At 65.1% G+C, this 114,826-nt stretch carries 94 protein-coding genes, 3 rRNA genes and 3 pseudogenes (2 of these 100 running past the window's edge); 57 read left to right on the forward strand and 43 right to left on the reverse strand.

The features are described from left to right. The 4 genes from rbbA to ACX12D_RS09010 all read right to left on the reverse strand — a co-directional run. Positions 1-2,528 carry the 5' portion of a ribosome-associated ATPase/putative transporter RbbA gene (gene rbbA, locus ACX12D_RS08995; protein WP_459373734.1) on the reverse strand. The gene continues 259 nt to the left of window position 1, outside the view, so 2,528 of the gene's 2,787 nt are visible here — the first part of the coding sequence; the start codon lies at positions 2,526-2,528; its stop codon lies beyond the left edge, outside the window. Between the two features lie 4 nt (positions 2,529-2,532). Beyond that, positions 2,533-3,519, reverse strand: coding sequence for an HlyD family secretion protein (locus ACX12D_RS09000; protein ID WP_459373735.1), 987 nt, complete (start codon positions 3,517-3,519; stop codon positions 2,533-2,535). 291 nt (positions 3,520-3,810) lie between these two features. Further along, positions 3,811-4,818 (reverse strand): zinc-dependent alcohol dehydrogenase family protein, encoded by a 1,008-nt coding sequence (locus tag ACX12D_RS09005; protein ID WP_459373980.1) that lies wholly within the window; start codon positions 4,816-4,818, stop codon positions 3,811-3,813. A gap of 37 nt (positions 4,819-4,855) precedes the next feature. Continuing rightward, positions 4,856-5,008 (reverse strand): hypothetical protein, encoded by a 153-nt coding sequence (locus ACX12D_RS09010; protein ID WP_459373736.1) that lies wholly within the window; start codon positions 5,006-5,008, stop codon positions 4,856-4,858. Between the two features lie 154 nt (positions 5,009-5,162). Between ACX12D_RS09010 and ACX12D_RS09015 the strand changes: the two genes are divergently transcribed. The 3 genes from ACX12D_RS09015 to ACX12D_RS09025 all read left to right on the forward strand — a co-directional run bounded on the left by ACX12D_RS09015 (position 5,163) and on the right by ACX12D_RS09025 (position 6,898). Then, complete coding sequence (locus ACX12D_RS09015) at positions 5,163-5,549, forward strand: TraR/DksA family transcriptional regulator (RefSeq protein WP_459373737.1); 387 nt, start codon at positions 5,163-5,165, stop codon at positions 5,547-5,549. Between the two features lie 99 nt (positions 5,550-5,648). Next, positions 5,649-6,152: a BCAM0308 family protein gene (locus ACX12D_RS09020; protein ID WP_441632078.1), complete on the forward strand. Its 504-nt coding sequence runs from the start codon at positions 5,649-5,651 to the stop codon at positions 6,150-6,152. A gap of 80 nt (positions 6,153-6,232) precedes the next feature. Beyond that, on the forward strand, positions 6,233-6,898 hold the full coding sequence (locus ACX12D_RS09025) for a phosphoribosyltransferase (protein WP_459373738.1): 666 nt from the start codon (positions 6,233-6,235) through the stop codon (positions 6,896-6,898). Between the two features lie 803 nt (positions 6,899-7,701). On the opposite strand, the gene ACX12D_RS09030 is transcribed toward ACX12D_RS09025, so the two are convergent. Continuing rightward, on the reverse strand, positions 7,702-8,298 hold the full coding sequence (locus ACX12D_RS09030; protein WP_459373739.1) for a helix-turn-helix domain-containing protein: 597 nt from the start codon (positions 8,296-8,298) through the stop codon (positions 7,702-7,704). An 88-nt stretch (positions 8,299-8,386) separates the two neighbouring features. Here ACX12D_RS09030 and kbl point away from each other — a divergent pair, with 88 nt between their 5' ends. The 4 genes from kbl to ACX12D_RS09050 all read left to right on the forward strand — a co-directional run bounded on the left by kbl (position 8,387) and on the right by ACX12D_RS09050 (position 13,295). After that, a complete protein-coding gene (gene kbl / locus ACX12D_RS09035) occupies positions 8,387-9,589 on the forward strand; it encodes a glycine C-acetyltransferase (protein WP_459373740.1) in 1,203 nt (400 codons plus the stop codon). Beyond that, positions 9,586-10,560, forward strand: coding sequence for an NAD-dependent epimerase/dehydratase family protein (locus tag ACX12D_RS09040; protein ID WP_459373741.1), 975 nt, complete (start codon positions 9,586-9,588; stop codon positions 10,558-10,560). The genes kbl and ACX12D_RS09040 overlap by 4 nt, the downstream gene beginning before the upstream one ends. Before the next feature lie 453 nt (positions 10,561-11,013). Then, positions 11,014-12,432: an amino acid permease gene (locus ACX12D_RS09045; protein ID WP_459373742.1), complete on the forward strand. Its 1,419-nt coding sequence runs from the start codon at positions 11,014-11,016 to the stop codon at positions 12,430-12,432. Positions 12,433-12,953: 521 nt separating this feature from the next. Continuing rightward, positions 12,954-13,295 (forward strand): YciI family protein, encoded by a 342-nt coding sequence (locus ACX12D_RS09050; protein ID WP_459373743.1) that lies wholly within the window; start codon positions 12,954-12,956, stop codon positions 13,293-13,295. Positions 13,296-13,574: 279 nt separating this feature from the next. Here the strand turns inward: ACX12D_RS09050 and ACX12D_RS09055 are convergent, their stop codons facing one another. Next, a complete protein-coding gene (locus ACX12D_RS09055; RefSeq protein WP_459373744.1) occupies positions 13,575-14,489 on the reverse strand; it encodes a LysR family transcriptional regulator in 915 nt (304 codons plus the stop codon). Positions 14,490-14,535: 46 nt separating this feature from the next. Next, positions 14,536-14,745 (reverse strand): 1-phosphofructokinase, encoded by a 210-nt coding sequence (locus tag ACX12D_RS09060; RefSeq protein ID WP_459373745.1) that lies wholly within the window; start codon positions 14,743-14,745, stop codon positions 14,536-14,538. On the opposite strand from ACX12D_RS09060, the gene msuE reads away from it, so the two are divergent. From msuE to ACX12D_RS09075, 3 genes are all read left to right on the forward strand, one after another. Continuing rightward, complete coding sequence (gene msuE, locus ACX12D_RS09065) at positions 14,739-15,320, forward strand: FMN reductase (protein WP_459373981.1); 582 nt, start codon at positions 14,739-14,741, stop codon at positions 15,318-15,320. The two genes, ACX12D_RS09060 and msuE, sit on opposite strands and share 7 nt — an antisense overlap. Positions 15,321-15,364: 44 nt before the next feature. Next, positions 15,365-16,348 (forward strand): DUF1852 domain-containing protein, encoded by a 984-nt coding sequence (locus ACX12D_RS09070; RefSeq protein ID WP_459373747.1) that lies wholly within the window; start codon positions 15,365-15,367, stop codon positions 16,346-16,348. A gap of 314 nt (positions 16,349-16,662) precedes the next feature. Then, the gene (locus ACX12D_RS09075; RefSeq protein WP_459373748.1) at positions 16,663-17,688 is read left to right on the forward strand and encodes a methionine synthase; all 1,026 of its coding nucleotides are present in this window, start codon (positions 16,663-16,665) and stop codon (positions 17,686-17,688) included. Positions 17,689-17,822: 134 nt separating this feature from the next. On the opposite strand, the pseudogene ACX12D_RS09080 reads toward ACX12D_RS09075, so the two are convergent. The 5 genes and pseudogenes from ACX12D_RS09080 to pdxR form a co-directional block, all read right to left on the reverse strand. Further along, positions 17,823-18,665 (reverse strand): annotated as a pseudogene (locus ACX12D_RS09080) (transposase family protein); the annotation flags it as partial. 248 nt (positions 18,666-18,913) lie between these two features. Continuing rightward, positions 18,914-20,353 (reverse strand): ISNCY family transposase, encoded by a 1,440-nt coding sequence (locus ACX12D_RS09085; protein ID WP_459373749.1) that lies wholly within the window; start codon positions 20,351-20,353, stop codon positions 18,914-18,916. A 315-nt stretch (positions 20,354-20,668) separates the two neighbouring features. Then, complete coding sequence (locus ACX12D_RS09090) at positions 20,669-21,514, reverse strand: class II glutamine amidotransferase (protein ID WP_459373750.1); 846 nt, start codon at positions 21,512-21,514, stop codon at positions 20,669-20,671. A gap of 103 nt (positions 21,515-21,617) precedes the next feature. Then, positions 21,618-22,097 carry a YbhB/YbcL family Raf kinase inhibitor-like protein gene (locus tag ACX12D_RS09095; RefSeq protein ID WP_459373751.1) on the reverse strand — a complete coding sequence of 160 codons (480 nt, stop codon included), beginning with the start codon at positions 22,095-22,097 and terminating at the stop codon, positions 21,618-21,620. Between the two features lie 406 nt (positions 22,098-22,503). Further along, entirely contained in the window at positions 22,504-24,033 is a 1,530-nt protein-coding gene (pdxR, locus tag ACX12D_RS09100; RefSeq protein ID WP_459373752.1) for a MocR-like pyridoxine biosynthesis transcription factor PdxR, read from the reverse strand. Positions 24,034-24,222: 189 nt separating this feature from the next. On the opposite strand from pdxR, the gene ACX12D_RS09105 reads away from it, so the two are divergent. Both ACX12D_RS09105 and ACX12D_RS09110 read left to right on the forward strand, forming a co-directional pair. After that, complete coding sequence (locus ACX12D_RS09105; RefSeq protein WP_459373754.1) at positions 24,223-25,008, forward strand: SDR family oxidoreductase; 786 nt, start codon at positions 24,223-24,225, stop codon at positions 25,006-25,008. Between the two features lie 4 nt (positions 25,009-25,012). Then, on the forward strand, positions 25,013-25,417 hold the full coding sequence (locus ACX12D_RS09110; RefSeq protein WP_459373755.1) for a cupin domain-containing protein: 405 nt from the start codon (positions 25,013-25,015) through the stop codon (positions 25,415-25,417). A gap of 79 nt (positions 25,418-25,496) precedes the next feature. On the opposite strand, the gene mprA is transcribed toward ACX12D_RS09110, so the two are convergent. Beyond that, entirely contained in the window at positions 25,497-27,260 is a 1,764-nt protein-coding gene (gene mprA, locus ACX12D_RS09115; protein WP_459373756.1) for an MprA protease, GlyGly-CTERM protein-sorting domain-containing form, read from the reverse strand. A 733-nt stretch (positions 27,261-27,993) separates the two neighbouring features. Between mprA and ACX12D_RS09120 the strand changes: the two genes are divergently transcribed. Next, positions 27,994-28,587, forward strand: coding sequence for a helix-turn-helix domain-containing protein (locus tag ACX12D_RS09120; RefSeq protein WP_459373757.1), 594 nt, complete (start codon positions 27,994-27,996; stop codon positions 28,585-28,587). An 18-nt stretch (positions 28,588-28,605) separates the two neighbouring features. Here ACX12D_RS09120 and ACX12D_RS09125 read toward each other — a convergent pair whose 3' ends face one another. Further along, positions 28,606-29,556, reverse strand: a complete 951-nt coding sequence (locus ACX12D_RS09125) for an NAD(P)H-dependent flavin oxidoreductase (protein WP_459373758.1) — start codon at positions 29,554-29,556, stop codon at positions 28,606-28,608. A gap of 167 nt (positions 29,557-29,723) precedes the next feature. Beyond that, complete coding sequence (locus tag ACX12D_RS09130; protein WP_459373759.1) at positions 29,724-30,809, reverse strand: ferritin-like domain-containing protein; 1,086 nt, start codon at positions 30,807-30,809, stop codon at positions 29,724-29,726. 178 nt (positions 30,810-30,987) lie between these two features. On the opposite strand from ACX12D_RS09130, the gene ACX12D_RS09135 reads away from it, so the two are divergent. Then, the gene (locus tag ACX12D_RS09135; RefSeq protein ID WP_459373760.1) at positions 30,988-32,007 is read left to right on the forward strand and encodes a 2Fe-2S iron-sulfur cluster-binding protein; all 1,020 of its coding nucleotides are present in this window, start codon (positions 30,988-30,990) and stop codon (positions 32,005-32,007) included. Next, on the forward strand, positions 32,004-32,786 hold the full coding sequence (locus tag ACX12D_RS09140) for a TetR/AcrR family transcriptional regulator (RefSeq protein ID WP_459373761.1): 783 nt from the start codon (positions 32,004-32,006) through the stop codon (positions 32,784-32,786). Before ACX12D_RS09135 ends, ACX12D_RS09140 begins: the two co-directional genes overlap by 4 nt. On the opposite strand, the gene ACX12D_RS09145 is transcribed toward ACX12D_RS09140, so the two are convergent. Further along, the gene (locus ACX12D_RS09145; RefSeq protein ID WP_459373763.1) at positions 32,692-33,423 is read right to left on the reverse strand and encodes a TetR/AcrR family transcriptional regulator; all 732 of its coding nucleotides are present in this window, start codon (positions 33,421-33,423) and stop codon (positions 32,692-32,694) included. The genes ACX12D_RS09140 and ACX12D_RS09145 overlap by 95 nt on opposite strands. 197 nt (positions 33,424-33,620) lie before the next feature. Then, positions 33,621-34,538, reverse strand: a complete 918-nt coding sequence (locus ACX12D_RS09150; RefSeq protein ID WP_459373764.1) for a LysR family transcriptional regulator — start codon at positions 34,536-34,538, stop codon at positions 33,621-33,623. 121 nt (positions 34,539-34,659) lie between these two features. On the opposite strand from ACX12D_RS09150, the gene ACX12D_RS09155 reads away from it, so the two are divergent. After that, the gene (locus ACX12D_RS09155) at positions 34,660-35,568 is read left to right on the forward strand and encodes a sterol desaturase family protein (protein ID WP_459373766.1); all 909 of its coding nucleotides are present in this window, start codon (positions 34,660-34,662) and stop codon (positions 35,566-35,568) included. Beyond that, positions 35,565-37,034 carry a coniferyl aldehyde dehydrogenase gene (locus ACX12D_RS09160; RefSeq protein ID WP_459373767.1) on the forward strand — a complete coding sequence of 490 codons (1,470 nt, stop codon included), beginning with the start codon at positions 35,565-35,567 and terminating at the stop codon, positions 37,032-37,034. The genes ACX12D_RS09155 and ACX12D_RS09160 overlap by 4 nt, the downstream gene beginning before the upstream one ends. A 97-nt stretch (positions 37,035-37,131) precedes the next feature. Here the strand turns inward: ACX12D_RS09160 and rrf are convergent. The 3 genes from rrf to ACX12D_RS09175 all read right to left on the reverse strand — a co-directional run bounded on the left by rrf (position 37,132) and on the right by ACX12D_RS09175 (position 42,152). Beyond that, positions 37,132-37,244, reverse strand: a 5S ribosomal RNA gene (rrf, locus tag ACX12D_RS09165). 128 nt (positions 37,245-37,372) lie between these two features. Beyond that, positions 37,373-40,251 (reverse strand): 23S ribosomal RNA (locus tag ACX12D_RS09170). Between the two features lie 369 nt (positions 40,252-40,620). Next, a 16S ribosomal RNA gene (locus tag ACX12D_RS09175) occupies positions 40,621-42,152 on the reverse strand. The 16S, 23S and 5S rRNA genes sit together here, the layout of an rRNA operon. Before the next feature lie 681 nt (positions 42,153-42,833). On the opposite strand from ACX12D_RS09175, the gene ACX12D_RS09180 reads away from it, so the two are divergent. Next, the gene (locus ACX12D_RS09180) at positions 42,834-43,223 is read left to right on the forward strand and encodes a nuclear transport factor 2 family protein (RefSeq protein WP_441641604.1); all 390 of its coding nucleotides are present in this window, start codon (positions 42,834-42,836) and stop codon (positions 43,221-43,223) included. A gap of 33 nt (positions 43,224-43,256) precedes the next feature. Here the strand turns inward: ACX12D_RS09180 and ACX12D_RS09185 are convergent, their stop codons facing one another. Beyond that, the gene (locus ACX12D_RS09185) at positions 43,257-44,294 is read right to left on the reverse strand and encodes a DNA-binding protein (RefSeq protein ID WP_459373768.1); all 1,038 of its coding nucleotides are present in this window, start codon (positions 44,292-44,294) and stop codon (positions 43,257-43,259) included. Positions 44,295-44,427: 133 nt separating this feature from the next. Here ACX12D_RS09185 and ACX12D_RS09190 point away from each other — a divergent pair, with 133 nt between their 5' ends. Continuing rightward, the gene (locus tag ACX12D_RS09190) at positions 44,428-45,639 is read left to right on the forward strand and encodes a tyrosine-type recombinase/integrase (protein ID WP_459373770.1); all 1,212 of its coding nucleotides are present in this window, start codon (positions 44,428-44,430) and stop codon (positions 45,637-45,639) included. A gap of 116 nt (positions 45,640-45,755) precedes the next feature. Here ACX12D_RS09190 and ACX12D_RS09195 read toward each other — a convergent pair whose 3' ends face one another. Next, positions 45,756-46,469, reverse strand: a complete 714-nt coding sequence (locus tag ACX12D_RS09195) for a helix-turn-helix domain-containing protein (protein WP_459373771.1) — start codon at positions 46,467-46,469, stop codon at positions 45,756-45,758. A 1,027-nt stretch (positions 46,470-47,496) separates the two neighbouring features. Here ACX12D_RS09195 and wecB point away from each other — a divergent pair. From wecB to ACX12D_RS09260, 13 genes are all read left to right on the forward strand, one after another. Next, positions 47,497-48,648, forward strand: a complete 1,152-nt coding sequence (gene wecB / locus ACX12D_RS09200) for a non-hydrolyzing UDP-N-acetylglucosamine 2-epimerase (protein ID WP_459373982.1) — start codon at positions 47,497-47,499, stop codon at positions 48,646-48,648. Positions 48,649-48,702: 54 nt separating this feature from the next. Beyond that, on the forward strand, positions 48,703-50,907 hold the full coding sequence (locus ACX12D_RS09205; RefSeq protein WP_459373772.1) for a hypothetical protein: 2,205 nt from the start codon (positions 48,703-48,705) through the stop codon (positions 50,905-50,907). Positions 50,908-50,914: 7 nt separating this feature from the next. Continuing rightward, the gene (locus tag ACX12D_RS09210; RefSeq protein ID WP_459373773.1) at positions 50,915-52,609 is read left to right on the forward strand and encodes a glycosyl transferase family protein; all 1,695 of its coding nucleotides are present in this window, start codon (positions 50,915-50,917) and stop codon (positions 52,607-52,609) included. Next, positions 52,606-55,326 carry an NfrA family protein gene (locus tag ACX12D_RS09215; protein WP_459373774.1) on the forward strand — a complete coding sequence of 907 codons (2,721 nt, stop codon included), beginning with the start codon at positions 52,606-52,608 and terminating at the stop codon, positions 55,324-55,326. The genes ACX12D_RS09210 and ACX12D_RS09215 overlap by 4 nt, the downstream gene beginning before the upstream one ends. A 49-nt stretch (positions 55,327-55,375) precedes the next feature. Then, on the forward strand, positions 55,376-56,383 hold the full coding sequence (locus ACX12D_RS09220) for an alginate O-acetyltransferase AlgX-related protein (protein ID WP_459373775.1): 1,008 nt from the start codon (positions 55,376-55,378) through the stop codon (positions 56,381-56,383). A gap of 4 nt (positions 56,384-56,387) precedes the next feature. After that, entirely contained in the window at positions 56,388-57,485 is a 1,098-nt protein-coding gene (locus tag ACX12D_RS09225) for an alginate O-acetyltransferase AlgX-related protein (protein ID WP_459373776.1), read from the forward strand. A 23-nt stretch (positions 57,486-57,508) separates the two neighbouring features. Beyond that, complete coding sequence (locus ACX12D_RS09230; RefSeq protein WP_459373777.1) at positions 57,509-59,095, forward strand: MBOAT family O-acyltransferase; 1,587 nt, start codon at positions 57,509-57,511, stop codon at positions 59,093-59,095. A 39-nt stretch (positions 59,096-59,134) separates the two neighbouring features. Then, positions 59,135-59,392 (forward strand): acyl carrier protein, encoded by a 258-nt coding sequence (locus tag ACX12D_RS09235; protein ID WP_459373778.1) that lies wholly within the window; start codon positions 59,135-59,137, stop codon positions 59,390-59,392. 32 nt (positions 59,393-59,424) lie between these two features. Beyond that, entirely contained in the window at positions 59,425-60,894 is a 1,470-nt protein-coding gene (locus ACX12D_RS09240) for an AMP-binding protein (RefSeq protein ID WP_459373779.1), read from the forward strand. A gap of 2 nt (positions 60,895-60,896) precedes the next feature. Further along, the gene (locus ACX12D_RS09245) at positions 60,897-61,595 is read left to right on the forward strand and encodes an alginate O-acetyltransferase AlgF (protein ID WP_459373780.1); all 699 of its coding nucleotides are present in this window, start codon (positions 60,897-60,899) and stop codon (positions 61,593-61,595) included. Between the two features lie 7 nt (positions 61,596-61,602). Then, the gene (locus tag ACX12D_RS09250; RefSeq protein WP_459373781.1) at positions 61,603-62,733 is read left to right on the forward strand and encodes an acyl-CoA dehydrogenase family protein; all 1,131 of its coding nucleotides are present in this window, start codon (positions 61,603-61,605) and stop codon (positions 62,731-62,733) included. A gap of 157 nt (positions 62,734-62,890) precedes the next feature. Then, positions 62,891-63,769 (forward strand): DUF4434 domain-containing protein, encoded by an 879-nt coding sequence (locus ACX12D_RS09255; RefSeq protein ID WP_459373782.1) that lies wholly within the window; start codon positions 62,891-62,893, stop codon positions 63,767-63,769. A 103-nt stretch (positions 63,770-63,872) separates the two neighbouring features. Next, the gene (locus ACX12D_RS09260) at positions 63,873-64,448 is read left to right on the forward strand and encodes a DUF1294 domain-containing protein (protein WP_459373983.1); all 576 of its coding nucleotides are present in this window, start codon (positions 63,873-63,875) and stop codon (positions 64,446-64,448) included. 115 nt (positions 64,449-64,563) lie between these two features. Here ACX12D_RS09260 and rpoD read toward each other — a convergent pair whose 3' ends face one another. The 3 genes from rpoD to ACX12D_RS09275 form a co-directional block, all read right to left on the reverse strand. After that, positions 64,564-66,525 carry an RNA polymerase sigma factor RpoD gene (rpoD, locus tag ACX12D_RS09265; protein WP_253932086.1) on the reverse strand — a complete coding sequence of 654 codons (1,962 nt, stop codon included), beginning with the start codon at positions 66,523-66,525 and terminating at the stop codon, positions 64,564-64,566. A gap of 365 nt (positions 66,526-66,890) precedes the next feature. Beyond that, positions 66,891-68,219: a type II toxin-antitoxin system HipA family toxin gene (locus ACX12D_RS09270; protein WP_459373783.1), complete on the reverse strand. Its 1,329-nt coding sequence runs from the start codon at positions 68,217-68,219 to the stop codon at positions 66,891-66,893. Further along, complete coding sequence (locus ACX12D_RS09275; protein WP_441634960.1) at positions 68,209-68,544, reverse strand: helix-turn-helix domain-containing protein; 336 nt, start codon at positions 68,542-68,544, stop codon at positions 68,209-68,211. Before ACX12D_RS09275 ends, ACX12D_RS09270 begins: the two co-directional genes overlap by 11 nt. A gap of 221 nt (positions 68,545-68,765) precedes the next feature. Between ACX12D_RS09275 and ACX12D_RS09280 the strand changes: the two genes are divergently transcribed. Both ACX12D_RS09280 and speG read left to right on the forward strand, forming a co-directional pair. Then, positions 68,766-69,551: a TatD family hydrolase gene (locus tag ACX12D_RS09280; RefSeq protein ID WP_459373784.1), complete on the forward strand. Its 786-nt coding sequence runs from the start codon at positions 68,766-68,768 to the stop codon at positions 69,549-69,551. A gap of 182 nt (positions 69,552-69,733) precedes the next feature. Continuing rightward, positions 69,734-70,276 carry a spermidine N1-acetyltransferase gene (gene speG / locus ACX12D_RS09285; protein ID WP_183036417.1) on the forward strand — a complete coding sequence of 181 codons (543 nt, stop codon included), beginning with the start codon at positions 69,734-69,736 and terminating at the stop codon, positions 70,274-70,276. A 24-nt stretch (positions 70,277-70,300) separates the two neighbouring features. Here speG and ACX12D_RS09290 read toward each other — a convergent pair whose 3' ends face one another. The 3 genes from ACX12D_RS09290 to ACX12D_RS09300 form a co-directional block, all read right to left on the reverse strand. Then, positions 70,301-72,139 carry a flavin monoamine oxidase family protein gene (locus ACX12D_RS09290; RefSeq protein WP_459373785.1) on the reverse strand — a complete coding sequence of 613 codons (1,839 nt, stop codon included), beginning with the start codon at positions 72,137-72,139 and terminating at the stop codon, positions 70,301-70,303. Between the two features lie 37 nt (positions 72,140-72,176). Further along, positions 72,177-73,481 carry a c-type cytochrome gene (locus ACX12D_RS09295; RefSeq protein ID WP_459373786.1) on the reverse strand — a complete coding sequence of 435 codons (1,305 nt, stop codon included), beginning with the start codon at positions 73,479-73,481 and terminating at the stop codon, positions 72,177-72,179. A gap of 138 nt (positions 73,482-73,619) precedes the next feature. Then, complete coding sequence (locus tag ACX12D_RS09300) at positions 73,620-73,805, reverse strand: DUF2970 domain-containing protein (protein WP_150990214.1); 186 nt, start codon at positions 73,803-73,805, stop codon at positions 73,620-73,622. A gap of 187 nt (positions 73,806-73,992) precedes the next feature. Between ACX12D_RS09300 and ACX12D_RS09305 the strand changes: the two genes are divergently transcribed. Beyond that, on the forward strand, positions 73,993-75,408 hold the full coding sequence (locus ACX12D_RS09305; RefSeq protein ID WP_441634950.1) for an aminotransferase-like domain-containing protein: 1,416 nt from the start codon (positions 73,993-73,995) through the stop codon (positions 75,406-75,408). A gap of 6 nt (positions 75,409-75,414) precedes the next feature. Here ACX12D_RS09305 and ACX12D_RS09310 read toward each other — a convergent pair whose 3' ends face one another. Next, on the reverse strand, positions 75,415-76,926 hold the full coding sequence (locus ACX12D_RS09310) for a glycine betaine ABC transporter substrate-binding protein (RefSeq protein ID WP_459373984.1): 1,512 nt from the start codon (positions 76,924-76,926) through the stop codon (positions 75,415-75,417). 252 nt (positions 76,927-77,178) lie between these two features. Between ACX12D_RS09310 and ACX12D_RS09315 the strand changes: the two genes are divergently transcribed. The 9 genes and pseudogenes from ACX12D_RS09315 (at position 77,179) to ACX12D_RS09355 (ending at position 87,788) form a co-directional block, all read left to right on the forward strand. After that, positions 77,179-78,225, forward strand: a complete 1,047-nt coding sequence (locus ACX12D_RS09315) for a LysR family transcriptional regulator (RefSeq protein WP_459373787.1) — start codon at positions 77,179-77,181, stop codon at positions 78,223-78,225. Beyond that, on the forward strand, positions 78,222-79,715 hold the full coding sequence (locus ACX12D_RS09320) for an NAD(P)-binding domain-containing protein (protein WP_459373788.1): 1,494 nt from the start codon (positions 78,222-78,224) through the stop codon (positions 79,713-79,715). Before ACX12D_RS09315 ends, ACX12D_RS09320 begins: the two co-directional genes overlap by 4 nt. Beyond that, the gene (locus tag ACX12D_RS09325; RefSeq protein ID WP_441634944.1) at positions 79,712-80,698 is read left to right on the forward strand and encodes an ABC transporter permease; all 987 of its coding nucleotides are present in this window, start codon (positions 79,712-79,714) and stop codon (positions 80,696-80,698) included. Before ACX12D_RS09320 ends, ACX12D_RS09325 begins: the two co-directional genes overlap by 4 nt. Next, positions 80,695-81,636: an ABC transporter permease gene (locus ACX12D_RS09330; RefSeq protein ID WP_459373790.1), complete on the forward strand. Its 942-nt coding sequence runs from the start codon at positions 80,695-80,697 to the stop codon at positions 81,634-81,636. The genes ACX12D_RS09325 and ACX12D_RS09330 overlap by 4 nt, the downstream gene beginning before the upstream one ends. Beyond that, complete coding sequence (locus tag ACX12D_RS09335) at positions 81,633-82,643, forward strand: ABC transporter ATP-binding protein (protein ID WP_459373791.1); 1,011 nt, start codon at positions 81,633-81,635, stop codon at positions 82,641-82,643. Before ACX12D_RS09330 ends, ACX12D_RS09335 begins: the two co-directional genes overlap by 4 nt. After that, positions 82,640-83,677: an ABC transporter ATP-binding protein gene (locus ACX12D_RS09340; protein ID WP_459373792.1), complete on the forward strand. Its 1,038-nt coding sequence runs from the start codon at positions 82,640-82,642 to the stop codon at positions 83,675-83,677. The genes ACX12D_RS09335 and ACX12D_RS09340 overlap by 4 nt, the downstream gene beginning before the upstream one ends. Positions 83,678-83,736: 59 nt before the next feature. Then, positions 83,737-85,311: an ABC transporter substrate-binding protein gene (locus ACX12D_RS09345; protein ID WP_459373794.1), complete on the forward strand. Its 1,575-nt coding sequence runs from the start codon at positions 83,737-83,739 to the stop codon at positions 85,309-85,311. 12 nt (positions 85,312-85,323) lie between these two features. Beyond that, positions 85,324-86,622 carry an acyl-CoA thioester hydrolase/BAAT C-terminal domain-containing protein gene (locus tag ACX12D_RS09350; RefSeq protein WP_459373795.1) on the forward strand — a complete coding sequence of 433 codons (1,299 nt, stop codon included), beginning with the start codon at positions 85,324-85,326 and terminating at the stop codon, positions 86,620-86,622. Between the two features lie 45 nt (positions 86,623-86,667). After that, positions 86,668-87,788 (forward strand): annotated as a pseudogene (locus tag ACX12D_RS09355) (CMD domain protein). Between the two features lie 183 nt (positions 87,789-87,971). On the opposite strand, the gene ACX12D_RS09360 reads toward ACX12D_RS09355, so the two are convergent. Continuing rightward, positions 87,972-88,346, reverse strand: a complete 375-nt coding sequence (locus ACX12D_RS09360; protein ID WP_459373796.1) for a cupin domain-containing protein — start codon at positions 88,344-88,346, stop codon at positions 87,972-87,974. Between the two features lie 34 nt (positions 88,347-88,380). Continuing rightward, on the reverse strand, positions 88,381-92,106 hold the full coding sequence (locus ACX12D_RS09365; RefSeq protein ID WP_459373797.1) for a DNA translocase FtsK: 3,726 nt from the start codon (positions 92,104-92,106) through the stop codon (positions 88,381-88,383). A 306-nt stretch (positions 92,107-92,412) separates the two neighbouring features. Here ACX12D_RS09365 and ACX12D_RS09370 point away from each other — a divergent pair, with 306 nt between their 5' ends. Continuing rightward, positions 92,413-93,630, forward strand: coding sequence for an EAL domain-containing response regulator (locus tag ACX12D_RS09370; RefSeq protein WP_459373798.1), 1,218 nt, complete (start codon positions 92,413-92,415; stop codon positions 93,628-93,630). Between the two features lie 35 nt (positions 93,631-93,665). Here ACX12D_RS09370 and ACX12D_RS09375 read toward each other — a convergent pair whose 3' ends face one another. Together ACX12D_RS09375 and ACX12D_RS09380 are read right to left on the reverse strand one after the other, a co-directional pair. After that, positions 93,666-94,079, reverse strand: a complete 414-nt coding sequence (locus ACX12D_RS09375) for a DoxX family protein (protein WP_459373799.1) — start codon at positions 94,077-94,079, stop codon at positions 93,666-93,668. Positions 94,080-94,225: 146 nt separating this feature from the next. Continuing rightward, the gene (locus tag ACX12D_RS09380; protein ID WP_459373800.1) at positions 94,226-95,182 is read right to left on the reverse strand and encodes a LysR family transcriptional regulator; all 957 of its coding nucleotides are present in this window, start codon (positions 95,180-95,182) and stop codon (positions 94,226-94,228) included. Between the two features lie 149 nt (positions 95,183-95,331). Here ACX12D_RS09380 and ACX12D_RS09385 point away from each other — a divergent pair, with 149 nt between their 5' ends. Both ACX12D_RS09385 and egtB read left to right on the forward strand, forming a co-directional pair. After that, a complete protein-coding gene (locus ACX12D_RS09385; protein WP_416048637.1) occupies positions 95,332-95,934 on the forward strand; it encodes an FMN-dependent NADH-azoreductase in 603 nt (200 codons plus the stop codon). Positions 95,935-96,274: 340 nt separating this feature from the next. Further along, on the forward strand, positions 96,275-97,564 hold the full coding sequence (gene egtB, locus ACX12D_RS09390) for an ergothioneine biosynthesis protein EgtB (protein WP_459373802.1): 1,290 nt from the start codon (positions 96,275-96,277) through the stop codon (positions 97,562-97,564). An 89-nt stretch (positions 97,565-97,653) separates the two neighbouring features. On the opposite strand, the gene ACX12D_RS09395 is transcribed toward egtB, so the two are convergent. The 7 genes from ACX12D_RS09395 to mltG form a co-directional block, all read right to left on the reverse strand. Next, positions 97,654-98,343, reverse strand: a complete 690-nt coding sequence (locus ACX12D_RS09395; protein ID WP_459373803.1) for an ankyrin repeat domain-containing protein — start codon at positions 98,341-98,343, stop codon at positions 97,654-97,656. Between the two features lies 1 nt (position 98,344). Continuing rightward, the gene (locus ACX12D_RS09400) at positions 98,345-99,139 is read right to left on the reverse strand and encodes a TatD family hydrolase (protein ID WP_459373804.1); all 795 of its coding nucleotides are present in this window, start codon (positions 99,137-99,139) and stop codon (positions 98,345-98,347) included. A gap of 115 nt (positions 99,140-99,254) precedes the next feature. Next, the gene (locus ACX12D_RS09405) at positions 99,255-99,776 is read right to left on the reverse strand and encodes a GNAT family N-acetyltransferase (RefSeq protein ID WP_441634916.1); all 522 of its coding nucleotides are present in this window, start codon (positions 99,774-99,776) and stop codon (positions 99,255-99,257) included. Positions 99,777-99,857: 81 nt separating this feature from the next. Further along, positions 99,858-100,295 (reverse strand): PilZ domain-containing protein, encoded by a 438-nt coding sequence (locus tag ACX12D_RS09410; protein WP_459373805.1) that lies wholly within the window; start codon positions 100,293-100,295, stop codon positions 99,858-99,860. 64 nt (positions 100,296-100,359) lie between these two features. Next, positions 100,360-101,367 carry a DNA polymerase III subunit delta' gene (locus ACX12D_RS09415; RefSeq protein WP_441634913.1) on the reverse strand — a complete coding sequence of 336 codons (1,008 nt, stop codon included), beginning with the start codon at positions 101,365-101,367 and terminating at the stop codon, positions 100,360-100,362. Between the two features lie 117 nt (positions 101,368-101,484). Continuing rightward, entirely contained in the window at positions 101,485-102,099 is a 615-nt protein-coding gene (gene tmk, locus ACX12D_RS09420) for a dTMP kinase (protein ID WP_174426361.1), read from the reverse strand. A gap of 8 nt (positions 102,100-102,107) precedes the next feature. After that, positions 102,108-103,103 carry an endolytic transglycosylase MltG gene (gene mltG / locus ACX12D_RS09425; RefSeq protein ID WP_459373806.1) on the reverse strand — a complete coding sequence of 332 codons (996 nt, stop codon included), beginning with the start codon at positions 103,101-103,103 and terminating at the stop codon, positions 102,108-102,110. Between the two features lie 189 nt (positions 103,104-103,292). On the opposite strand from mltG, the gene ygfZ reads away from it, so the two are divergent. From ygfZ to ACX12D_RS09440, 3 genes are all read left to right on the forward strand, one after another. Further along, on the forward strand, positions 103,293-104,288 hold the full coding sequence (ygfZ, locus tag ACX12D_RS09430) for a CAF17-like 4Fe-4S cluster assembly/insertion protein YgfZ (protein ID WP_459373807.1): 996 nt from the start codon (positions 103,293-103,295) through the stop codon (positions 104,286-104,288). Between the two features lie 25 nt (positions 104,289-104,313). Continuing rightward, complete coding sequence (locus ACX12D_RS09435; protein WP_441634907.1) at positions 104,314-104,604, forward strand: DUF4936 family protein; 291 nt, start codon at positions 104,314-104,316, stop codon at positions 104,602-104,604. A gap of 114 nt (positions 104,605-104,718) precedes the next feature. Continuing rightward, positions 104,719-105,546 carry an NRDE family protein gene (locus tag ACX12D_RS09440; RefSeq protein ID WP_459373808.1) on the forward strand — a complete coding sequence of 276 codons (828 nt, stop codon included), beginning with the start codon at positions 104,719-104,721 and terminating at the stop codon, positions 105,544-105,546. Positions 105,547-105,557: 11 nt separating this feature from the next. On the opposite strand, the gene ACX12D_RS09445 is transcribed toward ACX12D_RS09440, so the two are convergent. Together ACX12D_RS09445 and ACX12D_RS09450 are read right to left on the reverse strand one after the other, a co-directional pair. Beyond that, a complete protein-coding gene (locus ACX12D_RS09445; protein ID WP_459373809.1) occupies positions 105,558-106,040 on the reverse strand; it encodes a hypothetical protein in 483 nt (160 codons plus the stop codon). A gap of 93 nt (positions 106,041-106,133) precedes the next feature. After that, positions 106,134-107,033: a LysR substrate-binding domain-containing protein gene (locus tag ACX12D_RS09450; RefSeq protein WP_459373810.1), complete on the reverse strand. Its 900-nt coding sequence runs from the start codon at positions 107,031-107,033 to the stop codon at positions 106,134-106,136. Between the two features lie 156 nt (positions 107,034-107,189). Between ACX12D_RS09450 and ACX12D_RS09455 the strand changes: the two genes are divergently transcribed. Beyond that, positions 107,190-108,461, forward strand: a complete 1,272-nt coding sequence (locus ACX12D_RS09455) for an MFS transporter (protein ID WP_459373985.1) — start codon at positions 107,190-107,192, stop codon at positions 108,459-108,461. A gap of 20 nt (positions 108,462-108,481) precedes the next feature. Here the strand turns inward: ACX12D_RS09455 and ACX12D_RS09460 are convergent, their stop codons facing one another. Further along, positions 108,482-108,907 (reverse strand): GNAT family N-acetyltransferase, encoded by a 426-nt coding sequence (locus tag ACX12D_RS09460; RefSeq protein WP_459373811.1) that lies wholly within the window; start codon positions 108,905-108,907, stop codon positions 108,482-108,484. A 226-nt stretch (positions 108,908-109,133) separates the two neighbouring features. Here ACX12D_RS09460 and ACX12D_RS09465 point away from each other — a divergent pair, with 226 nt between their 5' ends. The 6 genes and pseudogenes from ACX12D_RS09465 to otnI all read left to right on the forward strand — a co-directional run. Continuing rightward, the gene (locus ACX12D_RS09465) at positions 109,134-109,886 is read left to right on the forward strand and encodes a FadR/GntR family transcriptional regulator (RefSeq protein WP_459373986.1); all 753 of its coding nucleotides are present in this window, start codon (positions 109,134-109,136) and stop codon (positions 109,884-109,886) included. Between the two features lie 42 nt (positions 109,887-109,928). Beyond that, the gene (gene ltnD / locus ACX12D_RS09470) at positions 109,929-110,825 is read left to right on the forward strand and encodes an L-threonate dehydrogenase (protein ID WP_459373812.1); all 897 of its coding nucleotides are present in this window, start codon (positions 109,929-109,931) and stop codon (positions 110,823-110,825) included. 11 nt (positions 110,826-110,836) lie between these two features. Further along, on the forward strand, positions 110,837-112,141 hold the full coding sequence (gene otnK, locus ACX12D_RS09475; protein WP_459373814.1) for a 3-oxo-tetronate kinase: 1,305 nt from the start codon (positions 110,837-110,839) through the stop codon (positions 112,139-112,141). Beyond that, a complete protein-coding gene (gene otnC, locus ACX12D_RS09480; RefSeq protein WP_459373815.1) occupies positions 112,138-112,776 on the forward strand; it encodes a 3-oxo-tetronate 4-phosphate decarboxylase in 639 nt (212 codons plus the stop codon). Before otnK ends, otnC begins: the two co-directional genes overlap by 4 nt. Before the next feature lie 172 nt (positions 112,777-112,948). After that, positions 112,949-114,279 (forward strand): annotated as a pseudogene (locus tag ACX12D_RS09485) (MFS transporter). Between the two features lie 49 nt (positions 114,280-114,328). Beyond that, positions 114,329-114,826: the 5' portion of a 2-oxo-tetronate isomerase gene (gene otnI / locus ACX12D_RS09490; RefSeq protein WP_441634892.1), read on the forward strand. The gene runs 285 nt beyond the window's last position; the window shows 498 of its 783 coding nt (coding positions 1-498); it begins with the start codon at positions 114,329-114,331; the stop codon falls past the right edge of the window.

A 114,826-nucleotide genomic window follows, 5' to 3' on the forward strand; every position in this document is an offset into this window, starting at 1 on the left:
GCCGCCACCTGCGAACGCACGAAGGTCGACATCAGCAGCCCGAGCGCGGTGGCCGCCAGCACGAACAGCGCGGCGCCGATCGACAAGGCGAGGAAGGAGCCCTTCAGCGGCACCTGCAGCAGCACGATGGCCAGCGCCACCAAGGTCAGGTAGCTGATCATCGCCAGCCCCACGTAGGGCAGCTGCTTGCCGATCAGGTACTCGCCCACGCTGGCCGGGGAGGCATAGAGGTTGGTGATCGACCCCATCTCTTTCTCGCGCACCACGCCTAGCGCGGTCAGCATGGTCGGGATCAGGATCAGTGCCAGCATGATGATGCCCGGCGTGATCGCGTAGATGCTGCGGAACTCCTGGTTGTAGATAAAGCGCGTCTCGATCGACACCGGCAGCGCTGCCTGGCGTGCCGGCTGCGCGCGCATCTGCGCATTGGCGTAGGCCAGCAGCACGCCGGTGACATAGGCGCGCGTGGTGGCGCCCGGGAACGGGCTGGACCCGTCGACGCGGAATGCGAGCTGCGGCTGGCGCCCGGCCAGCAGGTCGCGCTCGAAGCCGGGCGGCAGCTCGACGATCAGCATGGCGTCCGCGGCGCGCAGGCGCCGGTCGGCGTCCGCCTCGCGGTGCACGCTATCGGTCTGCACGAAGTAGCGCGAGCCGGAGAACTGTTCCACCAGCTCGCGGCTGGCACGGCTCTGGTCGCGGTCCAGCACGGCGAAGCGCACGTTCTCCACGTCGAAAGACACGCTCCACGCCGCGGCGCACAGCAGCACGATCGGGCCGAGGATGGCGAATGCCAGCCGGAGCCGGTCGCGCGCCAGCTCCATGGCCTCGCGCCTGGCGAACGCCCAGGTCCGCGCCAGCCGCGAGCCGCCGGCATGCGCGGCTGGCCTGCCGGCCGGCGCGGGGGACGGCGCGGGGGATGGGGCGGGCGGCGTGGGCGCTGCTTTCGCCGCAGCCGCAGCGGCGGCGCCAGCGCCGTTCTCCGGGGTCTCCGCCTGCTCCAGGTAGCTGACGAATGCATCCTCCAGCGTCCGCGCGCCGCAGCTTTCCCGCAGCGCGTCCGGGCTACCCACCGCCAGCACGCGGCCGCGGTGCATGAAGGAGATGCGGTCGCAGCGCGCCGCCTCGTTCATGAAGTGCGTGGAAACGAAGATCGTCACGCGCTGCTGGCGCGACAGCTGGACCAGATGGCGCCAGAACATGTCTCGCGCGCCGGGGTCCACGCCGGAGGTGGGCTCGTCGAGGATCAGCACTTCCGGATGGTGCAGGCAGGCCGCAGCCAACTGCAGGCGCTGGCGGATGCCAAGCGACAGGGCAGCGGGCCGCGCATCGGCATGCTGGTCCAGCTCGAAATCGAGCAGGGCCTGCCCGACCGCCTTCTGCGCGCGCTCGCCCTCCATCCGGTAGAGCCTGGCATGCAGGTCCAGGTTCTGCCGTACCGTCAGCTCCTCATACAGCGAGAATGCCTGCGACATATAGCCCACCCGCATGCGGGTACGCATATCGCCGGCGTCGATGGTCTGGCCGAGCAGGCGGGCGGTGCCGCTGGTGGCATCCAGCAGCCCGGTCAGCATCTTCATGGTGGTGGTCTTGCCGCAGCCATTGGAGCCGAGAAAGCCGAAGATCTCGCTGCGCTCGATGCGAAAGCTCACATTGTCCACCGCGGTAAAGGCACCGAAGCGCCGTGTCAGCCCCTCGGCCTCGATGGCGGGTTTGTCGCCATCCGGTGGGCGGGGCGGGATCACCAGCCCCGTGGCATCGCCGCGCCGGGCCGCCGGCAGCAGCGAAATATAGGCCTGCTCCAGGTCGCCGGTGCCCGCGCGCGCCAGCACATCGGCGGTACGGTCGCACACCAGCACCTTGCCCGCATCCATGGCCACCAGATGCTCGAAGCGCTGCGCCTCCTCGATATACGCGGTGGCGACGATCACCGTCATATTGCTGTGCTCGGCGCGCAGATCCTCCACCAGGGTCCAGAACTGGCGCCGCGACAGCGGGTCCACGCCCGTGGTGGGCTCGTCGAGAATCAGCAGGTCCGGGTTGTGGACCAGCGCGCAGCACAGGCCGAGCTTCTGCTTCATGCCGCCCGAGAGCTTGCCCGCCGGACGGTCGGGGAAGGGCGCCAGCCCGGTGGCGGCCAGCAGGCGCTCGATGCGCTGGCGCCGCTCGGGGCCGCCCAGGCCGAACAGCCGGGCAAAGAAGTCCACGTTCTCGTAGACCGACAGTGTCGGGTACAGGTTGCGTCCCAGCCCCTGCGGCATGAACGCCACGCGCGGCAACAGCGCCTCGCGCGCCTGCCGGTCGCGCAAGTCCGCGCCCAGCACGGCGGCATGGCCCTGCTGGATACGCTTGACGCCTGCAATCACGCCGAGCAGCGTCGATTTACCGACGCCATCGGGGCCGATCAGGCCGATGGTGGCATTGCCGGGCAGCGTGAGCGACACATTATCCAGCGCCACGCTGGTGCCGTAGCGGTGCGACAAGTCGTCGATCCGGATGGCCGTGGCACCGTTGGGGTGCGGGCTTGGCATGGCGTCAGGCCGGCTGCCGGGGCAGCGTCAGCGCAGCGGGCCAGGGCTGCCTGGCATCCAGGCGCACGAAGCCATCGCCCGTCATGCCGGCTTTCAGTTTGACTGCGTAACGCTGGGCAACCTCGGGCGCCAGCTGCAACTTGACGCGATACATCAGCTTGGCGCGCTCGGCATCGGTCTCGACATACTTGGGGGTGAACTGGGCCTCGCTGGCCACAAAGCTGACGCGGGCCGGGATCGGTTCGTCCTTCATTGCGTCCAGCACGATGCGCGCCTCGTCGCCAATAGCCAGCTTGCCGGCAGCACCCGCGGGCAGGAACACCGTGAAATACATATCCGCCAGGTTCAGCAGCGACACCACGCGGCCGCCCGCCGGCAGCACCGTGCCGACCTCGATCACGCGATACTCCACACGCCCGGCCACTGGCGCGCGGATGGTTGCCTCATCCAGCAGGATCTTCAGGCGGGCAATCTGGGCATCGGCCTCTGCGATCGCCGCGTTGGCCTCGCCAAGCGCCGCGCGCGCGCCGGTCACGCCCGCACTCTCGCCATCCAGGCCAAGCTGCCGGCGATCGCGCTCCACGGAAGAAATCTGGCGGTCCTGGTAGAGCTTGACTGCCTCGGTCAACTCCAGCCGCGCCAGCCGCTGGCGGCTCGCGCGCCCCTCGATCTCCGCCTGCGCGCGCGACGCCGCCTGCACGGCACGCTCGCGGGCTGCAGTGGCAAGGCTGAGTTGAGTCAATAATTCGGCGTCATCCTGTCGGGCCACCACGGCGCCCGCAGCCAGGGCATCGCCCTCGCGAACCGGCAGCTCGATGACGCGGCCCGGATACTTCACCGCCACGTCAAGGCGGCCGATTTCCATGCGCCCGTTGCTGTGGACCACATCAGCCGGCCACGGATTGCGCTGGCTGCCAAGCCACCACACGGCAGCGCCAATGGCGCCGGCAACGAACAATACCGCTATACCCCAGCCTGGTTTGAGTTTCATCGGCTACCTGTGCACCTGTGCGCTGAATGATGGAATGCCGCCGGGCGCTCCAGGGGGTTCAGGGTGTCGGGCAAAGGGGAGGGGAGACGACAAAGACAGACCTTGATCCGCGGGGCGACGGCGTAGGTTCGAATGCTATCCGGCGGGTTGGGGGGCGGACTTGATCTAGCGCAAGTTGGTGCCGAAGGGGGCACTTTTTGGAGGGGGAGTTCTAATTGGTGCCGTGTTTGGTGCTGCGCACTAGCCGGCCCTCCGCTTTGCCGCCTGCCAATCACACCGGCAGCAGGCACGCTAGGCGATGCGCAGTACCGCCGCGCCGGCCAGGCGGCCCGCGCGCAGGTCGGCCAGCGCGGCATTGGCCTGCTCCAGCGGATAGGCCGTTGTGGTGGTGCGCAGCGGCGTGGCCCGGGCGATTCGCATCAGTTCCAGCCCATCGTTGCGCGTGAGGTTGGCCACCGACACGATCGAACGCTCTTCCCACAGCAGGCGATAGGGGAAGGCCGGAATATCGCTCATGTGGATGCCACCGCAAACCACGGTACCGCCCTTGGCGACGGCTTGCAGCGCCATCGGCACCAGCGCACCCACCGGCGCAAAGATCAGCGCGGCATCGAGCGGCCGCGGCGCGGGCTGGTCGCTCGGACCGGTCCAGCACGCCCCGGTGTCACGGGCGAGCTGGCAGGCGGCGGCGTCGCCGGGGCGTGTGAAGGCAAAGATCTCGCGCCGCTGGGCGACGGCGATCTGCGTCACCAGGTGGGCCGCCGCGCCAAATCCGTAGATGCCGATAGACCGGACCTCACGGGCGTCCCCCGCCATGCGCAGCGTGCGGTAGCCAATCAGGCCCGCGCACAGCAACGGCGCCGCATGCTCGTCGTCGTAGTGATCCGGCATCGGGAAGCAATAGCGGCTGTCGGCTACCACGTACTCGGCGTAGCCGCCGTCACGCGTATAGCCGGTGAACTGCGGCGTATCGCACAGGTTTTCGCGACCCGCGGCGCAATAGCCACAGTGCCCGCAGGTCCGCCCGAGCCACGGCACGCCAACCCGGTCGCCCGGGGCAAGGCCTGTCACGTCAGCGCCACAGGACTCGACCCTGCCGACGACTTCGTGTCCGGGAATGAGCGCCGCTTTCGGGTGCGCGAGTTCGCCGTCGACAATGTGCAGGTCGGTGCGGCAGACGCCGCAGGTGCTCACGGCGATACGTACTTCGCCTGGGCCGGGAATTGGCACGGGGACTCTCGCCAAGCGCAAGGCCGGCCCGGTGCCTTCGAAAATCATTGCGCGCATCGTCTCGTGCATGGCGACATCCTCGGCGGTGCCCAGCATTTATCCTAGGTCACGCCGACTGGCGCCGCTTGATCCGCATCGATGGCGTACGCGAGGCGCCAGCCCCTGTGTGGAAGGCGGCATGCAGCACGCTGGGGTTGGACGAACCGCTGGCGCGGGGCGATGTTGCCGATGCGATCGAGCAGGCTGCGTCCGTGCCCATGCGCACCATGCCTGCGGCTAGCTCTGCGCATGGCCGGAAGTGAGATTGACGCGGATCAAGCTAACTGGCAGCCACCACCTATATTGAAGATTGAAGCGGAATGAGGGTTCAGCGCGCTACGCCGAAGGCACTTTGCCGCGCCCGGGAGTCGACGATGTCCGATTTAACTTTAACGAAAGAGCAACTCTCCAGCCTCGTCACCTTGCTGGACAGCGCAGAGCAAAGGATCCGTGGCCAGGCGGAGGCCGCAGCCGTTTCCCGTACTGTGTCCGCCGAGCGCGGCGGGAGCGACGACGCGGATCTCGCCGAGCATGGCACCGAGGAGCGCATGGACGATGCCGTGGCGGAACACTATCGCATGGAACTGGCCGATATAGCGGTGGCGCGTAAGCGGATCGCCAGGCTCAGCTACGGCGTGTGCGCGGACTGCGGCGAACCCATTCCTTATCCGCGGCTGCAAGCCTATCCCACGGCCAAACGCTGCACGCCGTGCCAGCGCAAGCACGAGCACAAGTTCGGGGCGCCGAGCGGCATGCGATGAGCATGGGCGGGCGTTCCATTGGGCGAGCTCGCCAGGCGAGTCCGCCATACAGCAGGCAGGCCGCATGGGCGCTGCCCGATTCGATTTCAGGAGCCAGACATGAAAGTCCGTGAGCGTTCGAGCCAGGTCAGGCCGGCCCGTTGGGACCGAATTCCCGAGGATCTCATCCACGATGCCTACAAGCAGCCGGGGCAGGCACCTGCCGTCGCTTCCTGTCCTGCTTGCCACGCGGTCTTGCTGAAAGGACGTTGGCAATGGCGGGCCGTGCCGCCCGGCGCCAAGGCGCTGATGTGCCCGGCCTGCCACCGCGTCGCCGACCATGTGCCCGCGGCGCAGTTGACGCTGGATGGGGCGTTCCAGCAGGCGCACCGGGATGAGATTCTCGGGCTGGTGCGGCACCGCGAAGCCCTGATGAGAGAGAGTCATCCGATGGAGCGCATCATGGCGACGCAGGCTCAGGCGGATCGCATCACCATCACGACCACGGGCTTTCACCTGGCACGCGATATCGGCTCTGCCGTGCATCATGCGTATCGGGGCAAGCTGGAAATCGACTATCCCGACGCCGACGAGACCCTGTATGTTCATTGGCACCGCGCTTGAGGGCCGCAAGCCCGCCCGGCGGCTGGCATGGCGCGCGGGCCGGCTAGCCAGCTAACCCCTTGCCGGCAAGAGGTGATGTCATGACTTTCCAGGACAGGAACGAGGCCGCCGCGCGGCTGGCCGAAGCGCTCTCCCGGTACTGCGACGCCCATCCCCTGGTGCTGGCCATTCCACGGGGCGGCGTGCCGATGGGCAAGATACTCGCCGACCGGCTCGGCGGCGAACTGGACGTGGTCCTGGTCAGGAAGCTAGGGGCGCCATTCGACCGCGAGATGGCGGTCGGCGCGGTCGATGAAAGCGGCTGGGTCTACGTGACGCCCTACGCCGCACGCGTTGGCGCCGATTCCCGCTATCTCAACCAGGAGCGCGACGAACAGCTTGCATTGCTGCGCCGCCGCCGGGAGCAATACACGCCGGGGCGCTCCGCGCGTGCGCTGGACGGGCGCACGGTGATCGTGGTGGACGATGGGCTTGCCACGGGCGCCACCATGATTGCCGCATTGCATGCCGTGCGGCAGCAGCATCCTGCCCTTTTGGTATGTGCTGTGCCCGTGGCCGCGCCGGCTTCGCTCGCCGAGGTGCGGCGTTACGCGGATGAGGTGGTCTGCCTGCGGTCGCCGGCCAATTTTTCCGCCGTCGGCGAGCATTATCGGGAGTTTCCGCAGGTTGAGGATGAGGAAGTGGTGGCTTGCCTGGAGGGGGATTCGGGGCAGCACGGGGAGGGGCGTCTGGCGGGACGGGAGTAGGGGGGGCGTCCGAGATTGTCGAGGACGTCCGCCACGTCGACGTCGGCGCTGTCCCCGAGCGGGACGAGGCGGCGCCCAGCATCGTATCCCGCCGGGTTTGTCCGCCCGCGCCGTCCCGTTGGGGACATGCTGCAAGTCGCGTTCAAGATCGATGTGACCGAGTCCGACAAGGCCTACAACGTGGTCGACATCCGTCAAGCCTGAAAGAGGTGCCTCTGCCCCACTGCAGAAGGCACGACTCTCTCTTCCCCGAATGCGTCGACGAGCCTGTGAGTCGCACGCCAGCCAGTGCAATGGCCAGGCACAGAGCATTTCAGATTGAACTGCGCTAGATCACTAATAGTTTGCGGGATCAGCCAATTGGGACGCACCGGCTCTCACAATGTTCGAAACCTCTCCGGTTACACGTGCCGGCACCGAGGAAAGAAGATCACTTACGTTGTCGAGAAGAACAATAACCTCACAGCTGTCAACCGCCTTCAGTAACACGATACTGTCCTCCTTTAGATTTTAACTAATCGTATTTAGTGATTGATAAAGGTAAAAGGCTGTGTCAGATAATCAGCAAGATCGCGCAATCGTCCCGCCCGGAGCGATCACCGTATCGCGGTAATGGCGACGTAAATGGAAAATGGCGGAGCCGGCCGGCTCGCGCAGGAATCTACTGGGTCCGTGAGGAGGGAGCGTTTGCCGTCAATAAGGCAACGATCTTTCGCGCGCGCGGGACTTGACGCAGAAGATGTGGATATCCGCGCTTGGGTTGCAGTGCTCGCGTAATCCTGTCGACTTCCGATGAACGGCTGTCATTGGGCGTACTCAACGACCAGCAATGCCGTGGCCATGGTTTTTCCAGGATTCGAAATGGCATGCTGAACATCCGCCGGATAGCGCGCGGACTCGCCGTGCCGGACTTTCTTCTCACTGGGGCCGGATTGAACGGTGACGCAGCCGCTCATTACGGACAGATGTTCTTTCGTACCGCTCTCATGCGGCTCGGATGCGAGTACGCCGCCAGGATGGATCGACAGCTCATACCATTCCACCCGGCTTGCAAGGTCCACCGGGCCGAGAATCTTCAGCTCGCATTTGCCATCCGGGCTTCTGATCACCGGGATCGAGTGAGCAGGAATGACTGTCACGGTTGGCGTCGGCTTGTCGGCCTGCCCACCGGAAAGGAACTCGGCCAGGCCAATCCCCAAGGCATTCGCCAATCGCCACAAGACCGCCACCGTGGGATTGGCAAGATTCCGTTCAACCTGCGAAAGCATCGATTTGGATACGCCGGCACGCCGGGAAAGCTCGTCGAGAGAGAGCTTGCGTGCCTGGCGAAGCAATTGCAGCCTGGCTCCAATGACGGGGGGACCTTCTGCGAACGCCTCCGCCGGGGGGACTTGTGTCATGAAATGAGATCCTGTAAAGTGAACAAAACGTTCGATATACAGAACACGTTCGGTTTATCGATCACCCTCAGTTTACAGGAGCACCGCTGTGCCGACAACAGACGCATTCTACGCAGCCATCCGCCAGGAGCTCGAGTCCATTGAACAAGCGGGTCTGTTCAAGACCGAGCGTGTCATCGCCTCTCCCCAGGGCAGCCTTATCAGGACGACCGATGGGAAGGAAGTCATCAACCTGTGCGCTAACAACTACCTGGGCCTCTCGTCTCATCCGGAGGTCGTGGAGGCTGCGCATCGCGCGCTCGGCGAGCGTGGTTTTGGCTTGAGCTCCGTTCGGTTCATTTGTGGTACGCAAGACCTGCACAAGTCGCTCGAGGCGCGTCTCGCGAGCTTTCTCGGCACCGAAGACACGATCCTCTATGGCTCGGCCTTCGATGCAAACGGGGGCCTGTTCGAGACGCTCCTTGGTCCGGACGACGCTGTCATCAGCGACGAACTGAACCACGCGTCCATCATCGATGGCATCCGGCTCTGTAAAGCCAAGCGATTCCGCTACAAGAACAATGACCTTGAGGATCTTCGCGAGCAGCTGAAGGCGGCCGATGCCGCAGGCGCACGTTTCAAGCTCGTCTTTACCGATGGCGTTTTCTCGATGGATGGCACGATTGCCCGGCTCGACGAGATCCGCGAGATCTGCGATGAGTTCGGGGCGCTCCTCGGGATTGACGAGTGCCATGCCACCGGCTTCCTTGGGCAGCGCGGCCGCGGCTCTCACGAACACCGTGGGATCTTCGGCAAGGTCGACATCATCACCGGAACGCTCGGCAAAGCGCTAGGCGGCGCCTCGGGTGGCTTTACGAGTGGGCGAAAGGAAGTCGTGGCATTGCTGCGCCAGCGCTCCCGGCCTTACCTGTTCTCGAACACGGTGGCGCCGTGCATCGTGGGCGCGACACTCAAGGTGCTCGACCTGCTCGAAGCCGATACCACGTTGCGAGACAAGCTCGAGCGCAATGCGCGGTACTTCCGCGGCAAGCTCGGCACGCTGGGTTTCGACGTGAAGCCCGGTGACCACCCCATCATTCCCGTCATGGTGTACGACGCGGAAAAGGCGCAACGACTGTCCCGGCGTCTGCTGGAGCTGGGCGTCTATGTCATCGGTTTCTTCTATCCCGTGGTCCCCAGGGGGCAGGCACGCATCCGCGTGCAGATCAGCGCCTTGCACGACAGCGCCGAGCTGGACCAGGCGTTGGAGGCGTTCGAGATTGCAGGCAAGGAACTGGGGATCATTCAATGACAAAGCCAGCCAGGGTTCTGATCATTGGCGCCAACGGCCAATTGGGAACGGAGTTGGCGTCGGCGCTGGCCGATCGCTATGGCAAGCAGAATGTCGTCACGAGCGACATGGTGCCGCACGGCCGCCACCTGCACCTCACGCATGAAATGCTCGACGTAACCGATCGGGCGCAACTTCGCGATGTCATCGAGCGGCATGGGATCACCCAGATCTATCACTTGGCAGCCGCATTGTCGGCAACCGGAGAGAAGTCGCCTACATGGGCGTGGCAACTCAACATGAACGGCCTGCTGAACGTGCTGGAGGCTGCGCGTCACCAGAAGCTCGACAAAGTATTCTGGCCCAGTTCGATTGCGGCATTCGGCCCGACAACGCCGCCGGACGCCACGCCCCAAAGCACCATCATGGAGCCCAAGACCGTCTACGGCATCTCCAAGCTGGCGGGCGAAGGATGGTGCCGTTGGTACTTCGAGAACCATGGCGTGGATGTCCGGAGCGTGCGGTATCCAGGATTGATTTCCTACAAGACGCCTCCAGGCGGCGGAACCACGGATTACGCAATCGATATCTTCCATTCAGCGCTCAAGGCGCAACCCTATGCCTGCTTCCTGGAGAAAGATGAAGCCCTGCCAATGATGTACATGCCGGACGCCGTTCGCGCGACCATCGAGCTGATGGAGGCGCCTGGCGCCAGCATCTCCGAGCGGGGAAGCTACAACCTTGCGGGCTTGAGCTTCACGCCCGGCGATATCGCGAACGAGATCCGGCGGCATTGCCCGGGGTTCGATGTCAGGTACGAGCCTGATTACCGTCAGGAAATTGCCGGTGGATGGCCTAACTCTATCGACGACTCGGTAGCCAGGCGGGATTGGAACTGGCGACCTGAATTCGGCCTCAAGGAGATGGTGGCCGACATGCTGAGAAACCTGGCAACGCTGAACCAGGGTAGCGCCTTGGAATGCGTGAGCTGAGACCGGCTTGGCGCAGCAGGCAAAGCCAGGAACCCGGCCGCCGGCCAGCCTCGCGGCATGGCAGCAGGCTGCGCGACGGTCGTTGCATGGTAGCGCGGGAAATGTATAGACAGGGCCGAGGCCCTGTGATAGAAGATCGCCTCGATTTCGGACGCTGGGATGCGTTGTCGGGGAATGAAGGCGGTCTGGACGATGCGCGATACCGCGCGAGCGATAGACAAGGCGCGAAGCGCCGGCCGCATCGATCCAAATAACGATTACCAGAGGAGACAACTCATGACCACAGCTGCAAATCCAGCAATCCGACTTTCCGGCCGCCAGGGCCGGCTTCGACATCGGAGGGTGCATGCAGGCGCAATCCGTATCCGGAATGGCATTGCGCGCCCGAACCAATTCACGGGTGAGAGCCGTGCGAATGCTGACAAGCGTTCGCGGGTCTGAGAGGAGATCAATATGACTGACGTAAGGAAACTGCTCGACGAAGAGCGAGCCCACGAGGAGAAGGATCTCCATCGCGGGCTCAAGGACCGGCACATCCAGATGATCGCCATCGGCGGCGCCATCGGTGTCGGACTGTTTCTGGGTGCGGGGCGCGCGATCGCCATCGCCGGCCCGGGACTGATGCTGAGTTACGCCATCGGCGGCGTGGCGATCTTCTTCATCATGCGGGCGCTGGGCGAGCTGCTGCTGTACCGCCCGGTGAGCGGATCCTTTGCAACCTACGCCGAGGAGTTTGTCGGCCCCTTTGCCGGCTTCGCCACCGGCTGGTCGTACTGGTTCATGTGGGTGGTCACCGGGATGGCCGAGATCACCGCGGTCGCAGTCTACGTGCACTACTGGTTCCCGGACGTGCCGCAGTGGATACCGGCGCTGGCCACCCTGGCGGTGCTGTACCTGGTGAATTGCGTCGCGGTCGCGGTATTCGGCGAACTCGAATTCTGGTTCTCGCTGATCAAGGTGGTGACCATCATCGCCATGATCGTGATCGGGTTGGCGATCATCTTCTTCGGTGTGACACCGCTCGGCCCGACGGCCAGCTTCTCGAACCTGTGGACGCATGGCGGCTTCATGCCGTTCGGGACGCTCGGCGTGGTGCTGACCTTGCAGATCGTCATGTTCGCCTACCAGGGCGTGGAACTGATCGGTGTCACCGCGGGGGAGGCGCAGAATCCCGAGAAGGTGTTGCCGCATGCGACCAACGGCGTCGTCTGGCGCATCCTGATCTTCTACGTTGGCGCGCTGATCGTCATGATGGCGCTGGTGCCCTGGAATGAACTGAAGCCCGGCGTCAGCCCCTTCGTCTACGTGTTCGAGAGGATCGGCATCCCGGGGGCGGCCGCGATCGTCAATCTGGTCGTCATCACGGCGGCAGCCTCATCTTGCAACAGCGGCATCTTCAGCACCGGGCGCATGCTGTACACGCTGGCGCAGTTTGGCCAGGCGCCGCGCGCCTTCGGCAGGGTCAGCAGCAAGCATGTGCCGTCCACCGCCATCACGTTCTCGGCCGCGCTGATGGGCATCGGTGTGCTGCTGAACTACATCGTGCCGGAGCAGGTCTTCGTCTGGGTCACCAGCATTTCGCTGGTCGGTTCGCTGTGGACCTGGTCGATCATCATGATTGCCCACCTCGGCTATCGCAAGGCAATCGCCGCAGGCCGGGTCAAGGCGGTGGACTTTCGCATGCCTGGCGCGCCTTATGCCAACTGGCTGGTGGTCGCCTTCATGATCGCGGTTGCGGCGCTGCTGTCGCTCGATCCGGGTACCCGAGTGGCGCTCTACGTGGCACCTGTGTGGTTCGCGCTGCTCGGCATCGGCTATCGGCTCACCAAATCGCGTGCGCCGCTTGAGGGGCGTGTCCAAAAGTCGGCTTGATTGTTGTCCCGCACGCTGCCCGCGGTTTCGACCGGTCAGCGTGCGCGACGGTGTCGCTAGGATGCGACGATTGTCGCGCTGGGCGATCTCCAGCTCATGTCCCAGCCGCTTATTTTCCACCACCGCGTCCTCATCGATCTCGGACTGCCGGTCATAGAGGACGTAGGGCAGGGCAGTCCCGTCGGCCCACAAATCGATACGGCCGTCCGGTTACTCGGGCACTTCGATGTAGCGATGAGCAAGGTGGGGCGGGCCCAGGTCCCAAAAATGGTCACTTATCGACCTGGCGCTGTCGTCCGAGTCCGGCTCGGAGCGGTCAATCACTTAGCCGCTTCGCGCCCCGATAGCAGTCCGTCCTGCGAGCTGCACACCGCCAAGACGCCTAACCGCACTACGTGGGTATAGATCGTCCGCGTGGCTGCGTCCGCATGGCCTAGTAGTTCTTGCATCGTGCGGAGTACATTGCCCCATAACACGTTAGACATCACGAACAGCACCGATCTCAACCGAAGGACCGAACAATGACGAAATACCTTATCTCCTTTCCTGGAAGGGCGATGGCAGTCCCCGACGAGGACCTTGCCGCCGTGGGCGAAGCTGCGCGCGAGGTGATACGCGAGGCGAAGGCTGCAGGCGTGTACGTGTTCGGTGGTGGTATCAACGAGGATGTCGCACCACTCATGGTCGCCTCAGACGGCGCGTTCACAATCGAAACCTATCCCCAGACGAAGGAGTTCGACGGCGGCCTCTGTGTTCTGGAGCTCCCGTCGCGCGAAGCCGCCATCCAGTGGGCTGCAAAGATCGCCAAAGCTTGCCGCTGCTCTCAGGAACTCCGCGAGTTTGGGTACGACCCCGAGAGCTGACGGGTGGAGCCCGTATCCACGGCGATCGCCAGGCGATCGGCGAGCTTCCGCGTTTGGCCGGCAGCGGTCATAGGCTGACCGGCCTGGCATTGCTCGATTCAGGTAACCCGCCGGGGGAGCAGTTCGGTACGAAAACTGTACTGCTCTATCCATCTCACCGACTGTGCGACACCTCCGAATGGAAAGAAATGCAGGAGCAGGGTGCGCAACAGGAGTGCAGCAACACCTTGTTGTGGCCACCGGGCAATGGAAGCGGTGCGCGTTCGACGGTGGTGCTCATCAGTTGGCTCCTTGTGCAACGGTGATGGTGGGGGCAGGCTGGCGTGCCAGCTCGATGAAGGCCCTTACGTAGTCGATGCCAGTATCTGCCTCGCGTGCCCCCAGGAAGATCTGCTTGGCGATACCGCGTGCGCCCAGCCGCACGGGCACCACGTCCATTTTGGCTGCGTATTCCTCGACCAGCCATCGCGGTAGCGCGGCCACACCGCGCCCGCTGGCCACCATTTGCAGCATGATGTCAGTGGTTTCGATGGCTTTATGGCGCCTGGGTGTGACACCGGCTGGCAACAGGAACTGGTTGTAGATGTCCAGGCGCTCGATGTCCACGGGGTAGCTGATGAGCACCTCCTGGGTCAGTTGCTGGGGCTTCACATAGGTCGCAGAAGCCAGCGCATGGCCTCTGGGCACGACGAGCACCTGCTCGTAGTCGAACACTGGTTCGAACTTCAGCCCCGGCTTGAACAGTGGGTCAGGCGTGACCAGCAGGTCGATCTCGTAGCCGAAGAGCGCGCCGATCCCTCCAAACTGGAACTTCTGCTTGACGTCCACCTCCACATCGGGCCATGCAGCCAGATAGGGAGAAACCACTTTGAGCAGCCACTGGTAGCAAGGGTGGCATTCCATACCGATCCGCAGCGCTCCGCGTTCGCCCTGCGCAAATTGGCCCAGGCGCTCTTCGGCCAGGTCCAGTTGCGGCAGCACTCGGTTCGCCACCGCCAGCAGGTACTGACCGGCCTGTGTCAGTCGCAGACTTCGCCCTTCGCGTAGCCAGACGTCGGTGCCCAGTTGCTGCTCCAGCTTTTTTATGCTGTGGCTTAGGGCCGATTGGGTCAGATTCAGCACGCCAGCGGCGGCCGTCAACGACCCTTGTTTCTCGACCTGCTGAACGATGCTGAGGTGAATACGCTCAAGCATTTGAATGACTCATATTCATGGATTTATGAAATAAATCCATTTTACATCATGGATCGCCGCCGGTAGCATCCTCCCCATTGGCGTATGGGCCAAGCATCTGCAACTGTTGCAGGTGGTTTGCGTGATCCTTGAGCGCCGAATGGCAGAAGACAGCAAACAACATACCGACCCAGCTCACGAAACCAAACTGCTGCGCGCCCGCAAACTGCGAGGTCGCGGCGCCGCGCAGAGCAATCCATGAAAGCAAAAATGACACATCCACTCCGTGTAGTGGCGGTTTCCGGTGGACTGCAACGCCCCTCCAGGTCCGCATTCCTGGCAGAGCACCTGCTGGACCTGATCGCCGACGAAGTCCCATGCCAACAGCGCCTGATTGAAATGGGAGAGATTGCACCTCTGCTTGCTGGCGCGGTCTGGAGGTCCCAACTATCCGACACGGTGGAGCAGGAACTTGCAGCGGTCGAGCACGCTGACGTGCTGGTTGTGGTAACCCCGGTTTTCCGCGGCTCCTACACGGGACTGTTCAAGCACTTCTTCGACTTCATTCATCAGGACGCCCTGATCGACAAGCCCGTCCTGTTGGCTGCCACCGGCGGCAGCGAGCGCCACGCCTTGGTGATCGACCACCAACTGCGGCCGCTGTTCAGCTTCTTCCAGGCACGCACGTTGCCGTTGGGGATCTACGCGACCGATAAGGATTTCGTGGACTACTGTCTGCAGGACGAGGCCGTGATCGAGCGGGCCAGACTGGCTGTTCAACGCGCATTGCCGTTGGTCGCATTGGCGCGCCAGGCCAGGCCCTCTCCGGCCGAGGAAGTGGTTGTGGCCTGAAACAAGAATCGTTTATTTCTCAGAAATTAGGTCACTAGATCGCAATGAACAACGAACTTACCTTTAAACTTAAGAGCATTTGTTTCGATGAAAACTATCGCCCATCGGACAGCACGCGCATAACCACCAACTTTGCCAACCTGGCCCGGGGAAAGAATCGGCAGCAGAACCTACGCAACACGCTGAGGATGATTGACAATCGCTTCAATGACCTGGCGAATTGGGACAATCCGACGGGAGATCGCTACTCTGTCGAACTCGAGATCATCTCCGTTGAGATGAATATTGATACCACGAGCAGCAATGATGTATTTCCGTTGATCGAGATACTGAAAACCAGCATTCTCGACAAGAAAACAAACAAACGCATTGACGGCATCGCGGGGAACAATTTCTCGTCCTACGTGCGCGATTACGATTTCAGTGTCTTACTTCCAGAGCACAACGTCAATCGACAGGATTTCAGCACACCAGACAATTTTGGCGACCTGCATGGAAAACTGTTCAAGCAATTTGCTAACTCAAGCACTTACAAGGAGTGCTTCAACAAGCCGCCTGTCATCTGTATCAGCGCCTCGACCAGCAAGACCTATCAGCGGACCGGGAACCAGCACCCCATATTGGGTGTCGAGTACCAACAGAATGCGCTGTCCTCGACCGACCAATACTTCGCAAAGATGGGGATGCAGGTTCGATTTTTCATGCCTCCGAATGGCGTTGCACCGTTGGCTTTCTACTTTCACGGCGACCTGCTAGGTGACTACACGAATCTCGAGTTGATCGGCACCATCAGCACAATGGAAACCTTCCAGAAGATTTATCGCCCAGAAATTTACAACGCCAATTCTGCAGCAGGGAAACTCTATCAACCGAGTCTGAAGAACCAGGATTATTCGTTGACGCAAATTGTCTATGACCGGGAAGAGCGCAGCCAGTTGGCTGTCAAACAGGGAAAATTTGCGGAGGAGCACTTCATCAAGCCGTACAAGGGCGTCCTTGAGCAGTGGGCTGCCAATTCCTCGCGCTGACCAGCCCAAATACACCGGCCATTCTTCATGAAGAAGCTATTGGGTAGCTCGACGATCATGTCCGTCTCGCCCTCGCCACTTCGCCCCTACGATAAGACAGTGTGTCCATGTCTGAGTCGGGTTGGCGAACAGCGCGGACTGATTCCGACACCTCGTTGACCAAGCTCGCCGGAGCGAACATCACTGTGTCGCGGTACTCGCATCGGCGCTGCTTGCCGTCATGTGCCACATAACACGCCATCCTGTGGCTGCTTCGGCAGAACGGTCCCGAAGCACGCTCGTCACACCCATCATTGTTTGAAAGGAATCCTCAGATGTTTGAAACCTCCATTGCCGGCAGCCTGCCGAAGCCCGCCTGGCTGGCTGAAACCAACAAGCTCTGGCCTCAGTGGAAGGCTGAAGGCGATGCACTTCGCCAGGCCAAGGCCGATGCGACCCTGCTGTGGATCAAGGCCCAGGAAGACGCCGGCCTGGACATCGTGTGCGACGGCGAGCAATCGCGACAGCACTTCGTGCACGGTTTCCTTGAGCAGGTTGAGGGCATCGACTTCGAGAACAAGGTGAAGATGGGCATCCGCGACAACCGCTACGACGCGATGGTGCCGCAGGTGGTGTCGGCTCTGCGCCTGAAGGGCCGAGTACATGCCTTCGAGGCGCAGTTGGCGCGAGCGCACACGAAGAAGAAGCTGAAATTCACCCTGCCCGGCCCGATGACCCTCGTCGACACCGTGGCGGACCGCTTCTACGGCGACAAGATCAAGATGGCCTTCGCTTTGGCCGAGTTGCTCAACCAGGAGGCCCTGGCGCTTCAGGCTGACGGCGTAGACATCATCCAGTTCGACGAGCCCGCCTTCAATGTCTACATGAAGGACGCCGCCGACTGGGGCGTGCAGGCGCTCGAGCGCGCGGCTCAGGGCTTGACCTGTACAACGGCCGTGCACATCTGCTACGGCTATGGCATTAAGGCCAATACCGACTGGAAGAGTACCCTGGGCGACGAATGGCGCCAGTATGAGGCGGTGTTCCCCGCACTTGCCCGCAGCAGCATCGATCAGGTAAGCCTGGAATGTGTCCACTCCCATGTGCCGCCTGACCTGATGAGCCTGCTGGTCGGCAAGGACGTGCTGGTCGGCGTGATCGATGTGGCCAGCGACGTGATCGAGACACCCGAGGAAGTGGCTGACACCATCGGCCGAGCGCTGGAGTTCGTGCCGAAGGAGCGGCTGTTCCCGTGCACGAATTGCGGCCTGGCGCCGATGGCGCGGGACGTGGCATGGCGCAAGCTGGAAGCACTGGCAGCAGGCACGAGGCTGGCAAAGGAGCGACTCACCACGGCGTGACGCACAGTCGGTCGTTGCGCCCAGTCATCTTGGTCGCGCCATCGGTGGCGTGACACATCCCGCGCATACTGAGTCGACCAGCTTTTCCAAGATTGCTTGACGTCTCAAGGACTATCGAGCGTTACGTATGGCTGCTATGTGGCAGTGACTGACCCATCATGATTTTGGGATGACAGACCGCTCCCGCTGCACAGCAGACATAGACCGTCGAGGTTCAAGCGGCTGCAATGGGTTGGCAACTGCCGTCGGGTAGTGTCCCGCCCGGCGTCCGCAATCGAGTGGCTAACGGCCAGACTAGGGCAGGGGTGTCCCCTTGATGGCCCATCAAGATCCAGCCAGTTGAGCAGTCGCTGCCGCTTCACGTTCAGCGGCGGATTGTGCGGCCGCGGCGGCTCGCCCTGCATCGTGTGCGAGGGACCGGGCCGGTGACGGTCGTCGCGCAACGCCTGCACCTGGGCGACGATGTCCAGGACATGCCCGAGCCGCTTGTTCTCGACGATGGCGCCCTGGCCGGTCTCGGAGAGCCGATGATAGGTAGTGTAGGGCAGGGAAGTGCCATCGGCCCACAGCTCGACGTGTCCGTCCGGGTAGTCAGCTACCTCTATATAGCGGTGGATGAGGCGCCGGTGCTCGGGCAGGTCCTCCAGCAGGCACATTACCTTGTCGTACTGCAGTGTGAGGCTCTGCGACACCTTGCGCCATTCGCGCCAGCTGAAGATCCGTTCCAGATCCTCGTCGCCATGCAACTGCCGGTGCGCATCGAAGCCGCTCCGTGGCACCTTGGCAAAGCGGGCATTGAAGTCCGCCATGAAGGTTGGGGCATAGGCGTTGGCGGTCGCCATGCTCGAAATGCCGCGCAGGCGCAGTTCCTTCGCCAGGCGGTCCTGCAGCGTGCCGTTCATCCGTTCGACGCGGCCCTTGGCCTGGCTGGAGTTGGCGCAGAGGCTATCGATGTTCAGCTCGAACAGCGATCGACCGATCAGGCCGTCCTCGACGACGGTCTGGATTACCTTGCAACGATCCAGCTCCCGCATGCTCATGGTGATGGTTCCTTGCCCATGCATGGCCGGCTCCCGTGTACTAAGGAAAGCTGGTCAGGATAGGCCGCTAAAGTCGCTAGGTGACATTTCTATTTGGCTCAGAGGTGACATTACTAATTGGGGCTAACATGTATGTCCAGGCTAAATTCAAATGTCCTCCCGGTGGCTAGATCAGAATGTCCGGTTTAATGCAGGATGGTTTTGATTCTTTTGCGTCTTTTTCTTGGCTGTTTCCGTAACGCAGTCGAGCTGGCCTGAGGCGGCAAGGTATCTACAGGGTGGGGCGGTTGCGCCAGTTCATCAATGGCGCGACGCAAGTCTTCCCCATTCAGCTGCCGTTGTGGTTTCGTGCCCGGGGTCGCCTGTTCGGGCCGTTGCCGCGGTTTTTGACCGGTCAGCGTGCGCGACGGTGTCGCTAGGATGCGACGATTGTCGCGCTGGGCCTGCACGCGCTGGGCGATCTCCAGCACATGCCCCAGCCGCTTGTTTTCCACCACCGCGCCTTGATCGATCTCCGACAGCCGGTCATAGAGGACGTAGGGCAGGGCAGTCCCGTCGGCCCACAGCTCGATCCTGCCGTCCGGATACTCGGCCACCTCGATGTAGCGGTGAATCAGGGAACGCTGCTCGGGTTGGTCCGTGATGAGGTACAGCTTGCGATCATATTGCAGCGTCAGCCGGTTGGAGACTTTGCGCCATTCACGCCAGGTAAAGATGCGCTCGAGGTCCTCGTCGGGCCGTACGGGACGATGCGCATTGAAGTCGCTTCTGGGCATCTTGGCGAACCGCACATTGAAGTCCGCCAGGAAGACCGGGGCAAAGGCATTGGCCTCGGCCAGCGTCGAGATGCCGCGCTGGCGCAGCTCTTTGACCAGTCGGTCCTGCAGCGTGCCATTCATTCGCTCCACACGGCCCTTGGCCTGGCTGCTGTTGGCGCACAGGCTCTCGATATTCAGCTCATACAGCACCCGCCCAAACTGCGTATGGTCCCGTCCCGTGGTGACGCCTTTGGCATTGACCCGGAAGATGCTGGCCTTGTCGCTGTAGAACGCCACCGGCTTGCCATGGCGTTCGATGTAAGCACGCGTCGCCGCAAAATAGGCGAAAGTCGATTCGGTTGGAACGAACAGCAACTGCATCAGGCGGCTGGTGGCATCGTCGACATAGACCAGCAGCGTGCACATGGGCGCGCGCTCCTCGAACCACGCGTGCTCGCTGCCATCGATCTGCACCAGTTCACCCAGGCAGGCGCGGCGCTTGCGCGGCTGGTGCATCTTGGGCGGGCGCACCGTCTCCTTGGCCAGCGCGATGCCATGGCGCTCGCGCAGCTTCTCGCAGGCGAGCGTGGGGCCGTAATCGGCGTAATGCTGCTGGATTAGCGCGCGTGCCTGCGCTTCGAGCATCCGTGGCAGTTGGCGATGGCCTGGCTGCCCACGCTGGCGCGACAGCAAGCCCATAGGGCCATCGGCTCGCCAGCGCTGGACCAGCCGCCGGACTTGCCGCACCGTCAGATCCAGGCGCTCTGCGGCGCGCCATTGCGCCAGCAGGCCCTCGGCCGTTGCCTGAATGACCTTGAAGCGGTCAACTTCGCGCAGACTCATGGTGATCAACCCTCGATCCTTCATGGCGCGCTCCCGTCCAACACAGGCGCTACCAGTATAGGTCTATCCAGAGGACATTCTGATTTGGCCTTTACAACCTAAAATACGCATAATGATCATTATGTTAAATAAATATACGGTAAATCCGCGCCTAAGACGCTTTGGCTGACATCGGCGGAATCCTTGAGGCGTTGCGTTACCTGAACAGGCGCAACACCCTCTCCGGCGCAATGGTGAACGTCGTGCAGGCTTGCAGGCAGCGGCTGCTGCTTTACCTATAGCGCCGCTGCGCAAGACTATGCGCATCCGACATCCGATGGACATGAAATAGCTGCCCTACTACGTCGACTGGTCCGGGAGCCGCGGCACGAAGCGGTCGTGCTTGATTTCGCCTCCCCGGGCAACCAGGATGGTCGCCTCGGGAATCTCCTCCCACACTTCTTGCACGTCGATCAGTGGCTCGGAGAGCACCAGGAATGCGTCGTCGCCGGCGGCGATGATGCGCGGGTCGTCCGGGTAGAGCGCGCGTAACTGCCTGAACGAGGTGCTGTGGAAGAGCGAGCGCGAGTCCGCCTCGCTCGAATAGCGTGCCGCCACGATCTGCTGGCCGTCGGTCACGCAGACGGTCATGTTGAGCGGAAACTGCACGTCGTGGCGGTGGCCGACGTCCTCGATCAGCCCCGCCATCTGCTCCAGCGCGCTGCGCGGATCTCGCTCTAGGCCGAAAGTCAGGGCCAGGAAGAACATCACCTCGGAATCGGTCGATCCCTCGATCCAGCGGAACAGGTGCGGCGCCACGGCCATCATCAGGTCGCGCCGCACGACGGGGTATTCGCGGATCAGGCCGTTATGGACGAACAGCCAGCGGCCGAAGCGGAACGGATGGCAGTTGGTCTCCTGCGTCGGCGTGCCGGTAGCCGCCCGCACGTGAGCGACGAACAGCGGCGCCCGCACCGCCCGTGCCGTTTCGCGCAGATTGGTGTCGCTCCACGCCGGGTGCAGGCAGCGGTAGCGGAACGGGACTTCCGAGTGACGTCCGTACCAGCCGACGCCGAACCCGTCGCCATTGGTGGTGGTATGACCCAGCCGCGAATTCAAGCTCTGGTCGATCAGCGAGTGCTCCTGCTGGAACAGGACGGCTTCCAGCGGAACGGATTTGCCCGAGTAGGCCAGCCAGCGGCACATTATGCTTCTCCTCGACAAGTGCAGTCCGGCGCCTTCCGGCCCACCTCTCAGTTGTAGGACGGCGACGCGCGAACGACAAAGCGGCATCCTGCGGGCGGTCTTGCTAGCGCCTTGACTTCTTGTAGGTGCCGACCAGTTCCGCTTGCGCCAGCACATGCCCGTGCATGGCCCGCTCCAGCGCCGCCTTGTCGGGCTTGCCCAGGTCCGGCAGCACCACATCGAGCGCATAGAGCTTGTGGAAGTAGCGATGACGGCCGATTGGCGGGCAAGGTCCGCCGTAGCCGGTGCGATGCCAGTCGTTGTGGCCCTCGCGGGTGCCCGCCGGCAGGCTGGCCGGCGCCACGCCTTCGGCCAGCGCCCCCGGCTCGGGCGGAAGGTTGTACAGCACCCAGTGCACCCACGTCATGCTCGGCGCGGCCGGATCCGGCGCGTCGGGGTCGTCGACGATTAGGGCCAGGCTGCGCGTGCCGGGCGGCATGCCCGTCCATGCCAGCGGCGGCGATATATCGGCGCCTTCGCAGGTCAGCTTACCGGGAATCTCGCCGCCATGGGCGAACGCCGTGGAGGTCAGGGTGAGTGGCATGACTGTCCTCGTCTGAGCATGAAGTGCCGGTGCGAATACACCGGCCCACGTCAGCAGCAGCGAAAGAAAAACATATGGCACAGCATCGTGCTCCGCCATCGATGCGCCACGCTTTCACGGCGCCGGCCTCGAATCCGCTTGTGATGCTGGCGCGGTACACGCGGCCGGGAGCCCGGCCGCCCGTTCCAACTTAGTGCGGATCTCGGGGCGATGCAAGCGCGAGCGGCTTGTGCGGCCAGTGAACTATGACGGGAATCGGGGTCACTAATACGTCCAGTGTAGTGGCCTGGATGCGCGGCAGGACCGCGGCCCGCCGCCCTGCCCGCCCTGCCCCGCGGGCACCCTAGTCGACCGCCGCTCTGAGGCGGTCTCCGTATTCGGGATCTCCAGGCCCATGCCCCGGGCGTCAGCCGTCCAGGCACCCGCGCAACGTTCGTGCGAGACGGCCCGCTTCCGCCGCATCGACGATATTCGCGAAGCCCATCACGAGGCCGCGTGGCGTGCGCTGCATACGGCCGTTCGCATACCAGATCGAAAGTGGCAGCACCGCAAGCCCCGCCTCGCGGGCACGCGAGGCGACGGCGACATCGTCGACCCGGCCAGCGGGGCCTTCGGCAAACTGCACCGCGAACTGGATTCCACCGGGCGGAAAATCGACAATCAGCCGCTCGCCAAACGCCTGCTCCAGCGCGTGCGCGATCAGCATTCGCCGCTGTCCGTACAACGCGCGCATTCGCTTCACGTGCCGCGCAAAATGCCCCTGCTCGATGAAATCTGCCACGGCAGCCTGAAATAGCGTTGGCGAGCCGGCGTTCATGCTGCACGCCACCCGCCCAACGCGCTCGACAGCGCGCTCCGGCACCACCGCATACGCGAGCCGCAAGCCGGGAAACATCACCTTGCTGAACGTGCCGCAATAGATCACGCGATCGTGCCGGTCGAGGCTCTTCAATGCCGGCAATGGCCGGCCCAGATAACGGAACTCGCTGTCGTAGTCATCTTCGATGATCCAGCGAGACGCATTCTCTGCCCAATCCAGCAGCGCCATACGTCTTGCGAGCGACAGCGTGTGCCCGAGCGGGCTCTGATGCGATGGTGTGACCAGCGCGAAGCGCGCCTGCGGATCCAGTTTTATGCCGCGCTCGACGTCGATCCCTTCGTCATCCACCGGCACCGGCACGAGTTGCATGCCAGTCTCGGCCAGAAAGTTGCGCGCGAGCAGATAGCCGGGATCCTCGAACCACATGCGATCGTTCGGGCGCGCGAGACTGCGCAACACGAGTTCGAGCGTCGCGCGGTAGCCGCCGGTAACGAACACCTGTTCCGGCAGACAGGTTACGCCGCGCGACAGCCCGAGATAGGTGGCGATGTGTTCGCGCAGCGGCCGATAGCCAGCCGGATCCGGGTACGCGAGCACCGCGCGTTCGCCGCTACGCGCGCGACGCGAAACGAGCCGGTTCCATACCTTGTGCGGAAACGCGTCGAGCGCGGGCAGCCCTGGTTGCAACGGCCGCGGCTCGCCGCTCATGGCGACGGTGATAGCCTGCTGGCGCGGCGCCGGTTGACCACCGCTCGATGCGTCTGGCGTCTTCGGCGTGCCTGTTCTTTCCGCGCCCTGTCTGCCGTGCGCGTCTTGAGAGCCTTGCCCATATGACGAACGCATCACCGAAGCCGGTAGCGACGGCGATACGAACGTGCCCGCGGCACCGCGCATCTGCAGGTAGCCCTCGTCGACGAGGATCGTATAGGCTAGTTCAACTGTGCCGCGTGCCGTGTTCAGCTGCGTGGCGAGGCTGCGCAGCGCGGGCACGCGATCGCCGGGACGCAGATGCCCTGCCGCGATCGCCGTCCTGAAGCGCTCGCAAATCTGCAGATAGATCGGCGACTGTTGCTGCCGATCGACTTTGATGGTCAACGCGGGAGTCGGTGCGGTCATGACGGTCTCCGGGGCATGGGGGCGCTGAATCCACTTGGACTAGTCATATGGACAATTCTTGGCCCTTATCTATAGGTCATGATTATTCCACAATGACTTCAGGCAATGCGACGGCGACGGGCACTTTCAAGCGATCCACCCCCACCGCGCGCCCCGCGTGTTCATCTACTCTCATCTGGAGAATCTGCCATGAAAATCGTCGTAATCGGTGGTTCCGGCCTGATCGGCTCGCGTCTCGTATCGCTGCTCAGCGAGGCGGGCCATACGGCGCTTGCCGCATCGCCGCGTAGTGGCGTCAACACCGTGACTGGCGACGGCCTGAGCAACGCGCTCGTGGGCGCGGACGTCGTCGTGGATGTGACGAACGCGCCGTCATGGGAGCCACAGGCGGTGCTCGACTTCTTCCGCACCTCGGCGCGCAATCTCGGCAAGGCCGAAGTGGCCGCAGGCGTGCGCCATCACGTCGCGTTGTCAATCGTCGGCGCCGACCGCATGCCGGAGAACGCGTACTTCGCCGCTAAGGTCGCGCAAGAACAGGCGATCGAAGCGGCGGGTGTGCCGTACACGATCGTGCGCGCGACGCAGTTCATGGAGTTTATCGGCGGCATCGCTGATTTCAGCACGGACGGCGGCACCGTGCGCGTCGGCGACGGACTGTTTCAGCCGATCGCCGCGGATGACATCGCGGCGATCCTCTCGCAGATCGCGCTTGCGGCACCACGGAACGACACGGTCGATATCGCCGGCCCGGACCGCGCGCCCTTCGCAACGATCATCGCGCGTTATCTGAAATCGGTAGGCGACGCACGCCCGGTCGTGACGGATCGCGATGCACGGTACTACGGCGGCCTGGTCGAGGAACTGTCACTTGTGCCGCTCGGTGACGCGCGTATCGGCCGCATCAGTCTCGACCAGTGGCTCGCGCCCGGCTCGTCCGACAAGGCACTCGGGCTCGACAAGGCCAATCTGGAGTGATGCCATGAAGACGATTGTTTCCTTTGCAGTAACCCTGATGTGGTCGTGCCTGATGATTGCGCGGCCGGCCATGGCCGCGCCGGAAGCGAGTGTTGCGCCGCTGCTCTCGGAACCGTTGCCTGAGTATCCGGGCAAGGAAGTCCAGATGATCGTTGTGGACTATCCACCTGGCGCGGCCGACCCCGTGCATCGCCATGACGCACACGCCTTCATCTATGTGCTCGAGGGAAGCATCGTCATGGGCGTGAAGGGCGGCAAGGAGGTGACACTCAAGGCCGGAGATACGTTCCACGAAGGCCCCAACGACATCCACACTGTCGGGCGCAACGCCAGCGCCACGCAGCCGGCCAGGTTTGTCGTGTTCCTGATCAAAAGGAAGGGCGCGCCAATCCTGACCCCGGTGAAGTAGCTGAGTCGTTCGTGCGGGCACCGGTCGGACAGACCAGCGGCGTATCGCAGCCCGCAGATTTCTGTCGGTCTGGTCTGAGTCAGCGGATGCGGCGGCGACCTACGAAGGCCAGCAAGCCGCCCGCAAGGAGTAGCACCGCTTCGAAGAGACTAAACGCGCCGCCACCACCCCCTTCCCCACTTGGGGTGCTACCACTACTTGTGTTGGAAGCTACCGCTGCCGATAACAGCACACTGGTGCCCGCCGACAGTCCTGAGGCGTCGTCTGTCACGGTCAGGCCGAACTGGTAGTCGCCAGCCACCGTGGGGGTGAACGAGGCGATCGGCGCGTTGGCATTCAGCAACGTAACCCTCGGGCCGCTAAGCTGGGTCCAGGCATACGAGACGTTGGCGCTGCTGGACTGGCTGCCATCAAGCGCCACCGTCGTGCCAGTATTCACCGATTTCGGCGCAATCGCCGACGCATTGGGAACAACGGCCTGTGCTGCCAGCGTAACCGCCCCGAATGCGTCGAGCATGCCGGCGCCGCAAATCCACGTGTTGCAGCTTGAGTCTATGAAGGACCGGGTACTCTTGCGCAACAGCTGACGTACCGCGGCTGGCGTCAGCGCCGGCCGCTGAGCAAGCATCAATGCCGCAACGCCTGCAACTTGTGGAACGGCGTTGCTCGTGCCGATCCCGACCGAGTCATAAGCGGGAACGCCATCGTTATCATAGGACGTGGCGCCGATGGTCCAGAGCGACCAGCCATTGACTGGATCAGGCTGCCCCACTGAACCGCCACCTCCCGGGGCAGCAACCGCAATTGCTGGGCCAAAATTGCTATACGAACCGAGAGCGCCGGCGTAAGTCAATCCGGCAACGGCAATCGCGCCATGACATGTAGCGGGCGTTGTCACCGGGCCACTTTCGTTACCCGCTGCCACCACCACCACGGCTCCCTTGGCGCTTGCATCTGCAATGGCCGCCTGCGTTACCGCATCGCACTTCGAGACTCCGGAAGCGCCAAGACTCATGCTGATGACCCGAGCTGGGTTCGGGTTGGCAGGAACACCGGGCACGCTGGAACCTGCAGCCCATCGAATCGCATCTGCGACGTCGAAGCTGCTCGCCTGGCATTCATCCATGACCTTCACCGGCAGAATAGACGCGTTCGGGGCGACACCCGCGATGCCCGATCCGTTGTTGGTCGCTGCTGCCGCAATGCCTGCCATGTTGGTACCGTGGTAGACCATCGCCGGCGCGCTGCCGTTCTGCTGGGCAGAGTTGGCACATTTCGCTCCAAAGGCCGGCGGCTGCGTGTTGGTGCCACGGCCGGTACGCGTGATAAAGCTGTAGCCCGGGAGCATCTTGCCCTGTAAGTCGGGATGGGTTGCATTCACGCCGTTGTCGATAATGGCGATCACGATGCCATCGCCCTTGCTGCTCGACCAGGCATTCACCGCGTTGATCGCGCCCTTGGCATTTCCCGGGATCGCCGGGTCGTGCAGATTCCATTGGTCAGGGGCTAGGTGGGGATCGTTCGGAATCCAGCCGCCGTTCAGCGTGTTCGTCCGATGGTGGGTTTCCGCTTCGACCCAATCCACGCCGCGGATCGTCCGCAGGGCATCCAGGATGCGAGCGCGCTCCTGGTCATTGATGTTGTCCGGCAGCGAAATCACCCAGGCGTTCCCGGACATCAGGCGAACCATTTTGAGATCCGCCCCGGTGGCGCTGCGGAAGGTCTGGATGACGGCCTCCGCATTGGACGCGCCATCGAACTTGACGGCCACCTGCTCACCGGCCTGTGCCGCCCCCGCGAGCAACAGCGCTGCGCAAACACCAACCAACCATTTCTTCTTCACATTCTTCCTCCAATTTGCGCAACCTCCGAAAACAGATCGCCAGGTAGGAAGCGGTGTCCGCGTGAGTTGCTGCGGCGATTTGAAAACGACGAACCAGGTGGGATCTTGGGCCGACTTCTATACAGCGCGTGAATTCTCGCGGCTAACGTAACCGCCTGCCTATTCGTAAAATTACAAGTGTTGTCTGAACATAAAAATCCGACTTTTCTCACAAAAAATCGGACTAGTCCGATTCCATCATCTCGTTCAATCTGCTAGGTTCGCGGTTGAGGAGCCTCTGTGAAACCACTTGGCGCCTTGATGGCAAGACAAGCTACACAGGCATGGATAACCTGTATGTTCAGATATCTCTTGTAGACATATCCGACCTTGATCTTGTGGGGAGTCGCGATAGCGGTGTCAAGAATGACCCGCAGGGAGCATGGAGAGCGTTAGATGCATTGAATCATGAGGTGCGAAGTTCTCGCGTTACCTTGCGGTCCGGATTGCGCACCCTTGTCTTAAATTTATATTGCAATAGGATGATAAATATATACTGAATTAATTGAATTGCATTTCACCAAGTTAAATTAGAAATATCTCGCGGTATGAAAATAAAAAATAAGCCACCGATTAACTTTTGTTTTGGTACTTTGATTTTTGTCGATGGGAATGCTGAAGGGGATTCAGCGGGTGGATTGCGTGTTGCACTGACTATGCCAGCATCAGGCTTCCACCTTGCAGAGGCGAAGCCGTGACAGCATTTGAGCCTGGGATCCTGCCGTTCCTATATGCGGCCTGCGCAAGTCTTTCTGCATCAGCGGGCCGCATGTCCTACGCGCCTGGGATTGCAATCCCGCTGGTCGTGCAGGAGTTTGGAGACGTCGGGATAGACTTTCCCCCCGTAGCATCTCCATTTCGATGGAGCGGCCCCGCCCTGCCGCAGTTGCTTTCCGCTGATCTCATCGAGAGCGCCTTCTATGGGCCGGACGGCTCAGCGTCGCGGCTTCTCATCCAGAGCACCCCTCTTCCCGACGTCGGCTCGATCCTGGCTGCTCACGCGAGACTTCACGCTGCCTATGACGATGCTTATTCAACGATCACTGAAACATCGAGCAGTCCTGCTCGATTAAAGGACAGGGAGAAGAATGTGCTGGCGTATGCAGCGCTCGGCCTGTCTAGCAAGGAGATCGGGCAAGAGCTTGGGATTTCAGCGCGTACCGTGGACTACTATGTGGATATCGCGCGCGATAAGCTAGGCGCCCACAATCGAACGGAAGCGATTGTTCGAGGGATCCTCACGCGCCAGATTTGCGCGCTCAAACTGCCAGGTGAGCGGAAGACGTAAGGCCTCGCGGGCGTGCGATCAGGCTTTCACGGAGCCGTAACGCGCAGCCAGTCCGTCCACCGCCTGGCTGAAATCCCGAATCGTTTCTTCAATGATTTGCCGTACCGTTTTTACGGAATCAATACGCCCGCAAACCTGACCGGTCAGCGGAACGGCCGCCTCCATGTCGCCGCCGAAATAGAGTTGCTGCACGCCGGCGAATTCGCTTTTGATACTCTCCGGAACCTGCTCTTCGATCCGGGACGTGCGTGCCGTGCGCAGGGCCCGCAGCGCCGGGCCATTGCCGCCGCGATTGAGAAAAACGGTGTCCGTTTCGCGGGCATCGACAATGGCGTTCTTCCAGTTGTCGTGAACGGGCGACTCGACCGACGACAACATGCGCGTGCCCATCTGGATCCCCTCGGCACCCATGGCGAACGCCGCCGCCATGGTGGCACCGTCGCAGAAGCCGCCGGCGGCGATGACCGGGACATCGACCTTCGAGCAGACCAGCGGCAGCAACACCATTGAGGCGACATCACGTTGATTCTTGAAGCCACCGCCCTCGCTGCCTTCCACAATCAGGCCATCCACGCCGGCGGCGAGCGCCTTGAGCGCGCCGGCCAGCGTGGGCACCACATGGAAGACCGTCAGGCCGGCAGCCTTCAGTTCAGCGCAATAGCGCGTCGGGTCGCCGGCGGATGTGGTGACGAAGCGGATTCCCTCGTCGACGACGAATTGCACGATGGCCGGGTCGCGCACATAGGTCAGGGCAATGTTGACGCCGAACGGCTTGTCGGTCAGTTCGCGCATCTTGCGAATCTCACCACGGATGGTGTCCAGTTCGCCAGATGAGGTCTCGATAATGCCCATGCCGCCTGCATTGGAGACTGCCGCGGCAAGCTGGGCCCGGGCGATCCATCCCATGGGGGCCTGGACGATAGGATGCTGGACGCCAAGCATCGTTGTGACGCGATTGTGTATGGTCATGCCTCTTTGTCTCCGCTCGGTAACCCGTGATCGTTGATTGGGCATTCTATTTCGCAACGCCGATCTAATGCAACTGGTTGCATATTCATGGCGCCATGCTTACCGAACTGAGGCAACGAATGCGCGCGGGCCCGGCCAGGCAGGCCGGGCCCGCAGCCAAGACCGCTTCAGTGTCTGGCTTCGGCCTGCGCGGCCTCAATCGACTCCATCACCACGCGGCGCGCGTCAAACTCCTCCGCGATCTTCTGGTCCTGCGCGAACTGCGCCTCGACGTCGACATTGGCGAACTCGATCGCGCCCATGTCGGCAAACGCGGCCTGCACGCGCGGGCTCCACAGGCCGATATCCTTGACGGTTGGCACGATCCGGCTGAACAGCCGCTGGCGGAATTGCCGCATGGTCTCGGACTCCCGCACGGCCTTGGCGCACTCGTCTTCCGGCAAGCCGAGGCGGCCCCAGACTTCCTTCTGGTCGAAGCGATCGCGCATCAGGTAGCAGGCCTCGATCACGAAGTCCTCCCGCTCCTTGCGCTCGGCTTCCGTCAGCTGCGGATAGTAGCCGCGCAGCGCGGTGCGGCCGAAGGCAACGTGGCGCGCTTCGTCCTGCATCACGTAGGCGTTGATCGATGCCGCCAGCGGATTCTTGGAGAAGTCGCGAATGCGCTGGAACGCGGCCAGCGCCAAGCCTTCCACCAGTACCTGCATGCCGAGGTAGCAGAAGTCCCAGCGCGAGTCGGTCAGGATGGTTTCAAGCAGCGATTTCAACCCGGAAGTGATCGGATAGATGATCCCGACCTTCTCGTGCAGCAGGCGCGAATAGGCTTCCACGTGCCGCGCTTCGTCCATGGTCTGCGTGGCGGCATAGAACTTGGCGTCCATCTCCGGCACCATCTGCACGATGCGCGCAGACACCATCAGCGCGCCCTGTTCGCCATGCAGGAACTGCGACAGCGAATGCGCCTGCTGGTGGCGGCGCACGTCGATGCGGTCGTGCTTGCCCATCTTTTCCCATAGCGGCGTGCCGTAGATCGGGATCATCCGGTCATCGAGTTCCTGCGGGTTCTCGGGGTCGAGCTCCTGCGACCAGTCGATCCGGTCGGTGGCGTTCCATTGCTGCTTCTTGCTGGTCTCGTAGAGCTGCAGCAGCTTGGAATTCTCGTTGTCGTACTCCCAGTTGAACTCGGTGGAAACCTGGCTGCCGATCGACCAGCCTGTCTGGACCACCGGCAACGTGTAACGATGAAGGGATGACATGCAATCTCCTTTGGCGCTCATGGGTTTTGACCGTTCTCCCCGCCTGTTTTTCTTACCCTAGCCGGTGGCGGGATCGGTCTTGAATTTGCTTTCGCTTCCGGCTATAAACAGAATCATAATTCTCTTTCTTGTTATTTCAAGGGTCTGGCACAGGGCCCGCAGAAGCCAGGAGACATTGATGCAGTTCCACAATCTGACTGTCGCGCAGATCACTCGGGAGACCGAAGACGCCCGTTCCTACTCGCTCCTGGTCCCCGATGCGCTGCAGCAATCCTTTGTGTATCGCGCCGGCCAGCACCTCACCTTCCGGGTAAACGTGGACGGGAAAATCCTGCTGCGCAGCTATTCGCTGTCCAGCTCGCCCGAGGCGGGCGGCCCCCCGGTCGTCACCGTCAAGCGCATCCCGGGGGGCCGCGCGTCGGGATGGTTCCATGCGCATGTCGATGCTGGCACGCAACTGGAGGTCAGCGCGCCGACCGGCCGGTTCGTGTGCGAGGACATGGACGCCCCGCTCTTCTTCTGCGCGGCGGGCAGCGGCATTACGCCGGTGCTGTCGATGATCCGTTCGGCGCTGGCATCCACCAGCCGCGCGATGACGCTCTACTACGCCAATCGCGATGCCGACAGCACGATCTTCGCGGCGGAGATCGCCGAGCTGTCCCGCGGCAATGCCGATCGGCTGGCCGTGCACCTGCACCACGACGACACCGATGGTTTTCCCGAACGCGGCAAGATTGCCGCCCTGCTCTCGGCGGTGCCACACTGCCAGCTCTATCTGTGCGGCCCCGGGCCATTCATGCAGACCGTGCTGGAGGCCGCTGAAGTGGCCGGCATGGCGCCGGAGCGCGTGCATCTGGAGCGGTTTGACGCGGCCGCGCAGGAGGCCGATGTGGCAAGCGCGGCGCCAATGCGTGCGCAGGCTTGCGACGCCACGGTAACCCTCGGCGGCGCCTTGCATGTGGTGCGGGTTGCCAGCGGCCAGTCCCTGCTGCAGGCCGCGCTGGCCTGCGGCGTGGATGCGCCCTATGCCTGCGAGGAAGGCTATTGCGGCTCGTGCGCGGCCAAGTGCGTGGATGGCGCGGTCGTCCACGCGCGCAACGATGTTTTCAGTGCCGACGAGCTTGCCGCCGGCTGGATCCTGACCTGCCAGGCGCGCCCGCGCCAGGAGCGGCCGGTCGCCATCACCTTCGACGTATGACACCCGAAATCACGGCCCCCTTTGATGCCGCGGCGCCAACGCTGCGCGCGGGGCTGAAACAGCCCCGCCAGGAGAGAAGCGAGGCCACGCTGAAGGCGCTGCTGGCCGCCGGGAGAGCGCTGATCAACGAGGCCGGCAGCCTGACCGGCTTCTCGCTCGCCGATCTCGTGCGGGCCGCGTCCACTTCCGTTGGCGCGTTCTATGCGCGCTTTCCGGACAAAGAGACCTTCTGCGCGTTGGTGCTGGAAGACACACTGGCGGAGCTGCGCGCCGAGCTGGACTATTCGCTGGCCACGGACCCCGCCTGGAACGCAGGGCCGGCCCACGCGATCTGCGCGCGCATCGTCGGCTTCTATATCGACCTGTTCCGCAAGCACCGTGGCCTGTTTGCCGCATATATGCGGCATAGCCCCGCGCAGAACCCCTTGTGGCAACCCATTCGCGAGGCCAACCGGCAGATCCTCGATGCCATGGTGCCGCGCCTGGCCAGCCGCGTCGCCGCCGGGCGCTTCAGCGGGCCAGATGACGAGACCCGCATCGCGGTCCAGCTTGTCATCAGTGCATTGACCAACATCGTGCTGCATACGCCCAGCGCCCTGGATCTGTACGATCCGCGCCAGGAGCAACGGCTCACCGAGATGCTGCACCGCTATCTTGCCTTGCCAGCGGCGGACGACGTCTCGCCTACGCTTCCGGCAACATCAGATAGCGGCACATCATGCGGATCAGGTGGGTTTCCAGCTTGCGTTGCTCCAGGTGCAGCGGACCCGGATCGTTGAGCAACAGATTGGCCAGTGTGCCCACCAGGAACTGAATGGCGACGCGCACCTCGAAGTCCGCGGTGCCAGCGCGTGGGGAATCGAGTTGCCTGGCCAGCAATGGCACAAGCAAATCCTGGATGCGGCGGTTGGCCTGCCGCATGGGATTGTCGCCGCCCCCGATCGCGGAGTAGTGGCGCAGGAAGCCTTTGAACAGGCCACGATTCTGGCGGAACTGGCCTACGTAGACGCGCACGATGCGCTTCACGATGGCCGTAGCCGAACCGGCTTGCCAGACCGGATCCCTGGCGATCGATTTTTTCGTGAGCGCTTCGGCCTCGTCCAGCGCAGCCTCGAGCATGAACTGGAGGAATGCCTCCTTGTCCTTGAAGCGGGCATAGAAGGCGCCAATCGACGTCTCGGCGGCCTTCACGACGTCATTCAGGGAAATGTTATCCAGGTCGCCGCGTTGCTCTGCCAGCGCACGCCCCGCCTTGATCATGTTGCCCAGGTTCTGTTCGCTGCGCGGCTGGCGTGGGGGACGCATGGCGGGCGGGATGACGGTGGTTGCGGCAGGTTCCTTTGCGGCTCGCCGCGCGGGCACGTCCTGGCGAGCGGACGCGCTGGCTGGCGTCGAGGATTTTTGGCGAATAGGCATGAAGTACAAATAATCGATAGGCGCAAGCAATGCCGCATTATGCGGCCTTCTTACCTGTCTTTTATGCCAAGGTGACCAAGCTGGGTCTTTGCGTTGGCCTGAGCTTGGTGCGCTGCGTCTGGATGCATGCCCCGCGGGTTCCAGCGGGGCATGTTTGCTTCTGGCGCGGCGCCTTCCCGCAGGGGCGCCATGGGTGATCAGGAGAGCCCGACGTTCACCTCGCCAGCGACCCGCGCGATGCACGCGATGGCATTTTGCGCCATCGGCGACGGCGTCCGGTTGCGCAGGCTGACAACCCCCATCTCGGAGAACAGCGACGGCAGTCCCTCGATGCGCAGCGGCAGCAGCGCGCCGGCTTCGAGATCGGCTTGCACCGATGTCTGCGTGGCGGCGAGAACCGTGTCGGTGGACAGCGCCACGGCCCGCAGGATGGCAATGTCATCGCACTCGAGCGCGAGCACGGCTTCCTCGCCCGCCGGCAAGCCGAGCACCCTGGCCAGCTCGGTATTCAGAACGCTTGGCAACTTGGTCGCCGCGACGCCGTACTGCCAGGCATCGGCCACCGTGCATTGACGCCCGGCAAGCGGGTGCGCGGCGCGTACGTAGAAGAAACCGGGTTGCGTCCCCAGCGGACGGATTTCCAGTGCGGGGTCTTCCGGCAGGTCGCGCACGTCCGCGACGAAAAACTCGATGTCTTCTGCGCGCAGGCGTTCCAGCAACTGCTGCCAGTTGCTCTCTTCCACGCGCAAGGCCACTTTGGGATAGAGGCGCCGCAACTCGGACAATGCCCGCGGCATCAGGGTCGCTGCCGGGAACGGCCCGGCGCCGAAGGCGGTGTCGCCCAGCTGGCTGTCTCGAAAGAGATCGACATCGCGCTGCAGGCACCGCGCATCGAAGAGCAGCCTGCGGGCCCGCCCGATCACGAACTCGCCGGCCGGGGTCGGCCGCACGTCGCCCACGTCACGATCGAACAGGCGGATGCCGAGGTCCGCCTCGATGGCCTGGATACTGCGGCTGAACGCAGGCTGGCTGAGGTGAACCCGCTCGGCCGCCCGCGCGAAATGCAGAACATCGGCAAGCGCCAGAACGTGGCTCAGGCGGCGAAGGTCCATCATGATGCGTTGCTCCATACGCATTGGAACATTGCATAGTATGCATTGGACGCATTGACTGGGCAAGCCTACAGTCAGCCGCAAAGCCTTTCAGGCCAAAAAGCGAGATCGGAGACAACCCCCAATGAGTCCGCACCTTCAGAACATCTTGATCGTGATCGCCATGCTTGGCTTTGCCTGCATGGAGTGGGTCACGCGGCGCTACAAGAACAGCGTCAACCCTACCCTGGACGATACCAAGCTGGAACTGGCGATGTTCGTGAGCCTGCTTGCGATCACCCAGCCCCTGGCCTTGCTGGGGGCCGGCAAGCTTTGCGCCTGGCTGATGCCGGAGCAGCAAGGCGCGTGGGCACACCTGCCATGGTGGGCAATGGCCGCGATCCTGCTGATTTGCGACGACATGACGCAATACTGGTGGCATCGCGTGTCGCATTCGCCGTTGCTGTGGCCTTTGCATCGCGCGCACCACACCGCGCAGTACATGAGCATCCGCATCACGTACCGGAACAATTTCTTCTATTACCTGATGATGCCGGGCCTGTGGATTGGCGGTGTTCTGCTGTATCTGGGTTTCGCTAAAGTCTACGGTGCGTACCTGGTCATCAAGCTGACTGTCATCCTTGGCGCACACTGCGCGTGGCGGTGGGACGAGCCCTTGTACCGGATCCGTGCACTGCGTCCGCTGATGTGGATACTGGAACGCACGATCTCCACGCCCGCCACCCACTGGGCGCACCATGCAATGACGAATGAGGACGGCATCGGCCACTACAAGGGCAATTTCGGCAATCTGCTGTTCTTCTGGGACATCCTGTTTGGCTCGGCGCACATCACGCGCAAGTATCCCGCCAAGATTGGCTTGCAGGACGACGTGCTGTTCGGGCAGGAACGCTGGTTCACCCAGATGTTCTACCCGCTGTTCCAGTCGCGCCGCGCACATTCCGCCCTGCGCTTTGGCGGACGGGCTTATGTGGAAACCGAAACCCATTCCGATGCGGCACCGCAGGTCGATAAACAGCAGAGGTCCACATGAATGTTCGCGCTATGACAGAGGAACTGGCCAGGCAAGACATCCTGAGCACCCACGTTCAGGCCATGTTCGCCGCGCAACAGCAAGCCTTCCTGCGCCACAGCTTGCCCGATGCCGGGCAGCGGCGTGAGCACTTGCGCGCTCTCAAGCAGCAACTGCTGCGTTACCAGGACGTGCTTGCCGAAGCCATCTCCCGGGATTTCGGCGGGCGCTCTTTGGCCGAGACCAAGATGCTGGAAGTGCTGCCGACCACGCTGGAGATCCGTCATGCCATCTCGCATGTGCGCCGCTGGATGCGGGCGAGCCGTCGCTGGCCCGAACTGCTGTTCGCCAGCAACAGCCTGCGCGTCACCTACCAGCCCAAGGGCGTCGTCGGTGTCATCGCGACCTGGAATTTCCCGGTCTATCTGTCACTGGGCCCGCTAGTGGCCGCGCTGGCCGCTGGCAACCGCGTCATGATCAAGATGCCCGAGACAACGCCAGCCACCAACGCCACGCTCAAAGCCATGCTTGGCGAGATCTTTGCCGAAGACCACGTTGCATTGATAGGCGGGGAATTGCAAGACCCTGGCGTCTTTAGCGACCTGCCCTTCAACCATCTCGTTTTCACCGGTTCGCCAGCGGTAGGCCGTATCGTCATGGGCCAGGCGGCGCGCAACCTCACGCCGGTCACTCTCGAGCTTGGCGGCAAGTCACCTGCCATCGTGTTACGCGACTATCCCGTTGGCGAGGCCGCCCGGCGCATCGCGCACGGCAAGGGCATCAACTGCGGGCAGGTTTGCGTGGCGCCCGACTACGCGCTGGTGCCGCGCGAACGCGTGGAGGAATTCGTCAAGGCGGTGATCGAGGCTTTCGGCGAATTGTTCGGCGAGCGGACCGGGCACAACCCCGATTACACGGCGCTGGCCACCGATCGCCACGCTGCGCGCATCCAGGCCATGCTGGACGACGCGCGCGCCAAGGGCGCGACGGTGGTGGCCTGCGGCGAGGTCGGCCCCGGCCGACGCTTGCCATTGCACGTCGTGACGAACTGCACGCCCGATATGCTGCTGATGCGCGAGGAGATCTTTGTCCCCATCCTGCCAGTGCTGCCGTACGACACGCATGAGCAGGCCATCGCCATGGTGCAGCAACGCTCGCGTCCGCTAGCCCTGTACTGCTTCAGCCACGATGCCGCCGCGCGCAAGAACCTGCTTGCGCGCACGCATTCCGGCGGCGTCACCATCAACGACTGGGCCTGGCACGTGGTCAACCACGACGCACCCTTTGGCGGCGTGGGTAACTCAGGCATGGGCACCTATCACGGCGAAGAAGGGTTTCGCGAACTTTCGCATGCGCGCACCGTGTTCAAACGGCACCGGTTCTTTCCCATCGGGCTGTTCTATCCGCCCTACGGCAATCTGGCGCAGCGCCTGACGATGAAGCTATTTGTCGGCCGGGGCGATGCGGCAGTGAAGAAGCCGTTCTGAAGCCGTGCCGAATGCGCAGCCGCAAATTGTTGCCACAAATCGTAGCCATAAAAGCAAAACCCCCCAGTACTTTCGTACTGGGGGGTTTCAAGGGAGAGCCTGGCGATTACCTACTTTCACACGGGTATCCGCACTATCATCGGCGTGGAGTCGTTTCACGGTCCTGTTCGGGATGGGAAGGGGTGGTTCCAACTCGCTATGGTCACCAGGCATAAACGGTGGCCGCGCTGAGGGATGCTCAACGCAGCGAATAGGGATGTAGTAGGGGTTGTGCGTATCGGCCTAGCTGCTGGGCAGCGGCACGCGACACTCACACCAGGTAGAAACACACTGGTTATAGGATCAAGCCTTACGGGCAATTAGTACTGGTTAGCTTAACGCATTACTGCGCTTCCACACCCAGCCTATCAACGTCCTGGTCTCGAACGACCCTTCAAGGAGCTCAAGGCTCCAGGGAATCCTCATCTTCAGGCGAGTTTCCCGCTTAGATGCTTTCAGCGGTTATCTCTTCCGTACATAGCTACCCTGCGATGCCTCTGGCGAGACAACAGGTACACCAGCGGTACGTCCACTCCGGTCCTCTCGTACTAGGAGCAGCCCCCGTCAAGATTCCAACGCCCACGGCAGATAGGGACCAAACTGTCTCACGACGTTTTAAACCCAGCTCACGTACCTCTTTAAATGGCGAACAGCCATACCCTTGGGACCGGCTACAGCCCCAGGATGAGATGAGCCGACATCGAGGTGCCAAACACCGCCGTCGATATGAACTCTTGGGCGGTATCAGCCTGTTATCCCCAGAGTACCTTTTATCCGTTGAGCGATGGCCCTTCCATTCAGAACCACCGGATCACTATGTCCTGCTTTCGCACCTGCTCGACTTGTCGGTCTCGCAGTTAAGCACGCTTTTGCCATTGCACTTTAGGTACGATGTCCGACCGTACCAAGCGTACCTTCGAACTCCTCCGTTACACTTTGGGAGGAGACCGCCCCAGTCAAACTGCCTACCATGCACTGTCCCCGATCCGGATTCACGGACCAAGGTTAGAACCTCAAACAAACCAGGGTGGTATTTCAAGGACGGCTCCACGCAGACTAGCGTCCACGCTTCAAAGCCTCCCACCTATCCTACACAGATCGGTTCAAAGTCCAATGCAAAGCTACAGTAAAGGTTCATGGGGTCTTTCCGTCTAGCCGCGGGGAGATTGCATCATCACAAACACTTCAACTTCGCTGAGTCTCGGGAGGAGACAGTGTGGCCATCGTTACGCCATTCGTGCAGGTCGGAACTTACCCGACAAGGAATTTCGCTACCTTAGGACCGTTATAGTTACGGCCGCCGTTTACCGGGACTTCAATCAAGAGCTTGCACCCCATCATTTAATCTTCCGGCACCGGGCAGGCGTCACACCCTATACGTCCACTTTCGTGTTTGCAGAGTGCTGTGTTTTTATTAAACAGTCGCAGCCACCATTTTATTGCAACCCCTTCACCCTCCTGGCGCAGGCCAGTCAAGCTACAAGGGCGTACCTTATCCCGAAGTTACGGTACCAATTTGCCGAGTTCCTTCTCCCGAGTTCTCTCAAGCGCCTTAGAATACTCATCTCGCCCACCTGTGTCGGTTTGCGGTACGGTCTCGTATGACTGAAGCTTAGAGGCTTTTCTTGGAACCACTTCCAATTGCTTCGCAGCACTAGGCCGCTCGCCCCACATCCTTGAATTCCGCGCCCGGATTTGCCTAAGCGCCTTCTCCAATGCAGGGACCGGGACTTCCAACACCCGGACAACCTTCCGCGATCCGTCCCCCCATCGCATCATACGACGGTGCAGGAATATTAACCTGCTTCCCATCAGCTACGCATCTCTGCCTCGCCTTAGGGGCCGACTCACCCTACGCCGATGAACGTTGCGTAGGAAACCTTGGGCTTACGGCGAGGGGGCTTTTCACCCCCTTTATCGCTACTCATGTCAGCATTCGCACTTCTGATACCTCCAGCATCCTTTACAAGACACCTTCACAGGCTTACAGAACGCTCTCCTACCATGCACTTACGTGCATCCGCAGCTTCGGTGACTGGCTTAGCCCCGTTACATCTTCCGCGCAGGACGACTCGATCAGTGAGCTATTACGCTTTCTTTAAAGGATGGCTGCTTCTAAGCCAACCTCCTGACTGTTTTAGCCTTCCCACTTCGTTTCCCACTTAGCCAATCTTAGGGACCTTAGCTGGCGGTCTGGGTTGTTTCCCTCTTGACACCGGACGTTAGCACCCGATGTCTGTCTCCCGTGATTGCACTCTTCGGTATTCGGAGTTTGCTATGGCGGGGTAATCAGCAATAGACCCCCCAACCATGACAGTGCTCTACCCCCGAAGGTGAGACACGAGGCACTACCTAAATAGTTTTCGGAGAGAACCAGCTATTTCCAGACTTGTTTAGCCTTTCACCCCTATCCACAGCTCATCCCCTAACTTTTCAACGTTAGTGGGTTCGGTCCTCCAGTACGTGTTACCGCACCTTCAACCTGGCCATGGATAGATCGTCTGGTTTCGGGTCTACACCCAGCGACTGAACGCCCTATTCGGACTCGCTTTCGCTACGCCTTCCCTAATCGGTTAAGCTTGCCACTGAATGTAAGTCGCTGACCCATTATACAAAAGGTACGCCGTCACCCGTTTCCAGGCTCCGACTGTTTGTATGCATGCGGTTTCAGGATCTATTTCACTCCCCTCCCGGGGTTCTTTTCGCCTTTCCCTCACGGTACTGGTTCACTATCGGTCGATCACGAGTATTTAGCCTTGGAGGATGGTCCCCCCATCTTCAGACAGGATTTCACGTGTCCCGCCCTACTTGTCGTACACCTAGTTCCACAACGCTGTTTTCGCATACAGGGCTATCACCTGCTATGGCCGGGCTTTCCATCCCGTTCTGCTAACAATGCTGCTAAAGAGTACAAGGCTCTTCCCATTTCGTTCGCCACTACTCTGGGAATCTCGGTTGATTTCTGTTCCTGCAGCTACTTAGATGTTTCAGTTCGCCGCGTTCGCTTCCCTGACCTATGTATTCAGTCAGGGATGACCCATACGGGCCGGGTTTCCCCATTCGGACATCTCCGGATCAAAGCTTGTTTGCCAGCTCCCCGAAGCTTTTCGCAGGCTACCGCGTCCTTCATCGCCTGTGATCGCCAAGGCATCCACCACATGCACTTGTTCGCTTGACCCTATAACGAGTGTGTCTCAAACTTGCGTTCAAGCCGTGCTCGCTACAGGATGAGTTCTCGCATTTGTGCCGTATTCCAAGTCATCTTTCGATCACTTAAATACATTTCGGTTGATACAATCACAACCCGGTATCGTGTTTTTACTGCAGCGTCTCATCAACGCTCACGACACCTTTACTACATCCCATATTTTTAAAGAACAGCCGACTGAGAGACTGGGTCTCCGGTCGTCTTGGCAAAGCCAAATGCAAGCGCTCAAAGCTAAGCGCTTGCATTTGACCATGCAACGCAAGACACGCAACGCGCATCCTGGCTCCAACAATTAACAAACCGATAAGTGTGAACGCTCGACTTGAGATGCACGCTCTGAAAGGAGGTGATCCAGCCGCACCTTCCGATACGGCTACCTTGTTACGACTTCACCCCAGTCATGAACCCTGCCGTGGTAATCGCCCTCCTTGCGGTTAGGCTAACTACTTCTGGCAAAACCCACTCCCATGGTGTGACGGGCGGTGTGTACAAGACCCGGGAACGTATTCACCGCGGCATGCTGATCCGCGATTACTAGCGATTCCAGCTTCACGTAGTCGAGTTGCAGACTACGATCCGGACTACGATGCGTTTTCTGGGATTAGCTCCCCCTCGCGGGTTGGCAACCCTCTGTACGCACCATTGTATGACGTGTGAAGCCCTACCCATAAGGGCCATGAGGACTTGACGTCATCCCCACCTTCCTCCGGTTTGTCACCGGCAGTCTCTCTAGAGTGCTCTTGCGTAGCAACTAAAGACAAGGGTTGCGCTCGTTGCGGGACTTAACCCAACATCTCACGACACGAGCTGACGACAGCCATGCAGCACCTGTGTCCACTTTCTCTTTCGAGCACCTAATGCATCTCTGCTTCGTTAGTGGCATGTCAAGGGTAGGTAAGGTTTTTCGCGTTGCATCGAATTAATCCACATCATCCACCGCTTGTGCGGGTCCCCGTCAATTCCTTTGAGTTTTAATCTTGCGACCGTACTCCCCAGGCGGTCAACTTCACGCGTTAGCTACGTTACTGAAGAAATGAATCCCCAACAACTAGTTGACATCGTTTAGGGCGTGGACTACCAGGGTATCTAATCCTGTTTGCTCCCCACGCTTTCGTGCATGAGCGTCAGTGACGTCCCAGGGGGCTGCCTTCGCCATCGGTATTCCTCCACATCTCTACGCATTTCACTGCTACACGTGGAATTCTACCCCCCTCTGACATACTCTAGCCTTGCAGTCACAAGCGCCATTCCCAAGTTGAGCTCGGGGATTTCACGCCTGTCTTACAAAACCGCCTGCGCACGCTTTACGCCCAGTAATTCCGATTAACGCTCGCACCCTACGTATTACCGCGGCTGCTGGCACGTAGTTAGCCGGTGCTTATTCTTCCGGTACCGTCATCCCCCCGCCGTATTAGGGCAAGGGATTTCTTTCCGGACAAAAGTGCTTTACAACCCGAAGGCCTTCTTCACACACGCGGCATTGCTGGATCAGGGTTGCCCCCATTGTCCAAAATTCCCCACTGCTGCCTCCCGTAGGAGTCTGGGCCGTGTCTCAGTCCCAGTGTGGCTGATCGTCCTCTCAGACCAGCTACTGATCGTCGCCTTGGTGGGCCTTTACCCCACCAACTAGCTAATCAGACATCGGCCGCTCCTATCGCGCGAGGCCTTACGGTCCCCCGCTTTCACCCTCAGGTCGTATGCGGTATTAGCTAATCTTTCGACTAGTTATCCCCCACGACAGGGCACGTTCCGATGTATTACTCACCCGTTCGCCACTCGCCACCAGGATTGCTCCCGTGCTGCCGTTCGACTTGCATGTGTAAGGCATGCCGCCAGCGTTCAATCTGAGCCAGGATCAAACTCTTCAGTTTAATACCTGTGTGGTTCCGCGCAGTTGCCTGCTGAAACCTCGCTCTTTCGAGCGGTCGCTCACTCTCAGAAAACTGACTGGTTACGCCCGAAGACATAACCAACATGTTTTACTGTGCGAGCACTTTATAACTTGTAAGCTAAAAGACCGAAGTCTTCCGCATCCGCTATCAAGCGCCCACACTTATCGGTTGTTTGTTTGTTAAAGAACTGGCCACGGTTCGCTTTGCTTACCGCGTCGCTGCTTTTGTCTGCAGCGAAGGAACGAGACTATAAAGAATTATCTGCGTTTCATCAATACTTTTTTAATCTTTTCTTGCTCGGGCAAGTTTCGCTATGCGTATTACTCACCTTTTCCACTAGCCCCGCGAGCGCTACCGCCCTGCCCTGAAGCTGAGCCTCGTGCCGCGAGGGGAGCGAATACTAGGTCGTTCGCGCAACGCTGGCAAGTTTTTTCTAAGATTTTTTGCCGCAGGCTTTGTCGCCGCGGCGATGAAGGTCACCGCAGGGCACTTGTGCAATGACTATGGGGCACTGACCGCCTGCCCGGCGGGCGCCGGCCAGAGCTGGACGGCGCGGGTCTCCGGGCCGTCCATATTGTATGCAATAATAGAATGCAATTATGTGGTTTGACGCCCGCCATTCCGGCTACGGCCAGGCGGATTCATTGATCTGGAGACAACATGACATTCAGCACCCCCGGCATGACATCACGACACGTAGCCGCACTTGAGCCGATCGAGAACTACCTGCAAGCCCACATCACCGGCGATGCCGAATACATGCGCAAGGCGTTCCACCCGGATGCCAGGATCATCTCGTTCCGCGAGGGAAAGTTGCACGCCTTGACCCTCGATGAGTTTTCCGCGCGCTTCCAGGGCCAGCCTGCGGCAGATGAAGCACAACGCAAGCGCTTCATCACGCATTTCGACGTCACCGGTAACGCCGGCACCGCCAAGGTCGTGCTGGAGTATCCGGAAGTGACCTTCACGGACTACATGACGCTCCTGGAGATCGACGGCGTCTGGAAGATCGCCAACAAGACGTTCAGCGCAGCGCCGCCGAAAAAATAGCCAAGGCAGAACCGCGCTGATCGCGGCAAGCGCTCAAGCCGGTCCGGGCTTGAACTTGGTGCGCGTCACCGGCGCCAGGCGCCTCGCCGTCACCAGGCGGCGCGTCGCGCTGGCCTCCGCTTGCGCACGCTCGGCCCGGCGCAGCGCCACCTCGATTTCGGCCCGCAGGCGCTCCCGCGCCACTTGCCCCTCCGCTAGCGCCTGCTGCGCCTCTACCCACTGCAGGCTGAGCGTGTCGCGCTCGGCCTGCAACCGCACCCGCTCCTCCGCGCCGGCGACGGCCGCGTCTTGCGCCCTCACCTGCACCGCGGCCATCTCGGCGCGCAACTCCGCCACCACCTGCTCTGCCTTCTGCCGCAGCGTGCGCTCCTGATCCATCTCGCGCAGCGCGCGGCGCTCTGTGGCGCTGGCCCGCTCCTGCGCTACCGCGACCTGCTCGCGGGTGCGCTCCAGGTCCGTCGAGAACTGCGTATGCATTTCGCCCAGCTGGCGCTCGAGCCCCTCGATCTGGCGCTTGCCCTCCTCCTGACGCGCCTGCGCGGCTGCGTGGGCCTGGCGCTCGGCTTCCAGTTCCCCTTGTAGCGCCGCACGCGCCTGCCGGACGGCGTCGAGTTCAGCCTGCACGACGGTTTTCTCCTGCTCGGCCACCGCCAGAGCGGCCCGCGCCTGGTCGCGCTGCGCTTCGGCCTCGCTTGCTTGGTGTCGGGCCTCCACGCGCAGCGATGCCAGTTCGCCGGCGGCAGCCTCGTTGGCGGCTTGCCAGATCGACTGCACGGCATCGGCGGCGATCTGCTTGAGCGCGTCCGGCAACTCAGGGTGCGCGATGGTCACGCGCATCTTGTCGCGCATGTCTTGCCAGAACTGCGCCAGCACCTCGGTCGGCGTGCCCATGCTGCCCTTGCGCACCAGCCCGTAGAGCTTGTTGGCGGTGGGCGTGATGCCGTAACGGAAGAACAGCAATCCGCACACCTCTCGATAGAGAGCACGTGTTTCCGGGAAGCGTTCGCGCAGTTTGATGATGTCAGCCTGCAGGAATTGCTCGTTTTCCGTGGTGTCTGGGCTAGCTGTCATGAGTTTTGAAGAGAATCCATAAATATTACTACGTAATACGTAAAATATCTTGAATAAACAAACTATCTTTAGACATAACTGTTGTTCTGTCTATAATTACGTCTAATTTGCGAACGCGCCTCACGCCTCACCCATGGAATCCAGCCAACTGCCCCTCGCCACCCTGCCCGCCACCCCGATCGAGCGCTTGCGCTTGCCCGCCGCGCTATCCGGCGCCACCGGCAGCAACCGGGCGCGTGGCGGCACGCCGCAGATCTCGGCCGGGGACGACCTCGCCGCGGTGACGGCCTGGCTGGCGCGCTATGCCGATACCCCCACCACCCTGCAAACCTATCGGCGCGAGGTAGAGCGGCTACTGCTATGGGCCGTGATGCAGCATGGCAAGCCGCTGTCGTCGCTGACCCATGAAGATCTGCTGGTGTACGAGCGCTTCCTGGCTGACCCGCAGCCAGCCTGGCGCTGGGTGATGGCGTCGCGCAAGAAACTGGCGCGTGGGGCGCCCGAGTGGCGGCCTTTTGCCGGGCCGCTCTCCCCAGTCAGTGCGCGGCACACCATGGTGATCCTCAATGGCTTGTTCGCCTGGCTGGTCGACGCGGGCTACCTGGCCGGCAACCCACTGTCGCTGGCGCGCAGCCGGCGCAGTCTGCCCAAGCCGCGCATTACCCGCTACCTGAGCCACGACATGTGGCAAGCGGTCAAGGACGCCACCGATGCCATGCCGGGTACGGCCGAAAGTGCGACCGAGCGCGACCGCCTGCACGCGGCGCGATGCCGTTGGCTGCTGACTGTGCTGTATCTCGGCGGCTTGCGTGCAGCGGAAGTGGCCAGCACGCGCATGGGCGCGTTTTTCTGCCGGCGCGACAACCAGGGCCTGGAGCGGTGGTGGATGGAGGTAACGGGCAAGGGCAACAAGACGCGGCTAGTGCCGGCCACCGATGAGCTGATGGCGGAGTTGGCGCGCTATCGCGAGGCCTACGGCCTGCCGCCGATGCCATTGCCAGGTGAGGATCGCCCCATCGTGCTGCCGATCATTGGCAAGGAAAGACCCTTGTCACGCGGCGCGCTGCATCTGGTGCTCAAGGAGATCTTCGCGATGGCGGCCGAGCGCCTGCGCGCGCGCGGACCGGATTGGGAAAGCCGGGCCGAGGTACTGGCCGGCGCCTCGGCGCATTGGCTGCGCCATACGGCAGGTTCCCATATGACGGACCAGCAGGTGGACCTGCGCTTCGTGCGGGACAACTTCGGACATGCGTCCATCGCCACGACCAGCGCATACCTGCATACGGAAGACGATGCGCGGCATGAGGCCACGCAGGAACGGCACCGTATTGGGTGGAAGCGTTAGTACTTGCGTTTTGTTGGCAAGCCCAGCGCTTCGTTCAGCCGAACGGATAAATGAGGGACGCCCGTGCCCTGCCAGCGAGCCGATCGCGCCGGGGCTAGCACGGCCGGCACAGCGCACTACGCGCTCAACGCTTGCACGTATCCCTGCACCGAATGCCGGAATGCCCTTGGCGTGAGGTTGAACTGCTCGCGAAATGCGGTGGCAAAGTTTGCCGCGCTGGAGAAGCCGACTTGCGCGGCAATGTCGACGATCTTCAACGAGGTCTCCGCCAGCAGGCGCTTCGACAGGAGCAGTCGGCTCTCTCGCAGGTATTCGAATACGGTCTTGCCCAGCTGCTCGCGGAAAACGCGCGATAAGCGTTTTTCGTGGGTGCCAAAGCGCCGCGCGAGCTCTGCCAGGTTCGGCGTGGCGGCAAGGCTATCGGCCAGATACTGCGCGACCGCCTGAACCAGTACCTGGTCCCCGCTGAGGGTTGAAGGCGACAGCACGACATCGTCCGCAGGGCGCCGCGCCGCCAGCGCGAGGTGAATCCTGATGCGCGCCGACACCTCCACCGGCTCGGACTGCCTAAGGATATAGTCCACTCCACCGTTCTGCAGACCGTACAGGCGTTCCTCGATGCTGTTGGCGTCGGTCAGAAAGATAACGGGGATGTCCCTGGTCCGTGGATTCGCCTTGAGCAGGCGGCAGGCGGAGAAGCCGTCGAGGCCAGGCAGCCGCACATCCAGCAGGATCAGGCTGGGCGAAAGCGCTTGCGCCCGGTGATAGCCCTGCGCGCCATCGAATGCCACGCTGACACGATACTGCTCGCTGCGCAGCAGTTCGATCAATGGGCGCAACTCGTCGAGCCGGCTGTTGACGATCAAAAGATGGGCGCGGGCAACACCGGTGCCGGCGGTCTTGCCCTCCGTGCCATTTTCACTATGCGAGACAGATCCATGCGACGTATAAGCGGTCATATTGAGCCATAGGCGGAAATACCAGCCGGGTCATCTCGGCCTCACGTGCGATCACACGATCCGGCGAGAGAGACGTTCCCACCACTACCTGTCCACCGCCAGGAGCGTGACGCCCAGCCGATGGAAAGTACATTGCCTGCGCGAGCCACGCCGACGCACCGGGCGTCACTCCCTGCCCTCGCCGCCGGTTTCCAGATGGACACACCGGATAAGCCAATGGCACGCTTTCTGCCGCGAAAGTCCATCACTGGATCGGGACGAGATGTTATCAGGGATATCAAACAAGACAAGCAGTCAGCCAAACAATATTGATAAATAAAAATGCCAATGCTGTCGAGATCCCAAAGTCCAAAGCACCTCTTCCAATCCATCAACTAACATTGCCTTGTGCTTATGAATTGCTTTTCATAATTCGTAAATTCCAAAAAACCCCATTAGACGCACCTCCCTCATTTGGGTGAGGTCGACGCATTGACCGCATCTCCGTAAGCGCATCACCCATACGCGTCCCAACTTGCGACCACGGGGCCTGGAAGCCATCGTTCCGAGTCGCTCCGCCATAGGGAATCGACCACTAATCCCCTCGGACCGGGGGATATCTCTGGAGAAACGCTGTCACTCATACCCTGGCGCCACGAATCCCCGCCCGCATCCTCCCACAAAAGCACTCCGCTCAAGCAAGGCAAAGTGCCATTTCCCCCTGCTTTTTAGATTGTCAAAAAATGTAAGCAATTCGCCGATTCAAAGGTTTTTTCCTATCTAGCAAACACTTGCATTGAATTGGACTCCTAGAATCCGTCCCGAATTGCTTGCACGATGCAATACGTCAACGCTAAATCCAGCTTTTCGTACCGGCCGGCAACCTAATAAAACATATATCTTGAGAGAACCAGCCGGCATGAGAGTGCTTTCGATTGTAGGAACTCGGCCCGAAGCCATTAAGATGGCGCCGCTCGTGCAAGCGCTGAATCGCGAGCCCGGCGTACACAGCATGCTGTGCGTCAGCGGCCAGCACCGGCAGATGCTGGATCAGGTGATGTCGCTGTTCGCGCTGCAGGCGGACTATGACCTCGATATCATGGCGCCAAACCAGACGCTGAACGGCCTTTTCGGCCTCCTGGTGGCACGCTTCGATCAGGTGTTCGGCGGCGTCAGGCCCGATCACGTCCTGGTGCACGGCGATACCACCACAGCCGCTGCCGCGGCAGTGGCGGCCTTCCATCGCGGCGTCCCGGTGGCACATGTGGAGGCAGGGCTGCGCACCGGCAATCTGGCCTCGCCCTTTCCGGAAGAGATGAACCGCCGCGTGGTGGATGCGATCAGCGGCCTGCTGTTTGCACCGACGCCGGCTGCACGCGACAACCTGCTCAGGGAAAACCTGGCCGGCGAGATCTTCGTCACCGGCAACACGGTGATCGACGCACTTGCCCTGACCTGCCAGCGCCTGGACGACGACGATGCCCGCCTGGCCAACACCATTGCCGCCCGCCATGCATGGTTGAACCCGCGCCGCCGCCTGTTGCTGGTGACAGGCCATCGCCGCGAGAGTTTCGGCGAGGGATTCGAGCGGATCTGCGAAGCACTAGCCCTGCTGGCGCGCCGTGCCGACGTGGAGATTGTCTATCCGGTTCACCTGAACCCGCGTGTGCGCGAAACCGTCATGCGCACGCTCGCCGGCATCGGCAACGTGCATCTGATCGATCCGCTCGAGTATCTCGATTTCGTCTGGCTGATGCGCAAAGCCTACTTGGTGCTGACGGACTCCGGCGGCATACAGGAGGAAGCGCCGCACCTGGGCAAGCCCGTGCTGGTGATGCGCGACACCACCGAGCGGCCGGAAGCGGTGGCTGCCGGCACCGTCAAACTGGTCGGCACCGACGCCAACCGCATCGTAGCCGAGGTCAACCGCCTGCTGGACGACACCGCGCTCTACGAGCAATGCCGCCGGCAAGTCAATCCCTATGGCGACGGGCGAGCCTGCCAGCGCATCGTTGCCGCCCTGTGCGGCCGCCCCCTCGAGGACTTCCGGCCCGCCGCGCGGACGGCCTGAGCGGCACCTCCCCCCTCCCAAGAACCTCCTGCTATTTCTCCACCTATCTGCGCCATGGCCTTGCGTCTTTGTCATCTGCCTTACCTTGCCCGCTTCCGGCGCGGCCTATTCCACGCCGCCCTGGCGCTGCCGCTGACGGCCTTTGCCGGGGTGCCCGGAGACGCCATCCGCGCGCTGGAGGCCGACACCTGGTTGAGCCGTACCGTGACGCTCGCCGATCTCGGGTTCACCGCGCCGGTGATCATGAACCATAGCGATTCGCGTCACGAGTTCTATCTGCCGGTACCGCGCAACGTACCGCTTGCGGACGCCTCGATCGCGTTCGATTCGCACTATATAAAGACAGAGGACGGCCGCACTAACCTGCTGCTTTCCATCGACGGCCGCCCCGCCTTCGCGCGCCGCTTTGAAAACGGCGAAGGGGAAGCTGCCCGCGCGCTGGCCGTTGAGCGGCGCGCGCGCGCGAACGGCTTCGTCCGGCTAGGCGTGATCTGGTCGTCCAATACTGCGCAACGGCTGTGCGAGATCGACCGCCCGCTGGGCAACGCACTGACGATCGCGCCCTCCACCCGCCTGAGCTATCGCTATGACGCCGCGGCCCTGCCCACCCTGGAAGACGCCTGGGTCTCGCTGCCGGCCAACGCCACCATCCTGTTCGCCGCCAACCGGCTAGACCGCGCCGCCTTCGACGCCGCGTGGCGGATCGGCGTGGCGCTGGAAAACGGCGGCAAGCGCGCCACCATGCGAGCCTTCCCCGCGCCCGGCGATGTCATCGACACGCGCGAACTGAACGTACCGGCGGGACTACGGCAGGTACCGGCCTTCGCGGCACTGGATGCCAGCGCGCAGCACCGCGTCGGCAGCGAGGCGGAACTCGGTGCGCTGCTGGTGCTGGGCGCGCCTGCCGTCACCGCGGACCTGGCGGTGGTGGACGCCGCCCTGCAAGCCAGGCTGAAGACCGCGCTGGATGCGCTGGCGGCGCAACTGCAGGACGATGCGGATGCCGCGCGGGCCTTCGCCGCCTGGCGCGCCAGCCGCGCGCCAGTGGCCGCAACACCGCTGTCCGCCAAGCAGATCCAGCTGACCATGCTGGGCGGCCACCCCGTCATCGCCATCGCCCCGGATGCAGGCGCCGAAGCCGCCGGCATCCTGAGCGGCTTGTGGCGCCGCGCCCTGGATTCGCGCAAGGTAGCGGTACGCGCCGCCATGCAGCCCGACCAGGGCGAGCACTCGGCCACGTCGCTGAGCAGCCTGAGCAACGCTGACAGCAACCTCGACGTGATCGCGCGCGCCGACTGGACCGCCAGCTTCCCGCTCAGCGCTGCGGCCATCGATGGCCGCGCGCCCAGCGAGCTGGTGGTGGATGTTGCCGCCGCGCCGGGTGCCTCCGGCAGTCCGCCTGTGGTCTCGGTATTCTGGAACGACGTGCTGCTGGCGGCTCGCCAGATCGAGGCCAACGGCCGCCGCAATCGCCTGCTGGCCCAGGTTCCGGGCTATGCCCTGAACGTGCGCAACGTGCTGCGCGTTTCGTTCCAGCGCCAGCCGGTATCGGTCGACTGCAACGAAACCCCGCAGGGCTACCCGGTCACCGTGCTGCCGAGCAGCCACCTGCGCTCGGGCGCCGCCAGGACGGACGGCTCCTTCGTCAGCCTGCTGCCGCTGATGGCTGGCCGGCCGCAGCTGATCGTGCCGGAAAGCTATCTGCTGGACGCCGGCGCCCGGCTGGCCCAGGTGGTGCGTCTGGCAGCCGCCAGCGGCTTGTCGCCCTATGGCGCGGAACTGGTGCTGGCCGGCAAGGATGAAGCCGCCCGGCCCACCCGTCCCTTCCTGGCCATGGATGTCAAGCTGCAAGGCATAGAGCCCAAGGTACGCGTGCCCGCCCAGGGCCACCTCCAGATCAATGGCCGTGAAACGCAGTGGCTGGACGTCGCCGGCGTGGCCGGCCTCGGCGCCGCCGAAGTGATCGGCGACGGTGGCCGCGACGGCATCCTCTGGCAGGCCATGGGTGCGCCGGGAGGCAGCCCGGGACAGCCCTTCGTGTTCAACAGGGGCAACGTCATGGTGGTCGGCGCCGACGGCCCGCGCGCCTGGCTCGACAGCGCCAACCCGGACAGCGATCCCTCCGAAACGCCCGGGATCCTCCAGAAACTGCGCCGCATGGCCGCCAGCCACCTGCTGATCCTCGGCGTTGGTTCCTGCCTGGCAGCCCTGCTGTTCTTCGCCTATCTCGCCAACCGCGCGCGCCGGACAAAGAAGTAAGCCACCCATGTCGTTCCTGTCCTCCATGTACTGGCCCTACCTCGTCGCCGACTATTACCGCGGCCTGGAGATCGTCACCGCCGTCGTGGCCACGCTGATCCTGCTGTCCAGCATCGACGACCTGTTCATCGATCTCTGGTACTGGCTGCGCGAGGCCTACCGCGGCCTGGTCGTGCGGCGCCGTCACAAGCCGCTCTCGAGCGGGCAACTGCGCGCGTGCGAGGAACAGCCGCTCGCCATCATGGTGCCGGCCTGGCTGGAGTTCGACGTCATCGCGCCGATGCTGGAAAACATGGTTTCCACGCTGGAATACCAGAACTACATGATCTTCGTCGGCACCTACTGCAACGATGCGCGCACCATCGACGAGGTGGAGCGCATGCGCCGCCGCTACCGGCAGCTGGTGCGCGTGGAGGTGCCGCACAACGGCCCCACCTGCAAGGCGGACTGCCTGAACTGGATCGTGCGGGCCATCCTGCTGCATGAACGGGACCTGCCCGCGCCCTTCGCCGGCATGATCCTGCACGACAGCGAAGACGTGCTCCACCCGCTCGAACTGAAGTACTACAACTACCTGCTGCCGCGCATCGACTTCATCCAGTTGCCGGTCGCCTCGCTCGAACGCAGCTGGTACGAACTGGTGGCCGGCACCTATATGGACGAGTTCGCCGAGTGGCACACCAAGGATATGGTGGTGCGCGAAAGCCTGTCGAAGATGGTGCCGTCGGCCGGCGTCGGCACCTGCTTCTCGCGCCGCGCGCTGGTGGAGCTGTCGGCGGAGACCAACAACCAGCCCTTCAACACCGACAGCCTGACCGAGGACTACGACATCGGGGCGCGCCTGTCGCGGCGCGGCATGAAGCAGATTTTCGGCAAGTTCAAGGTGGAGTACGCCACGCGCCGGGTGTCGTGGTTCGGCCTGGGCAAGGAAAAGATCGGGACCATCGCCATGCCGCTGGGCGTGCGCGAGTATTTCCCCGACACCTTCCGCACCGCCTACCGGCAAAAGGCGCGCTGGCTGCTGGGCATCGGCCTGCAAGGCTGGCAGCAAGTCGGCTGGTCCGGCTCTCTGACCACCAAATACCTGTTGTACCGCGACCGCAAGGGCCTCGTGACCTCCTTTATCTCGATCCTGGCCTATCTGCTGCTGGCCAACTTCCTGCTGTTTTATCTCGCCGATGCCATGGGCTGGTGGACCGTCCACTATCCCCCGCTGTTCCGGCCCGGGAGTTGGCTGGTCACGCTGATGTGGCTCAACACCATCGCACTGGCGCTGCGCACGCTGCAACGGATCTACTTCGTCGGCAGCATGTACGGCTGGGAACATGGCCTGCTGTCGGTGCCGCGCATGATGATCGGCAACTTTATCAACGCCATGGCCGCTGCGCGCGCGTGGCGGCTCTTTCTTGGCCACATGTTCTTTGGCCAGCGGCTGGTGTGGGACAAGACCATGCATGACTTCCCTTCGTCCGATCAATTGACGCAGCAGCGGCGCCGGCTTGGCGAACTGCTGCTGTCGTGGCACGCCATCGACGAGACCAAGCTGGCCCGCGCCCTCGACCTGCAGGCTAGCGCGCACCGGCCGCTCGGCAAGATCCTGCTGGAGCAAGGCTGGCTGGACGAGGTCACCCTGCTCGAGGCGATTGCCTTCCAGCAGAACATGGCCCCGGCCACCGCCGCACCGCACGGAGCCGCCGCATGAGGGCGCGCACCCGTTTGATTGTCCTGCTCTCGTCGCTGAGCGGCGCCGCCCTGCTGCCGGCGGCCCCCGCGTTCGCCGAGCCGGCCGCCAGCGAAGCGCCGCTCAGGGGCAAAGCCTGGCAACTGGCCGACGAAGGCTACAAAGCCTATGACAAGGGCAGCTACGCAAAGGCCCAGGCCAGGGCGGAAGCCGCCATCCGGCTGCGGCCGGACGTGGCGCAGCTGCACCTGCTGCTGATCTACTCGCTGCAAAAGCAGGGCAAGCTGGCGCAAGCCGAACGCGCCGTGGCGGCAGCCAGCGCTGCCGGAGCCGACAGCCCCGCCCTGCGCGAGGCGCACGCCGCGCTGCGCGCCGGCGCCCAGGGCAGCGCGGCCCCGGCCACGCAGGCCTTCCGCACGGGCTTTCCGTTTGCCACGCAAGCCTACGCCGCCTACAACGACGGCGACTACAAGACCGCCGCCGCCGCCGCGCAGAGAGCATTCGCCGCCGACCCGAGCCAGGGCGCGTGGGCGCTGCTGTGGCTGGACGCCCTGGCCGCGCAAGGCGACGACAAGGGTGCCCTGCGGGCCATCGAGCGCGCGCTGGCCGCCGGCGCGCCCAACCGGTCCGACCTGATCGCGCGCCGCCAGGGCCTGCTGCGCCAGATGTCGGTACCCTCCGCCCAGGCTGGCTACCGGGCGCTGATCGCCAATCGTCCGGCCGACGCCATCGCACCGGCCCGGCAGGCGGTCGCGCTGGCGCCCGACACGGCCAGCCACCGCCTGCTGCTTGTCACCGCGCTGATGCTGGACGAACAGCTCGCCGAAGCGGAAAGCGCGGCTGGTGAAGCGCTGCGGCAAGACAGCGAAGATACCGTGGCCTTGCTGATGCGGGCCTACCTGCGGCAGCGCCAGGGCAAGACCGCCCAGGCGGAAGCCGACTTCGACAGCGCGCTCGGGCAGGACTGGCTGGACGACGAGCAGCGGCACAATGTGCGCCTGATCGCCGCCGACGCGGCGCTGGCCGCCGGTAACGGCCAGCGCGTGCAGGCGCTGCTGGCCGCGCTGGACGGCAAGGACAAGGCCGTGCGCAGGCGCCTGGACGAAGCCGGCCGCGCGCGGGCGCCCAAGGCCGCGCTGACGCTCGCCAGCTTTCCTCCCCCGGTACAGCACTGCCGCGACACGCCCTATGGCACGGCGTGCGAACTGCTGCCGGCGGACGCCTCCGGCGGCAGCCCTGCCGCGCTGGCCTATGCCGCCTATGGCCGGCACGACTACCAGGAAGCGATCGCGCAAGCGCGCAAGGCCGTCGAGCACGACCCGGGCGAGCAGAGCCGGGCGCTGCTGACCACCGCGCTGGCGGCCGGCAACCGCATGCAGGCCCGCGAGGCCGCCACGCGGCTGAACACCGCGCTGGAGCGGCAAGCCGCCGATGCCGGCCTGCTGATGCAGCGCGCCTATGTCAATCAGCGGCTGGGCATGCCGGAACAAGCCTTGCGCGACATCCAGGCCGCCCGCGCCACCGGCAAGGCGCCACCACTCGCCATCCTCGACGAGGGCTATGCGCGCGCCGGCGCGGGCGACAAGCACGGCGCCACGCAAACGCTGATGCAGGCCATCGACCAGGCCGATGCGGGCGCGCTCGCCCTGGACGAGGAGCAGCGCTACAACACGCGCGGCGCGATCGCGGGATTCTCGCGCGAGTGGGGAGGCTATGTATCCGCGGGTTACCGCGGGGCCCGGCCGGCGGCGGCGGATTTTGGCGGCGCCGCCATTTCCACGCCGGGCGATGCGGCCTTCGGCACCGCGGAGATCTTCTGGCGCCCGCCAACCTTGCTCAATACCTCGAACCGGACCTTCGAACTCTACGGACGCCTGTCGAGCACGATCTACGACAATGGCGGCAAGACGCACGCGCAACGCCTGTCGGACCCCTGCGGCGGCGCCGCGGCGGCCCACACGGACGTCGGCGAGTCGCGCAGCCGCGGCATCACCGGCGTGCCCACCACCGTGGGCGCGCTGGGGCTGCGCTTCACGCCGTCGCATGAGGTTGGCCTCACCTTTGGGCTGGAGCGCCAGTTCCTGCTCGGCACCGCCACCCGCAGCGGCATGCTGATCCCGGCCGACGCCAGCCAGCGCTGCGCGCTCAACCGGCAAAACCAGAGCGCCCGCTATGAGGCCGATGCCGGCTCCGGCGGATGGCTCACCTACGTCACCTACGGCATCTACGAAGGCAGCGGGCTGCGGCTGGATGTGCCGAGCTGGTTCACCGTTGAAGGCTATGTGCAGGGTGGCTACAGCTTGCAGGATATCGCCGCGCGCTACTCGCTGCGCGACAACAGCACCGGCGCCGAGACCGCAAGCGGCTCCGGCCGCCTGCGCCGCGACCAGGCCTTCGCAGCCGGTGAGATCCGGGCCGGCCGCAGCTTCCGCCTCGACGCCATCGACGAGCGGTTGATCCTGTTCCCCTACGTGGTGCTGGGCGCCGACTGGCTGTGGCAGAAGAACCGCGCCTCTGGCACGCTGGGCACGGTGTCGGGCAGCACCGCCCTGCAAGGCAACGGCGCCACCTGGTCGATGGGCGCCGGCCCCGGCTTCAACCTGCGCTACTGGTTCCGGCAGGACCGATACAACGCGCCGCGCTCCTACCTGGACTGGGGCGTGCAATACCGCGCGGGGCTCGCCGGACACTCCAATCGCGCCAAGGGGCTGTTCATGAACCTGACGCTCTCTTACTGACACGCCGATGGCGGCGCTCCCCGCCATGGCTCCCAAAGGAATGACACCCATGCACCTGTCTTGCGAAACACCGCTGCGCCCGCCCCGGCGCGTGCGCACCTGGCTGGGCCGCGGCCTGGCCGGCGCCGCCCTCGCCTGGTCGGCCATGGCCTGCGCCGACAGTTCGTCCATCATCATCGAAGGCAAGGACAACTGGCTGTTCCCGGGCTGGGGCAGCCTGACACACGTCGATACGGCCGGCATCGATGCGTCCGCGGCGCTGGTGACCGAGGCGCGCAGCGCGCTGATGGCGCGCGATATCCGGCTGGTGGTGCTGCTGGTGCCCGACAAGGCGCGTTTCTACCAGGACAAGCTGCCGGACGGCAAATCCATGAGCGCCGACGTCGCCGCACGCTACCAGACCGTGCTCGGCAGACTGCGGCAGGCGGGCGTGCCCAGCTTCGACGATGAAGCCGTGCTGCTCAAGCTCAGGAACGAAGGGCGCGAGGTCTATTACCGCACCGACCAGCACTGGACGCAGGCCGCCGCCGACGCCACCGCGCGGGCCACCGCCGAGATGGTCGCGCAGCAGGTGCCGAAGCTCGCCGGCCAGCCCGGCAGCGGCATGGCACTGGGCGCCTTGTCCAACGAGCGGCGCTACGGCGATCTGGCTGAACTGTTCCTGACGCCAGAGCGCAAGAAGGCGGTCGGGCGCGAAACGTTCACGATACGCAAGACCGCCGACAACCAGGGCCTGCTGGACGACGCCGCGGCGCCGGTGCATGTGACCGGCCACAGCATGGTCCAGCCCTATTTCGGCTATCCGCAGATGCTCTCGAACACGCTGGACCGCCCGGTCTCGGTCAACTGGAAACCCGGCAACGTGGGGCCGTGGGTCATGCTGCTGGAGTACCTGGAATCCTCCGCCTTCCGCCAGCAACCGCCGCAGGTGCTGGTCTGGCAACTGTTCGAGCCCGCCTTCTCGCAGGGGCCGGACGCGCGCGGCCTGTGGGACAACGCCTCGCTGATGAGCGCTGATACCTGGCGCAAGCGGCTCCAGGCCGCCGTGGGGCGCTAAAGGCATGACCATCAAGCACGATACCGAGCCATCCCACCGCCTGGGCGCGGCCGTGTGCGCGACCCTGCTGGTGGCCGGCCTGGCCTGGGGCGTTCACTCGCTGTGGCAGGCCCGCTCGCGTCTTGCCGGGCTGGCGCCGTCCGCCTGGATGGACGGCACCGCGGGCCAGACGCTCAAGAAAGCGCTGCGCCTGCCGGCGCAAGCGCAGGTGGAGACCGGCCAGGCCGCGCTGCGCTACCGGTTGCTGGGCAACCTTGGCGAACAGGTGGTACAGGGATGCCCGGGCTGGCTGTTCTATCGCGACGGCCTGCAACCGCAGCCCGGCCACGCGCAGGCCTTCGCCGAGCGCTTGCGGCTGATGCGGCACTGGGTTGGCGAGTTGCGCGCGGCCGGAGTGCGAGTGCTGGTCGTGGCCGTGCCCGACAAATCGCGCGTCGAGGCGGCACGCCTGTGCGGCTTGCAGGCATCGCAGGAGATGCGCGAGCGCCTGGACGACTGGCACGCCAGCCTTGCCGCCAGCCAGGTGCCGTATGTGGACCTGCGCGCTGCGCTGGACACCCGCACGCCTGGCTATTTCCGCACCGACGTGCATATGAACAACCACGGCGCCACCACCAGCGCCGAAGCAGTGGCAGCGGCAGCCCTGCCCTTCCTGGGGCAGCCGGGCCAGCAACGCTACGCAGTAGGCAACGCCGCCGGTGCCACCGTGCGTGTGGGCGACTTGCTAGTGCTGGCCGGCCTGGAACACGCCCCCGACCGCTGGCGCCCGCTGCCCGACCTGGTGCGGGAGCAAACCATCAAGCCGGAGACCGCGGGCGGCCTGCTCGACGAGGTGGCGCCGCCCGAGGTGTTGCTGGCCGGCAGCTCCAACGGCCGGCGCAGCCACTTCGCCGAGCGCCTGGGCATGCGGCTGGGCCGCCAGGTCTGGAACCTGAGCCTGGACGGCGGGCAGTTCTCCGGCGCGCTCCAGGCCGCGCTCCGGCAACGCGCGCAATGGCCTGCCAGCCTGCGGCTGGTGATCTGGGAATTCTCGGAGATGGCGTTGTCCCTGCCGCTGACCGAGGAAGAGAAAACAACCCTGGCCACCCTGCCATCGCGGTAAGGGACAAGCCATAGCCAACCACCATGCTCTTCAACTCCCTGCTCTTCCTGCTGCTGTTCCTGCCCATCGCCCTGCTGGTGCATTACCTGCTGGGCGCCCGGTCCCTGCGCGCGGCCGCCGCCTGGCTGTGCCTGACCTCGTTCGTCTTCTACGGCTGGTGGAACCCGCAGTTCGTGGCGCTGCTGGCCGTGTCGATCGCCTTCAATTACGGGGTGAGCCAGCTGATCCTGTATTTCAAGGGACGCACCGTGCTGCAGACGCTGGCAACAGCCCTCGGCGTGGCGGCGGATCTCGGCCTGCTGCTTCACTACAAGTATTTCACCGCGCTGCTGGGCTTCCTGCATGAGCTTGGCCTGAGCGGCGCCAGCCCGGCCGGGTCGGTGATCCTGCCGCTCGGCATCTCGTTCTTCACCTTCACCCAGATCGGCTACCTGCTGGACTGCCGCGCCGGCATCGTGAGCGAACGCAGCCCGCTGAGCTACGTGCTGTTCGTGACCTTCTTCCCGCACCTGATCGCCGGCCCCATCCTGCACCACAAGGAAATGATGCCGCAGTTCGCGCAGCGGGAGAACTACCGCTTCAAGGCGGAGAACCTCTCTGTAGGCGGCATGCTGTTTGTCATCGGGCTGGCCAAGAAGGTGCTGCTGGCCGATGCCATCGCGCCCTATGCCGACGCGGGCTTCGCCGATCCGGCCAGCCTGCGGTTCTGGGCCGCCTGGGGTGCCAGCCTGTCGTACGCGCTGCAGCTTTACTTCGATTTTTCCGGCTACTCGGACATGGCGCTCGGCCTGGCCAAGATGTTCGGCATCCGCTTCCCGCTCAACTTCAACTCGCCCTACAAGGCATCGAGCATCATCGATTTCTGGGTCCGCTGGCACATCACGCTGACGCGCTACCTGACCGCCTACCTGTACTACCCGGTGGCCATGGCGGTATCGCGCAGGCGCACCGATCGCGGCCTGCCGGTGGGCGCGGCCGGGGTGGCCACCGCCGACGGCTTCGCCGCCATGATCGTGCTGCCGACCGCCTTCACCATGGGCCTGGCCGGCATCTGGCACGGCGCCGGCCTGCAGTACCTGGTGTTTGGCCTGCTGCATGCGGGCTACCTGTCGGTCAACCACGCCTGGCGCATCTTCGTGGCCGGCCGCAAGCCCGCCGCCGCGCGGCAGACGCGGGCGGCAACGCGCGTGGCCTGCGTGCTGCTGACCTTTGCCGCCGTGCTGGTGGCGCAGGTGTTCTTCCGCGCCAGCGGCATGCACGACGCCCTGGCCTTGCTGGAAGGCCTGGCCGGCCTGCGCGGCTTCGAAACCATCGCCGCGCTGCCGTGGCCGGATGCCACGCTCACCGCGGGCGACGCCTGGCGCATGCTGGCCGGCCGCCACCTGCAGCTGCTCTACCTGCTGGCGATGCTGGCCATTGTCTGGCTGGCGCCCAACGCCCACCAGATCCTGGGCCGCTGGTCGCCGGCGCTGGCGCGCGCGCAGCAAAGCCGCTGGTCCGTGCTGCGCTGGCGGCCCACGCCCGGCTGGGCCGCGGTCATGCTGGTCCTGCTCTTCCTGTGCCTGGCCAACCTGCACCAGGAAGCGCGCTTTCTCTATTTCCAATTCTGAATCCAATGCTGAGCGCCACAGGCGCAGGGAGACTAATCAATGCATACGCAATTCACCGACAACCAGGCGGCAGTCGAAAACAAGCTCGTCAAGATCATCGAAAGCGTGATCCTCACCCGGGTCGATCCTGACACCCTGCTGATCGAGTCCGGCCTGGTCGACTCGCTCAGCGCGGTGGACCTGGCCCTGGCGGTCGAACGCGAGTTCGGCTGCAAGATCCCGCCCACCGAGATCGACGTGCATCTCGAGTCGGTGCGCACGCTGGCCGCTTTCATCGCCGCCCAGGGCCATGCCTGAGCCCCGTTTGGACGCGCCATCCGGAGTTCCCCATGCGCTTTGACTTTGACAACTTCCGCTTCGCCGATCCCGACTCGGCGGGCGGCGCCCTGGCCGTGGTGGATATGCAGGGCGGCCTGAGCTGGAACACGCTGCGCGCCCGCACCGAGGCCTGGGCCGCCGCCGCCCGCGCGGCCGGCGCCCGCCCCGACGTGCCGCTGGTGATCGTCGGCCACAAGGAGGCCGCCTTCCTGGTGGCCATGCTCGGCTGCCTGACGCTTGGCGTGCCCTTCGTGCCGGTGGACCGCATCAACCCCGCCGGGCGCGTGCGCCGCATCGTCGAGATCGTCGGGGCGCCGCTGGTGTACGAGGCGGACAACGACGTCTTCCGCCCCGGCACCGCCGCCACGGTCCTGAAGGAGCGCGGCGTGGCCTACATCATGTTCACCTCGGGCAGCACCGGCGACCCCAAGGGCGTGCAGATCGGCCGCGAGAGCCTGGGCCTGTTCGCCGGCTGGATCCGCGACTGCCTGCGGCTGGACGCCGCGCCAGTGTTCATGGACCAGATGCTGTTCAGCTTCGACTTCTCGCTGTTCAACGTGGCCGGCGCGCTGGGCCTGGGCGGCACCTGCGTGCTGTGCCCGCGCGAGCTGACCGCCGAGCGCGATGCCTTCGCCGCCTACCTGGCGCGCCACCGCGTCACGATGTGGGCGTCGACGCCGTCATTCGTGCGCCAGCAATTGCTCAACCCCGCCTTCAACGCGGCCACCCTGCCCGAACTGAAGGTCTTCCTGTTTGGCGCCGAATCGCTATCGCCGACGCTGGCCGAGGCGCTGTGGGAACGCTTCCCGGCCGCGCGCATCGTCAACTCCTATGGCCCCACGGAGGCAACCTGCTCCACCACCTGGGTCGAAATCGACGCCGCGCTGCGCCAGCAAGCCCCCAATCCGTTCCCGATCGGCCGGGCCAAGCCCTACGCGGCACTGTTCCTCGACCAGGGCGAGTTGTGCATCGCCGGCGACCACGTGATGCGCGGCTACCTGAACCGGCCCGACCTCAACCAGACCCGCCTGTTTCTTCACCAGGGCAAGCGCGCGTACCGCAGCGGCGATCTCGCGCATATCGACGCCGCCGGGCTGGTGCATTTCCGGGGACGCGCCGACGACCAGATCAAGCTGCACGGCTACCGCATCGAACTAGCCGAAGTGGATGCCGCGCTGGCCAGCCTGGCCGGCGTACGCGCGGGCGCGGCGGTCGCATTGCGGCGCGCGGACGGCGCGATCGTCCGCATGATCGGTTTCCTCGAACTGGAAGACAGCTCCGCAAGCCACGCCGCCGAGCCACCGCTGCCGGCGGCGCTGGCCGACTGGAAACAAGCGCTGGGGCGGAGCCTGCCGCCGTACATGATCCCTTCCGAACTGGTCGCGTGCGGCCGCTTCCCCACCACCAGCACCGACAAGGTCGACCGCAAGCAGCTGGAGCGCCAGTACCTGCAGGCGCGCCTGAGCGGTGCGAAGGAATAGCCATGCCCAAGTTCCACGCCCTGCGAACAACCCTTGCCGCCACGCTGGCCGGCATGGCCGCGGCAACCGTCTGCGCCGCGCCGCCCGCCACCGAAGGCGCGCTGGCCCAGCTCTATGCGGCGCGTCCGCCGCAGGGATCCGCTTACGTCCGGGTGCTCAACCCGGACGCCGCCACGGCTACCGTGGCGGTAGCCCAGGGCCAGGCCCAGGCCATCGGCGGCAATGGCGCCGCCGCCACCACTTATGCCGTGGTCAAGGGCAACCAGCCCTTCACCGTGCGCGTCGACGGCAAAGAGGCCGCCACCCTGCAGGTGCAGCCGGACACCTTCACCACGCTGCTGCTGGCGCGCACCGGCGGCAAGCTGTCGGTGGTCCCGCTGGACGACGGCAGCGGCGGCCCGGATGCGCTCAAGGCGGAACTGCGCTTCTACAACACCATCCGCGACTGCGAGGGCGCCCAGTTGGCGCTGGCGCCGTCCGGCACACCGATCTTCCAGGCCGTGCGGCCCCACAGCGCGGTCCATCGCGCCATCAACCCGGTCAGCGCAACCGTCAATGCCGCCTGCGGCAGCGCGCGCGCGCCCGAATTGGCACTGCCCGCGCTGCAGCCGGGCGACCACTACAGCCTGTTCCTGACCGGCAGCGCGGCCAGGCCCATGCTGCGCGGCCAGGTCAGCCGCACCGACCCTTACAGCAAATAAGCCACCCATGCGCCCAGTCTTCCGAGACGACCACGAACAATTCCGCGAGCAGGTACAGCGCTTTATCGCCCAGGAAATCACCCCGTGCTATGCCGAATGGGAGCGCCAGGGAATCACGCCGAAACACCTGTGGCAACGCGCGGGCAGCGCCGGCCTGCTCAACTGCGCCCTGCCCGAGCCCTTCGGCGCCGGCGGCGACTTCGGCCATGCCGCCGTGGTGATCGAGGAACTGGCGCGCGCCAATTACCTCGGCATCGGCTTCTCCATCCACTCGGACATGGTCTCGCCCTACCTGCACCGCTACGGCACCCCCGCCCAGCAGGCACGATGGCTTCCCGCCATGGCGCGCGGTGAGTGCATCGGCGCCATCGCCATGACCGAACCCGATGCCGGCAGCGACCTCAAGGCGATCCGCACCCGCGCCCGCCCCGACGGCAACGGCGGCTACGTGCTGAGCGGGCAAAAGACGTTCATCACCAACGGTGTCAACGCCGGATTGGTGATCGTGGCCGCCAGCACCAATCCGGACCTGGGCGCGCGCGGCCTCTCGCTGTTCTGCCTGGACGACGGCATGCCGGGCCTTCGCAAGGGACCGCCCCTGGCCAAGATCGGCCAGCACGCGCAGGACACCTGCGAGCTGTTCTTCGACGAGGTGGAAGTCGGCGCCGACCGCCTGCTGGGCGCGGAAAACCATGGCTTCGACCTGCTGGCCCAGCAACTGGCGCCGGAACGCCTGGCCATCGCATTGCGGGCCTGCGCCTCGCTGGAAGGCATGCTGGAAGAGGCGATCGCCTACACACGCCAGCGCAAGGCCTTCGGCCGGCGCGTGATCGACTACCAAAACACCCGCTTCAAGCTGGCCGATGGCCGTGCGCAGCTGGCCATGCTGCGCGTGTTCCTGGACCACTGCCTAGCATTGCAGCTGCAGGACTCCCTCGACCCAGTCACCGCCGCCATCGCCAAGCTCAACGCCACCGAACTGCAAGGCCGCATGCTCGACGACCTGCTGCAGATGTATGGCGGCTATGGCTATATGGCCGAGTACAACATTGGCCGCGCATGGGTCGACGCCCGTGCCATGCGCATCTACGGCGGCACCAGTGAAATCATGCGCGAGCTAATCGCGCGCGCGATCTGAGCGGCGCAAGCCCCCTTACTTGATGAGCCAGCCTATCCCCGACCCTCGCCATCCATTCCCCACCCCAGGGCGCCGCCGCCTGTTGCGCGCGGCAACCGCGTTGCCGCTGCTCCCCCTGCTCCCCCTACTCCCCCTCACAGCCTGCACCGGCCAGCCGGTGTTTGCTTCGACCTTCCTGCAGGTATGGCGCAGCCACCTCGAACTCGGGCAGGCGGAATGGCACCAGCGCCTGAAGGCCGTGCGCGCCCTGGGCTGCAGCGAGATCGTGATCCAGTGGGCCGCGGTGGATGGCGAGCAGCCCTGGCAAATCCCCGAGGCATTGCTGGACTTCCTGTTCGACGATGGCGGCCAGCTCGGCCTGCGCATCCGGCTCGGACTGCCCTACGATGAACGCTGGTGGCAAGCACTGGGCGCGCCCGACGCCGCCACGCTGCCGCGCTTTCTCGCCCAGACTCGCGCACGCAGCCTGGCCTATGCCGAGCAGGCCAAATGGCCGAGGCGGAGCAATTTCAGCGGCTGGTACATTCCCTACGAACTGGAGCAGCACAACTGGGGCACGCCGCAGCGGCAAGCCTTGCTGGTGCCCTGGCTGCAATCCATCGCCTCCGCCACATCGGCAGGCGGCACCCCGCGGCCGGCCATTTCCACCTACTACAGCCGCTTGCCCTCTTCCGGCACACTGGAGGGGCTATGGGCCGTCATACTCGACCAGGTAGCGATTCGCCCGATGATCCAGGACGGCGTCGGGGTCAGCGGCCTGGACAACTACCAGGCGCTGGCGCCGTTGCTCGCGCTGCTGCGCACCCGCGAGATATCGTTCGACCTGATCGTGGAGCTGTTCCAGGAACTGCCCTCCCAGGACGCCGCCAGCTTCAAAGCCGTCTCCGCCAGCCTGCTGCGGCTGCAGCCGCAACTAGCCATTGCGCGGCGAACGGGTGGCCAACATCTGGTTGCCTTCGCTCTCGATCCCTGGGTGATTGGAGAATCTTCGCAAGCAAAGCAACTTCTGGAAGCCTGGCGCGAACTCAGTGAATAGGCTGACTGGAAACGGGGCTGCGGGCCATGCTGACGGCGGCGTCCGAGTGGCTTTGCAGTCATCAGGGCAGTTAGAATGCGCATCGCAGATGAACAAGCAAAAAATGAAAAAAGCGGGCCGCATCAAATCCTGGCATGCCGACAAGGGCTACGGGTTCATCGACATCCATGCCGATGTGAAAGACATCTTCTTTCACGTCACCGCGCTGCGGCACCGCGCCGTCCAGCCCAAGCCTGGCGACCGCGTGACGTTTGAACTGGGCAAAGGCAAGGACGGCCGCCTGCAAGCCACCAACGTCTCGATTCTGGGCACGCCGAAGGGACAGGGACAGGGACAGCGCCAGGCGAGCCAGGCGCACCTGTTGCCTGCCGTCACGGCGGCAGCGGCGCTGATGGCCATCGCGGGCGGCGCCCTCAGCGGATACCTGCCACGATATGCCGGCCTCGTCAGCCTTGTGATGAGTGCTGTTGCGTTCCTTGCCTACGCGCTCGACAAGAACAGCGCCAAACACGACGCCTGGCGCACGCCCGAGGCCAGGCTGCACTTCCTGGCGCTATGCGGTGGCTGGCCGGGCGCGCTTGCCGCGCAGCACCTGCTGCGCCACAAGAATCGGAAGCAAGAGTTCCAGCTGGTTTTCTGGGGCACCGTTGCCTTGAACCTTGGCGCCCTCGTCATGTGAAAGACGTACTTGCCTGGCTGAAATAACAAAGGGGGTTACGGCCTTTAACGTTGCCGTAACCCCCTTTGCCTTGCCTTCGCCCGGCACGCGACTGCGCGCCGGGCCTGAACCCTGATTAGCCTTCCTTCAGGAACGCCTTCAGATGGTCCGCGCGGCTGGGATGGCGCATCTTCTTCATCGCCTTGCTTTCGATCTGGCGAATCCGTTCGCGGGTCACATCGAACTGCTTGCCAACTTCTTCCAACGTGTAGTCGGTCGACATGTCGATGCCAAAACGCATGCGCAGCACCTTGGCCTCGCGCGGCGTCAGGTCGTCGAGCATCTCGCGCACGGTGGCGCGCAGGCTGGCGTGCAGCGCGGCTTCGGCGGGAGACGCGGTGTCGGAGTCGGCAATCATGTCGCCCAGGCTCGTGTCGCCGTCTTCGCCAACCGGCGTTTCCATCGAGACCGGTTCCTTCGCGATCTTCATGATCGAGCGGACCTTCTCCTCGGGCATCTCCATGCGCTCGGCCAGGGCGGCGGGATCCGCTGCCTTGCCGGTGCGCTGCATGATTTCGCGCGAGATCCGGTTGAGCTTGTTGATCGTCTCGATCATGTGCACCGGCACCCGGATGGTGCGGGCCTGGTCGGCGATCGCGCGCGTCACGGCCTGGCGAACCCACCAGGTTGCATAGGTGGAGAATTTCCAGCCGCGACGATACTCGAACTTGTCGACCGCCTTCATCAAGCCAATGTTGCCTTCCTGGATCAGGTCCAGGAACTGCATGCCGCGATTCACGTACTTCTTGGCGATCGAGATGACCAGGCGCAGGTTGGCTTGGGTCATTTCGTGCTTGGCCTGGCGCATCTGCCGCTCGGCCGCCAGCATCTGGCGATTCACCAGCTTCAGCTCCGACAGCGGCAGCACCACGCGGGCGTGGATGTCGATCAGCTTTTGCTGATGCGCTTCGAGGTCCGGCAAGCTGCGGGAAACGGAGTCGCTGTACGAACGCGACTCGCCGGCGATCGCGCGGCCCCAGGCGAGATTGGTCTCGTTGCCGGGGAAGCGTTCGATGAACTCCTCACGGGGCATGCCGCAACGCTCGACCATCAGTTGCAGGATCTGGCGCTCGACCACGCGCACTTCTTCCACCACCGTCTGCACATCGGCGCACAGGCGCTCGATGGTCTTCGCGGTAAAGCGGATCGACTTGAGTTCCTCCCGCACCGCGAGCTGTGCCACGAGGAAGCCTTCCGACTCCACGCCGTGCGCGGTGTAGGCCTTGCGCATGGCTTCGAAATGATTGGCGACGCGAGCAAAGCGGGTCAGGCAATCGTCACGCAGCTTGGCCAGGCTGGCGGTTTCGTTGGCTTGCGCGGCCGCACCTTCGTCGACGGGCTCGTCCGAGGCGCTCTCATCCTCGGCGACGACTTCGTCGCGGCTGGTGTCTTCCTCGGCTTCGGCGACTTCGCCTTCCCCTTCGATCAGGCCGTCGACGAGCTCATCGATACGCGTTTCGTCGCGGGCGACCCGCTCCGACAGCTCAAGAATCGTTGCAATGGTGGACGGGCAGGCAGCGATGGCGTGCACCATGCGGTTCAGGCCGTCCTCGATGCGCTTGGCGATCTCGACTTCCTGCTTGCGGGTCAGCAGCGTTGCCGAGCTCATTTCCCGCATGTACATCCGCACCGGATCGGTGGTGCGGCCGAATTCCGAGTCGACCGTCGAGAGCGCGACTTCCGCCTCTTCGTCGGCCTGGTCGTCAGACGCGGCGACCGCGCTGTCGCGCAGCAGCAGCGCTTCGGCATCCGGCGTCTGCTCATAGATCGTCACGCCCATTTCGGCGAACGTGCTGACGATGCTTTCCATCGCCGCGGTGTCCGTGAAATTGCCCTGCAAATGGTCGCTGATGTCCGCGTGCGTCAGGTAGCCTCGCTCCCTGCCCAGCTGGATCAGCGCACGCAGCTGCTGGCTGCGTTCCGTTGCTTCGGTTGCGGGATCAGCTTGAGTCGTGGACGCCGCACCCCTGCCGACAGGCTTTTTGCCGGTCAATGCTGTCTTTGTTTCTGCCACCGTCCGTTGTGCGCCACTCGCCATTAACTGCTGCTCCCTTGCTGAATTACTTCTTAACTGTTGCTGTTGCCCGTACGAGGGTACACCCAACGCACCTTTGGCTGTCAAAGCCGGCACAGGATGGATACCTGTCGAGAGATGCATGGCTGACGCCACCACTACCGGGTTCTTCCAGTATGGTGGTCCGCGCTCGTTTAGGCCAAAGGGCGATATTCTACATTCGTTGGTGCGACGCAGCACGTGCTAAAAGTTCTTTACCGCATCGCCGAGGCCCTTCAGCCCTCTTAAATTTGCGTTGCCATGCCACTCCATGCTAGGCAATAGCCCCATTTTTACGCACAAAACGGGCGAATTACCCGAAAAATGTGACGCAAAAATATCATAAGGCGTCATCGGGCCTTGTGGCCGAAAGCACCGTCAGGATTTACATACAGATTTGTTTTTTTCTTGCCAGCCAGGCCGCCGGGCCCGGAAAGGCCGGCTTCTTCTCTTAACGGGGCGGGCGCCGATTTCCCCGGCCGTGCATCCGGCTTGATGTCCTCCAGCCCTTGCGCCCATGCCGCCAGCATCCGCTTGGCGATTTCCCGGAACTCCGGGTACCGGCCAGCGCACTCAGCCACCATCGGCAGCACGTTGCGAACTGCCTCGGTCACCTGCGCCACGCAAGCCGCCATGTCGGTCCGGGACAGCGACAACCGGGCGCCGCCGTATTGGGTCAGCCACCGCCCGGATGCCCAGGTCCGCTTGCCGGCCAACGGCAGCCCCGGGATATCTGCCTGGTACTCGGGGTAGGCCGTCACCGTGACAATGTCGTAAACCGGTGCCAGCCGCACGTCCTCCACGGAGGTATAGACCACTGCGAAGTTTTTCAAGTGCGCGTCTGCATTGCGCAACGCATAGTTCACGAGCAACAGCGCAAACAACCGCCTCGCGCTGTCCTTGCGATGCGGGGCACTGATGTAAATCGACGACAGTTTGGCCAGGTCCTCAAGGCTGCCTTTGTACTTGTTGACGGGATCCAGCCCCTTGAGTGCGCAGAAATCTTCGACCGCCAGGCGGTCACCGTTGGCTAGCCGGTCGAAACGCCGAATGGCCAGCACCTGCCCATCCTCCGAGAGTTGTGTCTCGGGGACCTCCAGCCCCGCATGCCGCGCGACCTCCAGGCACAGGAATTCATTGACAGACAGGCCGGGCAAGTCGGCCGGGCCGGTTTTCAGGATGAACGCGTCGGTCCAGACCGTGGCTTTGTCCTCCGGCCTGGCAAGCATCTTCGGCATGACACCAGAAACACCTTCGGTAATACCGGCTTCCAGCTGCCGCAACAGGTTGTCCCGTGAGCCTGTTGCGGCAAGCAGGCTCGCCATGTCCAGGTTGGAGGCGGGGGCGTCTACCGATACGCCACGGGGCACCACCCTGACCCTGCCGATTCCGTTCGCACCGGTCAGTGCCAGCAGGCCCTGGTCGCTCACGTCGGCGTGGGCGCCAAGTTTTCGGCGCACCAGGTCTTTTTTGTAGCCCTCGGGCAGGTTCATCTGAAAAAAAGGCAGCAATCCGGCAGCCCATTTATATGACTCTGCCCGCGCTGGGAGCAGGAGTGAGACGAGGTTGTGCGCCTGTACGTCTGGCAGGTAGGTGAAGACGCTCGCGCGCGCCTCTTCGACCAGCGTGCCCACGGGCGTTGCATTCACGTAGACGTCCAGTACCTGGCTAGCGCTCATCCGGCCCCTCCGTGGCTGCCTGGGGCTTGTTGTGGGCGTGCCTGACCCGCCGGCGGAGGTCTCCCGCGGCGGCATTGCCTGTTTCGGACTCTGCCAGCACGTCGTCAAGGGTCCTTCGGTGGCCGGCAGGCCGTGCGAGCAGCTCAAGCCCGACGGCTTCAAACAGGCTCAGCAGCTTCACGGCACCCAGCTCCGGCAAGCCGCCGGTCTCGAACCGGCTGATCCGCGCACGCGGCACCCCGCTGGAATCCGCGATTTCCTGCTGGGTTTTGTTGGCAAGAAGCCTGGCGCGCTTAAAGGCCTCACCCAGTTCGGCGAGATTCATATGCCACCTATAAAACATTAAGCCTTGAAAGGCATTTAATGTAATGTATACGAAACACAAGGCAAGGTCAATATAACGTGCCACATATAGAACAATATTGAATAAAACCATCATAATGATCTATATACGAATCATTATGAGGACTACCTGGACACGGCACCCAAGCGGTTAGACTGCATGCCTGCGGAACCACCAGCCACCCCATACCCTTAGCCCGAGACATGCACCTGATCGACATTGGCGTGAACTTCCACTCCTCTCAGATTGCCCCGCACACCGCCGTGATCCTGGAGCGGGCCACGGCAGCGGGCGTGGTCGGGATCCTTGCTACCGGCACCTCGCTGGAATCAAGCCGAAAGGCACGCGACCTGGCCAGCCGGCATCCCCATTTTCTCTTTGCCACGGCCGGCATCCACCCGCACACCGCCAAGGACTGGTCGCCAACGGTCCTGCAGTCCCTCCAGGCGCTTTGGGAGGACCCCGACGTGGTGGCGATCGGGGAATGCGGGCTGGACTACAACCGCAACTTCTCTACGCCAGCCGACCAGCGCCACGCCTTCGAGGCACAGCTCGAGGCGGCGGTGCGCTGGAAGAAGCCACTGTTCCTCCATTGCCGGGACGCCTTCGACGATTTCTACGCCATGGTGGCACCTGCCGTGCGCGCGGGCGCCCACGGCGTGGTGCACTGCTTCACCGGCGCAGCTGACGAGGCGGCCGCTTTCGTGGCGCTAGGCCTGGACATCGGCATCACCGGCTGGGTCACGGATATCAAGCGCGGCCAGGCACTGCGGGAGGCCGTGCAAGCCATCCCGCTCGAGCACCTGCACCTGGAGACGGACGCGCCCTATCTCGGCCCGAAAAACCACAAGAACCGGCGGCCTTACAACGAGCCCGCCAATCTTCCCTGGATCGCGCAAGCGGTCGCCGAGTTGAAGGGACTGAGCATGCGCGAAGTGGCCGATCAGTGCACCCGCAACAGCCGCCGCCTGTTTGGCATTCCGGCCTGATGCGCTCCGCCCCACACCAGCCACTTCAAACCTTGCGCCTGAACGTGCGCGCATTACACTGGAACCCGCCCATAGCCGGGCGAGTCCAAAAGACCTTCGCCCGGCCAGTCTTGTTTCTTCAACCGATCCACGATGGCCTGGGCCGACCCATCAACCGAAAAATAATCAAGAAAGGCCCACCGATGGTGACCGAAACCGGCCAAAACCTGCTCCTGCGCCCGCTGGAGCGCAGCCATCTGCATTTCGTCCACAGCCTCAACAACGACGCCAAGATCATGCGTTACTGGTTCGAGGAACCGTACGAGACTTTCACCGAGCTGTCGCAGCTATATGACCGCCACGTGCACGACCAGCGCGAGCGCCGCTTCATCTGCGAGAACCTGGACGGCGAGGCCGTCGGCCTGGTCGAGCTGATGGAGCTGAACCATATCCACCGGCGCGGCGAGTTCCAGATCATCGTGGCGCCCGCCAGCCAGGGACGCGGCTATGCCAGCACGGCCACGCGGCTTGCCATGGACTACGCTTTCATGGTGCTGAACCTGCATAAGCTGTTCCTGATCGTGGACGTGCAGAACGAAAAGGCGATCCACATCTACGAGAAATGCGGCTTCCAGCGTGAGGGCGAGTTGCGGGAAGAATTCTTCAGCTATGGCGCGTATCACAACGCACTGCGCATGTGCGCCTTCCAGCGCGACTACCTCGCGTCGCGACCACGGCAGCGCTGAACCAGCGCTGCCGCGCTTCCCCCATCAGCCAGCCAACTCGCCTACCGCCCTCCACGCCTGATCAATGGCGGACGTCAACGACGGGCTGCCCGCGCTGTCGCTATTGGCGATCACCACATTGCCGGCACGGGCGCGCGAGCGATCCAGCACGGCCTGCGCCGCCGCTTCTTCCTCGAACAAGCTGTTGGGCATATAGCTGTAACCGTGCGCCCAGCGGTTGACCGTGATGCCCCGGATGACGTCCTTGCCGGCAAAGCCGCCTGGCGCCAGCATGCGATCAAGCTGGCTGCGCACACCCCTCTCCAGCTCGCTGAACGGCGTACCCAGCAAGAAGGCGCGCCCCGCGCGAAAGCGCTCGCGCGCCTGCATGCCGCTGTCCGGCACGGTGGGCACATAAAGCATATGCAGCACCACCGGATCGGCCGGACGCGCGCCGGCTGGCTTCTCCAGCCACAGGTCGGTGTAGGCCATGGCCGGTGCGTGGATGCGGCTGGTCTTGAGCGCCTCGAAGGCACGCCAGTTGTCCAGCGCCACCTTGGTGTAGACCACGGGCGCCTTCACGTCGGAGCGCAAGGCTTGCTTTTGCGCGTCCGGCAGGCCGGGCATGATGAACGGGATCATCATGTTGTAGCCGGCCAGCACCACATGCGCGGCTTCGAGCCGGTGCAGGTTCCCATTCCAGCCGTAGGTCACGCGCGTGATGCGCTGGTCGGGCTCGATGGCGATGGCTGTGCTGTTCAGCCGCACCCTCACCTTTGCCTCCTCGGCATCGAGCCGGTTGTAGTCAAAGCTGGCCGCGCCGATTGCATCGGGGCTGGCGATGCTTGCCACGCCTGGGATCAGGTTCTGCACCAGCAGCCGCGCCAGCGTGGCGTTGCCGTCGGCAAACCAGAGCTTTGACGCGGGCGACTTGCCAAGACGCGGATTCAGGGTGGGCGGTGGCATGTTCTTGCCCGCCGGCAGGCCGATGGCCAGCGCGTCGAACACGGACACGCCGTCGGCATCGAGTGCATAGGCATCGTTGCTGCGGCTGCGGAAAAAGCGCTGGCCATCCAGCCCCAGGCCGGCCTTCTCGCGCAGGAACGCCGCGTAGCTGGTGCGCTTCAGGTAGGCCAGCCGCTCGCTTTCGCTCATGCCAGCCAGGTAATCCGTGCCGCCGTCGGCGAGCCGCGCCAGCGCAGCACGGTCTTGCTGGGGCAACGGCGCCTTGTCGAGGAAGGCCTTGAAGGCGGCGGCATCCGCAGGCTGCGCGGCTATCCCGTTGCAGGCATCGATCAGCCCCGCGAACGGATCGCCGGCAAGCAACTGGTCCCGGCCGAAATGCTCCTGGTCGAAGAACACCGAGCGGCCCATGCCCAGCTCGCGGTAAGGGTCGCGCTCGGCGGCTTGATGGCGCTTCGTGTCCACACCGAGGCCGGCCAGCAGCGTGGCCACCGCGCGGCTGTCCAGCGCGGTCGATGGCATCTCGGCGCTGCCGCCGTACGTCACCAGCTTCTGCCCGCGCACGGTGAACTCGTTGCGCTTGGCGTGCCCGCCGAAATCGTCGTGGTTGTCCAGGATCAGGATGCGCTTGCCGGCGCCAAAGCGGCGCTGGTAGAACCACGCGGCCGCCAGCCCGCTGAGCCCGCCACCCACCACCACCAGGTCGTAGACTTCGCGCGCCATGACGGCGGGATACTTGGCGCCCTGACGCGCCAGGCTGTGCGCGAGCGTATAGGTGCCCGCATGGTTGCCGCGCAGCCCGGTCAGCGCGGGCGGGTAGCCGGCACCGCGTTCGGCGGCTTGCAATAGCTGGGACGGCGCCAGCCCCGCGGCAATGGTGAGTGCGGCGCCGTTGAGGAAGTCTCTGCGCGTGATGGTCATGGCAATAGGATTCGCTTGATGTAGGTGGCGCGCGGGCTCAACGGGATGCGGCGGCGTCGCGCTGGCGCCCGAGCGCGGCGCGGCGGGCGGCGACAGTCGCTTCCTTGACCGGGCTGGCCTGGTTGCCCCAGCCGGTGCGGATAAAGGTCAGCACATTCGCCAGTTCCTGGTTGTCCAGCGTCCAGCCATAGCCGGGCATGTGGTAATCGGTGGCCGCGGTGCCCACGTGCGCTGTCACGGCGCCGTCGAGCAGCAGGTTGGCCAGCGAGGCCGGGTCGGGATCCACCACGGTCGGATTGCCCGCCAGCGGTGGGAAAACGCGGGCAAAGCCCTTGCCGTTGGCGCCATGGCAAGGCATGCAGAACTCGGCATACTGGCGCGCGCCGGTAGCGTCGAAACGGCCCTGCGCGAGCGTGTCGGCGGTATTGGCGTCATAGGCATATGGCGTTTCGTCGCTGCGCGCGCCGGGCACGGACTTGAGGTACACCGCAACGGCGTCCAGGTCCGGGCGTGTCATGAACTGCGTGGACGACGCAATCACCTCGGACATCGGCCCGAAGGAAGTCGCATGCGCATTGCGGCCGGTATGCAGGTATTCGGCAATGTCCTCGCGCGACCAGGCGCCCAGCCCAGTGCGCGGATCGCCGCGCAGGTTGGTGGAGGCCCAGCCTTCCACGCTGGCGCCGGCCAGGAAGTGCCGGCTGCGCTCGTCCAGCCCCTTCTCGGCCATCAGCATGCCGCGCGGCGTATGGCATGCGCCGCAGTGGCCCACCGCCTGGACCAGGTAAGCCCCGCGATTCCACGCGACGCTCTGACCCGCATTGGCAGGAACCGGGCCGGACTCCAGGAACAGCCAGTTCCAGACGCGCAGCAGCCAGCGCATGCCGAACGGCCAGCGCATCTCGGGCTCGGCGGTTTGTTGCCGTACGGCTTTCACTTCGGCGCGCAGATAAGCGTACAGGGCCTGCACATCCGGCTCGGCGAGCTTGGCGTAGGACGGGTAAGGCATGGCGGGATACAGCCGCTTGCCATGCCTGGCCACGCCCTCGCGCAGCGCGCGGTCGAATTCCTCGAACGAGTAAGCGCCAATGCCGCTGTCCACGTCAGGCGTGATGTTGGTCGAGTAGACCGTGCCGACGCCGGTCTTCAACGCCAAGCCACCGGCAAACGGCGCGCCGCCGGCGCTGGTGTGGCAGGCCGCGCAATTGGCAACCTTGGCCAGGTAGCGGCCGCGCTCGATCTGCGCGGCACCGGGGGCGTCAGCCGCCGCCGCGAAGCATGGCGCCAGCAATAGGACAACAAAGGCAACGGTAGCGGAAAACCGCCTTGTGGCAAGGCTCATGGGGGCTGATTATCGTTTTAAGCGCCGCAGTGGCATTCAGTACGGCAAACGTGCACAGCCCGCGCATGGCGGGCTGTACTTCGTGGTTGCGGGCCTGGATGGCCCCAAAGGCACGGGAGGAATTGGCGGGCTCGCAGCTCAGGCGTGTGTCACCGCCCAGTGCGCCAGCGACACGAGCAGCAGCACCAGCCCTGCCGCCAGCGCCACGCCCGTCAGGATCAGCGGCACCGGCCGCACGGCCTGCAGGTCGCGCATATGTTCCTGGCCCTTGCGCAGGCCAAAGAATCCCCACAACACCGTCAGCACCAATCTCAAGGGGTTCATTTCGCTCTTCCTTACATGCTTGCCAACCGCCGCATGACCTTGCGGCGCTTTGGCTTTTGGTAGTTACGGGGGATTATGTCGTTGGCTGGCAAGGAATAACAGAATCAGATCTGCGATAATTTTGCGTATCAGTTTGAGCGCCTGATACTGCGCTCATCGCTACGCCACGGCAACGCCCCCTGCCCCCATGAAGCGCTACGAAGAACTGGCGGAAACGCTGGCCAAAGACATTCGCAACGGCAACCTGCCGCCCGGCACCAAGATGCCCTCGATCCGCAAGACCGTGACCCAGTTCGGCGTGAGCCCCGCCACCGCGTTCCAGGCTTACTACCGGCTGGAGGAGCGCGGCTTGGTGCGGGCTCGCGAGCGCTCCGGCTACTACGTGACCGGCCAGGTCGGCCGGCCGCTGCCGCAACCCGCCGTGCGGCCGTCGCACCAGGTTTCGACCGACGTTGATATTTCCAAGCTGGTCTTCTCCGTGCTGGACGCCGCGCGCGATCCGCAGCTCATCCAGCTTGGCTCGGCCTTCCCGTCGCCCGAGCTTTACCCCTGGGAGCGGCTGGGCAAATCGCTGGCCCGGGCCGGGCGCGAGCTCGATCCCTGGTATTCGGTCAACGACATGCCGGCCGGGCACCTTGCCCTGCGCCAGCAGATCGGCCTGCGCTACCTCGGCGCGGGCGCGCCGCAGCCCACCGACGAGATCATTGTGACCAACGGCGCGCTGGAAGCGCTCAATCTGTGCCTGATGGCGGTGACGCAGCCCGGCGACGTGGTAGCGATCGAGTCCCCCGGCTTCTATGCTGCGCTGCAGGCGCTGGAGCGGCTGCGCCTGCGCGCGGTGGAGATCCCGGTGGACCCGCGCGAAGGCATCGACCTGGACGCGCTGGATGCCGCGCTCCAGCGCCATCCGATCAAGGCCTGCTGGTTCATGACGCAGTTCCAGAATCCAATGGGCGCGAGCATGTCCGAGGCCAGGAAACAGGCGCTGGTAGCCTTGCTGGCGCGCCACCGCGTACCGCTGATCGAGGATGACGTCTACGGCGAGCTGTATTTCGGCAATCGTTGCCCCCTGCCCGCCAAGGCCTTCGACCAGGAAGGCCTGGTCATGCACTGCAGCTCGTTTTCCAAGACGCTGGCGCCGGGCTTCCGGGTGGGCTGGGTGGCCCCCGGGCAGTATGGCGAGGCGATCAAGCGGCTGCGGCTGATGACCACGCTGTCGGCAGGCGTGCCCACGCAGGTGGCGCTGGCCGAGTACCTGCAGAACGGCGGCTACGACAAGCACCTGCGGCGCCTGCGCCATCTGCTGGAGATGCAGCAGGGTCAGCTGATCGCGGCCATCGGCCGGCATTTCCCGGAGAACGTGCGGGTCTCGCAGCCCGCCGGCGGCTACTTCCTGTGGGTGGAGTTTGCGGCCGGATTCGATGCGCTGGCGCTGCATCGCGCGGCGCTGGAACATGGCATCGGCATTGCGCCGGGCCCTATCTTTTCAGCGCGCCAAGGCTATCGCAACTGCATCCGGCTGAACTATGGCCACCTGTGGAGCGATGCCGTGGAAGCCGCCGTGGCCAAGCTGGGCGAGCTGGCGAAGGCCCAATTGCAATAAGGCCCGTCAGGTTACCGCCCCGCCCCGGGCATGCCTGCCCAGATACCATTCCCCCAGCTCGAACCCAGCCTGTACCAGCAGCGCAAGCACCGCGGCGGGGATGGCGCCCGCCATCAGCAGCACATGGTCGTTCAGCGCCAGCCCGGTGGCGATGCGCTCGCCATAGCCGCCTGCGCCGACAAAGGCGGCGATGGTGGCGGTGCCCACGCTGATGATGGCGGCGGTCTTGATGCCGGCCAGCAGCACGGGCATCGACAGCGGCAGCTCCACATAGCGCAGCACCTGGCCGGGCGTAAAACCCAGGGCACGTGCCGCTTCGCGCATGCCGGCTGGCACCTGCTGAAGGCCTGTCAACGTGTTGCGCACGATGGGCAGCAGCGCATAGAGGAACAGCGCCACCATTGCCGGCCATACGCCGATGCGCCCCAGCAGCGGGATCAGCATCGCCAGCAAGGCCAGCGACGGCACGGTCTGCAGCACGCTCACCGTGGCCATCAGCAACTGCCCCAGCCGCTGCCGGCGTGCGGCGACGATGCCCAGCGGCACGCCCAGCAAGGTGGCCGCGCCAACCGCGCCCAGCACCAGGGCCAGGTGGCGGCTGGTCAGCCGCCAGGTATCGCGCCCGAACAAGGTGCCGGCGAGGCCCGCCCGCGCGCCTGCCGCTGCATCCGGCGCGCCGGCATTGCCATGCGCCAGGAAGGCCCGCGCCACGGTCGCAAAGGATTGCCCATCCAGTTCCGCCGCGGCATTCATGGCGATCATGTCCGCCGCGCTCACCTTGCCGGCCAGCCCCGTCAACGCCTGCCAGGCGGCCGGGAAGCGCTGCGGCAGGTCCAGGCGGTACAGCACCACGGCGTCATAGCGGGGGAAGTAATGGCGGTCGTCCGTCAGCACGCGCAGGCCGTATTTGCGGATCTTCGCATCGGTGGAATAGATATCGATGGCATCGACCTGCCCGTTGGCCAGGGCTTCGTAGGCCACGCCATGGTCCAGCCCCAGGGGCCGCTGGGGCAAGCCGTAACGCCGCGCCAGCCCGGGCCAGCCGTCTGCCCGGCCCAGGAATTCATGCGACAGCCCGAGGCGCAGTTGCGGCTGCGCGGCCAGGTCGCCCAGTGACGCCAGCCCGAGCCGCTGGGCCTTGCGCTCCTCCACGGCAAGCGCATAGGTGTTCTCGAAGCCAAGTGGAATCCCCGCCGCCAGGCCCAGCGGCGCCAGCGCCTGGTTGATCTGCGCCAGGGTAGCGCCGGCGGGCAGCTTGAGGATTTCACTGGAAACGGTGCCGGTGTAGTCGGGGTAGAGGTCGATGCTGCCGGCCTTGAGCGCCTCGAACACGATTGCCGTATTGCCAAGGCCGGGCGTGTGCTGCGCACTGGCTTGGGCCGCGGCGGTCTGGGTGAGCACCTCCCCGAGGATGTAGGACTCGGTAAAGCGCTTGGAGCCGACCCGCAGGGTATCGGCGCAGGCCGTGCCGGCTGGGGCCAGCAGCGACAAACAGGCCAATGCCCAGCACAGGAGCATGGCCGGCCAAGGCTCGGCACGGCGGGGGATTCCGGGTTGCAAGGTCAAATGAAGCGCTCTCCTGAGCATGGTGCGTGGCTCGCGGACGGCTGGGCCGGTTCATCACATGATACGTGCATGGCCGCGACGGCGAGGCCGGCGCGCACCCACTTTGTGCCGCATGAGCACATACGAAAATAGTATTTGCAATCCGAATGCTAGCGGGGCGAGAATCCACAAAACACATACATAGCATCAGCAACTCGGGCCCCCATGGAAATCCGGCAACTGGAAGCCTTCGCGGCAGTCATGACCAGCGGCAGCGTGACCGCCGCCGGGCGCCTGCTGGGGCGCTCCCAGCCGGCCATCACGCGCCTGATCCAGGAGCTGGAAAGCGAAATCGGCTTTGCCCTGTTCGCCCGCAGCGGGCCGCGCGTCAGCCCGACCGAGCGCGGCTTCCTGCTGTACGAGGACGTGGAGCACGCGCTGGTTGGCCTTCAGCAGATCCGCGCCCGCGCCGCCGAAATCGCCCGCGAGGAAAACCGCTCGCTGCAGATCGCGGCCACGCCGGCCCTGGCGGCCGGGTTATTGCCCCTGGCCCTGGCCGGCCACCAGCCAGACCATGCGACGGCCGGGGCGGCCGGGCCGGTAAGCGGGGCAGCCCACGCCAGCCACATCCATATCAATAGCGCCTCCCCGGAAAAAGTCGTGCATTCGGTGCTGACCGGCGCGGCCGAGATCGGCCTGACCAGCCTGCCGCTGGAGCATCGCGGCGTCACCGTGCACTGGATCGGGCAGGCTGCCTGCGTGGCCGCGGTGCGTGCCGACGATCCCCTGGCGGCGCTGGCTACGATTCCGCTGTCCGCCTGCAGCGGCCGGCGCATCGTCACCATGCAGAACCCCTACCGGCTGCGCCGCCGCCTGGACGAGGCATTTGCCCGCGCCGGGGTGGAGCCGGCCGCGCTGATCGACACCAACTCCTCGCTCAATGCGCTCACCGCCGTGCGCGCCGGGCTGGGCATTGCCGTGCTGGAGCCAGTGACCGCGCGCGGCGTGCCGCTGGCCGATATCGTGGTGCGCCCGATCGATGCCGACATTCCCTTTTACTTTGGCGTGATCACCCCGCAGGCCAGGCCGGCCAGCGCGGCGGTGCTGGCGCTGATCGACACGCTGGCCGACGCGGCCCGCGCGCTGCTGCCGGATTTCACCCAGCGCGGCCCGGAACAGCACGGCGCGCTGCTGCAAGCGCTGTATGGCGACGCCACCGCCACCGAGCCGGCCGCCGGCACGCCCTACGACACGGAACCCACCGACCTATGAATTCGCCCGCTGACACCTTCCCGGCCGCCGCCAACGCCGCCGGCCTTGCCGCCCTGGAAGCGCGCCTGCGCCAGGACCTGTCCTGGCTGGAACTCCCGGCCAAAAGCTGGACCGTGGCGCGCGCGCATGACGGCGAGCCGGTGCTGGACGTTGCCGTGATCGGCGGCGGCATGGCCGGCATGGCCGCGGCGGCTACGCTCAAGCACCTGGGCATCAACGCGCGCATCTTCGACCGTTCGCCGGAAGGCTTCGAAGGCCCGTGGGCCACCACCGCGCGCATGGAAACGCTGCGCTCGCCCAAGCAACTCACCGGCCCCGCGCTTGGCTTGCCCGCCCTGACCTTCCGCGCTTGGTTCGAGGCCCAGTTCGGCACGGTGGCCTGGGAGGCGCTGGACAAGATCCCGCGCCTGCAATGGATGGACTACCTACGCTGGTACCGCCGGGTGCTGGACCTGGACGTGCGCAACGAACACGGGGTCGAGCGGGTGGTGCCCCGCCCCGATGGCCTGGTGGCATTGGAAATCCGCGCGCCCGCCGGCGCGCTGCGTGTGTTGGCACGCCGCGTGGTGCTGGCCACCGGCCGCGACGGCCTGGGCGGCGCGCATGTGCCGCCCTTCGCGCGGGACCTGCCGCGCTCGCGCTGGGCGCACTCGAGCGATGTGTTCGACTACGACATCTTGCGTGGCAAGCGCGTGGGCGTGATCGGCGCCGGCGCGTCGGCCATGGACAGCGCTGCCACCGCGCTGGAAGCGGGCGCGGCCAGCGTGGACCTGCTGATCCGGCGCGCCGACATCCCGCGCGTCAACAAGGGCAAGGGCGCGGGCAACCCCGGCCTCACGCATGGCCACCCGGGCCTGCCGGATGACTGGAAATGGCGCATCCGCCATTACATCAACGCGCAGCAGGTGCCACCACCGCGCGGCAGCACGCTGCGCGTCTCCCGGCACGAGAACGCTCGCTTCAACCTGGCCTGCCCCATCGAGCGCATCGAGCAAGCCGGCGGCGCGCTGCTGGTGCATACGCCCAAGGGCGCGTTCGAGCTGGATTTCCTGATCTTCTCCACGGGCTTTCGCATCGCACTGGAGACGCGCGAGGAGTTCAGCGCCTTCGCCCGCCATATCCGCTACTGGCGCGACCGCTACACGCCGGCCCCGGGGCAGGAAGACCAGGAACTGTCGGACTCGCCGGACCTCGGCCTGGCCTTCGAATTCCTGGAGAAGACGACGCACGCATGCCCCGGCCTGTCGCGCATCCACTGCTTCTGCTATCCGGCGGCGCTGACGCACGGCACCGTATCGGGCGACATCCCCGCCATCAGCGACGGCGCCAGGCGCCTCGGCCAAGGCATCGCCGCGCTGCTCTACCAGGAGGACGTGGCGCTGCACTACGCCAATATGGAAGCCTTCGGCGAGCCCGAGGTATTCGGGGATGAGTGGGTCCCCGCCGGGCCACCTCCGGCGCTGCCCAGCGACGCGGCGAACGCATCATGAGCCGCTGGCCGATCCGATGGCTGGCCAAGCGGCTGGCGCAAGCGCTGCTGGTCGTGCTGGCGATGACGGTGATCGTGTTCGCCGGCCTGCACGCGATCGGCAACCCGGTCGATATCCTGATCGGCCAGGACGTGGACCAGGTCGAGCGCGCGCGCATCATCGCCAGGCTAGGGCTGGACCAGCCGCTTTGGCGCCAGTATCTCGCCTTCCTGCAAGGCGCCCTGCACGGCAACCTGGGCAACAGCTTTGTCTATAACGTGCCCGCCATCCAGCTGATCCTGCAGCGGCTGCCCGCTACGCTGGAGCTCGCCGTGGCGGCGCTGCTGCTGGCGGTGCTGGTGGGCGTGCCCTGCGGCCTCTTTGCCGGGCTGTATCCGGAGCATCCGGTCTCGCGCCTGCTGATGACCGGCAGCATTGTCGGCTTCTCGCTGCCGACCTTCTGGGTCGGGCTGATGATGATCATGGCCTTCAGCGTGAGGCTGGGCTGGCTGCCCTCGGGTGGGCGCGGCGCCACTGCCGAGTGGCTGGGCGTGCCGTGGTCGTGGCTCACCACCGACGGCCTGCGCCACCTGATCCTGCCGGCCATCAACCTGTCGCTGTTCAAGGTGTCGCTGGTGCTGCGGCTGACCCGCGCCGGCGTGCGCGAGGTGCTGCCGCAGGACTGGGTCAAGTTCGCGCGCGCCAAGGGCTTGTCGCCGATCCGCGTGGTGCTGGGCCATGTGCTGCGCAACACGATGATTCCGCTGGTCACCGTGCTGGGGCTGGAGTTCGGCTCGACCATCGCGTTTGCGGTGGTGACCGAGAGCATCTTCGCCTGGCCCGGCGCCGGCAAGCTGATCCTCGACAGCATCAACGCGCTCGACCGCCCGGTGATCGTTTCCTACCTGATTGTGGTGGTGTGCCTGTTTGTCACGCTGAACCTGATCGTGGACATTCTCTACAAGCTGCTCGACCCGCGCGTGCGGCTGGAGGCCGCCACATGAGCGCCATCGACAACCCCGCCAAAGCCGCCACAGCCGCTCCGGCGGCGCCCCAGGCGCTGCGCCGCGAATCGCCGTGGCGCCGGATGGCGGCGGATTTCTTCGCCTCGCGCACGGCTGTGTTCGGCCTGGTGCTGCTGGTGATCCTGGTGCTGGCCGCGGTCTTTGCCCCGCTGGTCACCCCGCAGAATCCGTATGACCTGCTCCAGCTCGACGTCATGGACGCGCGCCTCGCGCCCGGCACGCCGAGCGGCACCGGCACCTACAGCTACTGGCTCGGCACCGACGGCCAGGGGCGCGACATCTTCTCGGGCATCCTCTACGGCCTGCGCATCAGCCTGAGCGTGGGCGTGGGCTCGGCGCTGATCGCCGGCGTCATCGGCACCCTGCTCGGCCTGCTGGCCGCCTATGCCGGCGGCCGGGTGGACAGCGTGATCATGCACACCGTGGACCTGCTGCTGTCGTTCCCGTCGATCCTGGTCGCGATGATGATCCTGGCCTTCCTCGGCAAGGGCGTGACCAATGTGGTGCTCACGCTCGTGATCCTGGAGTGGGCCTACTACGCCCGCGCCGCGCGCGGCCAGGCACTGGTGGAAAGCCGGCGCGAGTACGTGGAAGCCGCTCGCGGCCAGGGCATTTCCAACTGGCGCATCGTGGTGGGCCATATCCTGCCGAACTGCCTGCCGCCGCTGATCGTGATTGCCTCGCTGCAGGTGGCGCGTGCCATCACGCTGGAGGCCACGCTGTCGTTCCTGGGCCTGGGCGTGCCGGTGACCGAGCCCTCGCTGGGCCTGCTGATCGCCAACGGCTACCAGTTCATGCTGTCCGACGAGTATTGGATCAGCTTCTTCCCCGGCATCGCGCTGCTGGTCACGGTGGTGGCCATCAACCTGGTGGGCGACCGCCTGCGCGACGTGCTCAACCCGAGGTTGCAGAAATGACGGCGCCGGACATCAACAACGCCGTGCCGACGCTGGAGGTCCGCCACCTGCGCACGCACTTCGAAACCCGCGCCGGCGTGCTGCCGGCAGTCGACGACGTCTCCTTCACCGTGCCGCGCGGCCGCATTCTCGGGCTGGTGGGCGAATCCGGCTCCGGCAAATCGGTCACGGGGTTTTCCATCATGGGCCTGGTGGACCCGCCGGGACGCGTTGTCGGCGGCGAGATCCTGTTCCAGGGACGCGAGCTGACCAGCATGCGGCCTGCCGAGCTGCGCCAGTTGCAGGGCAACCGCATCGCGATGATCTTCCAGGATCCGATGATGACGCTCAACCCGGTAATGCGGGTGGACGCCCAGATGATCGAGGCGGTGCGCGCGCATAGCCCGGCAAGCCACAAACAGGCGCGCGAACTGGCGCGCGACACGCTAGGCATGATGGGCATCCCCAGCCCGGAGGAACGCCTGCGCGCCTATCCGCACCAGCTCTCCGGCGGCATGCGCCAGCGCGTGGCGATTGCCATCGCCATGCTGCACCGGCCCGACCTGATCATTGCCGACGAGCCCACCACCGCGCTGGACGTCACCATCCAGGCGCAGATCCTGTCCGAGGTGCAGAAGCTGGCGCGCCAGCACGGCACCGCGCTGATCTGGATCACGCACGACCTGTCCGTGGTGGCCGGGCTGGCCGATGAAGTCGCCGTGATGTACGCCGGCCGCATCGTCGAGCAAGGGCCGGTCGATGCCGTGCTGGACCATCCACTGCACCCCTACACCGCCGGCCTGATCGGCAGCTTGCCCAGCCTGAACAAGCGCGGCCAGCGGCTGCGCCAGATCCCTGGCATGACGCCCAACCTGCTGACGATGCCGCCCGGCTGCGCCTTTGCGGCGCGCTGCCCGCGCGTCTCCGAGGCCTGCGTGCAGGCGCCCGCCATCACCTCGCCGCAGGCCATGCGCCAGGTGCGCTGCTTCCATCCGGGGCAACCCGTTATTGCCGCGGAGTTCGCATGAAGCCGATTGAACACGCTGCCGGCGAGCAGCCGCAATTACCCGCCCTGATCGATGCCCGCCATCTCGCCAAGCGCTTTGGCGAGCAGCATCCCGGGCGCATTGGCCTCGCGCTGCAGCGCATGGGCTGGTCGGTACCCGCGCCGGTCACGCACGCCGTGGATGGCGTGGACCTGCAGATCCGCCGTGGCGAAGTGGTCGGCCTGGTCGGCGAATCCGGCTGCGGCAAGTCCACGCTTGGCCGCATGGTGGCCGGCCTGCTGCCACCTTCAGCGGGGGAAATCCGCGTGGACGGCCAGAGCATCGAAAGCCTGGACGCCAGCGCCCGCCGCGCACTGCGGCTAAAGATCCAGATGGTGTTCCAGGATCCGTACGCCAGCCTCAACCCGCGCCTGCGCGTGGACCGCATCGTCGGAGAAGGCGCGCGCCTGCACGGCCTGGTGGATGCGGCCGGTTTCGACGACTATGTCAGCGCCCAGCTGGAGCGCGCCGGGCTGGACCCGGCCCTGCGCCAGCGCTACCCGCATCAGTTCAGCGGCGGGCAGCGCCAGCGCATCGGCATTGCACGCGCGCTGGCCGTGCAGCCGGAACTGCTGGTGTGCGACGAAGCGGTGGCCGCGCTGGACGTGTCGATCCAGGCGCAGGTGCTCAACCTGTTCATGGACCTGCGCGAGCAGCTTGGCCTGACCTATCTCTTTATCAGCCACGACCTTGGCGTGGTCGAGCATGTATCGGACCGCGTGGTCATCATGTACCTGGGCCGCGTGGTGGAGATCGCACCGACGGAAGAGATTTTCCGGCAGCCCAACCACCCGTACACACAGGCGCTGCTGGCGGAAATCCCGCGCCTGGACGCGCGCCACAAGACCTTCACCGCCATCAAAGGCGAGATCCCCAGCCCGCTGGCGCCGCCACCGGGTTGCCACTTCCATCCGCGCTGCCCGCATGCCATGGCGCGCTGCCGGACCGAGGTGCCGCGCCTGCGCGGCATCGCCGTGAACCATCTCAGCGCCTGCCACCTGAACGAGGCGGGCTGACTGTTGGCTAGTGCGCGCCACGCCTCTCAACCCTTCTTACGCCCCGAGGAAACCTGCCCATGAAACGCCTGCTGTCCCTCTCGATCAGCGCCGCCGTTGCCACCATGCTCTGTGCCGGCGCGGCCTCCGCGCAGTCCCTGTCGATCGCTTTTGCCGATCCGCTTTCGTCGCTGGACCCGCAGCTCAACAACCATGCCGGCGACCGCTCCGTCGATCTGCATTTCTGGGACCTGCTGATCGAAAACAAGGACAACAAGCTGCAACCGGGGCTGGCCCTGTCGTGGAAAGCGCTGGACGACAAGACCTGGGAGTTCAAGCTGCGCCGCGACGTGAAGTGGCAGGACGGCAAGCCCTTCGGCGCGGAGGACGTGATCTTCTCCTACCAGCGCGCGCGCAATGTGCCGGGCAGCGTGGCGTCGTACGCGGGCTACCTGCGCACCATCGAATCGATGCATGCCAAGGATCCGTATACCCTGGTCATCAAGACCAATATCCCGAACCCGGATCTGCCCCTGAACCTGGCCTCGATCCATATCGTCAGCAAGCACGTCGGCGAGAAGTCCAGCACCGAGGACTACAACAGCGGCCGCGCCGTGGTCGGCACCGGTCCGTACAAGTTCATCTCCTACACGCCGGGCGATCGCGTGATGATGGCGCGCAATGATGGCTATTGGGGCGGCAAGCCGGCCTGGCAGCAGGTCAGCTACCGCTACATCAACAACGGCCCGGCGCGCACCGCCGCGCTGTTGTCCGGCGACGTCGATGTGATCGACAAAGTCTCCGTGTCGGACCTGGCCAAGCTCAAGCAATCGCCCAACATCAGCGTGTTTCCCTATGCCGGCCTGCGCGTGATGCTGCTGCAGCCGAGCTTCAAGCCCGGCCCCAATTCCTACATCACTGACAACGCCGGCAAGCCGCTGGACAAGAACCCGCTGCTGGACGTACGTGTGCGCCGCGCCCTGTCGCTCGCCATCAACCGGCAGGCGGTGGTGGGCCGCATCCTGCAGAACACCGCCAGCGTGGCCAACCAGTGGATGCCGAAAAACACCTTCGGCTACAACCCGGAGGTCAAGGACATCCCCTTCGATCCGGAACAGGCCAAGAAACTGCTGGCCGAGGCCGGGTTCAAGGATGGTTTCAAGCTGACCATCCACGCGCCCAACGACCGCTATCCGCAAGGCCCGGAGACCGCGCAGGCGGTTGCCCAGTTCTGGACCCGCGTCGGCGTCAAGACCCAGGTGGAAGTGGTGCCCTGGTCGGTCTACTCTGGCCGCGCCAACAAGAACGAATACGCGGTCAGCATGCTGGCCTGGGGCAACGGCACCGGCGAGGCCAGCTACGCGCTGGTCAATGTGCTGGCCACCGTGGATGCCAAGAAAGGCCTGGGCGCCTCCAACTGGGGCCACTACAGCAACCCGGCCGTGGACAAGGCCCTGGACGAATCCACCGCCGAGTTCGATGTGCCCAAGCGCGAGGCCATCCTGCGCCGCTCGGTCAAGCTGGTGTCGGACGACGTGGGCATGCTGCCGCTCTACCACTACCAGAACATCTGGGCCGCCAGGAAGGGCCTGAAGGTGGCGCCGATGACCAGCGACCGCACCGCGGCGATGATGGTCACGCGAGACGGCAAGTAAGGCGGGGCGAACATGGCACAGCTTCACATCACCCCGGCCGACGACCTGATCGACGTCGCGCGGCGGATTTCCGTGTCGGGACTGCGTCCCGGCGAAACCATTGCCATCGCCACGCGCACGCTGCGTGGCCGGGAGCTTGCCTGGGCCAGCGAAGCCACGTTCGCGGCGGACGCCGCCGGCACCGTGGACCTGGAGCGCGACGCGCCGCTTTCGGGCAGCTACACGGGCGTGAGCCCCATGGGCCTGCTGTGGTCCCAGCGTCCGGTCGATAGCGACAGCCGCGAGCAGTTCCATGCAGATGCCGACCGGCCGCTCGTGACCGAGGTCACGATGCGGGCCGATGGCGCGCAAGCACGCGGCGAACTGGTGCAGCGCCTGGCGGCTGCCGGCGTGACCCGCCGGGACGTGCGCGAGGACGGCCTGGTCGGCACGCTTTACCTGCCCGCGGGCCCCGGCCCGCATCCAGCGGTGATGGTGCTCAACGGCTCGGGCGGCGGCATCAACGAGCCGCGCGCCGCGCTCTATGCCTCGCGCGGGTACGCCGCGCTGGCATTGGCATACTTCAAGGCGCCGGGGCTATCGGACTACATCTCCAACACGCCGCTGGAGTACTTCGAGCGCGGCCTGCACTGGATCCGCGAACACGTCCGGCCTGCGCACGATTTCATCGCGTTGTCGGGCCAGTCGCGCGGCGGCGAGCTTGTGCTGCTGCTGGGCGCAACCTTCCCCGAGCTGGTCTCGGCTGTGATCGGCTACGTGCCTGGCGCGGTGGTGCACAGCGCGCAAAACGCCGCCGATCCCGCCAGCGGCCGTGAAGGCCCCGCCTGGCTGCACCACGGCAAGCCGCTGCCGCACGTGTGGGAGAACAACCGCACGGCAAGCTGGGCCCCCTTTGATGAAGGCCCGGCGCCACACCGGCATGAACGCGCCATCCTGACCGCGCTGCAAGACCCCGAAGCGGTGGCGCGCGCCCGCATCCGCGTGGAAGCGATCCGCGGGCCGGTGATGCTGCTGTCGGGGACCGACGACGGTTCCTGGCCTTCCAGCCTGTATGCGCGCATGGTGGCGGCCAAGCTGGCCGAAGTGGGGCATGCGCACGACGTTAAACATCTTGATTTCGAGCAAGCCGGCCACGCCATCCTCTTCCCGTATGTGCCGACCACGCAAATGGTCTACGCGCATCCGGTGTCCAGGCGCATCAGCACCACCGGCGGCACGTCAGCGGCGAATGCCGTGGCGGACGAGCAATCGTGGATCGGCGTGCGGGATTTCCTGGCGCGCGCCGTGGCGCGCCACGCTGGCCAAGCCTGAGTTGCCGAACAACAAAATCACTGAGTCAAGACCGAGAACCCCATCATGACCCAAGCCAATCCAGCTACCACCGACGTGGTGGACAACGTAGCCGGCCTCGCCGCCGGCTCGGCCACCCACGCACTGCGCCATCAGCGCGAGAAGGTCGCCGCCGCGACGCAGGGCAGCTATGACGCGCTGTTCGATCCCGCCCTGCCCGGCCTGCCGCTGACCGAGCGCCTGCTGGTGGCGCTGTACGCCGCGCGCCTCACGCCCGCGCCGGAACTGGTTGCGCACTACAGCGCGCGCCTGGCGCAAGCCGGCGCCGATGCCGCCCTGGTCGCCGTGGCCGGGCAAGGCAATCCGGATTCGCTGGCCGATCCGCGCCTGCGCGCCATGCTCGCCTTCACCCGCACGCTGATCGAGAACCCGGTAGCGGGCGACGAAGCTGCCCTCAAGGCCCTGCCCGCCGCCGGCCTGGCCACGCCCGACGTGGTAACGCTGGCGCAACTGATCGCCTTCCTGTCCTACCAGGTGCGCCTGGTAGCCGGCCTGAAGGCCCTGAACACCCTGCAATCCCAGGAGGCCGCAGCATGAGCGCACCCATCAAGGCAAACGGTTTCACCAACGAGGTGCTCGACTGGAAGGCCTGGCTGGACGTGGTCCAGGTGGACCAGGCCACGCCCGGGCAGATCGCGGTGCTGGAAGAAAGCCATCCCAAGGCCAAGGTGTCGGACTACTACCTGTTCCTGGTGCATCAGCCCGAAATCCTGCGCCAGCGCTCCACCGCCTTCAACGCCATCATGTACGCCCCCGGCGGCATGGCGCGTGCCGAGCGCGAGCTGGCCAGCACGGTGGTGTCGCGCATCAACGGCTGCGTGTACTGCGCGTCGGTGCATGCCCAGCGCTTCGAGCAACTGGCCAAGCGCAACGATGTGATCACGCAGGTGTTCGAGGATCCGCATACGGCGGGCACCACCGCGCGCGAGCAGGCGATCTCCAAGTTCTCGATCGCGCTGACCGAGCGGCCGGACGCGGTGAATGCCGACAGCTTGCGCGCGCTCCGCGAGGTGGGCGTGAGCGATGCCGAGATCCTCGACCTGATTCACTCGATCGCCATCTTTGCGTGGGCGAACCGGTTGATGCTGAATCTGGGGGAGCCGGTGTTTCCGGTTGAAGGGGGCTGAGGTAGTAAGCGCTGCCGGCTTCGGCTCGCGCCCGCCCTCTCCCCCGGCCCCTCTCCCACTGCGTGGGAGAGGGGAGCAAACCGAGCGATCCGCAAGCGCACAGCCTCAATCTTTCGCAGGCTTAGCTCCCCTCTCCCGCATGCGGGAGAGGGGTTGGGGGAGAGGGCGGGTGCTCGCTCGACGCTAGCCTTCAATCTGGCTCGGCGCGCTGCAATGCACCGCCAGCCAGACCGTAGGCAGTTGCGCATCCGTCCACGCCACGCGATGCCGGCAATGCGCCGGCAGATGCAGGTAGTCGCCGGGCGCGAGCGTGCGCGGCTCGGCCTCGCCATCCAGGTGCAGGCCGGCGCTGCCGCTGACCAGCAGCACCCATTCGTCTTGCGCGCTGTCGTACCAGAAGCCCTCCGGGCTGGCCTGGCCGTTCGAGACGATGCGCTCGATCTTCAGGCCGGGCCGCTCCAGCAAGGCTTCGAAGCGCTCGGCAGTCCGGTCGACCGGCACCTGCGCCAGCAGGTTGCCCTGCAGCACAGGCGGCGGGTTGCCCTTGGCATCCATCATCGTCTCCGGTTGGGCGGCACGCCTGCCGCCAACGTCAATCGCCCGGGCCCGGCGCGAGCACGTCGCGCGCGCCGTTGCGGCCCATCGGCGAAACCAGCCCCGCCACTTCCATCTGCTCGATCAGGCGCGCCGCACGGTTGTAGCCGATGCGCAACTGGCGCTGCACGGCGGAAATCGAGGCCCGCCGGCTGGTCAGCACGAAGGAGGCCGCTTCGTCGTATAGCGGGTCGGCCTCCACGTCGCCACCACCTTCGCCGAACAGGTCCGACGCCGCGGCCTCGGCGGGATCGCCCGCGAGGATAGCCTCGTCGTAGTCGGGCTCGCCGAACTGCTTCCAGTGTTCCACCACGCGGTGCACTTCATCATCGGCCACAAAGGCGCCGTGCACGCGTTGCGGATAGCCGGTGCCCGGCGGCAGGAACAGCATGTCGCCCTGTCCCAGCAGACTCTCGGCGCCCATCTGGTCGAGGATGGTGCGCGAGTCGATCTTGGACGAGACCTGGAAAGCCACCCGGGTCGGGATGTTGGCCTTGATCAGGCCGGTGATCACATCCACCGACGGGCGCTGCGTGGCCAGGATCAGGTGGATGCCGGCGGCGCGGGCCTTCTGCGCCAGCCGCGCGATCAGTTCTTCGATCTTCTTGCCGGCCACCATCATCAGGTCGGCCAGCTCATCGATCACCACCACGATGAATGGCAGCGTGCGCAACGGCTCGGGCGCATCGGGCGTAAGCGAGAACGGATTGGGCACGTGCTCGCCCGCGGCCTCGGCGGCGCGGATCTTCTGGTTGAAGCCGGCCAGGTTGCGCACGCCCAGCGCCGACATCAGGCGGTAGCGCTTTTCCATTTCGCCCACGCACCAGTTCAGCGCGTGCGCGGCCTGCTTCATGTCGGTCACCACCGGCGAAAGCAGGTGCGGAATGCCTTCGTAGACCGACAGCTCCAGCATCTTGGGGTCGATCATGATCAGGCGCACATCGTCCGGCGTGGCCTTGTACAGCAAGGACAGGATCATGGCGTTGACCGCCACTGACTTGCCCGAGCCGGTGGTGCCGGCCACCAGCAGGTGCGGCGCGCGTGCGAGATCGGTCACCACCGGGTTGCCGGTGATGTCCTTGCCCATTGCCAGCACCAGGTGCGAGCTATGCGCGAGGAACGATGAGGCGGCCACGATCTCGGACAGGCGGATCATCTGGCGCCGCGCGTTCGGCAGCTCCAGCCCCATGCAGGTCTTGCCGGGAATGGTCTCGACCACGCGGATCGAGGTTACGCCCAGCGCCCGCGCCAGGTCTTTCATCAGGCCGACCACCTGCGCGCCACGCACGCCCATGGCGGGATCCACCTCGAAGCGCGTGATGACCGGGCCGGCCGAGGCGCCGACCACCGACACCGGCACCTTGAACTCCGCCAGGCGTTGCGCGATCAGGTTGCCGGTTTCCTGCAACTGCTCCTCGGTCACCTGCTGGATGTCAGCCGTGGCGGTTTCCAGCAGGCCCAGGTCCGGCAAGCGGTAGTCCGAAATACGGGACGGCGGCGGCGTGACGGCAATCACTTGCGACGCCGGCACTGTACCCGCTGCAGGTGCGGTGGCTACGGCGAATGCGGCGGGTGCGGCGGCCGCTACCGGCGCATCGAGCGCCACCATCTTGCCGACCACGGCCGGCAGCACGATGCGCGGCTTGGGCGCCGGCGGCGTGGCTGGCAATGTCTCGGGCAGCGGGGCCGGCGCTTCTTCTATCGCAGGCGCAGGGCTGGCAGCGCTAACCTCGCTGTGGTGCTCGACCAGCAGGTTGGCATCGAGAACGCCTTCGGCGATCTCTTCCATGGCTTCTTCAGGTTCGGCGCCGGAGTCGGCGATGGGCTCCAGGTCAGCTTCGGCATCCTGAACGAACACGATATTGGGCGCGGCTTCCGCCTGCGGCGCGGCTTGTGCTTCTACTTCCGGCTCGGCGGCGCCTTCCGGCTCCTGAGCCATTGCCGGTTCGTCCACCTCGGGCGCCAGGGCAACCTCTGGCAGTGCAACCGCCTCGGGCTCGGCCGGGACAGCCGCTTCGGCATCCACGGCAGACGGTTCGGCAACGACTTCGTCGCTGGCTTCGGCTGTTGCTTCGGCTGTTGCTTCGGCTGTTGCTTCGGCTGTTGCTTCGGCTGTTGCTTCGGCTGTTGCTTCGGCTGTTGCTTCGGCTGTTGCTTCGGCTGTTGCTTCGGCTGTTGCTTCGGCTGTTGCTTCGGCTGTTGCTTCGGCGGTTGCTTCGGCGGTTGCTTCGGCCGGGATTTCGGGCAGGGCCTCAGCCACGACCGGCGCCGCGACCTCGCTTACGGCATCGGTGACAACATCGGTGGCTGCCTCCGCGACAACCGCGGGGGCGGCAGGAGCGGCTTCCGGCTCCAGCTGCGCGTCAGCCGCCGGAGCAGCAGGCCGCGCCGGCTTCCAGGCACTGGCCAGTGCGCTCAGCTCCGCCATCAGCGCCTCGGCTTCCAGGCGGAGCGCATCCAGCGTCACGGAGGGCATCGCGGCTTCGCCGGGGGATTCCGCGCGCGGCTCCGCAATCTGCGGGGCCTCAAAGGGTGCGGCGGCGGGAATGGCAATGTCCTCGGTGGACAGCACCGCCATAGGTCGCGGCTCGGCGGGCGCCGCAGCGGGGACGGCCTCGGCCTCCAGCACTTGCGTTTCCTGCGCCTGGCGGGGCAGCGCTTCGGACGCTGCCGGCCCCGCTGGCACGCCGGCAACCTGTTCGCTTTGGTGCTGGCGCGCATCGTCGGCCTGCCCAACCGGCATGACAACGGGTACAACAGCGGGCACGACAGCGGGCACGACAACCGGCCGCACCGCGGCAGCTGTCGTCACGCTCTTTGCCGCAGCGGGCTGGGCGGGCCGCGCATTGGCTTGCGGCAGCGTCGTGATGGCCGAGCGTGCACTCGTCTGCGGCTGGCGCACCGGGCTGCTGGCCACGGTCGCGCGTGCAGCCGCGGCCGGGGCAGGACTGGCTGCGCGGGCCTGCGCTGCCGCCGCGGCACTAGCCGCCGCCGACGCCGCGACGGATGCCGCGCGCGCGGCTGCCGGGCTGGTGGCTTGCGGCTGGCTGGGGGTGCGCAGCGGCGCCGGCCTGGCGGGCGCCTTGGCTGCAGGCGGTGGCGACGCGGGTGCAGGGGCCTCCGGCTTGGCGGCGCCCGGCGGCCCGGCCTGCTGCAGCCAGATCTCGCCCGGCTGCGGCGGCGAATTGCGGGTGCGCGCCGGCGGCTGCCAGACTGGCTGGCGCCGCGCCGATACGGCTTCGATGCCCTTGTGGCGCGGCACATAGTCGGTCGAGCCCGGCACGGCGGTGTGCGTGGCGCCGAGGTGGGTGGTCTCCCAGCTGTCCGGCTCGCGCGCGGTGCGGGCGGGCGGGCGCGCAGGCGCCAGCTCGGCCTCGTCCGGCTCCGGCAAGCTGGGCTTGCGCAGGAACAGGCTGCGCCAGGTTTCACCGAATACCATCGGCGCGGCCAGGGCCAGCACGCCCAGCATCAGCAGCAGGCTGGCACTCCAGCCGAGCATGCCGGAAACCAAGGTGCCCAGCGCGCGCCCGGCGCTGCCGCCCGATGTGCTGCCTGCCATGCCGCCCTCGCCCGCCGCGCCTGTCAGCGCTTCGAGCGAAGCGCTCGCGCACAGCACGATCAACGTGCCAAGCCATACCCGCAGCGTGCCGCGTCCACTGAAGAACCGGCGCTCGCCGGCGAGCAGGCGCGCCACCTGGCGCCACACCAGCGGCACAAGCCACAAGGTCGAAAATCCGAACCAGCCAAAACCCATTATCGAAACGCCATCATCAAATACCTCGGGCGACGATTGTAGCGGGTCTGGGCGCGGCGTTTCCGCGCAAGATGGCACTTGCAACGGAATATCGCCTGCTTTCCGGCGCCGGGCCCCCTCCCCCGCCACGCGAACCCTGCGCGCCGACGTCGGCATCCGCCCGCGCAAAGGCGTGCCCACCGCGCGGCATGTGCGCTACTATGGACGAAGCCTGCCTCGAATCGACTCTGCCCGTTCTCACCGGCCGATTTCCATCGACCCAATCCCGAGCCAACCATGCAGACGCGCTACGCCGGACTGTCCGCCCTGGTGGTCGATGACCACCCGTTCCAGTTGCTGGCGGCAGAACAGTTGTTGACCCAGCTGGGCGTCAGCGACGTGCATTGCGCCGCGGACGGCCGCATTGCGCTGGACCTGCTTGCCGCGCGCAAGGTCGACCTCGTGCTCTGCGATATCGAGATGCCAGGGCTCAACGGGCCCGGCATGATGGACGAGCTGACCCGACGCAAGGACCACGCCTTTGCCGGCGCCCAGCCCCTGTGGGTATGGGTGTCCGCGCTGCAGGACGACATCATCGATTCCCATGTGAGCCTGGCCGATTCGGTTGGGCTCGCCCATGTGCGCGCGGTGCGCAAGCCGATCTCGGCGGTGGTGCTGGAAGAGATCCTGCAGGATGCGCTGGAGCGCGACCTCACCGCCGAAGCCCCGGTGGCGGCCCCAAGCCAGCCGGATGACCGCGAGCTGCTGGCCGCGATGCAGACGCCCGGCGCCATCTTCATCATGCTGCAACCGCAGTTCAGGATCAGCACGGGCGCGCTGGCCGGCGCAGAAGCGCTTTGCCGCTGGCGCCATCCGACCATGGGCCTGATCCGGCCCGACCTCTTCATCCCAAGGCTCGAGGCAATGGGCGAGGCCGATGCCATCTTCCAGCTGGCGGGCCAGCAATGCCTGTCGGTGCAGCGCCAGTTGCTGGCGCGCGGCGTGCGCATCCCGCTGAGCATCAATGCCTCCGCGCAGACGCTGTGCCGGCCCGGCGTGCTCGACGCCTTCGATGCCATGGTGGAAGCCAGCGGCATGCCGCGCCAGTTGCTGAATATCGAATTGACCGAGGGCTACCCGGTATGCGACACCCGTGCCCTGTCGATTGCGCTGAACCGCCTGCGCTTGCTAGGTTACGGCGTGGCCATCGACGATTTCGGGATCGGCATCGCCACCCTCAAGCTGCTGGCGGACCTGCCCTTCACCCAGATCAAGCTCGACCGCTCGTTCGTGGTGGCGGTGCCCGGCAACAGCCAGCGCGCGGCAATCTGCCGCAACGTCATCAACCTCGCGCGAGACCTCAAGCTGGAATGCGTGGCCGAGGGCATCGAGACCCCCGCGCAGCGCGACGCGCTGCAAGCCCTGGGCTGCGACCTTGGCCAGGGCTACCTGTGGTCCCCCGCGCTGCCGCCCGACATGTTCGTGGCCGAAACGCTGGGCCGCTGGACGCCCTGAGGGCGTCCTGAGGGCGCTCCCAAACGGCAGCTACGCTAGTTCCACTTGCCGTTGACGCCGCCCACGCTCAGGCGCCCCGCGCCCAGCAGCGCGACCGCGATGGCGCCACCCAGGAACATCGCTTGCAATTCCAGCGCCCAGCCACCGGTGTCGGCCAGCGCGCCTAGTTGCTTCATATGGACGAGGCCCACTGCCACCAGCATGTTGACGGCGACGATCAGCGCGGCGGCCCTGGCCCACAAGCCAAGGATCAGCAGCACCGGCGCCACCACTTCCCCGATATAGACACCGTAGGCCAGCGCCACGGGCAGGCCGGCCTGCGTCACCACCTGCGTCACGAACCCCGGCCCGGCGATAAGCTTGGAGATCCCGTGCAGCAGGACCAGCACGCCGAGCACAATGCGCAGTACTGCCTTGCCCAGGTCCTGCGATGGCTGAGAACCACTCATGGTCGTCACTCCTTGTCCGGATCAGAAAACGAAAGCGCGAATGCGCCGCCTGCAGGCGAAGCGCCTTTGGCTCCACGCGCGGCACGCATATTTACCTTAGTGCGCCGCGCGGTGAAGGTAAAGGCACAAGTTGCGCGGACGCGCCATCAGATCTGGCCGATGGGCCGGTGCATGCCCGGCTGGCGCGGCGGCTGCATGCCCGCCTTGCAGGCCGTCTCGGGCAGGATGTCGGCAAGGAAATCCAGGAAGCGCCGCAGCGCCGGCGGCATGCCCTTGCGCGAGGGAAAGACCGCGTGCAACGTCCCGACGGGCATGATCCACTGCGGCAGCAGCACCTCCAGTTCCCCGCTCTCGATGGCATCGCGGCAGAACATGCGCGGCAGCATCGCCACGCCGATGCCCGCGATGGCGGCCGCGCGCAGCAAGGCGAATTCGTCGGTGACAAGGCGCGGATCGTACGCCACGTGGATCGACTGCCCGGTATTGCAGGTCAGGGTCCAGGCATGCTTGCCGTCGTGCGGCTTCTGGTTGACCCCCGGCATGCCGTCCAGCGCTTCGGGCGTGCGCGGGCGGCCGATGCTGTCCAGCAGCGCGGGGCTGGCTACCAGCATGAGCGGGCTCTCGCCGTAGGTGCGCACCACCAGCGACGAGTCGTCCATCACCTCGCGCACCCGCAACGCCAGGTCGAAGCCTTCGGCGATCACGTCCACGCGGCGGTTGGTGGCTTCCAGTTCAATGCGCACGCCGGGATTGGCCTGCATGAAATGCCCGATGGCGGGCGCCAGCAGGCTCTGGGCAATCGCCACGGGGCAGCTCACGCGCAAGGTGCCGCCGGGCTGGTCGCGCGCCTGCTCGATCACTTCGCGCGCCGCTTCGGCCTCCGTCAGCATGGCGCGGCAGCGCTCGTAGTAGGCCTCGCCGATGGGCGTCACGCGCACCTGCCGGGTGGTCCGGCGCAACAATTGCACCCCCAGGTCCCGCTCCAGCTGGGCAATGCGCCGGCTGAGCCGGGACTTCGGCACGCCACTGGCACGGCTCGCGGCCGAAAAACTGCCGTGCTGGACCACCTGGGCAAACAGCGAAAGATCGTTCAGGTCTTGCATGGGTCATCCTTGGCGGTAGGAACGTGCCAGGGTAGCAGCCCGCCTGCGTTCTGCGCCTGGAACAATAAGTTCTATTTTGCCCCACTACCGGCATCAATGGCAGACCGCTATCTTTCACTCATCCAACCCGAACCCCAGTGGAGATGAACATGAAGATCTTGCAAATCGACTCGAGCGTACTTGGCGGCCATTCCGCTTCCCGCAGCCTGACCGCCAAGGTGGTCGCCGACCTGCGCGCCAAGCACCCCGAAGCCACCCTGACCGTGCGCGACCTGGACCAGGACGCACCGGCGCACTTGTCCGGCGCCCTGCTGCCCGTGCTGGGCGGCCCGAAGGATGGCCTCAACGCCGTGCAGGAAAGCGAGCTGCAACGCACCGAAGCCTTCCTCAAGGAATTCCTCGAAGCCGACGTGCTGGTCGTCGGTGTACCGCAATACAACTTCGGCATCCCCAGCCAGCTCAAGTCCTGGATCGACCGCATCGCCCAGGCTGGCCGCACCTTCAAGTACACCGAGACCGGCCCGGTCGGCCTGGCCGGCGGCAAGCGCGTGATCGTGGTGTCGTCGCGCGGCGGCGTGCGCCAGGACGCCAACGCCCTGGACCTGCACGAGCAGACCGTGGACGTGGTGTTCCGCTTCCTGGGCCTCACCGACATCACGTACGTGCGCGCCCACGGCCTGGCAATGGGCCCCGAAGCCCGCGAAGCCAGCCTGGTCGCCGCCAACGGCGCCGTGGCAGCCCTGGCAGCCTGATCCCGGCGCGGCGGCCTCGCGCCGCCCGGCACCGAGCAAAACGCTCGCCCGCAGTCATGCCGGCGGGCGTTTTGCATTTTGCGTTTCAGCCCGCATCCCTTGCCGCGCCGCGCCCTGCCACGGATTCTTGCACGCGCGAGCCTGCTATGCCCACCGCGCGATCGGGTCTATGATGGTTCCGAACGCCTGAACGGTTTCGGTGCATGTCCATCCAGGGGGAAGCCCGCGCGGCCTTGTTGTGCAGGCCTGGGTCGGAACCTGTCCGCAATCCACACGCCACGGCCAGCCGCCACCCAAAGCGGTATCCGCGGCAGATGCATAGTCCGATCCGGGAGCCCGCATGTCCTCTGCCCTGCTGCCTGCCAGCGCCGTGCATCCTCCGCACGAGCCGGCCCTGCTGTCCCAGTACCGCCACGTGCGCGCGGCTACCGAAGCCATGGTCGCCGACATCACCGACGCCGACGCCACGGTGCAGTCCATGGACGACGCCAGCCCCGCCAAATGGCACCTGGCGCATACCACCTGGTTCTTCGAGGAATTCGTGCTGACGGCGCGTATCCCGGACTACGAACCGGTCGATCCGCAGTATCGCTACCTGTTCAACTCCTATTACGAATCCGTCGGCGCCCGCCACCCCCGGCCACGCCGCGGCCTGTTGTCGCGGCCTTCGCTCGACGAGATCCTGGCCTACCGCGAGGCGGTCGACGAAACCATGCTCGGTCTGCTGACCCGCGCGCAGACCGATGCCGAGGCGGCGCTGATCGAGCTTGGCCTGAACCACGAGCAACAGCACCAGGAGCTGCTGCTGACCGACATCCTGCATCTGTTTGCGCAAAACCCGCTGAAGCCGGCCTTCGCGCCGGAGCTGCTGGCGCCCGTGATCGCCGATCCGCGCCCGGCGGCGGAATGGATCCGCTTTGCCGGTGGCGTGGTCGCCATCGGCCATGACCGCGACGGCTTTGCCTTCGATTGCGAAGGCCCGCGGCACAACGTGCTCCTGCAGCCTTACCAGTTGTGCTCGCACCCGGTCACCAACCACCAGTGGTTTGAATTTATCGAGGATGGTGCCTACCGGACTGCCGGACTGTGGCTGTCGGATGGATGGCGCTGGGTGTGCGAACACGGCATCGAAGCGCCGCTGTACTGGGAGGAGCGTGAAGGCACCTGGTGGCAAATGAGCCTGCGCGGCATGCAGCCGGTGGATCCGGACAGCCCGGTCACGCATATCAGCTTCTATGAGGCCGATGCCTTTGCCCGCTGGGCCGAGCGCCGCCTGCCAACCGAGGCGGAATGGGAGCACGCCGCGCGCAACCTGCCGGCTACCGGGAATTTTGTCGAGGGACGCGTGCTGCGGCCGCTGCCCGATCGCCAGAATACCTCCGGCGTGCTGCGGCAGATGTTTGGCGACGTCTGGGAATGGACTGCCAGCCCCTTCCAGCCCTACCCGGGCTTCCAGCCTAGCGCCGGGGCCGTGGGGGAATACAACGGCAAATTCATGTGCAGCCAGATGGTGCTGCGCGGCGGTTCCTGCGTCACGCCGGAGTCGCATATCCGTGCCAGCTACCGCAACTTCTTCTACCCGCACCAGCGCTGGCAGTTCACCGGCGTGCGCCTGGCCGACGACGCCTGAATACCTGATCGCTGGATCGTCTGAGCAGAAGCAAAAACGCGCCGGGTTTTAGCCCGGCGCGTTTTACTTATGTGCAGTCGTTCAGTGGTTCAGTTCCAGCCCTTTTGCGGAGGCTGCGCGCTTAGCGGCGTCTGCGGATACAGCTTCTGCCAGCGCGACTTCAGCCCCTCCGCGATCTCCTTCTGGTGATAGCGCTCGGCAAAATCGATCACCGTCATGCCCTGCTGGTTCTTCAGGCGCATGTCGGCCCCTTCGTCCAGCAGCAACTTGACCGTCTCGATATGCCCGCCGCGCGCCGCCATCATCAGTGGCGTGCTGCCATTGGGACTTTCCGCATCGATATAGGCGGCGTGGTCGACCAGGAACTTGACGATCTCGTTGTTGCCGTTGGTCGCCGCGTAATGCAGCGGCGTCCAGCCAGTCTTGTTGATCTCGACCTCCATCTGGTCGACCATCAGCTTGACCAGGCCCAGTTCGTTCTGCAGGCTGGCCATCATCAGCGGTGTCTCGCCGGCCGCATTGGCCTTGTCGAAATCGATGTCCTTGGCGCGGATCAGCACCTCCGCCACCTTCAGCGACTTCTCGCGCAAGGCCACCACCAGCATGGGATTGCCCTTGGCATCCACCAGGTTGGGGTCGACGCCGCGCGCCAGCATCTTCTGGGCCGCCTTGACGTCGTCGAACTCCACCGCATGGCGCATATCGTCCACGGGCGCAGCCCAGGCCACGGCGCCCACCAGCATGGCCGCAACGGCGGCGAGGCGTCGGACAGTATTCATGTTAAGCATGAGATTTCCTATCTATATGCTTGAAAAGACGGAAGAAATTATCCGACGTACGCTCCGCGAGCTCCTCAACCGGCATGCCACGCAGGTTGGCGATGAACTCGCCCACATGGCGCACCCATGCGGGCTGGTTGGTCTTGCCGCGGTATGGCACGGGCGCCAGGTACGGCGAATCGGTCTCGATCAGCATGCGGTCCAGCGGGATCTTGCGCGCCGTTTCCTGCAACTCCACCGCATTCTTGAAGGTGACGATGCCGGAGAACGAGATGTGGAAGCCCTCGTCCAGCGATTGCCGGGCGACCTCCCAGTTCTCGGTGAAGCAATGCATCACCCCGCCGGCTTCGCCCGCGCTTTCCTCGCGCATCACGCGCAAGGTGTCTTCGGCGGACGAACGGGTATGGATGATCAGGGGCTTGCCGGTCTGCCGCGCGGCGCGGATATGGGTGCGGAAACGCTCCCGCTGCCATTCCATGTCCGCGATGCTCCGGCCTTCCAGCCGGTAGTAGTCGAGCCCGGTCTCGCCGGTACCGACCACCCGTGGATGCGCCGACAGCGCCAGCAGGCGCTCCAGCGTGGGCTCCTCGCCCTCCTCGTAATCGGGATGCACCCCGACGGTGGCGTACAGGTGCGGATGCTGCTCGGCGAGCGCCAGCACGCGCGGAAAATCTTCCAGCGTGACCGAGATGCACAGGGCATGCGACACCTGGTTGGCGCGCATGTTCTCCAGCAATTCGGGCAGGCGCGCGGCCAGGTCGGGGAAATCTAGATGACAGTGGGAATCGACAAACATTGGGGCGGTTTCCGGATAGAGACGCCGCCGCGGGCGGCGCCACCCGCCATTGTATATGGTCGTGCCAGCGTACCAGCGAGCCGGCTGCCTGGCGGCGCCCGGCTCGCGAGCGTTCCTACTCGGCTGGCTTTGTCAGATGCCGCCCGAGGATGATCAGGTCGCGCTCGACCCCATCGAGCACAGCCACGCGCGGCAGGTTACCCCAGCGCTCGAAGCCCAGCGAGGCGAACAGGGCCAGGCTGGGCGCGTTATGGCCAAAAATGAAACCCAGCAGCGTATTGACCCCGATCTGCGGCGCATGGGCGATGGCCTGCTGCAGCAGGTAGCGCCCCAGGCCCTGCCCGCGGCGGGTCGCGTCCAGGTAGATCGAGACTTCGGCGGTGGCGCCATAGGCCGGGCGTCCGTAGAAGTCGGAAAAACTGAGCCATCCGGCCATGCGCCCTTCACCGTCCTCGGCCACCCACAGCGGACGCCGCTCCGGCTGATGCTCATCGAACCAGGCCTGGCGCGACTCCACCGCCACGGGCTCGGTGTCTGCCGTGACCATGCGTGAAGCGACGGTGCTGTTGTAGATGGCGACGATGTTGGCCAGGTCACGCTGCAGCGCGGGCCGCACGGTAAAGGCGGAATCACTCATTGTTGAATTTCTTCTCTGACAGGCCAGAAAATTTTAAAAAACCAACCACATCAACTGCTTAAGCCGCAAAGCTAAAGTCAATTATAACGTTTGACTGGGCCTAGCGGACTCAATTGTCTTGCCCAGGATTTCTTCCACCGCGCGGCGCAGGTTGCGGCCGTTGTCGTCATCCGGCAGGTGAATCCCGATGCCGGGCGTCTTGTTGGGCGTGCCAACCGGGGTAATCCATGCCACCTGGCCTGCAATCTGGTACTTCTGCGGCCGGTCCAGCAGCGAAAGCACCAGGAAGACCTGCTCGCCCAGCCGAAAGGGCCGGTTGCTCGGGACGAAGATGCCGCCACGGTGCAGGAACGGCATGTAGGCCGCATAGAGGCCCGCCTGGTCCTTGATCGACAGCGAAAGCACGTTGGGCCGGGATGCTGCGCCCGGAACCGTCGGCGCCCCGATGCCGCCGGCGGCGGCCAAGCCTGCGGCTCCGGGAACGCTGGCGCCCCGTGCCCCTGTCACCTCTGTATTCATGACTGACCCCTTGTTGCTGACTGTTGGCCTTCAGGCCATATTGGATTTGTTCAACGTCTTCGGCTTACTGAAACAACTGCCGGTATTCCAGAAACACGGCCTCCATCACCAGCCGAGCCGCCAGCGGATGGTTCTCGCTGCGGCGATGGCCCACCAGCCGCGTGGAGAACGCCTGCAACCGGTGTGCATCGGTTGCCTGTGCGCAACGCGCCAGGGCCGCCTGCTCGCGCGGGAAATAACGCGGCCCCGGCGTTGCGGCCAAGCGGGCCGACAGCAGATCGTACGTCCAGCGCTGCAGGATGCCAAGCACCGATGGCACCGGCAGCTTCTGCACCTGCTCGGCCGCCGCCAGCGCATCGAAGCCAGCGCCGGCGCCAAGCTGGCTCACCAGCCAGCGCTGCATCGGCTGCTCCTCGGCCTCGGCGGCATGCAACGCGGTCAGCGGGGAACCGCCGGCCAGCGCCAGCTGCGCCTCGGCGTCTCCCACGCCCTGGCTGCTCAGCCAGCTCATGGCCGCAGCGGCCGTGGGCCGTTGCACGGAAAACTGGCGGCAACGCGACAGGATGGTGGGCAGCACACGATCCAGCCGGTCGGTCACCAGCAGGAACACGGTGGACGGCGGCGGCTCCTCCAGCGTCTTGAGCAAGGCGTTGGCGCCCTCATGCTGCAAGGCGTCGAGCGGATACACCACCACCAGGCGCAAGCCGGCGCGGTGCGTGCCGATGCCGACCGTTTCAATCAGGGCCCGCACCTGCTCCATGCGGATAACCTTGCTGGGCGCTTTCTTCTTGCCGCTTTCATCCGTCGGCGCGTCGTCCGTCGCCTCCATGGCCTCCGGGCGCACCACGCTGAAGTCCGGGTGGTTGCCCTGGCTGAACCAGTGGCAGGCCGAACATGTGCCGCAAGGCTGCCCGTCGGGGCGCGGCGTCTCGCACAGCAGTCCCTGGGCAAAATGCAGCGCCAGGTCGCGCTTGCCGATGCCTTGCTGGCCGTGAATGAGCAAGGCATGCGGGAGCCGCTCGCGCAGCGCGTTCAGCCGTTGCCAGTCTTCTTTCTGCCAGGGATAAAGCATGCGGATCAGTGAGTTAGGGTTGAAACTTCGTGTAACTACGCACGTGGCGCGAGAGCTAGAGGACGACAGGCTCGGCTAGCCCCGTCCCTCTCAATACGCTCGATTCCCGCTGCCAATTCAAAGTGTTGCGAGGATTTTCTCAAGCTCTACCTGAATCTCGGGAATGCTCCGGGTCGCGTCGATGACCCGGAAACGCTGCGCAGACTCCGCCGCGCGGCGCAGATATTCCTGCCGCGTGCGCTCGAAGAAGGCACGCGACTCGGCCTCGAACTTGTCGGGCTCGCGTGCGCCGGCCAGGCGCGCGCTGGCGGTTTCCAGCGGCACATCGAACAGCAGCGTCAGATCGGGCTGCAGACCATCTTGCACCCAGGTCTCCAGCACTTCGAGCCGTGCGCGCGGCAGGCCCCGGCCACCGCCCTGATAGGCAAAGGTGGCATCGGTGAAGCGGTCGGATACCACCCAGTCACCGCGCGTCAGCGCGGGTTCGATGACTTCGGCAATATGTTCGCGGCGGGCCGCGAACATCAGCAAGGCCTCGGTTTCGAGATGCATCTTGCGGTGCAGCAGCAGCTGCCGCAGATCCTCGCCAAGCGGCGTGCCGCCGGGCTCGCGGGTGGTAACGACCGATGCGTTACCTGCCAGGCGGGCGCGCAGGCGGTCCGCCACCCACTCCACGTGGGTGCTCTTGCCGGCACCGTCGATGCCTTCGAATGTGATGAATTTTCCGCGCATGGGGAGACTTATTTGCCGCGCTGGTATTTATCTACCGCGCGGTTGTGTTCGGGAAGCGAGTTGGAGAAATGGCTGCTGCCGTCGCCGCGCGCCACGAAATACAGTGCGTCGGACGGGGCCGGCGCGGTGGCGGCGGCCAGCGAGGCCAGCCCGGGCAACGCGATCGGGGTGGGCGGCAGGCCGTTGCGCGTGTAGGTATTGTAAGGGGTGTCGGACTGCAGGTCGCGCTTGCGGATATTGCCCTCGAACGCCTCGCCCATGCCGTAGATCACCGTGGGATCGGTCTGCAGCATCATGCCCTTCTTGAGCCGGTTGATGAACACGGCCGCGATCAGCGGGCGCTCGGCCTGCTGGCCGGTTTCCTTCTCCACGATCGAGGCCATGATCAGCGCCTCATAGGGCGACTTGTACGGCAGGTCAGGCGCCCTGGCGTTCCAGACATCGGTCAGGCGCCGCTGCATGGCGCGATAGGCATGCTTGTACAGTTCGAGATCGCTGCTGCCGCGGGCAAACAGGTAGGTGTCGGGGAAAAACAGGCCCTCCGGCGCCGGCTCGGGCGCACCGATGGCCTTCATCAGTTCCGCGTCTGACAAGCCGCGGCTCTCGTGCTTGAGCGCCGGATGCGCATCCACGGCGGCGCGCATCTTGCGGAATTCCCAGCCTTCGATGACGGTCAGCACATAGTGGTTGACCTCGCCCCGGGCGATCTTGCCGATCACCGACAGCGGCGTGGCACTGCTGTCGAACTCATAGCCCCCGGCCTTGAGGTCGGCGCCATGGCCGGTAAGCCGCACCAGCAGCGCGAACAGGCGGGGGTCCATCTGCACCCCGCCACGCTGGATCTGGCGGCCAACGCTGGCCACACTGGAATTGGGCTTGATCACCACCTCGATGGGTGAGGCTGTCAGCGCGAGCGGGCGATTGGCCCACCAGGCAAAGGCGCCGGCGGCGGCAATGGTGAAAATCACGGCGACCAGCAGCAGCCGCAGGAAAAGACGTTTCATGTAAAAGAGAAAGTAGCGGCGCACAATGCACCGCGGCAAAGCCGGGCTCACCCAGTGTCGACCATGGGCATCCCGGCTGAAATGGCGACAGCCTCATATAATACCGGGAGCCTTGCACCTTTAGCCGCTTGTAGCTCCTTGCACCTTCCATCCGGCGCGCCCGTGCGCCCCTTGCTTGCGATACCTGCCATGAATGCCCCTGCCCCAGACCGTGCCACCCAGTTCGAAGCCGTGCGCCAAAGTGGAGTCGTCTGCCGACCCGCGCACCTGGGCCTGATCCGGGTTGCCGGCGAAGACGCCGGCAGTTTCCTGCATACCCAGCTGACCAATGCCGTGGATGACCTTGCCGCCGGCACCGCCCGCCTGGCCGGCTACTGCTCGCCCAAGGGACGGCTGCTGGCCAGCTTCCTGATGTGGCGTGACGAGGAAGGCATCGTCCTCCAGCTGTCCGCCGACCTGCAGCCCGCTATCCAGAAGCGCTTGTCGATGTTCGTGCTGCGCGCCAAGGCCAAGCTGTCCGATCTCACGCCGGCCCGCGCCGTGCTGGGCGTGGCAGGAGCCAATGGCGCCACCGCCCTGCAGGCGGCCGGCCTGCCCGCGCCGGCCGAGCCCTGGGCCAGCGCCGCGGCCGCCAGCGCCACCGTGATCCGGCTGCCCGACGGCGCCGGGCTGCCGCGCTGGCAGGTAGTGCTGCCGGCCGAGCAGGCCGACGAAGTCCAGGCTGCGCTGTCGGCACAGCTGGTGCCGGTGGATGCCGTGGTGTGGGACTGGCTGGAAGTGCAAGCCGGCGTGCCGCGCATCGCCGCTGCCACGCAGGAGCAGTTCGTGCCACAGATGATCAACCTGGAACTGATTGGCGGCGTGAGCTTTCGCAAGGGCTGCTATCCGGGCCAGGAAATCGTTGCGCGCAGCCAGTACCGCGGCACGCTCAAGCGACGCATGTGGCTGATCCATGGCGAAGGCGAGGCGCCGGGCGCGGCCACGGAGATCTTCCGCCCCGAGGATCCTGACCAGCCCTGCGGCATGATGGTCAATGCCGCCGCCGCGCCACAAGGCGGCTGGGACGGCCTGGCCGAACTGAAGATCGATGCGGCGGGTGGCGCCCTGCACCTGGGCAGCGCTGCCGGCAGCCTGGTACGCGTGGGCGAGCTGCCCTATGCGGTCCCCTTCGGCGACGCCGCCTGAACCCCTGGCAACACTGGGAATAGCCATGAGCGACCACCTGTACGTCTATTTCCGGGTACCGGAAGCCCGTGCCGAAGAGGCCATCGCGCACTGGCACAGCTGGATGGAGACCGTTGCCGAAGCGAGCGGAATTGGTGGTACGCTCTTACGCAGGCCCGAGGCGCGCGACGGCATGCAGACCTGGATGGAAGCCTACGCCGATGTGCCGCCAGCCTTCGACCAGTTGCTCGACGGGCTGTGGCGGCAGAGCGGGCTGCAGCAGTGGATCAGCGGCGAGCGGCAGGTGGAGCGTTTTGTCGATATCGACCAGCTCTGATGGTGGCCGTGGAACGGCCCAGCCGCCATGGTCCCTGAATGACAAAGCCGATGATCGGATCGCAGTCGATGCCGTGAATGTGGCAACCGCAGTGAATGCAGCAAAGGAAGCGCTATGTGCTTGATTCTGGTGGCCTGGCAATCGCACCCGGACTATGCCCTGGTGGTGGCCGGCAACCGCGACGAGTTCTATGCCCGCCCGGCGGCGCCCGTGCATTGGTGGGAAGACGCCCCCCAAGTGCTGGCCGGCCGCGACATGGCGGAAGTGATCGGCGAGCCAGGCACCTGGATGGGCCTGGCCGGCGATGGCCGCTTTGCCGCCCTGACCAACTACCGCGCCCCATCCGAGAAACGCACCGATGCGCGCTCGCGCGGCGAGCTGGTGGCCGGATTCCTGCGTGGCGACAGCGATCCGCAAGCCTACCTGTCTGGGCTGGTGCCCCGCACCGGCGCCTACAACGGCTTCAACTTGCTGGCGTGCAACCTGCGCGAGCTCTGGTGGTACAGCAACCGCGGCACCTCGCCTTATCCGCAGCGCCTCAAGCCCGGCATCTACGGGCTGTCCAACGCCTTGCTGGATACGCCGTGGCCCAAGGTGCGCAGCCGCGTCGGCGCGCTCGCCGAAACACTCGCCGCCGACACCGGCCTGGCCGGCGCCAGCATCGAGCCTTATCTCGACCTGCTGGCCAACGATCGCCAGGCCTTGGATTCCGAGCTTCCGCGCACGGGGGTGACCCCGGAGTGGGAAAAGCTGCTGTCCTCCGCCTTCATCCGCTCGCCCAGCTATGGCACCCGCGCCAGCACCGTGCTGCGCGTGCGCCACGACGGCCGCTTCGAGCTTAGCGAACGCAGCTTCGACGCCAACGGCCGCACCGGCGAGGTGTCCTACCGCGGGCACCTGCGCGTTGCCCGCGACGCCGGCTCGGTGCAAGCGCCGCGCTAAGGCGGGCGCGCTCAGTACTGCTGTGCCGCCAAGCCGGCCGGGCGCAATGCCATGTTCAGCGCCCGGATCGCGGCGGGGTCATTGCGCACCGCCAGCAGCCATGCATCCTCGAAGTGCCCGATCTCCAGCAGTTGCATGCCGTGCGGCGCCAGTTCGCGGTTGACGTGCGCCAGGTAGAGCGCGGCGGGCTCCATGTCGAAATCGTTGTCGTCGCCACCTAGCGGAATGCCGTCTTCGTCGTAGAGATCGTCGACGTCGATGGCCGAGACACCCGCCGCGCGCAGCGTGGCGAGGCGCGCCACGGCCTGCACGCCCAGCGTGCTGAAATCCCGCCAGTCCACCTTGACCAGGCAGTGCTGCGCCAGCCAGGGTTGCAGCCATGCCGAGAGCAGGTCTTCGCCAGCGGGCGGCTCGCCCGACGGCGCACGGTCGAGGTCTAGGGCGGGCGTGGCATCGGCCAGGGCCTGGAGCAGGCGGGAACGGATTTCAGACATGGACAAGATCAACGCGAAAGCGATGGCAAAAACAAAGACCGCGATGGTACAGCGTAGGCGGCTGGCTGCAAGCCCCGCAAGCTATCGCTTCATTCAGGCCACAGCCGCCAGCCTGGCGGGCAACGCAGCCCGAACCGCCTCGCTCACGATGCCTGCCAGCCGGGTGGCGGGCGCCTCCAGCTCGGCATCCTTGCGGTAAAGCGCCAGCGCCAGCGAGGGCAACGCAGGCAGCCCGCCCTCTCCCGGCTCCCAGGCCCGCACGGAAGGTGGCAAGCCCATGCCGGTGCGGATGGTCAGCCCCAGCCCGGCGGCTACCCCTGCCCACAAGCCGCCCAGGCTCGCGCTGCTGAAAGCCACCCGCCAGGCAATGCCGGCGCGGTCCAGGGCGGCCGTGCCCGCGGAGCGGAAACGGCATGGCGGCTCGAATGCCACCAAGGGCAGCGGGCCGTTGTCTTGCCACGGCGCACGCGCGGCGGCGGGCCCGATCCAGCGCATCGGCAACATCGCCAGCTGCTCCACATGCGGCATCCGCACGCCATCGTCCCACGCCAGCGCCAGGTCCAGGCGGCCGGCGGCCACGCCGTCCAGCAGCTCGGTGTTGCGCGCCACGCGTGCCTCGATCTTCACCTTGGGATGCGCGCGGGCGAACCGTCCGAGCACCTCGGGCAGCAGCACCTCGCCAAAGTCCTGCTGCAGGCCGAACCGCACCCAGCCCTCCAGCGCCACGCCGTGCACGGCGGCGGCGGCCTCGTCGTTGAGCTCCAGCAGCCTGCGGGCATAGGCCAGCATGGTCTCGCCCGCCTCCGTCAGCGCCAGTCCCCGCCCGGCCTTGCGAAAGATCGCCGTGCCCGCCTGTTCCTCCAGCTTCTTGAGCTGCGCGCTGACCGCCGAGGTGGAGCGGCCCAGCCGGTCGGCGGCCCGGGCATAGCTGCCGAGTTCCATGCCCACGACGAAGCTGCGCAGTACATCGAGGTCGAAGTTCACCGCCGCCATGTCAAACCATCCTGTTATTTGGGACGTTCAGTCAATAATTATCTGATATTCAGGATCATTCTGCGGCGGCAGAATCAGTGCGTCAAGGCCTGCATGTGCCGTTTTCCCAAGGATGATCCCGTGCCCCGCGCTCCCACTCCGCTCCCTTTTGCCGCTGTGCCTGGCCCTGCCGGCGCAGCCCTCGCCCCACGCCATGGCCCGGGCCATCGCTGGAAAGTGCTGGCCCTTGGCGTCGCGGCCAATGCCAGCTTTGCCGCGGCGTTCTCGGGCATTCCCACCACGGCGGTGCTGATGCGCGCCGGCTACCGGATCAGCGATGGCGAGCTGGGTTTTTGCCTGGGCATGATGGGACTCGGCATTGCGGTGAGCGAAGTGCCGTGGGGCTTGCTGACCGACCGCTGGGGCGACCGCCGCGTGCTGCTGACCGGCTTGATGGCCACCGCGCTGTGGCTGGCGCTGATGGCGGTGTTCGTGGCGCCGCTGCCCGGCCATATTCCCGGCAACGCTGTGCTGGCGCTAGGCCTGCTGGGGCTGGGCCTGCTGGGCGGCAGCGTCAACGGCTCCAGCGGCCGCGCCGTGATGGCATGGTTCCGCGAAGGCGAACGGGGCCTCGCCATGAGCATCCGCCAGACCGCGGTACCCGCCGGCGGCGGGATTGGCGCGTTGATGCTGCCGATGCTGGCGCAGTCCTTTGGCTTTGCCGCCGTCTACGGCGCGCTGGCCGTGTTCTGCGGCGTCACCACGGCCTTTGCCTGGCACTGGATGCACGAGCCGCCGGCCGAGCCGGCGCACGCCATGTCGCCGGCAAGCGGCGCGCCCGGCAAGGCAGGGCCCGGCCCGCTCAGAAGCGCGCAGGTCTGGCGGCTGGTGAGCGGCATGGGCCTGATGTGCGTGCCACAAGTGGCTGTGCTGACCTTCGCAACGGTCTTCCTGCACGATTTCAGCCACATCGGCATTGCCGCCGCGGGCATGGCCGTGGCGGCGGTCCAGGCGGGCGCTGCCGTCATGCGGGTGTGGAGTGGCCGCTGGACCGACCGCCATGGCAACCGCCGCGCCTATATGCGCGCCTGCAGCTTGCTAACCTTGCTAGTGTTCGCCATGCTGGCGGGGCTGACCTGGCTATGCGCCGCCGCACCGGGCTGGCACGCCGTGCTGACGCCGGTGCTGATGGCATGCCTGGTGCTGGGCGGCATCTGCACTTCGGCCTGGCATGGCGTGGCCTTCACCGAGCTGGCGACGATCGCGGGCGCCAGCCGTGCAGGCACCGCGCTCGGGCTGGGCAATACCTTTGCGTTTTCGGGATTCTTCCTGGTGCCGCTGGCGATCCCGGCGATGGCCGCCGGCTATGGCTGGGCGGCCGTGTGGCTGGCGGCCAGTGTGAGCGCGCTATTGGCGCGGCCCTTGTTTGCGCGGCAGGCCCGCGCCTGACGACAAGCCGCCGGTTGCGTTCAGCGCAGCAATTTGCGCATCTCCACGTGAGGAATGCCGGCCTCTTCAAATTCCTCGCCGACCTGCTCGAAGCCCACGCGCGCATAGAACGGTGCGGCATGGCGCTGCGCATTGAGCACCAGCTCAGGGTAGCCAAGCTCAGCGGCCTTGGCCATCAGCGCATCCAGCACCATGGCGCCGACGCCGCTGCCGCGCGCGGACTTGAGCACCGCCATGCGGCCGATGTGGCCGTCCGGCAGCAAGCGGCCAGTGGCCAGCGCGCTGCCGTCCTCGGCCAGCGCCAGGGCGTGCCAGCTCGGCTCATCCCATTCGTCCCATTCCAGCTCCACCGGCACGCCCTGTTCTTCGACGAAGACGGCATAGCGGATGGCGCGCGCGGTATCGCGTGCTTCGGACCAAGGGGCGAGTCGGATGGTGATCGTCATAGTTGTTCGGTACGCAAAGCGCAAAGCGGTGAATAAACGGCCAGAGGGGCGGCCGTCATGATACTCCGGCCACAGCGGGGGCAAGCGATGCCAGCCATTGCTGCAATGCAGCATGAAGAATGGGATGGGGGCAGAGGTAGGGATAGAGGTAGGGGTAATTCCCGATCCGCATTCTTCCAGGAAAATTTGTATGATGACCATATTACCTAATCACCTGAGGCATCCCGTGTTCCAGAAAGTCCCGGCCCGAGCCCTGACAGACACTGTTGCTGAACAACTGCTGGAGAAGATCGAGAACGGCGCCTTCGGCCGTGGCGACAAGCTGCCCACGGAGGCGGTGCTGTCCGAGGAATTCGGCGTCAGCCGCACCGTGATCCGCGAAGCCATCGCCCGGCTACGCCACGAGGGCGTGGTGGAATCGCGCCAGGGCAGCGGCGTGTTCGTCACCGAGCAAGCCGGCATCCGGCCGCTGCGGATCGACTACACCGATGTGGCCACGCTCGAATCGGTATTGCATATCGTGGAACTGCGCCGGGCCATCGAGGCCGAGGTGGCCGCACAGGCGGCGCGCGACCGCACTGATGCCAGCATGACGGCCATCGACGCCGCGCTCGCCGGCATTGACGCTGAGGAGGCCGCCGGCGGCGATGGCGTGGCGGCCGATGTGGCCTTTCACCGGACCATCGCCGAAGCCACTGGCAACCCGTTCTTTCTCAAGACGCTGGCGTTCCTGAGCCAGTACCTGGAAACCGCCACCCGCGTGACCCGTACCAACGAGGCACGCCGCGCGAATTTCTCGCGCCAGGTGCGCGAGGAACACCAGGCCATCGTGGCCGCCATCCGCGCCGGCGACGCGCTGGCCGCGCGCAACGCGGCCGAGACCCATATGTACAACGCGGCGCGGCGCCTGTCCCATGGCGGGCAGCCCGAGACCGCCACCGACCTTGCCGACGCGCCCGCGCGCGGCCTTTCCCACTGATCCACTGATCCGCTGATCACCGCCCTCCTGGCAGGAGTCTTCATGAGCAAATCAATTGGCGTCATCGGCCTCGGCGCGATGGGCAACGGCGTAGCGCACAGCCTGCTGCGCGTCGGCTTCAAGGTACATGCCTGCGACCTGCGGCCCGACGTGCTGCAGCGCTTTGCCGATGCGGGGGGCATCCCCTGCGCCAGCCCGGCCGAGCTCGGCGGCAAATGCGATGTGGTGGTCACGCTGGTGGTCAACGCCGCGCAGACCGAGGCCGTGCTGTTTGGCGAACAAGGCGCGGCAAGCGGCCTGCGCCCTGGCACGCTGGTCATTGCCAGCGCGACCGTGCCGCCGAGCTTCGCCGAAGCACTGGGCAAGCGGCTGGGCGAGCGCGGCATTTTGCTGCTGGACGCACCGGTTTCCGGTGGCGCCGCCCGCGCCGCCAGCGGCGAAATGACCATGATGACCTCGGGCCCGGCCGAAGCCTATGCGCTGGCCGAGGACGTGCTGGCTGCCATGGCCGGCAAGGTCTACCGCCTGGGCGACGCGCATGGCGCGGGCTCCAAGGTGAAGATCATCAACCAGCTGCTGGCTGGCGTGCATATCGCCGCGGCGGCAGAAGCCATGGCGCTGGGCCTGCGTGAAGGCGTGGATGCCGATGCCCTGTATGAGGTCATCACCCACAGCGCGGGCAATTCGTGGATGTTCGAGAACCGCGTGCCGCATATCCTGTCGGGCGACTACACGCCGCTGTCCGCGGTCGATATCTTCGTCAAGGACCTCGGCCTGGTGCTCGATACCGCGCGCACCAGCAAGTTCCCGCTGCCGCTGTCGGCCGCGGCGCACCAGATGTTCATGATGGCATCCAGCGCGGGACACGGCGGCGAGGACGATTCCGCCGTGATCAAGATATTTCCCGGCATCGAGCTGCCGGCGAAGAAGGCTGAGTGAGGCAAGCCAGGATGACCGCACAGAACCCTTCCTCGCGCGCCCTGCTCGGCTGCATCGCCGACGATTTCACCGGTGCCACCGACCTGGCCAACACGCTGGTGCGCAACGGCATGCGCACCGTGCAGACCATCGGCGTGCCGGCAGGCGGCGCGGCGCTGCCCGGCGTGGAGCAGGCCGATGCGCTGGTGGTCGCGCTCAAGTCGCGCACCATCCCGGCGGCCGACGCCATCGCGCAATCGCTGGCCGCGCTGCGCTGGTTGCAAGCCCAGGGCTGCCGCCAGTTCTTTTTCAAGTACTGCTCCACCTTCGACTCCACCGACGCCGGCAATATCGGCCCGGTGGCCGAGGCCCTGCTGGCGGCGCTTGGCAGCGACTTCACCATCGCCTGCCCGGCATTCCCGGAGAACGGCCGCACCCTCTTCCGCGGCCACCTGTTCGTGGGCGATGTCCTGCTCAATGCCTCGGGCATGGAGAACCACCCGCTCACGCCGATGCATGATGCCAACCTGGTCCGCGTGCTGCAGCGCCAAAGCCAGGCCAAGGTGGGCCTGCTGCGCTACGACGCCGTGGCGCGCGGCAGCGACGCGGCCCGCCAGGCCATGGCCACCTTGCGCGGCGATGGCGTGAAACTGGCGATCGCCGATGCCGTGAGCGATGCCGACCTGCATACGCTAGGCGAGGCGTGCGCTGACCTGCCCTTGCTCACCGGCGGCTCGGGCCTGGCGCTCGGCCTGCCCGCCAACTTCCGCCGTGCCGGCTTGCTGCCGCAACGCGCGGATGCCGACAGCGTGGCGCCCGTGACCGGGCCGGCCGTGGTGCTGGCCGGCAGCGCGTCCAAGGCGACCAATGCGCAGGTGGCGCAGTGGCTCGTGGCCAAGCGCCCCGCCCTGCGCATCGACCCGCTGGCGCTGGCGCAAGGCGCGCCCGTGGTTGAGGAGGCGCTGGCCCTGGCTGGCTCCCATGCCGAGCCTGTGCTGTTTTACGCCACCACCACGCCGGAGGAGGTCAGATCGGTGCAGGCCGCGCTGGGCGTGGAGCGCGCCGGCCATCTGGTCGAGCAGGCGCTGGCGGACATCGCCGCCGCCCTGAAAGCACGCGGCACGTGCCGCTTCGTGGTGGCCGGCGGCGAAACCTCGGGCGCGGTGGTGCAGGCGCTGGGCGTGCAAGCCCTGCGCATCGGCGCGCAGATCGCGCCGGGCGTGCCCGCCACCGTCACGCTGGAAGCGCAGCCGCTGGCGCTGGCGCTCAAATCTGGCAATTTCGGCGGCATCAACTTCTTTGACGAAGCGCTGCGCCAGCTTGGAGGTGAAGCATGAGCACCGAAGCCAGCCTGCGCGAAGAAATCTGCCGCATCGGCGCCAGCCTCTACCAGCGCGGCTACACCGTCGGCAGCGCCGGCAACATCAGCGCACGCATGGAGGACGGCTGGCTGATCACGCCGACCGATGCCTGCCTGGGCATGCTGGATCCGGCCGCCATCGCCAAGGTGGACAGCGGCGGCAACTGGGTGGCCGGCGACAAGCCGTCCAAGACGCTGACCCTGCACCGCGCCATCTACGACAACAACCCCCAGGCCCATGGCGTGGTGCATACGCACTCCACCCACCTGGTGGCGCTGAGCCTGGCGGGCGCATGGCGGCCGGACGATGTGCTGCCGCCGATTACGCCTTACTACGTGATGAAAGTCGGGCATATCCCGCTGATTCCCTACCATCGCCCGGGCGACCCCGCGGTGGCGGCACACGTTGCCCAGCTTGCCGCCGAAGTGCGCGGCGTGTTGCTCGCGCGCCTTGGTCCGGTGGTGTGGGAAGCCACTGTCTCGCGCGCTGCCTTCGCGCTCGAGGAACTTGAAGAAACCGCCAAGCTCTGGCTGATGCTCAAGGACAAGCCTGACCCGCTCGACGAGCAAGCGCTGGCCGAACTGCGCGATACGTTCAAGGCGCGCTGGTAGGGACCCTGCGCGCAGGTACGACAAAGCCCCGACAACAAAAACCCAAGCAAAGCAGAACCGCCCGCCGCCCGCCTTCGCTAACGCCTGGGCCGCGGCAAGGGCAGCGTTCGCCCCTGGTTTGCCGCTAACAACGGACATCAAGCCGGAACCAAGACGATATACGGAGACAACCATGCATGCATCCACCCAGGCCGCGCTAACCGGCGCCGGCCAAGACATCGACCGCGACATCGAGAAGCGCGCTTACAGCAAGGTGTTCTGGCGCATCATGCCGTTCCTGATGCTGTGCTACGTCATCGCTTACCTGGACCGCGTGAACGTGGGCTTCGCCAAGCTGCAGATGGCGCAGGACCTGGCGTTTTCCGAAACCGTGTTCGGCCTTGGCGCCGGGCTGTTCTTCATCGGCTACTTCCTGTTCGAAGTCCCCAGCAATTTGCTGATGCACAAGCTCGGCGCGCGCGTCTGGATCGCGCGGATCATGATCACGTGGGGCATCATCTCGGCGTTGTTCGTCTTCGTGAAGACGCCCACCACGTTCTACATCATGCGCTTCCTGCTCGGCCTGGCCGAGGCGGGCTTCTATCCCGGCGTGATCCTCTACCTGACCTACTGGTATCCGGCCAACCGGCGCGCCAAGATGATCGCGCTGTTCATGTCGGGCATCCCGGTGGCCGGCATGTTCGGCAACCCGCTGTCGGGCTGGATCATGGATGCCTTCCATGACTACGGCGGCATGCGCGGCTGGCAGTGGATGTTCCTGATCGAGGCCCTGCCCGCGCTGCTGATCGGCATCATCACCGTGTTCGTGCTCAAAACGGCATCGACCAGGCGCCGTGGCTGGACGCCAACGAGAAGCGCGTGCTCAAGCGCAATATCGAGGAGGACGCACGCCAGGCCGGCGCCTCGGGCACCGGCCACTCGCTCGGCGCCGTGTTCAAGGACAGCCGCGTCTGGTGGATGTGCATGATCTACTTCTGCTTTGTCACCGGGCAATATGCGCTGACGTTCTGGATGCCCACACTGGTCAAGACCAGCGGCGTTACCGGCAACCTCAATATCGGCCTGCTCAGCGCGATTCCGTTTCTGTGCGCCATCGTGGTGATGAACTTCCTCGGCCACAGCGCCGACGCACGCCGCGAACGCCGCTGGCACCTGATCGTGCCGGCGCTGATGGGTGCAGTGGGCTTTGCCATTGCCGCTTCGTTTACCCACAATACCGTGGTGGCCATCGCCGCGCTGTCGCTCGCCGCCGCCGGCGTGCTGACCTGCGCCCCGCTGTTCTGGTCGCTGCCCACCGCCTTCCTGTCCGGGCTGGCTGCTGCCTCGGGCATTGCGGTGGTGAATTCGGTGGGCAACCTGGCGGGCTTTGTGGCACCGTACATGGTGGGCTACCTGACCGACCTCACCCACAGCACGCAGTCGAGCATGTATGTGTTGTCGGCCATGCTGGTGCTCGGCGCCGGGCTGGTCTGGCTCACCCCGGCCAAGCTGGTCAACCGCTAGGCCAAGAACACAAGAACTCAAGAACCACGCACTTCTCTTGGAGCACCGCATGCCGCGTTTTGCCGCCAACCTGTCGATGATGTACACCGAGCACGCCTTCCTGGATCGCTTCGCCGCCGCAGCGGCAGACGGTTTCAGGGCCGTGGAGTATCTCTTCCCGTACGAGCACACTGCCGCGGAGATCCGCGCGCGGCTCGACGCCAACGGCCTGGCGCAAGCGCTGTTCAACGCGCCGCCCGGCGACTGGCACGCCGGCGAGCGCGGCATGGCCGCCCTGCCCGGGCGCCAGGCCGAATTCCGCGACGCCTTCGGCCGCGCGCTGGAGTACGCCGCCGTGATCGGCAATGACAAGATCCACGTGATGGCCGGCCTGGTGCCGGCCGGCGCGGACCACGGGCGTCATCGCGCCTGCTACCTGGAAAACCTGGCGCATGCCGCGCAGGCCGCCGCGGCACAGGGCATCACGGTCCTGATCGAGCCAATCAACGGACGCGACATGCCGGGCTACTTCCTCAACCGCCAGGACGACGGCCAGGCCATCTGCAAG

The organism is Cupriavidus sp. PET2-C1, from assembly GCF_054515855.1.

Excerpts from the sequence above, each read along its gene's own strand:
- ACX12D_RS09445 (WP_459373809.1), bottom strand. The coding sequence starts at position 106,040 with ATGTCTGAAATCCGTTCCCGCCTGCTCCAGGCCCTGGCCGATGCCACG.
- ACX12D_RS09010 (WP_459373736.1), bottom strand. The coding sequence starts at position 5,008 with ATGGGCACGGACGCAGCCTGCTCGATCGCATCGGCAACATCGCCCCGC.
- ACX12D_RS09155 (WP_459373766.1), top strand. The coding sequence starts at position 34,660 with ATGAGTCCGCACCTTCAGAACATCTTGATCGTGATCGCCATGCTTGGC.
- ACX12D_RS09315 (WP_459373787.1), top strand. The coding sequence starts at position 77,179 with ATGGAAATCCGGCAACTGGAAGCCTTCGCGGCAGTCATGACCAGCGGC.
- ACX12D_RS09015 (WP_459373737.1), top strand. The coding sequence starts at position 5,163 with ATGTCCGATTTAACTTTAACGAAAGAGCAACTCTCCAGCCTCGTCACC.
- ACX12D_RS09410 (WP_459373805.1), bottom strand. The coding sequence starts at position 100,295 with ATGAATACAGAGGTGACAGGGGCACGGGGCGCCAGCGTTCCCGGAGCC.
- ACX12D_RS09440 (WP_459373808.1), top strand. The coding sequence starts at position 104,719 with ATGTGCTTGATTCTGGTGGCCTGGCAATCGCACCCGGACTATGCCCTG.
- ACX12D_RS09295 (WP_459373786.1), bottom strand. The coding sequence starts at position 73,481 with ATGAGCCTTGCCACAAGGCGGTTTTCCGCTACCGTTGCCTTTGTTGTC.
- ACX12D_RS09260 (WP_459373983.1), top strand. The coding sequence starts at position 63,873 with ATGAAAAAAGCGGGCCGCATCAAATCCTGGCATGCCGACAAGGGCTAC.
- ACX12D_RS09145 (WP_459373763.1), bottom strand. The coding sequence starts at position 33,423 with ATGCCTATTCGCCAAAAATCCTCGACGCCAGCCAGCGCGTCCGCTCGC.
- ACX12D_RS09375 (WP_459373799.1), bottom strand. The coding sequence starts at position 94,079 with ATGAGTGGTTCTCAGCCATCGCAGGACCTGGGCAAGGCAGTACTGCGC.
- ACX12D_RS09225 (WP_459373776.1), top strand. The coding sequence starts at position 56,388 with ATGACCATCAAGCACGATACCGAGCCATCCCACCGCCTGGGCGCGGCC.
- ACX12D_RS09140 (WP_459373761.1), top strand. The coding sequence starts at position 32,004 with ATGACACCCGAAATCACGGCCCCCTTTGATGCCGCGGCGCCAACGCTG.
- ACX12D_RS09040 (WP_459373741.1), top strand. The coding sequence starts at position 9,586 with ATGACAAAGCCAGCCAGGGTTCTGATCATTGGCGCCAACGGCCAATTG.
- wecB (WP_459373982.1), top strand. The coding sequence starts at position 47,497 with ATGAGAGTGCTTTCGATTGTAGGAACTCGGCCCGAAGCCATTAAGATG.
- ACX12D_RS09215 (WP_459373774.1), top strand. The coding sequence starts at position 52,606 with ATGAGGGCGCGCACCCGTTTGATTGTCCTGCTCTCGTCGCTGAGCGGC.
- ACX12D_RS09415 (WP_441634913.1), bottom strand. The coding sequence starts at position 101,367 with ATGCTTTATCCCTGGCAGAAAGAAGACTGGCAACGGCTGAACGCGCTG.
- ACX12D_RS09300 (WP_150990214.1), bottom strand. The coding sequence starts at position 73,805 with ATGAACCCCTTGAGATTGGTGCTGACGGTGTTGTGGGGATTCTTTGGC.
- ACX12D_RS09050 (WP_459373743.1), top strand. The coding sequence starts at position 12,954 with ATGACGAAATACCTTATCTCCTTTCCTGGAAGGGCGATGGCAGTCCCC.
- ACX12D_RS09075 (WP_459373748.1), top strand. The coding sequence starts at position 16,663 with ATGTTTGAAACCTCCATTGCCGGCAGCCTGCCGAAGCCCGCCTGGCTG.
- ACX12D_RS09220 (WP_459373775.1), top strand. The coding sequence starts at position 55,376 with ATGCACCTGTCTTGCGAAACACCGCTGCGCCCGCCCCGGCGCGTGCGC.
- ACX12D_RS09270 (WP_459373783.1), bottom strand. The coding sequence starts at position 68,219 with ATGAGCGCTAGCCAGGTACTGGACGTCTACGTGAATGCAACGCCCGTG.
- ACX12D_RS09460 (WP_459373811.1), bottom strand. The coding sequence starts at position 108,907 with ATGACGATCACCATCCGACTCGCCCCTTGGTCCGAAGCACGCGATACC.
- ACX12D_RS09085 (WP_459373749.1), bottom strand. The coding sequence starts at position 20,353 with ATGAAGGATCGAGGGTTGATCACCATGAGTCTGCGCGAAGTTGACCGC.
- ACX12D_RS09090 (WP_459373750.1), bottom strand. The coding sequence starts at position 21,514 with ATGTGCCGCTGGCTGGCCTACTCGGGCAAATCCGTTCCGCTGGAAGCC.
- ACX12D_RS09045 (WP_459373742.1), top strand. The coding sequence starts at position 11,014 with ATGACTGACGTAAGGAAACTGCTCGACGAAGAGCGAGCCCACGAGGAG.
- otnC (WP_459373815.1), top strand. The coding sequence starts at position 112,138 with ATGAGCACCGAAGCCAGCCTGCGCGAAGAAATCTGCCGCATCGGCGCC.
- ACX12D_RS09335 (WP_459373791.1), top strand. The coding sequence starts at position 81,633 with ATGACGGCGCCGGACATCAACAACGCCGTGCCGACGCTGGAGGTCCGC.
- ltnD (WP_459373812.1), top strand. The coding sequence starts at position 109,929 with ATGAGCAAATCAATTGGCGTCATCGGCCTCGGCGCGATGGGCAACGGC.
- ACX12D_RS09125 (WP_459373758.1), bottom strand. The coding sequence starts at position 29,556 with ATGACCATACACAATCGCGTCACAACGATGCTTGGCGTCCAGCATCCT.
- ACX12D_RS09020 (WP_441632078.1), top strand. The coding sequence starts at position 5,649 with ATGAAAGTCCGTGAGCGTTCGAGCCAGGTCAGGCCGGCCCGTTGGGAC.
- egtB (WP_459373802.1), top strand. The coding sequence starts at position 96,275 with ATGTCCTCTGCCCTGCTGCCTGCCAGCGCCGTGCATCCTCCGCACGAG.
- ACX12D_RS09450 (WP_459373810.1), bottom strand. The coding sequence starts at position 107,033 with ATGGCGGCGGTGAACTTCGACCTCGATGTACTGCGCAGCTTCGTCGTG.
- ACX12D_RS09240 (WP_459373779.1), top strand. The coding sequence starts at position 59,425 with ATGCGCTTTGACTTTGACAACTTCCGCTTCGCCGATCCCGACTCGGCG.
- ACX12D_RS09070 (WP_459373747.1), top strand. The coding sequence starts at position 15,365 with ATGAACAACGAACTTACCTTTAAACTTAAGAGCATTTGTTTCGATGAA.
- ACX12D_RS09360 (WP_459373796.1), bottom strand. The coding sequence starts at position 88,346 with ATGATGGATGCCAAGGGCAACCCGCCGCCTGTGCTGCAGGGCAACCTG.
- ACX12D_RS09190 (WP_459373770.1), top strand. The coding sequence starts at position 44,428 with ATGGAATCCAGCCAACTGCCCCTCGCCACCCTGCCCGCCACCCCGATC.
- ACX12D_RS09250 (WP_459373781.1), top strand. The coding sequence starts at position 61,603 with ATGCGCCCAGTCTTCCGAGACGACCACGAACAATTCCGCGAGCAGGTA.
- ACX12D_RS09370 (WP_459373798.1), top strand. The coding sequence starts at position 92,413 with ATGCAGACGCGCTACGCCGGACTGTCCGCCCTGGTGGTCGATGACCAC.
- ACX12D_RS09205 (WP_459373772.1), top strand. The coding sequence starts at position 48,703 with ATGGCCTTGCGTCTTTGTCATCTGCCTTACCTTGCCCGCTTCCGGCGC.
- ACX12D_RS09005 (WP_459373980.1), bottom strand. The coding sequence starts at position 4,818 with ATGCACGAGACGATGCGCGCAATGATTTTCGAAGGCACCGGGCCGGCC.
- tmk (WP_174426361.1), bottom strand. The coding sequence starts at position 102,099 with ATGCGCGGAAAATTCATCACATTCGAAGGCATCGACGGTGCCGGCAAG.
- ACX12D_RS09340 (WP_459373792.1), top strand. The coding sequence starts at position 82,640 with ATGAAGCCGATTGAACACGCTGCCGGCGAGCAGCCGCAATTACCCGCC.
- ACX12D_RS09105 (WP_459373754.1), top strand. The coding sequence starts at position 24,223 with ATGAAAATCGTCGTAATCGGTGGTTCCGGCCTGATCGGCTCGCGTCTC.
- ACX12D_RS09030 (WP_459373739.1), bottom strand. The coding sequence starts at position 8,298 with ATGACACAAGTCCCCCCGGCGGAGGCGTTCGCAGAAGGTCCCCCCGTC.
- ACX12D_RS09180 (WP_441641604.1), top strand. The coding sequence starts at position 42,834 with ATGACATTCAGCACCCCCGGCATGACATCACGACACGTAGCCGCACTT.
- ACX12D_RS09350 (WP_459373795.1), top strand. The coding sequence starts at position 85,324 with ATGGCACAGCTTCACATCACCCCGGCCGACGACCTGATCGACGTCGCG.
- ACX12D_RS09230 (WP_459373777.1), top strand. The coding sequence starts at position 57,509 with ATGCTCTTCAACTCCCTGCTCTTCCTGCTGCTGTTCCTGCCCATCGCC.
- ACX12D_RS09210 (WP_459373773.1), top strand. The coding sequence starts at position 50,915 with ATGTCGTTCCTGTCCTCCATGTACTGGCCCTACCTCGTCGCCGACTAT.
- ACX12D_RS09275 (WP_441634960.1), bottom strand. The coding sequence starts at position 68,544 with ATGAATCTCGCCGAACTGGGTGAGGCCTTTAAGCGCGCCAGGCTTCTT.
- ACX12D_RS09305 (WP_441634950.1), top strand. The coding sequence starts at position 73,993 with ATGAAGCGCTACGAAGAACTGGCGGAAACGCTGGCCAAAGACATTCGC.
- ACX12D_RS09325 (WP_441634944.1), top strand. The coding sequence starts at position 79,712 with ATGAGCCGCTGGCCGATCCGATGGCTGGCCAAGCGGCTGGCGCAAGCG.
- otnK (WP_459373814.1), top strand. The coding sequence starts at position 110,837 with ATGACCGCACAGAACCCTTCCTCGCGCGCCCTGCTCGGCTGCATCGCC.
- ACX12D_RS09185 (WP_459373768.1), bottom strand. The coding sequence starts at position 44,294 with ATGACAGCTAGCCCAGACACCACGGAAAACGAGCAATTCCTGCAGGCT.
- ACX12D_RS09055 (WP_459373744.1), bottom strand. The coding sequence starts at position 14,489 with ATGCTTGAGCGTATTCACCTCAGCATCGTTCAGCAGGTCGAGAAACAA.
- ACX12D_RS09290 (WP_459373785.1), bottom strand. The coding sequence starts at position 72,139 with ATGACCATCACGCGCAGAGACTTCCTCAACGGCGCCGCACTCACCATT.
- pdxR (WP_459373752.1), bottom strand. The coding sequence starts at position 24,033 with ATGACCGCACCGACTCCCGCGTTGACCATCAAAGTCGATCGGCAGCAA.
- ygfZ (WP_459373807.1), top strand. The coding sequence starts at position 103,293 with ATGAATGCCCCTGCCCCAGACCGTGCCACCCAGTTCGAAGCCGTGCGC.
- mltG (WP_459373806.1), bottom strand. The coding sequence starts at position 103,103 with ATGAAACGTCTTTTCCTGCGGCTGCTGCTGGTCGCCGTGATTTTCACC.
- ACX12D_RS09330 (WP_459373790.1), top strand. The coding sequence starts at position 80,695 with ATGAGCGCCATCGACAACCCCGCCAAAGCCGCCACAGCCGCTCCGGCG.
- rpoD (WP_253932086.1), bottom strand. The coding sequence starts at position 66,525 with ATGGCGAGTGGCGCACAACGGACGGTGGCAGAAACAAAGACAGCATTG.
- ACX12D_RS09400 (WP_459373804.1), bottom strand. The coding sequence starts at position 99,139 with ATGTTTGTCGATTCCCACTGTCATCTAGATTTCCCCGACCTGGCCGCG.
- ACX12D_RS09095 (WP_459373751.1), bottom strand. The coding sequence starts at position 22,097 with ATGCCACTCACCCTGACCTCCACGGCGTTCGCCCATGGCGGCGAGATT.
- ACX12D_RS09385 (WP_416048637.1), top strand. The coding sequence starts at position 95,332 with ATGAAGATCTTGCAAATCGACTCGAGCGTACTTGGCGGCCATTCCGCT.
- speG (WP_183036417.1), top strand. The coding sequence starts at position 69,734 with ATGGTGACCGAAACCGGCCAAAACCTGCTCCTGCGCCCGCTGGAGCGC.
- ACX12D_RS09380 (WP_459373800.1), bottom strand. The coding sequence starts at position 95,182 with ATGCAAGACCTGAACGATCTTTCGCTGTTTGCCCAGGTGGTCCAGCAC.
- ACX12D_RS09130 (WP_459373759.1), bottom strand. The coding sequence starts at position 30,809 with ATGTCATCCCTTCATCGTTACACGTTGCCGGTGGTCCAGACAGGCTGG.
- ACX12D_RS09310 (WP_459373984.1), bottom strand. The coding sequence starts at position 76,926 with ATGCTCCTGTGCTGGGCATTGGCCTGTTTGTCGCTGCTGGCCCCAGCC.
- ACX12D_RS09160 (WP_459373767.1), top strand. The coding sequence starts at position 35,565 with ATGAATGTTCGCGCTATGACAGAGGAACTGGCCAGGCAAGACATCCTG.
- ACX12D_RS09395 (WP_459373803.1), bottom strand. The coding sequence starts at position 98,343 with ATGAATACTGTCCGACGCCTCGCCGCCGTTGCGGCCATGCTGGTGGGC.
- ACX12D_RS09000 (WP_459373735.1), bottom strand. The coding sequence starts at position 3,519 with ATGAAACTCAAACCAGGCTGGGGTATAGCGGTATTGTTCGTTGCCGGC.
- ACX12D_RS09280 (WP_459373784.1), top strand. The coding sequence starts at position 68,766 with ATGCACCTGATCGACATTGGCGTGAACTTCCACTCCTCTCAGATTGCC.
- ACX12D_RS09320 (WP_459373788.1), top strand. The coding sequence starts at position 78,222 with ATGAATTCGCCCGCTGACACCTTCCCGGCCGCCGCCAACGCCGCCGGC.
- ACX12D_RS09150 (WP_459373764.1), bottom strand. The coding sequence starts at position 34,538 with ATGATGGACCTTCGCCGCCTGAGCCACGTTCTGGCGCTTGCCGATGTT.
- ACX12D_RS09235 (WP_459373778.1), top strand. The coding sequence starts at position 59,135 with ATGCATACGCAATTCACCGACAACCAGGCGGCAGTCGAAAACAAGCTC.
- ACX12D_RS09345 (WP_459373794.1), top strand. The coding sequence starts at position 83,737 with ATGAAACGCCTGCTGTCCCTCTCGATCAGCGCCGCCGTTGCCACCATG.
- ACX12D_RS09405 (WP_441634916.1), bottom strand. The coding sequence starts at position 99,776 with ATGAGTGATTCCGCCTTTACCGTGCGGCCCGCGCTGCAGCGTGACCTG.
- ACX12D_RS09025 (WP_459373738.1), top strand. The coding sequence starts at position 6,233 with ATGACTTTCCAGGACAGGAACGAGGCCGCCGCGCGGCTGGCCGAAGCG.
- ACX12D_RS09135 (WP_459373760.1), top strand. The coding sequence starts at position 30,988 with ATGCAGTTCCACAATCTGACTGTCGCGCAGATCACTCGGGAGACCGAA.
- ACX12D_RS09435 (WP_441634907.1), top strand. The coding sequence starts at position 104,314 with ATGAGCGACCACCTGTACGTCTATTTCCGGGTACCGGAAGCCCGTGCC.
- msuE (WP_459373981.1), top strand. The coding sequence starts at position 14,739 with ATGACACATCCACTCCGTGTAGTGGCGGTTTCCGGTGGACTGCAACGC.
- ACX12D_RS09245 (WP_459373780.1), top strand. The coding sequence starts at position 60,897 with ATGCCCAAGTTCCACGCCCTGCGAACAACCCTTGCCGCCACGCTGGCC.
- ACX12D_RS09110 (WP_459373755.1), top strand. The coding sequence starts at position 25,013 with ATGAAGACGATTGTTTCCTTTGCAGTAACCCTGATGTGGTCGTGCCTG.